84 protein-coding genes and 1 pseudogene (1 of these 85 cut by a window edge) are annotated in these 99,876 nt (G+C 60.4%); 44 read left to right on the forward strand and 41 right to left on the reverse strand.

What is annotated here, in order from left to right; translation table 11 throughout:
- Positions 1 to 149, reverse strand: the 5' end (the start) of a protein-coding gene (locus tag ACIGDJ_RS09305) for a fimbrial protein (RefSeq protein WP_313000211.1). The gene continues 391 nt to the left of window position 1, outside the view; only the first 149 of its 540 coding nucleotides appear in the window; the start codon lies at positions 147 to 149; its stop codon lies off the left edge, out of view.
- 789 nt (positions 150 to 938) lie between these two features.
- On the opposite strand from ACIGDJ_RS09305, the gene ACIGDJ_RS09310 reads away from it, so the two are divergent.
- From ACIGDJ_RS09310 to ACIGDJ_RS09325, 4 genes are all read left to right on the forward strand, one after another.
- On the forward strand, positions 939 to 1,565 hold the full coding sequence (locus ACIGDJ_RS09310; RefSeq protein WP_313000593.1) for a response regulator transcription factor: 627 nt from the start codon (positions 939 to 941) through the stop codon (positions 1,563 to 1,565).
- 6 nt (positions 1,566 to 1,571) lie between these two features.
- On the forward strand, positions 1,572 to 5,210 hold the full coding sequence (locus tag ACIGDJ_RS09315; protein WP_397478705.1) for a transporter substrate-binding domain-containing protein: 3,639 nt from the start codon (positions 1,572 to 1,574) through the stop codon (positions 5,208 to 5,210).
- A 99-nt stretch (positions 5,211 to 5,309) separates the two neighbouring features.
- Positions 5,310 to 6,236 carry a LysR family transcriptional regulator gene (locus ACIGDJ_RS09320; protein WP_397478704.1) on the forward strand — a complete coding sequence of 309 codons (927 nt, stop codon included), beginning with the start codon at positions 5,310 to 5,312 and terminating at the stop codon, positions 6,234 to 6,236.
- Positions 6,237 to 6,340: 104 nt separating this feature from the next.
- A complete protein-coding gene (locus ACIGDJ_RS09325; protein ID WP_101159755.1) occupies positions 6,341 to 6,967 on the forward strand; it encodes a glutathione S-transferase family protein in 627 nt (208 codons plus the stop codon).
- Positions 6,968 to 6,977: 10 nt separating this feature from the next.
- Here ACIGDJ_RS09325 and ACIGDJ_RS09330 read toward each other — a convergent pair whose 3' ends face one another.
- Genes ACIGDJ_RS09330 through ACIGDJ_RS09365 form a run of 8 tightly spaced genes read right to left on the reverse strand, consistent with a single transcriptional unit; the run spans position 6,978 to position 15,987 of the window.
- On the reverse strand, positions 6,978 to 8,108 hold the full coding sequence (locus ACIGDJ_RS09330) for a glycosyltransferase family 4 protein (RefSeq protein WP_313000204.1): 1,131 nt from the start codon (positions 8,106 to 8,108) through the stop codon (positions 6,978 to 6,980).
- Positions 8,109 to 9,239 carry a glycosyltransferase family 4 protein gene (locus ACIGDJ_RS09335; protein WP_397478703.1) on the reverse strand — a complete coding sequence of 377 codons (1,131 nt, stop codon included), beginning with the start codon at positions 9,237 to 9,239 and terminating at the stop codon, positions 8,109 to 8,111.
- Complete coding sequence (locus ACIGDJ_RS09340) at positions 9,223 to 10,599, reverse strand: glycosyltransferase family 1 protein (RefSeq protein ID WP_101159758.1); 1,377 nt, start codon at positions 10,597 to 10,599, stop codon at positions 9,223 to 9,225. The genes ACIGDJ_RS09335 and ACIGDJ_RS09340 overlap by 17 nt, the downstream gene beginning before the upstream one ends.
- Positions 10,596 to 11,861 (reverse strand): ABC transporter ATP-binding protein, encoded by a 1,266-nt coding sequence (locus tag ACIGDJ_RS09345; RefSeq protein WP_397478702.1) that lies wholly within the window; start codon positions 11,859 to 11,861, stop codon positions 10,596 to 10,598. The genes ACIGDJ_RS09340 and ACIGDJ_RS09345 overlap by 4 nt, the downstream gene beginning before the upstream one ends.
- On the reverse strand, positions 11,861 to 12,658 hold the full coding sequence (locus ACIGDJ_RS09350) for an ABC transporter permease (RefSeq protein WP_101159760.1): 798 nt from the start codon (positions 12,656 to 12,658) through the stop codon (positions 11,861 to 11,863). Before ACIGDJ_RS09350 ends, ACIGDJ_RS09345 begins: the two co-directional genes overlap by 1 nt.
- Complete coding sequence (locus tag ACIGDJ_RS09355) at positions 12,659 to 14,101, reverse strand: mannose-1-phosphate guanylyltransferase/mannose-6-phosphate isomerase (RefSeq protein WP_101159761.1); 1,443 nt, start codon at positions 14,099 to 14,101, stop codon at positions 12,659 to 12,661. It abuts the gene before it with no gap.
- Positions 14,102 to 14,104: 3 nt separating this feature from the next.
- Positions 14,105 to 15,076, reverse strand: coding sequence for a GDP-mannose 4,6-dehydratase (gene gmd, locus ACIGDJ_RS09360; protein ID WP_313000193.1), 972 nt, complete (start codon positions 15,074 to 15,076; stop codon positions 14,105 to 14,107).
- Positions 15,073 to 15,987, reverse strand: a complete 915-nt coding sequence (locus tag ACIGDJ_RS09365) for a GDP-mannose 4,6-dehydratase (protein ID WP_101159763.1) — start codon at positions 15,985 to 15,987, stop codon at positions 15,073 to 15,075. The genes gmd and ACIGDJ_RS09365 overlap by 4 nt, the downstream gene beginning before the upstream one ends.
- 401 nt (positions 15,988 to 16,388) lie before the next feature.
- On the opposite strand from ACIGDJ_RS09365, the gene ACIGDJ_RS09370 reads away from it, so the two are divergent.
- The 6 genes from ACIGDJ_RS09370 to ACIGDJ_RS09395 all read left to right on the forward strand — a co-directional run bounded on the left by ACIGDJ_RS09370 (position 16,389) and on the right by ACIGDJ_RS09395 (position 24,536).
- On the forward strand, positions 16,389 to 17,984 hold the full coding sequence (locus ACIGDJ_RS09370) for a glycosyltransferase (RefSeq protein WP_397478701.1): 1,596 nt from the start codon (positions 16,389 to 16,391) through the stop codon (positions 17,982 to 17,984).
- Positions 17,978 to 19,282 carry a glycosyltransferase gene (locus ACIGDJ_RS09375; RefSeq protein ID WP_397478700.1) on the forward strand — a complete coding sequence of 435 codons (1,305 nt, stop codon included), beginning with the start codon at positions 17,978 to 17,980 and terminating at the stop codon, positions 19,280 to 19,282. The genes ACIGDJ_RS09370 and ACIGDJ_RS09375 overlap by 7 nt, the downstream gene beginning before the upstream one ends.
- Positions 19,279 to 20,154 carry a class I SAM-dependent methyltransferase gene (locus ACIGDJ_RS09380; RefSeq protein WP_313000182.1) on the forward strand — a complete coding sequence of 292 codons (876 nt, stop codon included), beginning with the start codon at positions 19,279 to 19,281 and terminating at the stop codon, positions 20,152 to 20,154. Before ACIGDJ_RS09375 ends, ACIGDJ_RS09380 begins: the two co-directional genes overlap by 4 nt.
- Before the next feature lie 100 nt (positions 20,155 to 20,254).
- A complete protein-coding gene (locus ACIGDJ_RS09385) occupies positions 20,255 to 21,094 on the forward strand; it encodes a class I SAM-dependent methyltransferase (protein WP_101159774.1) in 840 nt (279 codons plus the stop codon).
- Between the two features lie 135 nt (positions 21,095 to 21,229).
- Positions 21,230 to 22,414 carry a DUF3142 domain-containing protein gene (locus tag ACIGDJ_RS09390; protein WP_101159776.1) on the forward strand — a complete coding sequence of 395 codons (1,185 nt, stop codon included), beginning with the start codon at positions 21,230 to 21,232 and terminating at the stop codon, positions 22,412 to 22,414.
- Positions 22,401 to 24,536 (forward strand): hypothetical protein, encoded by a 2,136-nt coding sequence (locus ACIGDJ_RS09395; RefSeq protein ID WP_397478699.1) that lies wholly within the window; start codon positions 22,401 to 22,403, stop codon positions 24,534 to 24,536. The genes ACIGDJ_RS09390 and ACIGDJ_RS09395 overlap by 14 nt, the downstream gene beginning before the upstream one ends.
- On the opposite strand, the gene ACIGDJ_RS09400 is transcribed toward ACIGDJ_RS09395, so the two are convergent.
- The gene (locus ACIGDJ_RS09400) at positions 24,533 to 25,162 is read right to left on the reverse strand and encodes a LysE family translocator (protein WP_313000174.1); all 630 of its coding nucleotides are present in this window, start codon (positions 25,160 to 25,162) and stop codon (positions 24,533 to 24,535) included. The genes ACIGDJ_RS09395 and ACIGDJ_RS09400 overlap by 4 nt on opposite strands.
- 145 nt (positions 25,163 to 25,307) lie before the next feature.
- Here ACIGDJ_RS09400 and ACIGDJ_RS09405 point away from each other — a divergent pair, with 145 nt between their 5' ends.
- Positions 25,308 to 25,781: an Lrp/AsnC family transcriptional regulator gene (locus ACIGDJ_RS09405; protein WP_397478698.1), complete on the forward strand. Its 474-nt coding sequence runs from the start codon at positions 25,308 to 25,310 to the stop codon at positions 25,779 to 25,781.
- 100 nt (positions 25,782 to 25,881) lie between these two features.
- Here the strand turns inward: ACIGDJ_RS09405 and lpdA are convergent, their stop codons facing one another.
- Positions 25,882 to 27,282: a dihydrolipoyl dehydrogenase gene (lpdA, locus tag ACIGDJ_RS09410; protein WP_397478697.1), complete on the reverse strand. Its 1,401-nt coding sequence runs from the start codon at positions 27,280 to 27,282 to the stop codon at positions 25,882 to 25,884.
- A gap of 202 nt (positions 27,283 to 27,484) precedes the next feature.
- Between lpdA and hflK (ACIGDJ_RS09415) the strand changes: the two genes are divergently transcribed.
- From hflK (ACIGDJ_RS09415) to cfaB, 5 genes are all read left to right on the forward strand, one after another.
- Entirely contained in the window at positions 27,485 to 29,446 is a 1,962-nt protein-coding gene (hflK, locus tag ACIGDJ_RS09415; protein ID WP_397478696.1) for a protease modulator HflK, read from the forward strand.
- On the forward strand, positions 29,443 to 30,483 hold the full coding sequence (gene hflC, locus ACIGDJ_RS09420; protein ID WP_397478695.1) for a protease modulator HflC: 1,041 nt from the start codon (positions 29,443 to 29,445) through the stop codon (positions 30,481 to 30,483). Before hflK (ACIGDJ_RS09415) ends, hflC begins: the two co-directional genes overlap by 4 nt.
- Complete coding sequence (hflK, locus tag ACIGDJ_RS09425; protein WP_397478694.1) at positions 30,480 to 31,529, forward strand: protease modulator HflK; 1,050 nt, start codon at positions 30,480 to 30,482, stop codon at positions 31,527 to 31,529. The genes hflC and hflK (ACIGDJ_RS09425) overlap by 4 nt, the downstream gene beginning before the upstream one ends.
- Positions 31,526 to 33,436: a heavy metal translocating P-type ATPase gene (locus tag ACIGDJ_RS09430; protein WP_313000159.1), complete on the forward strand. Its 1,911-nt coding sequence runs from the start codon at positions 31,526 to 31,528 to the stop codon at positions 33,434 to 33,436. The genes hflK (ACIGDJ_RS09425) and ACIGDJ_RS09430 overlap by 4 nt, the downstream gene beginning before the upstream one ends.
- A gap of 177 nt (positions 33,437 to 33,613) precedes the next feature.
- Complete coding sequence (cfaB, locus tag ACIGDJ_RS09435; RefSeq protein WP_101159793.1) at positions 33,614 to 34,801, forward strand: C17 cyclopropane fatty acid synthase CfaB; 1,188 nt, start codon at positions 33,614 to 33,616, stop codon at positions 34,799 to 34,801.
- Positions 34,802 to 34,812: 11 nt separating this feature from the next.
- Here cfaB and cls read toward each other — a convergent pair whose 3' ends face one another.
- Positions 34,813 to 36,252: a cardiolipin synthase gene (gene cls, locus ACIGDJ_RS09440; RefSeq protein ID WP_397478693.1), complete on the reverse strand. Its 1,440-nt coding sequence runs from the start codon at positions 36,250 to 36,252 to the stop codon at positions 34,813 to 34,815.
- 131 nt (positions 36,253 to 36,383) lie between these two features.
- Here cls and ACIGDJ_RS09445 point away from each other — a divergent pair, with 131 nt between their 5' ends.
- Positions 36,384 to 36,902 (forward strand): DUF3617 domain-containing protein, encoded by a 519-nt coding sequence (locus ACIGDJ_RS09445; protein WP_397478692.1) that lies wholly within the window; start codon positions 36,384 to 36,386, stop codon positions 36,900 to 36,902.
- Positions 36,903 to 36,981: 79 nt separating this feature from the next.
- On the opposite strand, the gene ACIGDJ_RS09450 is transcribed toward ACIGDJ_RS09445, so the two are convergent.
- The 5 genes from ACIGDJ_RS09450 to ACIGDJ_RS09470 form a co-directional block, all read right to left on the reverse strand.
- Positions 36,982 to 37,857 carry a metal ABC transporter substrate-binding protein gene (locus tag ACIGDJ_RS09450; protein WP_397478691.1) on the reverse strand — a complete coding sequence of 292 codons (876 nt, stop codon included), beginning with the start codon at positions 37,855 to 37,857 and terminating at the stop codon, positions 36,982 to 36,984.
- 11 nt (positions 37,858 to 37,868) lie between these two features.
- On the reverse strand, positions 37,869 to 38,738 hold the full coding sequence (locus ACIGDJ_RS09455; RefSeq protein WP_101159801.1) for a metal ABC transporter permease: 870 nt from the start codon (positions 38,736 to 38,738) through the stop codon (positions 37,869 to 37,871).
- Positions 38,738 to 39,406, reverse strand: a complete 669-nt coding sequence (locus tag ACIGDJ_RS09460; protein WP_101159804.1) for a metal ABC transporter ATP-binding protein — start codon at positions 39,404 to 39,406, stop codon at positions 38,738 to 38,740. Before ACIGDJ_RS09460 ends, ACIGDJ_RS09455 begins: the two co-directional genes overlap by 1 nt.
- Positions 39,403 to 40,299, reverse strand: coding sequence for a GTP cyclohydrolase FolE2 (gene folE2 / locus ACIGDJ_RS09465; protein WP_397478690.1), 897 nt, complete (start codon positions 40,297 to 40,299; stop codon positions 39,403 to 39,405). Before folE2 ends, ACIGDJ_RS09460 begins: the two co-directional genes overlap by 4 nt.
- A gap of 83 nt (positions 40,300 to 40,382) precedes the next feature.
- Positions 40,383 to 40,760, reverse strand: coding sequence for a glutamine synthetase (locus tag ACIGDJ_RS09470; protein ID WP_397478689.1), 378 nt, complete (start codon positions 40,758 to 40,760; stop codon positions 40,383 to 40,385).
- A gap of 176 nt (positions 40,761 to 40,936) precedes the next feature.
- On the opposite strand from ACIGDJ_RS09470, the gene zigA reads away from it, so the two are divergent.
- Together zigA and ACIGDJ_RS09480 are read left to right on the forward strand one after the other, a co-directional pair.
- Positions 40,937 to 42,142, forward strand: coding sequence for a zinc metallochaperone GTPase ZigA (gene zigA / locus ACIGDJ_RS09475; protein WP_101159807.1), 1,206 nt, complete (start codon positions 40,937 to 40,939; stop codon positions 42,140 to 42,142).
- Positions 42,142 to 42,792 carry a DUF1826 domain-containing protein gene (locus ACIGDJ_RS09480; RefSeq protein ID WP_397478688.1) on the forward strand — a complete coding sequence of 217 codons (651 nt, stop codon included), beginning with the start codon at positions 42,142 to 42,144 and terminating at the stop codon, positions 42,790 to 42,792. The genes zigA and ACIGDJ_RS09480 overlap by 1 nt, the downstream gene beginning before the upstream one ends.
- A gap of 4 nt (positions 42,793 to 42,796) precedes the next feature.
- Here ACIGDJ_RS09480 and ACIGDJ_RS09485 read toward each other — a convergent pair whose 3' ends face one another.
- Positions 42,797 to 43,153, reverse strand: a complete 357-nt coding sequence (locus ACIGDJ_RS09485; RefSeq protein WP_101159809.1) for an NADH:ubiquinone oxidoreductase — start codon at positions 43,151 to 43,153, stop codon at positions 42,797 to 42,799.
- Between the two features lie 41 nt (positions 43,154 to 43,194).
- Here ACIGDJ_RS09485 and ACIGDJ_RS09490 point away from each other — a divergent pair, with 41 nt between their 5' ends.
- Positions 43,195 to 44,160 carry a CobW family GTP-binding protein gene (locus tag ACIGDJ_RS09490; protein ID WP_397478687.1) on the forward strand — a complete coding sequence of 322 codons (966 nt, stop codon included), beginning with the start codon at positions 43,195 to 43,197 and terminating at the stop codon, positions 44,158 to 44,160.
- A gap of 67 nt (positions 44,161 to 44,227) precedes the next feature.
- Here the strand turns inward: ACIGDJ_RS09490 and ACIGDJ_RS09495 are convergent, their stop codons facing one another.
- Positions 44,228 to 44,641 (reverse strand): DUF3301 domain-containing protein, encoded by a 414-nt coding sequence (locus tag ACIGDJ_RS09495; RefSeq protein WP_101159812.1) that lies wholly within the window; start codon positions 44,639 to 44,641, stop codon positions 44,228 to 44,230.
- Between the two features lie 117 nt (positions 44,642 to 44,758).
- On the opposite strand from ACIGDJ_RS09495, the gene pdxY reads away from it, so the two are divergent.
- Positions 44,759 to 45,631 carry a pyridoxal kinase PdxY gene (pdxY, locus tag ACIGDJ_RS09500; protein ID WP_101159821.1) on the forward strand — a complete coding sequence of 291 codons (873 nt, stop codon included), beginning with the start codon at positions 44,759 to 44,761 and terminating at the stop codon, positions 45,629 to 45,631.
- 103 nt (positions 45,632 to 45,734) lie between these two features.
- Here the strand turns inward: pdxY and ACIGDJ_RS09505 are convergent, their stop codons facing one another.
- Entirely contained in the window at positions 45,735 to 46,217 is a 483-nt protein-coding gene (locus ACIGDJ_RS09505; protein ID WP_016772447.1) for an acyl-CoA thioesterase, read from the reverse strand.
- Between the two features lie 278 nt (positions 46,218 to 46,495).
- Between ACIGDJ_RS09505 and ACIGDJ_RS09510 the strand changes: the two genes are divergently transcribed.
- On the forward strand, positions 46,496 to 48,259 hold the full coding sequence (locus tag ACIGDJ_RS09510) for a cation:proton antiporter (RefSeq protein WP_313000129.1): 1,764 nt from the start codon (positions 46,496 to 46,498) through the stop codon (positions 48,257 to 48,259).
- 22 nt (positions 48,260 to 48,281) lie between these two features.
- Here the strand turns inward: ACIGDJ_RS09510 and ACIGDJ_RS09515 are convergent, their stop codons facing one another.
- From ACIGDJ_RS09515 to uvrD, 3 genes are all read right to left on the reverse strand, one after another.
- Positions 48,282 to 48,689: an SMI1/KNR4 family protein gene (locus ACIGDJ_RS09515; RefSeq protein WP_003187120.1), complete on the reverse strand. Its 408-nt coding sequence runs from the start codon at positions 48,687 to 48,689 to the stop codon at positions 48,282 to 48,284.
- Positions 48,690 to 48,825: 136 nt separating this feature from the next.
- Positions 48,826 to 49,701: a Tim44 domain-containing protein gene (locus ACIGDJ_RS09520; RefSeq protein ID WP_101159827.1), complete on the reverse strand. Its 876-nt coding sequence runs from the start codon at positions 49,699 to 49,701 to the stop codon at positions 48,826 to 48,828.
- Positions 49,702 to 50,001: 300 nt separating this feature from the next.
- Complete coding sequence (gene uvrD / locus ACIGDJ_RS09525; protein ID WP_101159828.1) at positions 50,002 to 52,185, reverse strand: DNA helicase II; 2,184 nt, start codon at positions 52,183 to 52,185, stop codon at positions 50,002 to 50,004.
- A gap of 257 nt (positions 52,186 to 52,442) precedes the next feature.
- Here uvrD and ACIGDJ_RS09530 point away from each other — a divergent pair, with 257 nt between their 5' ends.
- From ACIGDJ_RS09530 to ACIGDJ_RS09540, 3 genes are all read left to right on the forward strand, one after another.
- A complete protein-coding gene (locus ACIGDJ_RS09530) occupies positions 52,443 to 55,316 on the forward strand; it encodes a bifunctional diguanylate cyclase/phosphodiesterase (protein ID WP_101159829.1) in 2,874 nt (957 codons plus the stop codon).
- Positions 55,317 to 55,443: 127 nt separating this feature from the next.
- Positions 55,444 to 56,310 (forward strand): transcriptional regulator HexR, encoded by an 867-nt coding sequence (gene hexR, locus ACIGDJ_RS09535; RefSeq protein WP_007962240.1) that lies wholly within the window; start codon positions 55,444 to 55,446, stop codon positions 56,308 to 56,310.
- A gap of 175 nt (positions 56,311 to 56,485) precedes the next feature.
- Entirely contained in the window at positions 56,486 to 56,689 is a 204-nt protein-coding gene (locus ACIGDJ_RS09540) for a PA3496 family putative envelope integrity protein (protein WP_313000120.1), read from the forward strand.
- On the opposite strand, the gene ACIGDJ_RS09545 is transcribed toward ACIGDJ_RS09540, so the two are convergent.
- A complete protein-coding gene (locus tag ACIGDJ_RS09545; protein WP_397478686.1) occupies positions 56,631 to 57,593 on the reverse strand; it encodes a LysR family transcriptional regulator in 963 nt (320 codons plus the stop codon). The two genes, ACIGDJ_RS09540 and ACIGDJ_RS09545, sit on opposite strands and share 59 nt — an antisense overlap.
- A gap of 190 nt (positions 57,594 to 57,783) precedes the next feature.
- On the opposite strand from ACIGDJ_RS09545, the gene ACIGDJ_RS09550 reads away from it, so the two are divergent.
- Together ACIGDJ_RS09550 and oadA are read left to right on the forward strand one after the other, a co-directional pair.
- Positions 57,784 to 59,199, forward strand: coding sequence for an acetyl-CoA carboxylase biotin carboxylase subunit (locus ACIGDJ_RS09550; protein WP_101159832.1), 1,416 nt, complete (start codon positions 57,784 to 57,786; stop codon positions 59,197 to 59,199).
- An 11-nt stretch (positions 59,200 to 59,210) separates the two neighbouring features.
- Positions 59,211 to 61,019 carry a sodium-extruding oxaloacetate decarboxylase subunit alpha gene (gene oadA / locus ACIGDJ_RS09555; protein WP_397478685.1) on the forward strand — a complete coding sequence of 603 codons (1,809 nt, stop codon included), beginning with the start codon at positions 59,211 to 59,213 and terminating at the stop codon, positions 61,017 to 61,019.
- Between the two features lie 198 nt (positions 61,020 to 61,217).
- On the opposite strand, the gene ACIGDJ_RS09560 is transcribed toward oadA, so the two are convergent.
- Entirely contained in the window at positions 61,218 to 63,407 is a 2,190-nt protein-coding gene (locus ACIGDJ_RS09560; RefSeq protein WP_397478684.1) for an autotransporter domain-containing protein, read from the reverse strand.
- Between the two features lie 370 nt (positions 63,408 to 63,777).
- Between ACIGDJ_RS09560 and ACIGDJ_RS09565 the strand changes: the two genes are divergently transcribed.
- A complete protein-coding gene (locus ACIGDJ_RS09565) occupies positions 63,778 to 65,127 on the forward strand; it encodes a HipA domain-containing protein (RefSeq protein WP_397478683.1) in 1,350 nt (449 codons plus the stop codon).
- Complete coding sequence (locus ACIGDJ_RS09570) at positions 65,124 to 65,402, forward strand: helix-turn-helix domain-containing protein (protein ID WP_039757273.1); 279 nt, start codon at positions 65,124 to 65,126, stop codon at positions 65,400 to 65,402. Before ACIGDJ_RS09565 ends, ACIGDJ_RS09570 begins: the two co-directional genes overlap by 4 nt.
- A 7-nt stretch (positions 65,403 to 65,409) precedes the next feature.
- Here ACIGDJ_RS09570 and ACIGDJ_RS09575 read toward each other — a convergent pair whose 3' ends face one another.
- Together ACIGDJ_RS09575 and ACIGDJ_RS09580 are read right to left on the reverse strand one after the other, a co-directional pair.
- Complete coding sequence (locus tag ACIGDJ_RS09575) at positions 65,410 to 66,246, reverse strand: amino acid ABC transporter permease (RefSeq protein WP_041476583.1); 837 nt, start codon at positions 66,244 to 66,246, stop codon at positions 65,410 to 65,412.
- Entirely contained in the window at positions 66,243 to 67,061 is an 819-nt protein-coding gene (locus ACIGDJ_RS09580; protein WP_397478682.1) for an ABC transporter substrate-binding protein, read from the reverse strand. The genes ACIGDJ_RS09575 and ACIGDJ_RS09580 overlap by 4 nt, the downstream gene beginning before the upstream one ends.
- 114 nt (positions 67,062 to 67,175) lie before the next feature.
- Here ACIGDJ_RS09580 and ACIGDJ_RS09585 point away from each other — a divergent pair, with 114 nt between their 5' ends.
- A complete protein-coding gene (locus tag ACIGDJ_RS09585) occupies positions 67,176 to 68,078 on the forward strand; it encodes a homocysteine S-methyltransferase family protein (protein WP_313000097.1) in 903 nt (300 codons plus the stop codon).
- Between the two features lie 118 nt (positions 68,079 to 68,196).
- On the opposite strand, the gene ACIGDJ_RS09590 is transcribed toward ACIGDJ_RS09585, so the two are convergent.
- Genes ACIGDJ_RS09590 through ACIGDJ_RS09600 form a run of 3 tightly spaced genes read right to left on the reverse strand, consistent with a single transcriptional unit; the run spans position 68,197 to position 69,967 of the window.
- The gene (locus ACIGDJ_RS09590; RefSeq protein ID WP_397478681.1) at positions 68,197 to 68,874 is read right to left on the reverse strand and encodes a GNAT family N-acetyltransferase; all 678 of its coding nucleotides are present in this window, start codon (positions 68,872 to 68,874) and stop codon (positions 68,197 to 68,199) included.
- Between the two features lie 12 nt (positions 68,875 to 68,886).
- Positions 68,887 to 69,333, reverse strand: a complete 447-nt coding sequence (locus ACIGDJ_RS09595) for a GNAT family N-acetyltransferase (protein WP_101161776.1) — start codon at positions 69,331 to 69,333, stop codon at positions 68,887 to 68,889.
- A 10-nt stretch (positions 69,334 to 69,343) separates the two neighbouring features.
- A complete protein-coding gene (locus ACIGDJ_RS09600) occupies positions 69,344 to 69,967 on the reverse strand; it encodes an FMN-binding negative transcriptional regulator (protein WP_101161774.1) in 624 nt (207 codons plus the stop codon).
- Between the two features lie 93 nt (positions 69,968 to 70,060).
- Here ACIGDJ_RS09600 and ACIGDJ_RS09605 point away from each other — a divergent pair, with 93 nt between their 5' ends.
- Positions 70,061 to 71,614: a PLP-dependent aminotransferase family protein gene (locus ACIGDJ_RS09605; protein WP_397478680.1), complete on the forward strand. Its 1,554-nt coding sequence runs from the start codon at positions 70,061 to 70,063 to the stop codon at positions 71,612 to 71,614.
- A gap of 51 nt (positions 71,615 to 71,665) precedes the next feature.
- Here the strand turns inward: ACIGDJ_RS09605 and ACIGDJ_RS09610 are convergent, their stop codons facing one another.
- From ACIGDJ_RS09610 to aspA, 6 genes are all read right to left on the reverse strand, one after another.
- On the reverse strand, positions 71,666 to 72,760 hold the full coding sequence (locus ACIGDJ_RS09610) for a polyamine ABC transporter substrate-binding protein (protein WP_397478679.1): 1,095 nt from the start codon (positions 72,758 to 72,760) through the stop codon (positions 71,666 to 71,668).
- Positions 72,757 to 73,782, reverse strand: coding sequence for a histone deacetylase family protein (locus tag ACIGDJ_RS09615; protein WP_101161768.1), 1,026 nt, complete (start codon positions 73,780 to 73,782; stop codon positions 72,757 to 72,759). The genes ACIGDJ_RS09610 and ACIGDJ_RS09615 overlap by 4 nt, the downstream gene beginning before the upstream one ends.
- A gap of 204 nt (positions 73,783 to 73,986) precedes the next feature.
- Positions 73,987 to 74,979, reverse strand: a complete 993-nt coding sequence (locus tag ACIGDJ_RS09620) for an AraC family transcriptional regulator (protein WP_313000087.1) — start codon at positions 74,977 to 74,979, stop codon at positions 73,987 to 73,989.
- Between the two features lie 202 nt (positions 74,980 to 75,181).
- On the reverse strand, positions 75,182 to 76,186 hold the full coding sequence (locus ACIGDJ_RS09625) for an asparaginase (RefSeq protein WP_101161764.1): 1,005 nt from the start codon (positions 76,184 to 76,186) through the stop codon (positions 75,182 to 75,184).
- Between the two features lie 169 nt (positions 76,187 to 76,355).
- The gene (locus ACIGDJ_RS09630; RefSeq protein WP_397504543.1) at positions 76,356 to 77,804 is read right to left on the reverse strand and encodes an alanine/glycine:cation symporter family protein; all 1,449 of its coding nucleotides are present in this window, start codon (positions 77,802 to 77,804) and stop codon (positions 76,356 to 76,358) included.
- A gap of 499 nt (positions 77,805 to 78,303) precedes the next feature.
- Entirely contained in the window at positions 78,304 to 79,728 is a 1,425-nt protein-coding gene (gene aspA / locus ACIGDJ_RS09635) for an aspartate ammonia-lyase (RefSeq protein ID WP_016772472.1), read from the reverse strand.
- A 180-nt stretch (positions 79,729 to 79,908) separates the two neighbouring features.
- Here aspA and ACIGDJ_RS09640 point away from each other — a divergent pair, with 180 nt between their 5' ends.
- The 5 genes from ACIGDJ_RS09640 to ACIGDJ_RS09660 all read left to right on the forward strand — a co-directional run bounded on the left by ACIGDJ_RS09640 (position 79,909) and on the right by ACIGDJ_RS09660 (position 83,722).
- On the forward strand, positions 79,909 to 80,817 hold the full coding sequence (locus ACIGDJ_RS09640; protein WP_397478675.1) for a LysR substrate-binding domain-containing protein: 909 nt from the start codon (positions 79,909 to 79,911) through the stop codon (positions 80,815 to 80,817).
- 333 nt (positions 80,818 to 81,150) lie between these two features.
- Positions 81,151 to 81,642 carry a 5-(carboxyamino)imidazole ribonucleotide mutase gene (gene purE / locus ACIGDJ_RS09645; RefSeq protein ID WP_007954291.1) on the forward strand — a complete coding sequence of 164 codons (492 nt, stop codon included), beginning with the start codon at positions 81,151 to 81,153 and terminating at the stop codon, positions 81,640 to 81,642.
- Between the two features lie 10 nt (positions 81,643 to 81,652).
- The gene (locus ACIGDJ_RS09650) at positions 81,653 to 82,735 is read left to right on the forward strand and encodes a 5-(carboxyamino)imidazole ribonucleotide synthase (protein ID WP_101161758.1); all 1,083 of its coding nucleotides are present in this window, start codon (positions 81,653 to 81,655) and stop codon (positions 82,733 to 82,735) included.
- Between the two features lie 111 nt (positions 82,736 to 82,846).
- A complete protein-coding gene (locus tag ACIGDJ_RS09655) occupies positions 82,847 to 83,092 on the forward strand; it encodes a GlsB/YeaQ/YmgE family stress response membrane protein (RefSeq protein WP_016772475.1) in 246 nt (81 codons plus the stop codon).
- Between the two features lie 93 nt (positions 83,093 to 83,185).
- Positions 83,186 to 83,722: a DUF3299 domain-containing protein gene (locus tag ACIGDJ_RS09660; RefSeq protein ID WP_397478674.1), complete on the forward strand. Its 537-nt coding sequence runs from the start codon at positions 83,186 to 83,188 to the stop codon at positions 83,720 to 83,722.
- Positions 83,723 to 83,807: 85 nt separating this feature from the next.
- Here the strand turns inward: ACIGDJ_RS09660 and ACIGDJ_RS09665 are convergent, their stop codons facing one another.
- Positions 83,808 to 84,707, reverse strand: coding sequence for a D-hexose-6-phosphate mutarotase (locus ACIGDJ_RS09665; protein WP_397478673.1), 900 nt, complete (start codon positions 84,705 to 84,707; stop codon positions 83,808 to 83,810).
- 57 nt (positions 84,708 to 84,764) lie between these two features.
- Positions 84,765 to 85,169, reverse strand: coding sequence for an acyl-CoA thioesterase (locus tag ACIGDJ_RS09670; RefSeq protein ID WP_003229628.1), 405 nt, complete (start codon positions 85,167 to 85,169; stop codon positions 84,765 to 84,767).
- Positions 85,170 to 85,546: 377 nt separating this feature from the next.
- Between ACIGDJ_RS09670 and ACIGDJ_RS09675 the strand changes: the two genes are divergently transcribed.
- From ACIGDJ_RS09675 to ACIGDJ_RS09710, 8 genes are all read left to right on the forward strand, one after another.
- Complete coding sequence (locus ACIGDJ_RS09675) at positions 85,547 to 86,845, forward strand: MFS transporter (protein WP_101161753.1); 1,299 nt, start codon at positions 85,547 to 85,549, stop codon at positions 86,843 to 86,845.
- 251 nt (positions 86,846 to 87,096) lie between these two features.
- Positions 87,097 to 88,095 carry a phosphate ABC transporter substrate-binding protein PstS gene (locus ACIGDJ_RS09680; protein ID WP_101161751.1) on the forward strand — a complete coding sequence of 333 codons (999 nt, stop codon included), beginning with the start codon at positions 87,097 to 87,099 and terminating at the stop codon, positions 88,093 to 88,095.
- A 504-nt stretch (positions 88,096 to 88,599) separates the two neighbouring features.
- Positions 88,600 to 90,633, forward strand: coding sequence for an ABC transporter permease subunit (locus ACIGDJ_RS09685; protein ID WP_397504544.1), 2,034 nt, complete (start codon positions 88,600 to 88,602; stop codon positions 90,631 to 90,633).
- A gap of 16 nt (positions 90,634 to 90,649) precedes the next feature.
- Positions 90,650 to 92,320, forward strand: a complete 1,671-nt coding sequence (gene pstA / locus ACIGDJ_RS09690) for a phosphate ABC transporter permease PstA (RefSeq protein ID WP_101161747.1) — start codon at positions 90,650 to 90,652, stop codon at positions 92,318 to 92,320.
- A 161-nt stretch (positions 92,321 to 92,481) separates the two neighbouring features.
- A complete protein-coding gene (gene pstB / locus ACIGDJ_RS09695) occupies positions 92,482 to 93,315 on the forward strand; it encodes a phosphate ABC transporter ATP-binding protein PstB (protein WP_101161745.1) in 834 nt (277 codons plus the stop codon).
- Positions 93,316 to 93,386: 71 nt separating this feature from the next.
- The gene (phoU, locus tag ACIGDJ_RS09700) at positions 93,387 to 94,148 is read left to right on the forward strand and encodes a phosphate signaling complex protein PhoU (RefSeq protein WP_016772483.1); all 762 of its coding nucleotides are present in this window, start codon (positions 93,387 to 93,389) and stop codon (positions 94,146 to 94,148) included.
- A 187-nt stretch (positions 94,149 to 94,335) separates the two neighbouring features.
- Entirely contained in the window at positions 94,336 to 95,268 is a 933-nt protein-coding gene (locus tag ACIGDJ_RS09705) for a response regulator (protein WP_101161743.1), read from the forward strand.
- 145 nt (positions 95,269 to 95,413) lie between these two features.
- Entirely contained in the window at positions 95,414 to 96,310 is an 897-nt protein-coding gene (locus tag ACIGDJ_RS09710) for a peptidoglycan DD-metalloendopeptidase family protein (protein WP_397478669.1), read from the forward strand.
- Between the two features lie 108 nt (positions 96,311 to 96,418).
- Here the strand turns inward: ACIGDJ_RS09710 and ACIGDJ_RS09715 are convergent, their stop codons facing one another.
- From ACIGDJ_RS09715 to phoB, 3 genes and pseudogenes are all read right to left on the reverse strand, one after another.
- Positions 96,419 to 97,759 (reverse strand): hemolysin family protein, encoded by a 1,341-nt coding sequence (locus ACIGDJ_RS09715; RefSeq protein WP_016772486.1) that lies wholly within the window; start codon positions 97,757 to 97,759, stop codon positions 96,419 to 96,421.
- A gap of 123 nt (positions 97,760 to 97,882) precedes the next feature.
- Positions 97,883 to 99,169: a phosphate regulon sensor histidine kinase PhoR gene (gene phoR / locus ACIGDJ_RS09720; protein ID WP_256589924.1), complete on the reverse strand. Its 1,287-nt coding sequence runs from the start codon at positions 99,167 to 99,169 to the stop codon at positions 97,883 to 97,885.
- Positions 99,170 to 99,243: 74 nt separating this feature from the next.
- Positions 99,244 to 99,876: pseudogene (gene phoB, locus ACIGDJ_RS09725) on the reverse strand (phosphate regulon transcriptional regulator PhoB); the annotation flags it as partial.

Genomic DNA, 99,876 nt, shown 5'->3' on the forward strand with positions numbered 1-99,876 from the left:
TTGGTTTGTGGGCTCGGGCCACCATCAATGGTAACGGTGCAGGTTTGTGCAACCAGCTCACCAGCGAAGTTAATGGTGCCATCAGAAGCCTGTACGCTTCCTACGGTTGCAACGCTCATCAAGGCCAGGGCAATTACTTTGCGATTCATGTCAGTACTCATTCTTCATGGGGGACAGGGACTGGACGGAAATGGCGCTGATCGAAATGAGCGGCTTGATCCGGACAGGGAGCACATCATAGATGCACGTGTCAGCCCCAACTGTAGTTCGATTCCCTGTGTTGCGTAGGAAATTTCCCAGCGATTTTTATAAATAAAGAATAGTGAATCGTTAAAGTGAATTAGAGCAACTATACCAACCGAATCTCATCGGTTTTTTTCATTTGAAACTCAATAATTTAGGCATTGGCATGCAACCTTCACCATTAATCCACTTCGAAAATGTGTCGGGTTAAAAGTTGTACAAGAACTTTGTAAAAAGAGAGGTATTTGCTACTACTTAGGCACTTCGAAAAGACGGCATCATCAACTTATTCGAAAACGACGTCGTTTTTGTATCGTAACCCTGGCATTTACAGTCATGTCAGCAGCGATGGAAAAAGATGTTCATAGTTGCCACCGTCTTGTGCCTTGACCCGCTTGCCGTCAGGTAGCCTTGGTAATCAGTGGTTCAGCACCTCTGATATTCTGCGCAACTGCTTTGATTGAAGATTGAGCCGGGCCATACTTTATCTGGCAGGCGCTGAGGGCCGGCGAACTGAAGCGAAGTGTTTTTTGATGCGCACGGTTCGGCATGGATTTTCGTACGGGTCTGGAGAAATTCCCTAAACTCCAGTGACATTCATGTATTTTGCGAATCGCATCGGGCTGGTCTTCATTTCCATCGTCGACCGTGCGGTCAGCAACGTCCTTCGTCCATTTGTCCTACGGGGATTTTTTATGCTTAAAGCGATCATCGTGGACGATCATCCTTTCATTCGATCTACCGTCAGAATGCTGTTACAGCAACAGCACTTCGATGTGGTAGCCGAGGCTGATAACGGCGCTGATGCGGTGCAGCAGGCCCGCGAACACAGCCCGGATCTGCTTATTCTGGATATAGCCATGCCCAAGCTTGACGGGCTAGAGGTGATTTCGCGCATCAGCGCGCTGAAACTCTCCTGCAAGGTACTCGTATTGACCTCGCAACCCGCACAGGTTTATTCCATGCGCTGCATGAGGGCCGGCGCGGCAGGTTTTCTTTCTAAAACCAACGAGCTGGGCGAACTGGTAAAGGCCATCAAGATTGTGATGGACGGTTACACTTTCTTTCCCAACCTGAATAACAGTTCGTTGGCGCGCATCGATACCCAAGCGACCGATCAGGCACTTATTCAAAGTTTGTCGGATCGAGAACTTACGATCCTGCAACAACTTGCCAGTGGGATGAGTAATAAAGAGATCGGCGACGCGATGTTGTTAAGCAACAAGACGGTCAGCACCTACAAAACACGGCTCATTGAAAAGCTCAACGTCAAATCGGTGGTCTACCTCGCTGATTTTGCCAAGCGTAACAATCTTCTCTAGACCACTATGAACTTAAAAATTTGCCTGGCTGGTTGGTTTTTATGCGGCGTCTTCGCGGGCCTGCCTGTGTTGGCAGACCCGCATCCAGATAGTTTGCGAGTGCTCGGCCGATCGGACGTTGCTGAATACGCAGTCTCGCTGGATGAGGTTGACTGGCGCTGGCTACGCAGCAAAGGCAAGTTGTTACTCGGTGACAGCAGCCCGGATTATCCACCCTTCGCGATTACCAGTAACGGCGATGATTATGAAGGCCTGACCGCCGATTATGCGCAGTTGATCAGGCAACTGCTGCATATTGATATCGAGGTGCGGCGCTACGCCTCGCGCGATGATCTGCTGGGTGCTCTGAAAGCTGGCGAAGTCGATATGATTGGTACGGCAAACGGCTTTGAGGCGGCGGATCCTGAGCTGGCGATCTCGCTGCCATATGCGGATGATAATCCGAGCCTGGTCACGCGCTTTGACGAGCGTCCTGATTTATCGCCAGACCTGGCCGGCAAGCGAGTGGCAATGCTGTATCACTATCTTCCGCCACTGACGGTCAAGACCTTTTACCCAGAAGCCAAATTGCAGCTCTATCCTTCAACCCTGGCGGCCATCGGCGCGGTGGCGTTCGGTCAGGCCGACGTTTATCTGGGCGACACGCTCAGTTCCAACTATCTCATCAAAAAGAACTATCTGAACAATGTGCGGCTCAGCGATTTTTCTCAAATGGAGACGCAGCCTTTCAGTTTTGCGGTGCAGGGTGGCAACGCCCAGTTATTGCGTATTCTCAACGCGGCGTTGAAGACCGTCCCCACCGAGGAACGCATGAGAATTCAACACCGCTGGAGCGCTGGCGGGATCGCCATCCGAGGGCAGCACGCAGTGCATTTCAGCATTAAAGAACAGCAATGGCTGAATGCGCATCCGCGCGTCGTCGTCGCGATCAACGATAACTTCGTGCCCCTGACTTTTGTCGATGAGGGTGGCAACTTTCGTGGCATCAGCGCCGACGTGCTGGCCAAAATCAGCTTGCGCACCGGGTTGCAATTCGATATCCGGCGCGTCGATTCGGTCAGTCAAATGATTGATGAAGTCACCAGTGGCAGGGCGGACATGCTGGCAGCGTTCACGCCCAGCACCGAGCGCGAAGGTGAGCTGCGTTTTACCAGGCCTTATCTGATTAACCCGTTCGTGCTGGTCACCCGACGCGGCGGCGATGGTACCGCTTTGACGTTGGACAAGATGGCCGGAAAGCGCCTGGCGCTGATTACCGGCAACTTGATGCGCCAGTACCTCATCGAGCAGTTTCCTGCTGTGCAATTGGTTCCTGCGCGCAATGCGCATGAGGCTATGGACATGGTTGCCACAGGCAAGGTCGACGGCGCACTCAACTCGCTGGTCAGTGCGCGTTTCATGATCTCGCGCCAATACCGTGACACCTTGCAGATCATCAGCACGGTCGGGACTCAGCCTGCACCTCTCGCGCTAGCGACTGATCGTGGCGCACTGGAGCTGTACTCGATTCTCGACAAGGCCTTGTTGAGCATAAGCCCGGAAGAAATGGATGAACTGACCAACCGCTGGAGTAGCGAGTTGACGGTGAATGACAGCTACTGGCTGCGCAATGGCAGCATGATCATTCGTGGCTTCGTGATCGCAAGCGTGCTGCTGCTGATGGCATTGGGCTGGATTGCTTATCTGCGGCTGTTGATGCGCAAGCGCCGCCAAGCGGAACTGGCCCTCAATGATCAGGTGGAGTTCATGCGTGTGCTGATCGATGGCACGCCGCATCCTATTTATGTACGTGATCGCGAAGGTCGCCTGATGATCTGCAACAGCGGTTATCTCCAGGTGTTCGGCGTGGCGCGTGACGCGGTCATCGGTAAAACCGTGACTCAGGGCCTGTTGATTGATGCCGTTCAGGCGCAGGGGTATCAGGATGATTACCTGCAAGTCATGAAGGACGGTAAACCGAGCATTCAAGACCGCAGTCTGACGCTCCCTGACGGACGCAATCTGACGATCTATCACTGGATGCTGCCGTACCGGGGTAATGACGGAACCGTGAACGGCATGATTGCCGGGTGGATTGATGTCAGCGAACGACTTCACCTGTTGCAGGAGCTACAAATCGCCAAGGATGCGGCCGACGGCGCCAATCGTGCCAAGACCACATTCCTGGCGTCCATGAGTCACGAAATCCGTACGCCGATGAACGCCATCATTGGCATGCTGGAATTGGCCATGAAGAAAGCCGATCAAGGTCAGACTGATCGTTTCGCGATCGAGGTGGCCTCCGGAGCAGCCCGAGACCTGCTGGATCTTATAGGCGATATCCTCGACATCGCGCGGATTGAATCCGGGCGCCTTTCGCTGGCGCCGCAACGTGCCAATCTGCGCGAACTGGTGGAATCGGTGGTGCGTATCTTTGACGGCCTGGCGCGGCAGAAGCAATTGCGCCTTCAACTGGAAATGGACGCTTTAAGCAATGTCGATGTGCTGATTGATCCGATGCGCTTCAAACAGGTTCTGTCGAATCTGTTGAGCAATGCGATCAAATTCACTGAGGCCGGTCAGGTGCGATTGGAGGTGCATGTCGACTGCAGCGACGATGAGCGTCTGCGCCTTTGTTTGCGCATCAAGGACAGCGGCCGTGGGATCTCTGAGGACGACCAGGCCAAGTTGTTCAGCCCGTTCTCCCAGGCAGGCAACCATGGGCAGTCGGCTCGCAGTGGTTCCGGTCTGGGCTTGGTGATCAGTCGCACACTCTGCGAAATGATGGGCGGAAGCCTGACGTTGTCGAGCCAGCTGGGGCAAGGTACGGAGATTGAAGTGCGCCTCAGCTTGCCGATCCTTGACCCGTTGGTTAGCACGCCGCTTGACAACCTCGAGCCGCCGCAGGGCGGCCGGCAGAGCCTGAATATCCTGGTGATCGACGACTATCCGGCGAACCGTTTGCTACTGTCGCAACAGCTGAGCTACCTCGGCCATCGGGTCACCGACGCCGAAGACGGCGCTCGCGGTCTGCGCGCCTGGCGCAGTGGGACATTCGATGTGGTCATCACCGATTGCAACATGCCCGTCATGAACGGCTACGACCTGGCCCAGGCGATTCGTGATGATGAGGCCGCCCGAGGCGCGCCACGTTGCCTCGTGTTGGGCTTCACTGCTAATGCCTTGCCCGAGGAAAAAACGCGTTGCACCTTGGCCGGCATGGACGATTGCCTGTTCAAACCGATCAGCCTGAGGGATTTGAGTCAACGCCTCATTGCCGTTGTGCGACAGCAGCGCTCAGCTGTGGAGCTCCCGAGCGGACCCTCCACTGGCCATGACATGGATCTGAGCGATCTTGAACAATTGACCCATGGCGATTCGACCTCGATCAAACTTCTATTGAACGACCTGGCCACGAGCAACGACGAAGACAGGGTCAAATTGCTGCGCTTGTTCACCGCGCATGATCTTCAGGGACTGTCCGATCTGGCACACCGGGTCAAGGGGGGCGCGCGCATTGTCAAAGTGCAATCATTGATCCACGCGTGTGAGGCGCTGGAAATTGCCAGCGAGGGCACCGATACACATGCCCTGACCGAAGCCGTGGACGTGCTGCATCAGGCGATGGATAGACTGTCCGAGGTATTGAATGAACATCTGGCGTAACGGATTATCACAGCTCGGCTGGTGACAATATTGTGTTCGGCATCAGCTCCCGCAATCGCAGCCTTGGCTGCGATTGTCGTATCCGCCCCGAGGAATCCCATGGATCGTTTCCAGGAAATGCAGATCTTCGTTGTCGTTGCCCAAGAGCAGGGATTCTCGGCGGCGTCGCGGCGTCTGGGTTTATCGGCGGCGAGTGTCACGCGGGCGGTGGCGGCCCTGGAGCAGCATATCGGTACGCAGTTGCTGGTGCGCACCACGCGCACCGTGCATCTGACCGAAGCAGGTCAGCGGTATTGTGACGACTGCCGGCGGATTCTCGCCGAAGTGCAGGAGGCCGAAGATTCGGCGGCCGGCAGCCATGCCTTGCCGCGCGGGCAGTTGACGATTACTGCGCCGGTGTTGTTCGGTGATCTGTTCGTTACGCCGGTGATGGCCGATTACCTCTGTCGCTATCCGGATGTGTCGATCAATGCGCTGTTGCTGGACCGGGTCGTCAACATGGTCGAGGAGGGCATTGATGTCGCGGTGCGCATCGGTGAGCTGCCGGATAGCAATCAGCATGCGATTCGCGTCGGTGAAGTGCGGCGGGTCATTTGTGCCTCGCCGACGTTTCTGGCTGCACATGGCCGCCCGGAGCATCCGCAGGCCTTGGCCGCGCTGCCAGTGGTGGCGACATCGGCGATCGGTCAGCAACGCAACTGGCCGTTTCTCGACGGCGGTGAAGCGCTCAGCGTGCGCACCGAACCGCGTCTGACCGTCACGGCCAATCAGTCGGCGATTACCGCCGCGCGCAAAGGCCTGGGCCTGACACGAGTGCTGTCCTATCAAGTGGCTGACAAAGTCGCGGCGGGCGAGCTGGAAATCGTCCTCGCCGAGTTTGAATTGCCGCCGTTGCCGATCCATGTGGTGTATCAGGGCGGGCGCAAGGCGCCGGCGCGGATCCGCAGTTTCGTCGACTTCGCCGTGAAGGCTCTGCGTGAGCACCCGGCCTTGAGCGCTGCGGCGTTATTGCACGAGATGAAATAATCGATTGCAGCGGCTGGTTATTCTGTTGTTCCAGCAACCCATAGATGATGACTCCATCGGCGCGCTCATCCCCGTAGCGACGTCACTTTCCAGCGGAGTCGACCATGCAAGCGATCAAACTCTACAACTTCCCACGTTCCGGCCACGCCCACCGCGTCGAGTTGATGCTGTCGCTGCTGCAACTGCCGACCGAGCTGATCTTCGTCGACCTGGCCAAGGGCGAGCACAAGCAGCCGCAGTACCTGGCGATCAACAGCTTCGGCCAAGTGCCGGCGATTGATGACAACGGCGTGGTGCTGGCCGATTCCAACGCGATTCTGGTGTATCTGGCGCAGAAATATGGCAACGGTCGCTGGCTACCAACCGACCCGGTGGGCGCGGCGCATGTGCAGCGCTGGTTGTCGGCAGCGGCGGGACCGATTGCGTTTGGCCCAGCAGCGGCACGCCTGATCACCGTGTTTGGCGCGCAACTGAATGCCGAGGAAGTCATTGGCCGTGCGCATAACCTGCTCAAGGTCATGGAGCTGGAGTTGGGCAAAACGGCGTATCTGGCGGGCGAGGAGCCAAGCATCGCTGACGTGTCCGCCTACAGTTACATTGCGCATGCGCCGGAGGGCAATGTCTCGCTGGATGACTATGCCAACGTACGCGCCTGGCTGGCGCGGATCGAAGCCTTGCCCGGTTTTGTCGCGATGCCGCGTACCGTCGCGGGTTTGCAGAAAACCGCGTGATTTCCTGCACTCAAGCGTAGGACAGAGCCTTTTCAGCCAGCAGTTCCTGATACAGCTCTGTCCACTTGCGGCCCATCTCATCGGCGGTGAACAACTGCCGGTAACGCGCTTCGGCTTTGACACCCATTTCGGCGGCACGCGCAGGGTTTTCCCATAGCGTACGCATGGCTTCACGAAAGGCCTGTGGATTGCTCGGAGGTACCACCAGCCCGGTTTCGTTGTGAATATTGATGAAACTGGTGCCGGTACCGATTTCGCTGGAGATCATCGGTTTGCCGTACATCGCGCCTTCGAGCAACGAAATCCCAAAGGCCTCCGAACGCAAGTGCGAAGGGAAGACGATGGCGTAGCTCAATTGCAGCAACGCGACCTTGTCCTCGTCACTCAGTCGTCCAAGGAAATGGATATTGCGCAGGCCCAGCGCAGCGGCCTGTGCATGCAGTTCCTGCTCCAGCGGCCCGGCACCGACGATCACCACGGGATAATCGACGTCTTTGAGTGCATCGAGCAGGATGTGCAGCCCCTTGTAATAACGCATCACCCCGACGAAAAGAAAAAACTTATCCCCAAGCTGTTGGCGCCAGCGGTTCATCCGTTCGCTATCGGGCTGTGGATAACCTGCCTTGTTCAAACCGTAAGGAATAACCCGTGTCTTGTGTTGAAACTGCTGCAGTACATCGCTGGTGTGCAGATAGTTGGGCGAGGCGGCGACGATACGGTCCGCGTTGGCGAGGAAGCGATTCATCAGCGGCCGATAGAGCTTGAGCAAATGCTTCTGGCGAATGATGTCCGAGTGATAGGTGACCACGCTCGGCTTGTTCACGGCGCTGGCGAAATGCACCAGGTCCATGAACGGCCACGGGAAGTGATAGTTGATCACGTCGGCCTCGGCGGCCAGCTCGCGGAACTGCTTGAACACACTCCATGAAAACCCGGTCGAGGCAAACTGGATATCCAGCTTCGCCCGATACACCTGGTGTTGACCGAGTTGCACCACCGGTGGGGTCGGGTCTGCACTGAGGGTCAGCACCTGTGCATCGATGCCGTGCTGGGCACCGCTCTCGCACAACTGGAAGATGACTTGTTCGATGCCGCCGACCGAATCGGGCAGGTATGTCTTGAAGAAATGAAGAACGCGCATTCAACCTCCCATGGCCTGGCGGTAGGCACCGGCCGTAGCCTGTGCACAACGCTTCCAGGTAAAAAGCCTCGCCTGCTGCAATCCTGCTTCGCGGCAGGCCTGCCAATGCGGTGAGTCGTCAATCAAACGGCTCATTGCGTCACGCAGGCCCTCGGCATCGTCCGCTTCAATATAGTTGCCAGCCGCGCCGGCCACTTCCGGCATCGCCGAAGAGCGAGTCGTCACCACCGGCGTGCCACTGGCCATGGCTTCCAGCACCGGCAAGCCAAAACCCTCATACAGCGATGGAAATATCAGCGCCCGGGCGCCGGCCAGCAGTTGCGCCAATTGCTCATCGGGCAGATAGCCGAGCAGACACACATGGCCGCTGGCCAACGCCTGGCGCAATGGTTCGTTGAACTGCTCGCGCTGCCAGCCGGCCATACCCGCGATCAACAAGGGAAAACGCTGGCGTACGGCGTCGGGCAGAAGGGCGTGGGCCTGCAATGCCAGGCTCAGGTTCTTGCGCGGCTCAAGGGTGCCGACGCAGAGGAAATATTCCCGTGTCTGAACGGCGTGGGCCTTGAGCACACTGTCGATTTCCTCGGTTTGCCGAGGACGGAAACGTTCGGCCACGCCTAGCGGCGCCACCACAAATCGCTGCGCAGGAAGATTGAAAAAAGCCTGGGCCTCGTCAGCGATGGCATGTGAGTCGGTCAGAATGATTCGCGCCTGTGCCACGCCTGCGGCCAGACGGCGTTCGATTTCCCTCAGCCGTGCCGGCGGCTGGGTTTGCGGGAAATGCAGGTGCGTCAGGTCATGCAGGGTGATCACGGTCGGGCCGTCGAAGGCCAGCGGCCACAGGCTCGGTTCGTGATAGAGGTCGATCCCTTGCGCGCGCCCCTGATCGAAGCGTTTCTGCTCCAGCCAGCGCCGTGCCTGATAAGCCCCGGGTATCTGCCGCAACAATGGCGTCATGCGCGAATAGCCGGGCATGGCAGCATCCGGCACAACGCAACTCCAGCCCCAGCCGTGAAACAGGCTTATGTCCACATCCGATTCGCCACGCAAGGCGTTGACCAGCTCGGCGACGTAATGGCCGATGCCGGTGCGCGGTGCTTGCAGGATGCGAGCGTTAAGAGCAATGCGCATGCTGATGTTCCGGAGCCGGCAGCGAAGCATTGAGGTTGCGCACAATACGCTCGACCAGTTGCGCGCTCGCCTCACGCCAGCTCAGCCAGCGCCAGTGTTCAAGGCTCAGCGGTGCCGGAAAAGCGCCGGAGCGCTCCATTCCGATCACCAGGTCAGTCAGCGACTGCGGATTGGTCAAATCGAAGTAGGCCATGTACTCACCACCAATTTCGCGGAACACCGGAATGTCGGAGGCCATTGCCGGTAACCCTCGTTGCATGGCTTCTACCAGTGGCAGACCGAAGCCTTCGACATGGGACGGAAACACCAGCGCCGTAGCGTGGGAGTAGGCGTATTCGAGGCTTTTGTCGGACAGTGTGTTGTACATGAACAAACGCCGGTTCAGTTCGGGGTGTTGGCGGATGCGATCGATCAGTGCCTCACACTTCCAGCCAATCTTGCCGACAATGCACAACCGGGCTGGCGAGCCGACGGACCAGGCGCGTTCGAACGCATCAAGCAAATAGGCGTGGTTCTTGCGCGGCTCGATGGTGCTGACCATCAGAAACACTGGTTCAGGGGTTATGAACAGCTGCAGCAAGCCGCGGTCGACTTCCGCCTCGGCTTCGCTCAGGTCCAGCTCGGAGCCCAGATGGAAGTAATCGAACCAGCGTTGGTCGACCTGATGCGAGCCGATGCGGCGCTGCATTTCCTCATGCACCTGATCGCGGATCGTCGCCGAGATCGCTACATAGCCATCGGCCGTGCGCGCGATCCAGTCAAACCAGTCGTTGAACACCTTGACCAGACCGGCATCGCAAAACTGTGGATGGGTCAGCGGGATCAAATCGTAGATAACCGAAACGATACCCACCCCGTCACGCTTGAGTTGTTCGGCGAGGGGGAAAAAGTTCGCGTGCCACGATGAGTCCAGCAGCACCAGTTGATCACCCGCCCGGTGGGCCAGCGGCACGCAGCGCTCAGGAATGTGTTTGCCCCGCAGCGCGCGTTCAAACAGGCGCATCGGCAGACTGAAACAGCCAAACGCGGTTAGCCTGCAGCCGATATACAGCACCCGTCGGGTGAAATGCGAGCGGTTGAACGGCCAGCGCCGTTCCAGTGCGCGGTGACGTAACCAGAAGGCGTTGGCCCACTCCTCGAGTTTCACCCTTACGCCGATCATGTCGAGCTTGAGCGACTTGATTGGCGCCAGGCTTTTTACCTGGTAGAGAGCACCCTCGATCATCACTACCGGGATGCATTCAATGCTTTCATCGGCGCTCGGCAGTTGCTGGATGACGTTGCGCACTACGCGTTGAATGCCCGAATTGGCGGCAGGGTGCTCGAAAACATAGGTGCATTCCACCAACAAGCGGGTCATGGCAAGCTCTCCGTGTCGGTCAACTGGGCGAGGGGCGCGCTGCTGCGGGTAATGTCGGTCTGCGCCTGCAACCAGGAGCAGCCGACGAAGTCTTCCTGGCGATTGTTGATCACGTGGAAAATCAAACCGTAGTCGCGCCACTCGAAGTTGCGGTCCAGATGCGAGTCCAGCCGGGACAGACTCAAGGCGACCGAGTAGCTGCCCTTGCCCAGTCGCATGTCAAAGGCGAAACGGAAAGTTATTCGCTCGCCCGCGCTGAGGTCGGTCACCGCTTTGTCCAGACGATGGGTATTGATGCCGTAAATCGCTTGTCCCAGGCGATCCTTGATCATGAAGCCAAGAATAAGCCGCTCGATGTCCTGGCGGATTTCAGTCTGTACTTCCAAGACCACCGGCTGACCGACCTCAGCGACCTCAAGGCTGCGGCCCTGTGCGTCGAGCAGGCGAACGTTGAGAATGCCCGCTTCGCCGGTGCCGGAAATCGTCTGCACCTGGCCATTGGCAAGCATCTCTTGCCGTACGATCTGGCCCTCACGCTGGGCGAGCATGGCGTTGTAGTAGTCCATGACTTCTTCGGGTTTGCCACGCATGGCCAGGCGGCCATTCTCCAGGAGGATGGCGCTGTCGCAGATTGACTGAATGGCTGAGCGGTCATGGGAAACGATCAGCAGGGTGGTGCCCGCCTTGCGGAAGCCGCGGATGCGCTCGAAGCTCTTGTGCTGGAAATAGGCGTCGCCGACCGACAGCGCCTCGTCGACGATCAGGATATCCGGGCGGCGCGAGGTAGCGACGCTGAATGCCAGGCGCATCTGCATGCCGCTGGAATAGGTACGCACCGGATGATCGATGGCCTCGCCGATCTCGGCAAAGCCTTCGATTTGCGGCATCAGCGCGTCGATCTCTTCGACCTGCATTCCCAGCAGTTGCCCGGCCATGACGGCGTTCTGGCGACCGGTAAAGTCCGGGTGAAAACCCATGCCCAATTCCAGCAGCGCGGCCACCCGGCCCTGCAGATGGATGTGTCCGCAAGTCGGTTGGGTAGTGCCGGTGATCATCTTGAGCAAGGTGCTTTTGCCTGCGCCGTTGACGCCGACGATACCCACGGCTTCACCGGGCTGGATTTCGAAGTCGACATCACGCAGCACCCAATGCAAGTCATGCCGAGCGCGGGAGAACGGCACCAGCCATTCGAGCAAGCGGCTCCAGCGGTTCGGGTATTGCTTGTAGGCTTTGGCCAGGCCGGTGACGCGTATGTGTCCCATCAGAGTTCGTCCACCATTTCACCGACTCGCTGGCGGAACAGGCGTAGCGCCATGGCGCAGAGCAACAGTCCGATGATCAGTAACGGCAGCAGGGCAGGCCAGTGCGGCCATTGATTGTAGAGGAAGACGTTCTGATAGCTGGTCATCAGCGCGGTCATCGGGTTGAAACTGATGATGTGCTGAATGCCCGGTGGCAGGATCGACAATGGATAAACGATGGGCGTGAGCCAGAACCAGAACTGCAGGCAGATACCGAACATTTGCCCGACATCGCGAAAGAACACATTGAGCATGCCCAGCAACATCCCCAGTCCGGCGGCGAAAATCACCTGCACGACCAGCAGCGGTATCAGCGCCAGCAGGGCCATGCCGGGCAGGCGGCCGCTGACCAGAAGGAAGCCGAAGAACAGGCCGAGAATGATTGCAAAGTTGATCCCGGCGTTGAGCAGAGTGATCACCGGCAAGCAGATGCGCGGGAAACTGAGTTTCTTCAGCAGGTTGGCATTTTCCAGAAACATGGTCTGGCTGCGTGTGGTGATTTCCGCGAACAGACCCCAGGTCAGCAAACCGGCGCACAGGTAGACGCTATAAGCCAGACCATCCTCCACGCCCGGCAGGCGAGCGCGCATGATCTGCGAAAAAATTACCGTATAGACAACGATCATCGACAGCGGGTTGAGCACCGTCCACAGCGCGCCGAACAGCGAGTTGCGATATCGCGACTGGAACTCGCGTTTGACGCTGCCGAGGATGAATCCCCGGTAGCTGCGCATTGAGCGGTACAAAGAAAGCAGCATTCAGACCGTCCTGCCGTATTGATCTTCGAAGCGAACGATATCGTCCTCGCCCAGGTACTCGCCGCTCTGCACTTCGATGATCACCAGATCGATCACCCCGGGATTTTCCAGGCGATGGCGGTGACCGGCAGCAATGAATGTCGATTCGTTCTTGGCGACCAGCGTGGTGCCGGAACCGTTGTTGGTGACCTTGGCCATGCCTTCGACCACCACCCAGTGCTCGTTGCGGTGATGGTGCATCTGCAGCGACAGCTTGCCACCGGGTTTGACCACAATGCGCTTGATCTTGAAACGCGGGCCTTCTTCCAGAACGGTGTAGGTGCCCCACGGTCGGCTCACCGTGCGATGCAGGCGATAGGCCTCGTGGGACTTGTCCTTGAGCTGTTTCGCCACGCGGCGGACATCCTGAGCGCGGTCGGCATGCGCGACTAATACGGCGTCGGCGGTGTCGACAATGATCAGGTTATCCACCCCCACGGTCGCTACCAGCCGGCCTTCGCTATGCACGAAGTTGTGGTGGCTGTCGATGAAGATGGCTTCGCCGCTGGCGCGGTTGTTGTCGGCGTCGGCGGGAATCAGCGCTGCGACCGCGTTCCACGAACCGATGTCGCTCCAGTCGAAACCGGCGGGCACCACAACGACTTTTTCCGAGCGCTCCATCAGCGCGTAGTCGATGGAGATGTCGGTGATTTCGGCGAACAGCGTCGGCGACAACTCCTGTTGCAGGCAGCCAACCGTTTCGACCGGTGCGCTGGCAGCCATGCAGGCGCGGGTCTGTTCCAGCAACTCGGGGGCGTGCAGTTGCAGCTCGGCGAGGAGGGTCGCGGTGGTGAAGCAGAACATTCCCGAATTCCATAGGAAGTTGCCGCTTTCCAGGTAATGCGTGGCGGTTTGCAGGTCGGGTTTCTCGACAAAGCGCTGCACCTTGGCCGCGCCTCTGGCATCCAGCGGCGCACCGGTTTCAATGTAGCCGAAGCCGGTTTCCGGGGCGGTCGGAACCACGCCGAAGGTCACCAGATAACCATCCTTCGCCAGATTGACTGCATGCTCGACCGCACTTTTCAGGGCGTCCTGATTGACGATCAGATGATCCGCCGGCATCACCACCATGATTGCGTCGTCGCCATGCAGTGCCTGCAACGACAGCGCTGCTGCCGCGATCGCCGGTGCGGTATTGCGCCCGCTCGGCTCAAGCAAAAAGTGCCCGCGATGGCGTGACACCCGGGCTGCGCAGTAGTGGTCCTTGCTCTGGAAGTAGTACTCGCGATTGGTCACCGTGACGATGTCGCCCCAGCCATCGAGCAACGCTGCCGCGCGCTGGTAGGTCTTGGCCAGCAACGACTGGCCATCGGGCAGGGTCATGAACGGCTTGGGGTGGCCCTCGCGGGACACCGGCCACAAACGGGTGCCGGCACCGCCGGACAGAATCACGGGGATGAGCATGGCCTACTCCTTGGCAACGCGTTTCATGTCCGCATCCATCATCATGCGGATCAGGCTGTCCAGGTCGGTTTTCGGTTTCCAGCCCAGCACGCGCTGGGCCTTGGCCGGGTTGCCGAGCAACACTTCGACTTCGGCCGGGCGAAAGAACGCGGGGTCGATCTTCACGTAATCACGGTAGTTGAGGCCGACGTGATCGAAGGCGATGCGGCACATTTCGCGCACCGTGGTGGTTACGCCCGTGGCGACCACGAAGTCGTCCGGTTTGTCCTGTTGCAGCATCAGCCACATGGCTTCGACGTAATCGCCGGCAAACCCCCAATCACGTTTGGCGTCAATGTTGCCCAGGGCCAGCTCCTGCTGTTTGCCCTGCTTGATGCGTGCGGCGGCATCAGTGACCTTGCGGGTGACGAACTCGATGCCGCGCAGCGGTGATTCATGGTTGAAGAGGATGCCGCTGCTGGCGTGCAGGTTGAAGCTTTCACGGTAGTTGACGGTGATCCAGTGGCCGTAGAGCTTGGCTACACCGTAAGGGCTGCGCGGGTAGAACGGCGTGTTCTCGTCCTGCTGTTCAGCCTGGATCAGACCGAACATTTCGCTGGTCGAGGCCTGATAGAAACGCGTGTGCGGGCTGAACTGGCGGATCGCTTCGAGCAGGTGCGTCACGCCCAGTCCATCGACGATGCCGGTGGTGACCGGTTGATCCCACGAAGCGGCGACAAAACTCTGTGCGGCGAGGTTATAGACTTCATCCGGTGCCGATTTGATTACCGCACGCTGCACCGAGCAGGCATCGGCCATGTCGCCGTCCAGATAGACGATATCGGCTTCGATACCCATCTCGCGCAGGCGCCAGCGTGAATCGCTGCTGCGTCGGGCGACGAGGCCATGAACCCTGTAACCCTTGTCCAGCAGCAGTCTGGCCAGATAGGCGCCGTCCTGGCCCGTGATCCCGGTAATCAGTGCACTCTTTGTCATTCTTGGCGTACTCGCATCTCCCAGTCGGACAGGATCGCCCGCAGGGATTGTTGTGTGGTGGTGGCGGGCGCCCATCCTGTGGCGTTGGCCAGTTTGGCGTGGCTGCCGCAGACGCGCCGCTGGTCGGCGCGACGCATGCGCGCCGGATCCTGCACCAGCTCTACGTCGACTTCGGCCAGATCGGCCAATTGTTCGATCAGGCTGCGAATGCTTTGCTCGCGGCCCGAGCAGATGTTGTAGACCTGCCCCGGTGTGCCGTTTTCCAGCAGTGCGAAGTAGGCGCCAATTACGTCGCTGACATCGAGAAAATCCCGTGTCACGTCGATATCGCCGACTTGCAGTTGCGGCGCTTGCAAGCCCTGTTTGATGCGGCAGATCTGCCGGGCAGCGCTGGCGATGACGAAGCTGTCTTTCTGCGCGGTGCCGATGTGATTGAACGGACGCGCAACCAGCACCGGCCAGCTTTCGCTCAGGCCCCATTGCAAGCTGAGGAACTCTGCCGAGAGTTTGCTCACTGCATACGGATTGCGCGGCAGCGGCGGTTGCTGCTCGGTGATTGGCAAATCCTGTTCGCCGACCTGGCCATAGACGTCGCCGGAGCTGACATACAGGAAAGTGCCGGCAAAGCCGCGAGCCTTGAGCGCCTGCAACAGGTTTAGTGTGCCGAAGAGATTGATGTCGAGGGTGCGGGCCGGGTCACGAAAGGCTTCCGGCACGAAGGTCTGGCCGGCCAGATGAATGACCGCATCGGGCAATTCCGGCCAGAGATCGGTGAGGCTGTCGGCGTCTGTGAGGTCGTAGGACGAAACGGCAGGCAGCAGCGCCCACGACGAACCCGGCGCAGCCAGACGAGACTGAATGTGTTGTCCCACGAAGCCGTTGAGGCCCGTGACGAACAGACGTTTTTTCAAACAGCGACCCCTTGGTCATGACTTGCGCCGCTTTTCCACAGGCTTTAAGGAGAGGTCTGTCAGACCGCAGGAAAAGCCTGAAAAACTATGGGCGAAGTCCGTTGTTGTAGTTATTTGCGCTCAATCTGGGCCAATTGCACGGCAATTTCAACAGGGCAAACCGTGACTGGTCAGTTCTCGTCAGCGTAGCCGGATTTATTCTTGGCGGGCGGTTCCCGGAGCCGCAATGGATGTGTTTAGAATGGCGCTCGTCGCCCTCCCAGGGTTTGCCCGGAGGCATCGCGCAGCGGGGGACGCCGACCACTAAAACAAGAACGAAGACGTGTCTGGGGAGACTGACCCATCAGTGCCCGGCCGTCATAGCATGAAGTAGCCGGGATGGCGCTTCATCGTGGGATGCCATGAATTTCATTCTCTATTCGGACGTCAACGACAGCTCCATCAGTGCCAGCCTTGGGCGCCCGGAATACAGCTATTACTTCGTGCTCAAAGCTTACCGTCCAGTGCTGGAAAGCCTTGGCCAGGTGCATGTGGTGGCGTCGCCTGATGCGGTTGATCCGTTGTATCTGCGATTGCGTCAGGCCGATCAGGAATGCCTGTTTCTTTCCTTTGCCCCGCCTCACAAGACCCCAACGGGGCTGCAATGCCCGATGGTCTGCGTGATCGCTTGGGAGTATGACTCGATTCCCAGCGAGTTCGCTGCCGGCGATGAACGCCAGGACTGGCGTCAGATGCTCGCGCGCCATGGCCGGGTGATTACCTTGTCGTCTCATACCGCGCAGGCGATCCGCCGCAGCCTCGGTGAAGATTTCCCCGTACTGGTTTTGCCAACGCCGCTGTGGGAGCGCTTTGCGCAAGTTCGACAGGATTATCCCAGTGTGCCGGTCAACCCCGGCAGCACCTTGCAAATCAAGGGGTGCATCATCGACAGCCGCACCTTGGGATTGTCCGCCGACGGCCTTATCGCGCCGATTCACAGCGAGCAGGAACTGGAAACCCGTGGTCTCGCTCAAGCGCCCGAACTGACCGTCCACAGACGGGCATTGATCACCAGACACTATTTGCGTGAATGCTACCGGGCCCTGAAGAGCCGTTCCGAGCACCGTCCTCTGTTTCTGCTCAAGCACAACCTGTTGCAGTGGTATCGCGAAGCGCTCAGCGATCTGTTGCCCGCTACCGTTCGGCACAAGCTCGCCGGCTGGCGTGCATCCTCACGCGATGTGCTGCCGGTAACGGTCTCGCAGGCACTGGACCAGGCCGACCACCCGCAGGCGTCACTGCCTCACACGGACGCACAGGTCCAGATCGACGTCAGCGGCGTGGTGTACGTCAGCGTGTTCAATCCGCAGGACGGGCGCAAGAACTGGCATCACCTGATCACTGCGTTCTGCTGGGCCATGCGTGATGTCGAGGACGCCACCCTCGTGCTGAAAATCACGCAGAACGACTTGTCGAGCTACTACGTCCACCTCATTACCTTGCTGTCACAACTGTCGCCATTCGCCTGTCGAGTGATAGTCATGCACGGATACCTGGAAGATGACGAATTCGCCCGTCTCTATGGCGCCGCCAGCTTCTACGTCAATGCGTCGCGCTGCGAAGGTTTGTGCCTGCCATTAATGGAGTTCATGTCTTGCGCCCGGCCAGTGATTGCCCCCGACCACACCGCGATGGGCGATTACATCGACGAACGTGTCGGCTTCGTCGTCAAGTCGAGTCGCGAGCCGACCATCTGGCCCGAGGACGTGCGCATTCTTTATCGCACCTTGCGCCACCGCCCCGATTGGGGATCGTTGAAAACCGCCTACGAGAACAGTTACATCATGGCCAAGAACCATCCGCAGGCTTACCAGGCCATGGCAGCGGCGGCCAGTGAGCGCATGCGCGAATACTGCGGATTCGGTCCTGTACAGAAGCGCGTGGCGACATTTTTCGGGCTCGCGACGACCAGCGCAAACGTCCCCCTGTCGGTCAAGACCGGAGCGGGCTCATGCTGATCATCATTCATTCGGAAACCAACAAGAGCAATATTCAGCAGAACCTCGGACGGCCCGAGTACAGCTATTATTTCGTGCTGAAGGAGTTCCGCCCTGTACTGGAACGAATCGGTCAGGTGATCGAGGTCAGCCAGCCCGACGAACTGGTCGACCGTTTGTACTTTGACTGTTTGAGCCGCGGCGAGGCATGCATTTTCCTGTCCTTTTCCCCGCCGCACCGTACCCCCATTCATTACGCCTGCCCGACCATCCCGGTTTTCGCCTGGGAGTTCAGTACCATCCCCACTGAAAGCTGGCAGGGTGAACCCCGCCATGACTGGCGCGTGGTCCTGCAGGCCTGTGGTCGGGCGATTACCCATTCGACATTCACAGTCAAAGCGGTCAGCGAGGTCATGGGAGATGACTATCCGGTGTGTGCGATTCCCGCCCCGGTGTGGGACCGTTTCGCCGAGCGCGGTGAGCATTTGCTCAGGCATCCGGTCGTAGATGGCGTAACGCTCAACCTGCGCGGGCTGCTGATCGACAGTCGCAAGGCGGACCTGCGTGCCTACGGCCCACCGGCACTGCGCGAAGGTGCGCCAATACCCCTTGATGGACCGGCCGCAGATTGCCAGTTGCACCTGGAAGGCGTGGTCTACACCTCAGTGTTCAACCCTTACGACGGTCGCAAGAACTGGCAGGACATGATCAGCGCGTTCTGTGCCTCATTTCGCGAGATCAGTGATGCGACCCTGGTTCTGAAACTGACGCACCACGACATCGCCAACGCGCTGACCGACATGCTGCACCACCTGTACAAGAACCAGTCCTATAAATGCCGGATCGTGCTGATCCACGGCTATCTGGCCGATGCCGATTACGAAGCGCTGGTGCAGGCCACCAGTTACGTGGTCAACAGTTCGTACGGCGAGGGTCAGTGCTTGCCACTGATGGAATTCATGTCGTGCGGCAAGCCGGCCATTGCGCCCGTGAACACGGCGATGGCCGATTACGTGAGCCGCGACAACGCGTTCCTGGTCGACTTCACCGAGGAGCTCACGGCCTGGCCGCATGACCCGCGCGCGGCCTACCGCACCTTGCGTTACATGACTGACTGGGATTCGTTGTGTGCCGCCTACCGCGACAGCTACGAGGTGGCAAAAAACGACCCACCGCGTTATGCGGCCATGTCCGTTGCGGCGGTTCAGAGCCTGCAACGCTTCTGCAGCCAAGCCAGCACCGAGCAGCGGTTACGTGCCTTCCTCGAGTTGCCGCTGCCAGCTGCCGGCCCGCAGCCTGCGCAGGTCACGCTCGCATGATCGGGCGTCTGCTCGCTCGCTGGCTGCCCTCGCGTGCGGCATTGCCGCCGGCGCAGCCACCTGTACCCGTATCGCCCCGTGACGTCGGTCTGCATGACGCAGTACTCGACGGCTGGTTCCGGAACGACAGCGGCGAACTGCTTCAGGGGTTTGCGATAACGGCAGACGATACCGTGCTCGACGTCGGTTGCGGCGAGGGCGTGGCCACATTGTTTGCCGTGCGTCAGGGCGCTTCGGTGATTTTCACCGACAGCGAACACGATAAGGTGCGAAACCTCGCGCGTGAAGTCCAGGCGCAAAGTACAAATGCCAGCCTCGGACTGGTCAGCAACAGCCTGCCCTTACCGCTGGCCGACGGCTGTGCCAGCAAGGTCGTGTGCATGGAAGTGCTGGAACACATCGCCGAACCCGAGCCCTTCATGGCCGAGCTGGTACGCATGGGACGGCCCGGTGCGCAGTACCTGCTCAGCGTACCGGCACCGGTCGGCGAGCACCTGCAAAAAGGCATCGCGCCGGCCAGCTACTATCAATCGCCCAACCACGTGCAGATTTTCACCCCTGAGCGCTTCGCCGCGCTGGTGGAAGAGGCCGGTCTGGTGATCGAGCATCGTCGGGCCAGCGGTTTCTTCTGGGTGATGGGCATGATCTTTTTCTGGGCGGGCGAACGCGCTGCGGGACGTGATCCGGCTGGCGCGGTGCGAGATCGCATCCAGGCTCCATTCATGCCTTTGATGGAGAGCTGGGCGAAAACCTGGCAGGACTTGCTCAACCAGCCCGGCGGACTGGCGATCAAACAGATCCTCGACAGCTTTCTGCCCAAGAGCCAAGTAATCATCGCTCGCAAGCCAGTGCAGGAGGTAGACGTGCCATGAACGGCAGACTGATCTTTGAACCTGTGCGCAACCGCCGTGCCTCGCTGATGCAGGGCCTCGGTGCGTCACGATCCGCTATTCCTGTCCCTGGAGCCACTTCATGCTCAGCCTGTTGAAAAAACTCAGGGCTGCGACGCCCGCCCCGGCGCTGTCGCAGCCCGTTGCAGCGGTCGCCAGCAAGGTCGATCCATACATGCTCGGCCTGTACGATGCCAAGCTCAGTGGCTGGTTCAATCAGCAGACCAATGAGCTGTTCAAAGGCTTCGCTGTGTCAGCGGATGACACGCTGCTCGACGTAGGCTGCGGCGATGGTGGCAACGTGCATTTCTGCGGCATGCGCGGGGCGAAGATCATCATCGCCGATATCGATGCAGGCAAGGTCGACGCCACCCGGCAGCGTCTGAGCGATACGCCGGCGCGAGAGGTGGAATGTCACGTCACTGACTGCAACCCGCTGCCGATTGCCGACGCCACGGCGACACGTGTGGTATCCACCGAAGTCATCGAGCACGTCGACGATCCGGCGCAGTTTCTTGCTGAGCTGGTGCGCGTGGGCAAACCGGGCGCGATGTATTTGCTGAGTGTCCCGCATCCGAGTTCCGAGGAGTTGCAGAAAGACATCGCCGCGCCAGAGTATTTTCAGAAGCCCAATCACATACGCATCATCAGCGAAGAGCAATTCAAGGCAATGGTCACCGAGGCCGGGCTGGAGATTGTCAGTCACACCCAGTACGGCTTTTACTGGTCGATGTGGATGCTGCTGTTTTGGGAAGCGAAGGTTGATTTCAGCAATCCGGATCATCCGCTGCTCGATCACTGGGCCGAGACCTGGCAAGCGGTGCTGGATTCCCCGCGCGGAGCGCAGATCAAACAGGCGCTGGATGCGGTGGTGGCCAAGAGTCAGGTAATCATCGCGCGCAAACCTGCGGCATCCGTGTAGACGCTGCGGCACGCTGCGATCTTTTGATCTTGATTCTTGAAGCCATGTCCAAAGATCGCAGCCTCGTTTCACTCGACAGCTCCTACAAGGTTTTTGTGTAACCTTGCGGCCTGTGGTCTCGGGGATTTTCAAGGTATGCGGTTTATTGTGGGTCTGTTTCTCGGCATGTTGCTTGCGGGGTGCGAGCAACACGCCGCGCCAGCCCTCGACCAGCAACTCTACGTCTGGCAACGTCAATGGACGCCGGCGCATGAAGCGGCATTGCGCGACAGCCACGACGACTTCTCGACACTGCGCGTGCTGGCGTTGCAAGGTTTTGCGGGGGCGCGGTGGAGCAGGGCGCGGGTTGATCCGGCGTTGTTGACAACCGATGGCCGCCCGTTGATCGCAGTGATTCGCCTCGATGGCCAGATGCCGTCGCTGGACCAGGAGCAGGTCACCGCGCAGATTCTGCAAGTCATCGCCGATTGGCAGGCGCAGGGCCTTACGCTGAACGGTATCGAAATCGATCACGATGCCGGTAACGCACGGCTGACCGGATACGCTGGATTCCTCAAACATTTGCGTGCGGCCTTGCCGCCATCGTTGCCTTTGAGCATCACAGCGCTGCCGGCCTGGCTCGATAGCGCGCAGTTGCCAGCGCTGTTGCAAAGCGTCGACAGCAGCGTGCTGCAAGTTCACGCCGTGAGTGATCCGCGACTGGGTCTGTTCGATCACGAGCAGGCGTTGAAGTGGGCCAAGGCCTGGGCACGTGTCAGTGCCAAACCGTTCTATCTGGCGCTGCCGGCCTACGGCGTTGCGCTGTTGGAAAATGACGGCGGCGCGCCCGTGGTGGAAAGCGAAGTGCAACTTGAGCGCGGCGGTCAGCGCCGGGAATTGCTCGCCGATCCGCTGCAACTCAGCCAGCTGGCCAAGGCTTTGCGCGAAGCTCCGCCCGAGCATCTCGCCGGGCTGATCTGGTTTCGCCTGCCGCTGGCCAATGATCGTCGCGCCTGGAGCCTGACTACGTTGCGCGCCGTGGCACGCGGCGATGTGCTGAACAGCCGATTGGGTCTGTCATTCAAAGAACTGGGCGGACTTTATGACGTTCAGCTCGAAAACCGCGGCAATCTCGACAGCCCCTGGCCCGCGCGAATCACGCTAAAGGCGCAGGGTTGCGCCGGCGCCGATGCGCTCGCCGGTTACTCGTTGCAACAAAGTGCCAATCTGCTTACCTTCTCCCGCCTGCGTGACGGCCGCTTGCCGGCTGGCGGGCAGCGCGCTATCGGTTGGGCGCGTTGTGCACATATTGATCAAGGAGGTTCGCATGTTGACCCGTAACTGGCCCCGCCATCTGCTTTGCCTGAGCCTCAGCCTGCCGCTGGGTTCGGCGCTGGCCTGCGGCCCGGACTTCCCCATGCGCCTGCTCGACAATCGCGCGCAGACCCTGGCCGATCTGCCCGAAGGCAGTTTCAGTTTCGAAATCAGCCGTTTGGGTAAAACCATTGCCGGGCTGAAAAATGTCACCGCCGCGACCCATAATCCCAATGATTACGCCGAAGACAACGCATCCGAGCTGGCGCGCGAACAGGCTGAGCAGCTTGGCCTGAGCACCGAGCAATACGCCGTGGTCAAGCGCCTGCGCGGGCTCAGCGATGCACGTCAGGCCGAGGAGCAGGGCGCCAGTCTGCCGGCGGAAATCCGTTTGTACGTCGCCGGCGCCGTGGCCTTCGCCAGCGGTGATCATCAATTGGCCACGGAGTATTTCAACAAGGTGCTGGGGCTGCCGGCAGAGCAGCGTCCGTTGCGCAGCACGTGGGCGGCGTATTCTCTGGGGCGCATCGCCTTTGCCATGAGCAACCAGGCGCACGACCGCAGCGCAGCGCTGGAGCAGGCACGCGATGCCTTCCGCCAGGCTCGGCAGTTGAGCATCGACGGCTTCAGCGATCCGCTGGAACTGGGCGTTGCCAGTCTCGGTGAAGAGGCACGCGCGTTGCGCAGCGCGGGCGACTGGAGCGCCGCCATCGAACTCTACGAAGCCCAGAACCTGCATGGCTCGGCGGTCGGTTACACGTCGCTCAAGCAACTGATGAACGAGCTGGCCGAGTTGCCCGAGGCTCAGCTGGCGAAACTGCTGCAGCAGCCAGCGGTGCAGCAACTGGTCACGGCGTGGCTGGTCAGCCGTCAGGGCTGGTCATTCGGCGAACAGCCGGCAAACGAAAAAAAGCTGGTAACGCTGTTGCAGAACAACACCCGTGGCAGCCACGACAATGCCGATCGACTGGCGGCGATGAGTTATCAGCAGGGCGACTACGCGTCTGCCAAGGCCTTTCTGGTAAACGCCGGGGACGGCGGGCTGGCCTGGTGGCTGCGGGCAAAACTGGCGGTGCGTGAGGGCGACATAACTGCCGCCGCCGCAGCGTACGCCAAAGCCGCCCAAGCCTTCCCGCAGAACGAAGACTGGGGTTATCGCCGCACACCGGACTGGGCGTTTGAAACGCTGCAGCCCAAATGCCGGGTCGAGGGCGAAAGCGCGATCCTGGCGCTGCAGCGCGGCGAATACCTGCAGGCTTTCGTGCAGTTGTATCGCAGTAACAGCATCTACTGGCTTGATGCCGCCACCGTTGCCGAACGGGTGCTGACGGTCGAGGAGCTCAAGCAGTACGTCGATGAGAATGTGCCGGCGCCGCCGCCGTTGACTCAACAGGAGCGCGATAACTACGTGCCGCTGTCGGTGGCCGCCAACCTGCGCAATCTGCTCGGTCGGCGGTTGCTGCGTGAAGGGCGTTACGAAGAAGCGATCGCTTATTTCGCCAGTGACGATTTGCAACGCAAGGCCCGGCTCTATGGCGAGCAACGGCTAAAGGCCGATGCTGCGTGGTGGCCGAGCAAACGCGCCAGTGCGTTGTACAACGCCGCATGGACGGCGCGGGAGTGGGGCATGGACATCCTCGGCTATGAGATGGCGCCTGACTACGCCACATTCGGCGGCAACTACACGCTGGAGAGCACGAAGCTGGATGTCGGCCTGCTGATTTCTGCGGCGCAAGTGCAGCGCCTGCAGGCGAGCGCCGCGCAACCGGACCAGCGCTATCACTATCGTTTTGTTGCTACGTCATTGGCCAGCCGCGCGGCCGATAACCTGCCGCACACCAGTCAAGCGTTTGCCGCGGTGTTGTGCAACGCCGCCGGCTGGAACAGCAGCCTTGAAGACCAGAGTGCGCTGTATCAGCGCTACGTCAAGGAAGGTCCTTATGTGCCGTGGGCACAAGACTTCGGTAATCAGTGCCCGTACCCGGACTTCGAAAATGCCGACAAGCGCTACGTCATCCAGGTCACCGATGCCGTCCGTGCGACGCTGCGACCGTACAAGTGGCCGGTGCAGATCGGCGCGGTGCTGCTGGTCGCTGCTGCTGCGCTACTGCTGATCACCCGTCGCCAGCGCAAGGTACGCAAGGCTTAAGCCTGTTGAATGAAGCTCAGGCGTACGGCGAAGCCAATCAACAGGCTGCCGAACAGCCATTGCTGAACGCGCTGAGCCGTTGGACTGTGTTGCAGCCAACGGCCCAATGCCGCACCGGTCAGGGCGACAGCACTGTCGAACAGCAGGCCGACGCTGACCAGCACCAGGCCAAGTAGAGCGAACTGGCCCAGCACCGGCGTGCCATGACTGACGATGAATTGCGGCAGCAACACTGAGCAGAACAGCAAGGCCTTGGGGTTGAGCAGGTTGGTCAGCAGGCCGCGCCGGATCGCCTGCCGCCATTGATCTTCGCCGAGTAGCTGCTCTTGCGCTTGCAGGTTCGGTACGAGCGGGCTGCGAAAACATTGAATGCCGATCCACAGCAGGTACGCCGCGCCCGCGATGCGCACCACGTCAAACGTCCACGGTGCCGTTTTGAACAGCGCCGCCAGCCCCAATGCCGCCAATGCCACGTGGCAGGCGCGGGCGATCGCCAGGCCCAACGCGGTGGCCAATGCCGCGCCGCGACCCTGCCGCGCACCGGTCTGCAACAGCAGGATCATGTCTGGCCCCGGCAAAAGAAGCACCACAGCCAGCGTCAGGATAAACAGCCAGAGACTTGCCACGTCACGCCCTCGTTCGTTGTTGATGTGTGGGCGCCAGTCTAGAGCGAGAGGGCGGGGCAGGTGCTTGCGTAGTCGGCTTCAAAACAGGGCGGGTTTGGCATAACCTGCTGGTTTTATGAGCTGTACCTATCGGGATCTGCCAAAGATGAAACTCGACACTTACGACCGCAAGATTCTCGCCGCGCTGCAACGCAACGGCCGCCTGAGCAATGTCGAGCTGGCGGAAGAAATCGGCCTGTCCGCCTCACCGTGTTTGCGGCGGGTGCGCATGCTGGAAGAGGCAGGGGTGATTCGCGGCTATCAGGCCAATCTGGATCGTGATGAAGTCGGGTTGGGGCTGACGGTGTTTGTCGGCGTCAAAGTCGAGCGGCACAACGAAGAGCGGGCCGAGGCTTTTTATGCCGCCGTCACTGCATTGCCCGAGGTTGTCTCAGCGTTTCTGGTGTCCGGGGAGTCGGATTTCCTGTTGCAGATAGTCGTGCCTGACCTGCGAGCGTATGACCGCTTTGTCAGTGGACACCTGCTCAAACTCCCGGGGGTGAGCGATATTCGCAGCAACTTTGCCATTCATACGGTGAAAGCGCCGGGTGCGTTGCCGTTAGGGCATCTGCCGCTGTAGACCGGGTAGCGCCATTGGCGAGCAGGCTCGCTCCCACAGGGGTAACGCATTCCAAAGTGGGAGCGAGCCTGCTCGCGGAGGCGGCGGCAAGGTTTGAAAGCTACATTTGCGTCGCCATCCCCTCGACATTCATCGCCGCCTGGCGCAAGGCTTCCGAACGCGTCGGATGCGGATGGCAGGTCAGTGCGATGTCCTCGGCCGACGCGCTGAACTCCATCGCCACACAAAACTCGCCGATCATCTCGCTCACGCTCGGCCCGACCAGATGCACGCCGAGCACTTCATCGGTGCGCTCGTCGGCGAGGACTTTGGCAAAGCCTTCGGTTTCGTGATTGATCTTCGCACGGCTGTTGGCCGTGAAGGGAAACTTGCCAACCTTGTAGGCACGGCCCTCGGCCTTGAGTTGTTCTTCGGTCTGGCCGACGCTGGCCAGTTCCGGTTGGGTGTAGATGACGTTGGGGATCAGCGCGTAATTGACCTCGCCCGCCTTGCCGTGGATCTGCTCGACGCAGGCCATGGCTTCGTCTTCAGCCTTGTGCGCGAGCATCGGCCCGGAGGTGACGTCGCCGATCACCCAGACTCCGGCGGCTTCGGTGCGATGTTGTTTGTTGGCGAGCATGCCGCGTTTGTCGGTACTCAGGCCGACGTTCTCCAGCCCCAGGCCTTGGGTGTACGGCCGGCGCCCGATGGCCACCAGCACATAATCGGCTTCGATCAGCTCAGCCGTGCCGCCAACGGCAGGCTCGACACTCAGCTGCACGCCTGTAGCAGAATGGGTGGCGCTGGTGACCTTTGAGCTCAACTTGAAGGCGATGCCCTGTTTGCTCAGCGCGCGCTGCAAGGTCTTGCCGGCCTCGGCATCGACACCGGGGCAGATGCGGTCAAGGTATTCGACCACGGTGACCTGCGCGCCGAGTCGCCGCCATACCGACCCCAGCTCCAGGCCGATCACCCCGGCACCAATGACCACCAGATGTTTGGGTACTTCACCGAGCGACAGCGCGCCAGTGGAATCGAGGATGCGCTGGTTGTCGATCTCGACGCCAGGCAGGGGAGTGGGTTCGGAGCCGGTGGCAATAATGATGTCCCTGGCGGTGAGCTCGGTCTTGTTGCCCTGGCCGTCGGTAACCGTCACTTTGCCCGGGCCGTCGATGTGGCCCCAGCCCTTGATCCAGTCGACTTTGTTCTTGCGAAACAGGAACTCGATGCCCTTGGTCAGGCCGGCGACGCTTTCGTCTTTCTGTTTCATCATCTGCGCAAGGTTCAGCGTCGGTTTGACCTCGATGCCGAGGTTGGCGAACTCCGGACCCACCGCAGCGGCGTACAGCTCTGAGGCGTGCAGCAAGGCTTTGGACGGCATGCAACCGACGTTCAGGCAGGTGCCGCCCAGCGTTGAACGCCCCTCAACGCAAGCGGCCTTGAGCCCGAGCTGACCGGCGCGGATCGCTGCGTTATAACCGCCGGGGCCACCGCCCAGAATCACCACGTCATAGTTGCTCATGCGCTTGCTCCAGGTTGCTCGATGGGAATAGCCAAGATTAGTTGCGATAAAAATTATGCGCGTAATATGAGCGTTGCCGGACATTTCGGTCAAGGCTTCAGGCAAACGACAGCTGCGGCGTTTTTGAATAAGCGCAGTTGTGTACGAATATTTCACAGTTTCCGTTATATCGTAACGCTACGACCAATTTAGCCGGGGTGATATGCAAGTCGATCTTGAGTTGGACGCCACGCCAGTGACCGGGCTGGCGCGGTTTCAGCAGGCAGCCGCGCAGGGGCGCAAGTTGCGCCGGCTGGCTTATGGTCTCGGCGCATTGGCCGGGCTGGGCTGGATGCTGGCGTTTTTCGTCGGCCTGTTTGCGCCGCAATCACTGTGGTTGCCGTTGTTGATCAACCAGAGTGCAGCGTTGCTGGTTCTGGTCGCCGGAGCGCAATCGGCGTGGTGGGTGGCGCAATGGCGCGCGCGGGTCATGCATCCGCCAGTTTCGCCGCCGGCAATGGTGGAGGCGGGCGTTGCAGGCGATGGCTGGTATGAAAGGTTGCTGGAGCGCTTGAGTCAGCGCAGCCGGCATCTGCTTGGACAAATCGGCGCGCCAACGTTATGGCTCGGCGGCTGGGCGTTACTGGTTCTGCTCAGTACAGAGCAGGTCTGGAATCTCACTTTACCTTCGGCGGCGTTGGGTCTTTCGGCGAACCTCGGTGCGGCATTGGCGTTGTTACTGGCGTTTGCCGTGCTGGTGGTAGAGCGGCAACTGGCGCAGGAGCCGTCGGCGCAATGGCCGGAAGCGGTGGCACTGGCGCAACTGTCCCGGGTGGTAATCATCACCCTTTTGATCAGCGCATTGTGTCTGCTGTTTGCCAGCGAAACCGCAGTCTGGCCAGTGCGCGTTGCGGTATTCAGCGCAATCCTGCCGATGTCGGTGGCCATGGAACTGCTGTTGCGCGCCGTCCTGTCAGTCTTCAGCCCGCGCCGTGAACAACTTGAGCCGACCCTGCTGGCGCGCAGTGTCATCGCCGACATGCTGCGCTGGCCGCCACAGCCGTGGCTGGCGTTGCAACACGAAATGCACAATCGGTTCGGCATCGATCTGCGCCAAGTCTGGGCCTTCAGTTATATGCGCCGGGCCTTGTTGCCGGTGTTGGCGGTGGTCGCCCTGAGCGGTTGGCTGCTGACCGGCATCCATGAAATTCCCCTGCAAGGTCGCGGGATCTACGAGCGCTTCGGTAAACCGGGACAGGTATTCGGCCCTGGTTTGCATGCCGGTTTGCCTTGGCCATTGGGGCGGGTGATCTCCGTTGAAAACGGCGTGGTCCATGAACTGGCGACCAGTGTCGGCGACAAGCCAATCGCCGTGCAGTCCGACTCCGCTGAAGGCCCGGCGCCGCTGACCGCCAACCGGTTGTGGGATGCCAGCCACGTCAATGACAAATCCCAGGTCATCGCCAGCAGCCGCGGCGCGCGACAGGGCCTGCAAATCGTCAACATGGACGTGCGCTTTGTTTATCGCATCGGTTTGAACGACGAGGCGGCACTCGCCGCGACTTACAACAGCGCCGATGTCCCGACCCTGATTCGCAGCACCGCCAGCCGCATTCTGGTTCACGATTTCGCCTCGCGCACCCTCGACGGTTTGCTGGGCGATGACAGGGCAGGGCTGGCCGAAAAAATCGGCCGCGCGGTGCAAAGCGATCTGAACCACCTGAACAGTGGCGTGGAAATTCTCGCCACAGTGGTGGAAGCGATTCATCCGCCGGCGGGCGCGGCGAATGCCTATCACAGTGTGCAAGCGGCGCAGATCGGCGCGCAGGCGTTGATCGCTCGCGAGCGCGGGGCGGCTGCGCAGGCCATTAACGAGGCGCAGTTGCAGGCGAGCACGGCGCGGGATCAGGCAACGGCCAATGCGCGGGAGATCAATGCCGCTGCACAAACGGCCGACCTGAAATTCGGCGCCGAACAAAAGGCGTTCGCCAGTGCCGGCCAGGCCTTCGTGCTGGAGCAATATCTCAGCGAGCTCAGTCGGGGCCTGAGTAAAGCCAGGTTGCTGATACTCGACCATCGACTCGGCGGCAGCGCAAATGCGCCAACCATCGATCTGCGCACTTTCACTTTGCCGACTGATCCGTCCTCCCCACGCACCACCGTTCAGCCAGGAGCCACCCATTGAGCCAGTCGCCTGTTCATGATGTTCACGACCACAGCGGCCACGACCACGGCCACGGCGGGCATCACCATCATCATGGCCATCATCACCACGGCAATCCGCAAGAGGCCGGACCATTTCCGTGGCGCCGTATGGGCTGGGCCGCGTTGCTGGTGGCGTTTGCCGTGGCCGCCGCGAGTCTGGTGCAAGTGCGCTCCGGTGAAGCCACAGTCATCACCCGTTTCGGAAATCCGTCCCGGGTCTTGCTTCATCCGGGTTTGAACTGGCGGTGGCCTGCACCATTCGAAGCGGCGATCCCGGTGGATTTGCGTCTGCGGACAACCTCCAGCGGTTTGCAGGATGTCGGCACCCGCGACGGTTTGCGCATTATTGTTCAGGCTTACGTGGGGTGGCAGGTAGAGGGTGATCCTGAACACGTGCAGCGCTTCATGCGCGCCGTGCAGAACCAGCCGGACGAAGCGGCGCGGCAGATCCGCACCTTCGTCGGCTCGGCCCTGGAGACTACGGCCAGCAGTTTCGACTTGGCCAATCTGGTCAACACCGATGCCAGCCAAGTGCACATCACCGATTTTGAAGCGCAGTTACGTCAGCAGATTGATCAACAGTTGCTCGCCACTTATGGCGTGCGCGTGGTACAGGTCGGCATCGAGCGGCTGACTTTGCCTTCGGTCACACTCAGCGCCACGGTCGACCGCATGCGCGCCGAACGCGAAACTATCGCCACTGAGCGCACAGCCATCGGCAAACGCGAAGCGGCGCAAATTCGTTCCGCCGCCGAGCGCGATGCGCGCATCGTTCAGGCCGATGCAACAGTTAAAGCCGCTGACATCGAAGCGCAATCTCGGGTCGAAGCGGCGCAGATTTACGGTCGCGCCTACACCAGCTCGCCGCAGCTTTACAACCTGCTGCGCTCGCTCGATACCCTGGGAACCATTGTCAGGCCGGACACTAAACTGATTCTGCGCACCGATGCCGCACCGTTCCGCGTATTGGTCGATGGCCCGCCGACTTTCGACAACAAGGCCGGATTGCAGCCATGACAGACGAAGTTCCACGTGGAACACATTCGTTGAACAGTCCTTGGATTCAGGCTGGGCGCCTGGCGTTTATCGCCCTGTATGCGATCACCGTGTTGGCGGCGCTGGCATGGGCGTTTTCGAATGTCCGGCAGATTGATCCGCAAAACCGCGCAGTAGTGCTGCACTTCGGCGCGCTGGATCGGGTTCAGAATGCCGGACTGTTATGGGCATGGCCGCAGCCCTTTGAACAGGTGATCCTGTTGCCGGCGGCGGACCGGGTGATCGAGCGTCGGGTGGAAAATCTGTTGCGCAGCGACGAGGCGCTGAAGGCTGACCGTGTGGCCTCTTTTGCTACGCCATTGAACGATGCTCTCGCTGGGTCGGGTTATTTACTGACCGGGGACGCCGGCGTAGTGCAACTGGACGTACGCGTTTTTTACCAAGTTTCCGACCCCTACGAATTCGTGTTGCAGGGCGAACATGTGCTGCCGGCACTCGATCGGTTGGTGACGCGCAGTGCCGTGGCGCTGACCGCTGCGCGTGATCTCGACACCATTCTCGTCGCTCGCCCGGAACTGATCGGCGCCGACAATCGGGCGGCCGAGCGCCGTGAGCGGTTGCGCGGTGATCTGGTGCAAGGCATCAACGCGCGACTCGCCGAATTGAAGGCGAGCGGGCAGGGCATCGGTATCAGAGTGTCGCGGGTCGACGTGCAATCGAGTCTGCCGGAGCCAGCGGTCAGTGCTTTCAATGCCGTTCTGACGGCCAGTCAGCAGGCGGATAAGGCCGTGGCCAACGCGCGGACCGAGGCGGAAAAGCTCACGCAATCTGCCACTGAACAGGCTGACCGCACGCTGCAAGTGGCGCACGCGCAGGCGGGCGAACGCCTTGCGAAAGCCACGGCCGATACCGCCACCGTCTTGAGTCTGGGAAAATCCGTGGACTCGCAAATGCTCCTGCGTCTGTATCGCGAACGCATGCCGAAAATTCTTGGTCAGGCCGGGTCGGTCACCACTATTGACCCGAAAGACGATTCTCGATTGATCATTCAAGGAGCCAGTCAATGACGGCGACTTCTGCTGCTCCTGGTCTGTTGTCCTCAGCCGAACAACGTCGCGCCGCACGCCAATTGACCTTGGCGATGCTCGCGCTCGGGCTGCTGGGTCTGGGTTTGCTCTGGCGCTGGATGCTCCCGCAGCAAATCGGGGTCAGCCAATTGCTGCTCGGGTTCGCCTCGTTGCTGGTAGCGGTTCCAGTGATGCGTTCGGCGTGGTACAGCCTGCGTTATCCCAGCCTGCACGGCATCACCGACCAGTTGATCGCGTTGGCCATGCTCGGTGCGTGGGCGACCGGCGATCTGCTCACCGCAGCGTTGTTGCCGATCATCATGATCTTCGGCCATGTGCTCGAAGAGCGCAGTGTCATCGGCTCCCAGGAAGCGATTCATGCCCTTGGCCAATTGACACGAAGCCATGCGCGCAAGCTGCAAGCAGACGGTTCGATCATCGAGGTGGATAACAGCGCGTTAAGCGCTGGGGATATTGTCGAAGTGCGCGCCGGCGATCGGGTGCCGGCGGATGGCCAAGTGTTGTTCGGACAGGCGAGCCTCGACACTTCGTCGATTACTGGTGAATCGGTGCCGGTGGACGCTGAAGTCGGCACACTGGTGTTCGGTGGGGCCATCAACCTCGACGGAGTGCTGCGCATTGAAGTCACCCGCACCGGCGACGAATCCACGTTGGGCAAAGTCATCGCCCTGATGCAAAACGCCGAGCGCTCGAAACCGCCGATCACGCGATTGCTCGAACGTTACGCCGGTAGTTATATGGTGCTGGTGTTGCTGCTGGCAGCGGTGACCTGGTTCGTGACCAACGACGCCCAGGCAATGCTCGCGGTATTGGTGGCGGCGTGTCCGTGTGCTTTGGTGCTGTCGGCGCCGGCCACGGCAATTGCCGGCGTAGCCGTGGCTGCTCGCCATGGGATTCTGATTCGCAGCTCGGCGTTCCTTGAAGAGCTCGCCGATCTGACCTCACTGGTGGTCGACAAGACCGGCACGCTGACTTACGGCACGTTGCGTTTGCAGTCCATCGACAGCCTCGAAGCTGACGCTGCCCAAGTGCGAGCGCTGGCCGCCAGCCTCGGCGCGGCCAGCAGTCATCCGGTCAGCCGCGCACTCTCGGTGCTGGTCACTCAGCAAGCCTATTGGCCGTTGAGCGATATCCATGAACGCCAGGGCCTTGGTGTCGTAGCAGTAACAGAGAAGGGCGAAGCTGTGCTCGGCCGTCCCGAACTGTTCGCGCAACTGGGCGTCTCCACGACCGCCGTGCCTGATCACGATGGCCCAATCGCCGGCCTGGCTTTGAACGGCAAATTCCTCGCCTGGCTGTTGCTCGCCGACAGCGTCAAACCCGAAGCGCGCTTTGCCTTGAGCCAATTGCGCGAACTGGGGCTGGGCCGACAATTGCTACTGACGGGTGATCGGCAGAGTGTGGCCCGAACCCTGGCGCAAGAGGTCGGGCTGAGCGACGTCCAGGCGCAAGCGCTGCCGCAAGACAAGCTCAATCGAGTACTCAGGGAAATCGACCACGGCTTTCGCCCGATGGTGGTTGGCGACGGCATCAACGATTCCCTCGCACTCAAGGCCGGCGTGGTTGGCGTAGCGATGGGCGCAGGCGGCGCCGACATTGCCCTGGCGTCGGCGGACATCGTTTTGATTGGCAGCGATTTGCGTCGCCTCGCTACCTGCGTGCGCTTGAGCCGTCGGTGCCGGCGCACCTTGCAGGTCAATGTGATCATTGGTCTTGGCTGGACGCTCGCCATCGTGGTCTTCGCCGCTTTCGGATGGCTGGGCGCGGCCGGGGCGATGATCGCGGCGTTGCTGCACAACCTGAGCACCCTGTTGGTGCTGGGCAACGCGGGACGTTTGCTGCGCTTTCAGGAGCCCTTGCTCAAGCTCGACACCCAGGAAAAATGAAAGAAAATTCATCGAACCGCAGGCTGTGCAGGCAGTCATCTACCGTAAGGCGCGGATTATCGGCTGTTCAGCCGAGGCGCCGGTGATGGTAGACAGGGCGGATCGAATCGATAGCCTGCTATTTTTCCAGGTTGGTCTACCCTCAGATCAGACGTCTGAAACAAGGGGGGATTTTCCATGCTCGCGCAACTTCCACCGGCCTTGCAGAACCTGCAGCTACCGCTTCGCCTGCGACTCTGGGACGGCCATGAGTTCAACCTGGGCCCGGCGCCAAGCGTCACCATCGTGGTCAAGGACCCGCAGATGGTCACTCAGTTTACCCACCCAAGCCTGGATGCGCTGGGTGCGGCGTTCGTCGAGGGCAAGCTGGAACTGGAGGGCTCGATCAGCGAAGTCATCCGGGTCTGCGACGAGTTGAGCAGTGCGTTGCTCGATGAAGACGAAGCCAGTCAGCCGGTGCGTGCGCATCACGACAAGGACACCGACGCCAAAGCCATTTCCTACCACTACGACTTGTCGAATGCGTTCTACCAGCTCTGGCTGGACAGCGACATGGTGTATTCCTGTGCGTATTTCGAGACCGGCAGCGAAACGCTCGAACAGGCGCAGCAAGCCAAATTCCGCCATTTGTGCCGCAAGCTGCGCTTGCAGCCGGGCGAGTATCTGCTGGATGTCGGCTGTGGTTGGGGCGGTCTGGCGCGATTTGCGGCGCGCGAGTTCGGTGTCAAAGTGTTCGGCATCACCTTGAGTAAAGAGCAGTTGGCGCTGGCGCAGGAGCGGGTCCAAGCCGAGGGTCTGGAAGACCAGATCGAATTGCAGTTGCTCGACTATCGCGATTTACCGCAAGACGGTCGTTTCGACAAAGTGGTCAGCGTCGGCATGTTCGAACACGTCGGCCACGCCAATCTCGCCGAGTACTGCACCACCCTGTTCGGAGCAGTGAAGGAAGGCGGGCTGGTGATGAACCACGGCATCACCGCCAAGCACACGGACGGCCGTCCGGTGGGGCGCGGCGCTGGGGATTTCATCGAGAAGTACGTATTCCCCAACGGTGAATTGCCGCATCTGGCGATGATCTCTGCCGAGATCAGTGAAGCGGGTCTGGAGATCGTCGATGTAGAGAGCTTGCGACTGCACTATGCGCGAACGCTCGATCACTGGAGCGAGCGCCTGGAGGACAACCTCGAAGCGGCAGCGAAGCTGGTTCCGGAGCAAGCGCTGCGTATCTGGCGCCTGTATCTGGCCGGCTGCGCCTACGCCTTCGCCCGGGGCTGGATCAACCTGCATCAGATTCTCGCCGTGAAAGCGCACCCGGATGGCAGTCATGAACTGCCGTGGACCCGCGACGACATCTACAACCCCTGATACCCGAGGGTTCAGAGAATCGGCGAAATCAGCCGGGCGATCCGCATACCGACCTGTTGCAGGCGGTGGATTTCCCGGCTTTCTTCTTTGGCCACCTCGTCGGCCTGGGCGAAATCATCGTTGAGCATGTGTTCCACAGCGGCGGCGAACGCAGTGTCGACGGTGAGCAGCATCACTTCGAAATTCAGGCGGAACGAGCGGTTATCCAGGTTGGCACTGCCAATGGCGCTGATCTCGCTGTCGATCAACACCACTTTCTGATGCAGAAAACCCGGGCGGTAACGGAACACCCGCACCCCTGCACGCACCGCTTCAAAGGCATACAGGCTGGACGCGGCATAGACGATGCGGTGATCGGGCCGCGACGGCAACAGCAGCCGTACATCGACACCGCGCAACACCGCCAGCCTCAATGCCGCGAACACGGCTTCGTCCGGGACGAAGTAAGGGCTGGTGATCCACACTCGTTGCGTCGCCGCGTGAATGGCTTCGACGAAAAACAGCGAGCAGGTTTCGTAGGCGTCGGCCGGGCCGCTGGCGAGCAGTTGGCAAAGCACGCCATCGGCCGGGTACTCGTCTGGCAGGATCAACGGCGGCAGAGTGCGTGCGGCCCAGAACCAGTCTTCGGCAAATGACTCCTGCATGCAGGCAACCACCGGCCCGCGAACCTTTACATGAGTGTCGCGCCATGGCGCCAGGGGCGGTTTCTCCCCCATGTATTCGTCGCCGACGTTGTGACCGCCGACAAAGCCGACCACGCCGTCGACCACGACAATTTTACGGTGGTTACGGAAGTTGACTTGAAAGCGGTTAAGCCAGCCGCTACGCGTGGCAAAGGCTTTGACCTCAACGCCAGCATCTCGCAGCGCTTGGACGTATTGATGGGGCAGGGCATGGCTGCCGATGCGGTCGTAGAGCAAGTGTATGGACACACCTTCGGCGGCTTTCTTCAGCAGCAGGTCACGCAGGCGCTGGCCGAGCCGATCGTCATGAATGATGAAGAACTGCACAAGTACCGCTTCTTTTGCTTGTTCGATGGCGGTGAAGATTGCTTCGAAGGTCGCAGCGCCGTTCACCAGCAGTTGCACCTCGTTGTTTGCCAGACACGGCATGCGCCCCAGTTTCGGCATTGCCCGCAGTGAGGCATAGGCGCTCGACGCGCGGGCGGCCAGGGCTTCCTCCACCCATGGGCGCCAGTTCAGTTCGGAAATGGCCAGGCGCATCTGTTCGTTGGCCTGGCGCCGGGCCTTGATGTAACCATCGAAGGTGCTGCGACCAAATACCAGATACGGAATAAGCGTGAGGTAGGGAATGAAGATCAGCGACAATGCCCAGGCGATTGATCCCTGCGCGGTGCGCACGGTGAGCACCGCATGAATCGCAGCGATCGAACCGAGGGTGTGTAGCAGAGCAATCAAATAACCGAAAATGTGCGGTCCGAAATAATCCATGGGGCAGCCTTGCTCCGCGAGATGCAATGCTTAACAGACCATGTTCTGCTGCGAATGTCTCTATTTAATCGGTGCATGAACCGACGCAATCGGCCGGCGTCTAACGGCCACAACTGATCAGGAGTTTCTCGATGAACGTTCGTCTGCTGGGTTTGGCGCTGGGCCTGGGTTTGGCATTGCCGGTGGTTGCGCAGGCGCAGATGCTGCGGCCGGGGTTGTGGGAAATGTCTTCGAGCAATCTGAAGGTCGATGATCAGGCCATGGATGTGCAATCGATCCTTGGCCAGATTCAGGGCCAGATCACCCCGCAGCAGCGCGCTGCGCTGGAGAAAAACGGCATCAACATCGGCGGTAAAGGCATCCGCGCCTGTTTGACGCCGCAGCAGGTGGCTACCAACGATATCCCGCTGGCCGATCCGCAATCGGGCTGCAAGCAGCAGATCACCGAGCGCACCGGCAACCAATGGAAATTCCGCTTCAGTTGCCCGAAAGCCCAAGGCACCGGTGTAGCGACATTCCTCAGTGACCGCGAATTCACCACCGTCGCCAACGGCACCTTCAATGCTATCGGCATCAACCAGAAAGGCAGCCTGGAAACCCGGGCCGTATGGCTGGGTCAGGATTGCGGCAGCGTAAAACCTCGCGCATGAACCCCTCGCGCTCCCCAGCTGGAACCCATTCCAACTGTGGGAGCGAGCCTGCTCGCGAATCAACAGAACACCGCACAACTCACGGCTGACTTAACGCCTTGTACAGCGTGTTCAGGTTGTATTCGAACAACCCGGTAAAGGTGCTCGCCGGGCCACTCGCCGCCAATGCATCCGAGTACAGCGTGCCGCCGATGTGCGCGCCGCTTTCATCGGCGATCTGCTTGAGCAGCCGTGCATCCTTGATGTTTTCCATGAACACTGCTTTGACGTTGGCCTGGCGAATCTGTGTGATCAGCGCAGCCACTTCGGCGGCCGATGGCTCGCGTTCGGTGGACAAACCCTGTGGCGCGATGAAGTCGATGCCGTAGGCCTGACCGAGGTAGCCGAATGCATCGTGGCTGGTAACGATCTTGCGGTTGCCCGGCGGCAGCGCTCCGAGTTTGCTTTTGGCTTCGGCAAGCAGGGCGTTGATCTGTTTGAGATAGGTTTGGCTGTTGCGCGCATAGTCAGCCTCGTTGGCCGGGTCAGCGGCGATCAGTGCCTTTGTGATATTGGCGACGTACAACTCGGCGTTCGCGAGGTTGTGCCAGGCGTGTGGATCCGGAACCGTTTCGCCATCCTCATCGAGCGAACGTGGAATCACTCCGCGACTGGCACTGATCACCGTCGCTTTGCTGTCGGTGCTGGTCACCAGGCGATCCAGCCAAGGCTCGAAACCGAGGCCGTTCTTGATGATCACTTTGGCTTTGAGTAACGCCTTGGCATCGTCCGGTGTCGGCTCGTAGGTGTGCGCATCGGCATCTGCGCCGACCATGTTGGTGATCCGAACGTGCTCGCCGCCGACCCGATGAACCATGTCGGCAAGAATGCTGAAGCTGGTGACCACCGGCAGTTTTTCGGCGGCCGACAATGACATCGACAGCATCAGGCTGAACAGCACGAGTAGAGCGCGCATCGGGAAACACCTCATTGGGATGTGAGTAAAGGCGGGCGGCGCAGCAGACCGTGGACCGGTCCTAACACCACCGACAGCAGATAGCCGACCCCCGCGACCAGCACGATGGCCGGGCCGCTGGGCAGCGAGTAGTAAAACGACAGCAGCAAGCCGAGCCACACTGACAGGCAGGCCATCACGGCAGCGACGGCAATCAGTGTCGGCAGACGACGACTCCAGAATCTCGACGCGGCAGCCGGAAGCATCATCAATCCCACCACCATCAGCGCGCCGATGGCCTGAAAACCGATCACCAAATTCAGTACGACGAGGGTAAGAAACACACCGTGGGCCAGAGGCCCGAGACGGCTGACTGTGCGCAAGAACAGTGGATCCAGTGTGTCCAGCAGAAGTGGTTTGTAGATCGCCGCCATCGCCATGAGGCTGACAGCCGAGACCCACAGCATGCCGGTCAGCGTCGGCCCGTCTACCGCCAACGCTGAGCCGAACAGCAAATGCAGAAGGTCGAGGCGTTTGCCGGCAATGCCGAGAATCAGCACGCCGCTGGCGAGTGAAATCGGATAGATCGCGGCGAGGCTGGCGTCCTCTCGCAAACCCGTGCGCCGGGTGATCCAGGCTGCAAGTCCGGCCATGCTGAGGCCGGCGCCGAGGCCTCCGAGCGTCAGGGCAGGAAGACTCAGACCGGCAAACCAGAATCCCAGCGCTGCACCAGGGAGAATGCCGTGCGCGACAGCGTCGCCGATCAAACTCATACGCCTGAGAATCAGAAACACGCCCAAGGGCGCCGTGCTGCACGCCAGCACTAGGCCGCCGATCAAGGCGCGGCGCATGAATACGAATTCGCTGAACGGCTGCCAGAAATGGCTGACGGTGGCGAGCATCAGGCGACCTGCATGTGCGGTGTAGGCCGAATCAGTTCTCGGCTGGTTGCGTACACCCAGTGGCCGTTTTTGATCAGCAGCGTATGCGGAACATGTTCTCGCACCGCCGCCAAGTCATGGCAGACCATGACCAGTGTCCGGCCCTCGGCGTGCCAGTGGTGAATGTGCTGCCAGAGCAATTGCTGGCCGATTTCGTCGAGTGCGCCGTGCGGTTCGTCCAGCAACAGCACCGGGGCATCAGCGAGGCTCAGTCGCGCGAGCAGGGCGCGTTGGAGCTCACCGCCCGACAGGGCCATCAACGGACGCTGTTCGAGTCCACTCAAATGCCAGTCTTCCAACGCGTTTTTCAGTCGCTGCGTGCGCAGTTGTGTCGACAGCCGACGGCCCCAGAAACCTGCGGCGATGAGCTCTTGGAGGTTGATTGGAAACTGGCGATCCAAATGCTGCTGTTGCGGCAGAAAGGAAATGCCGCTTTGCCGTGGAACAGCCATTTCCACTTTACCGGCTAAAGGCTTTTGCAGACCGGCGATGACTTTCAGCAGGCTGCTTTTGCCACAGCCGTTGGCGCCGATGATAGCGGTCAGGCTGGCACTTTCGAACTCAAGATTCAGGGGGGTCGTCAGCGGTTGGCCGGGTGCGCCCCAGACCAGCGATTGGCAGCGGATCATGGCTGCTCCCGTTGCCAGCTGCTCTCTGCAACGGCGTCATGGGCGTGGAGGCTCTCGGCGTGGATTACGCGAATATGGAATTGGCTGATGCCGGGCGTGCGTTGGAGGGCCAGGTTGAGACGGCGCGCGGCGTCTTCGCAGAACATCAAGTTTTGCCCATTGGCGAGAGCGAAGGCTTGCTCGTCGGGTCGCTTTACTGCGGTCTGTACTGCGGTGCCCAGTGCTGCTTCGGCGTCATTGATGATCGCTGTCAGCGGTAACTCGGCGATGAAATGGTCGAGATGCAGGTGCAGTTGCGCATAGCTGCGCTGGCTATGCGGTGTCGCTACGATTCCTTTGGTTGAGCCGAGCCATGCCAACACGTCTGCGTGTTGCAAAGACCTGTTGGCGAAGTCATCGACGAATTGCTGCTGAATCAATTGCCTCGCCAAGGCTGCGGAACAGGGGCATGTCGAGGAATAAGGGACCTCGATTTTTAGTTCCACGTGGAACATCTGCTGTTTCAGGCTCGCTGAAATGGACGCCGAATAGGATTTCCAGCCGGATAGGGGGCTGACTAACGCCGGTCGTTTCAGCAATAAGTCGGTGTGAATGTTCAGATATGCGCAGGCGGATAGACCTTCGTGACTTATCAGAAAACCCTTGAGTACCTGATGCAGCAGAGCGGGAGAAAGGCTTCGCTGTTCGAGGGCTTCGAGTGCCACGTATAAACGAGACATGTGAATCCCACGCGCTTCGCCATCATCGAGACTCACGCCAGCGTCTACTTTGGCGCTGAGGCGTTGGCCTGCAAGCAATACCGGCAGGGCGATTCCATGCATTCCCACCCAATCGAGAGGCAATGCCTGGCGTGCAAATTGAGCGGCGATATCCGGGAGTGTAAGAGCATTCATAGTTGAGACCGTCGTATTGATCTCATTTTACGTTACATTATAACAATCCATTCAGCGACGCTTTTTTCATGAAGAGATTTTCACTAGCAGCCCGTCATCCGGCTGCAAGTGAACCTTGCGCTGCTCCCTCCGGAGCTGGAGAAACGGTTGATGGTCGTCCAACCGACACGACGCGTATAGCCAACCCAAGCCTCGCCGTCGGAGGCGAGGCCGGTAAAAAAGGTCAATTGACCGAACCGACTATTGGTTTGCGCCCAGTAGCGATGGCCATTCTTTTCGAACCCCTTCAGATACAGCGTGGCACCGACCGTATAGACGCTATAGGCATTGCCGTCGGCGTCCTCGCACGCCAGCAGGTTGGCGCTGCGTGTGCAGTGCGCAGGCCCCTGAATCTGCGCTTGAGCCTGGCTCGCAAGCGTCAAACCGTAACTCAGTAGCAGATATTTCAGCGCATTATTCATTGCGGTTTACCAAGAATGGTGGTGGGCGAATCGCTTATTTCTTGCGAGTCGAGGGGGGGTAGTGCGACTTGATAGTTATACTATAACATTGTTTTGGCCCCAGCCTGAGCTGCCGATTACAAACCAGCGTTCAGCACATGAAGCGCGAGTTGGCCGCTATTAACGAGGATTATCCAATGTCAGCCAGATTGCCCGTCACCGTACTTTCAGGATTTCTTGGAGCCGGGAAAAGCACGCTTTTAAATTACGTACTACGTAATCGCGATGGCTTGCGCGTCGCGGTGATCGTCAACGATATGAGCGAAATCAATATTGATGGTAGCGAAGTCCAGCGTGATGTCAGCCTGAACCGTGCTGAGGAAAAGCTCATCGAGATGAGCAATGGCTGTATCTGCTGTACGTTACGAGAAGACTTGCTGGAAGAGGTCAGCAAGCTCGCCCGGGAGGGCCGTTTCGACTACTTGCTGATCGAATCCACCGGCATTTCCGAACCGCTTCCAGTTGCCGAAACCTTCACCTTCCGTGACGAACACGGGCAGAGCCTTGCCGACACTGCGCGCCTCGACACCATGGTCACGGTCGTCGACGGCGTGAACTTCCTGCGTGATTTCCAGGCTGCCGAAAGCCTCGCTTCTCGCGGCGAAATCCTCGGCGAGGAAGATGAGCGTTCCATCACCGATCTGTTGATCGAACAGATCGAATTCGCCGACGTCCTGCTGATCAGCAAAATTGACCTGATCAGCCAGCACGAGCGTGAAGAACTCAGCGCCATCCTCAAGCGCCTGAATGCCCGCGCTGAAATCATTCCGATGGTGATGGGCGAAGTGCCGTTGGAGAAAATCCTCAACAGTGGGCGTTTCGATTTCGCAAAAGCCGCACAAGCGCCCGGATGGCTACGGGAATTGCGCGGTGAGCATCTCCCTGAAACACAAGAGTACGGCATCGCCTCGACGGCCTATCGAGCGCGCCGGCCATTCAACCCGCAACGCTTTTTCAACTTCATCGACCGGCCTTGGCTGAACGGAAAGCTGCTGCGCTCCAAAGGCTTCTTCTGGCTCGCCAGCAAACCCACTGACGCCGGTAGCTGGTCACAGGCCGGCGGCCTGATGCGCCATGGTTTTGCCGGTCGCTGGTGGCGTTTCGTTCCGAAGGATCAATGGCCGGAGGACCAGGAAAACGTCCAGGCGATCATGGGAAACTGGACGCCGAGCGTAGGAGATTGCCGCCAGGAACTGGTTTTCATCGGCCAGAACATCGACTTCCTGCAACTCACAGCCGAGCTGGACGCATGCCTGCTGACCGATGAAGAAATGGCAATGGGTTCAGAAGGCTGGCGCTTGCTGCCTGATCCATTTGGCCCTTGGCACGAAGAGGCTGCCTGATGCTCGCACTCAAGCCCCACCATCAACGAACCCGCCATCAACATCGGGGCCTGACGCCCGAAACATTGATGCGAATCCTTGACGAAGAAAGCAATCTCGCCGTCTGGCAACGCCAGCTACCGCTGCACATCGTCGACTTTGCGCAATGTGTGCTGTCGCTCAACGAGCCCCTGGCCGAGTCGCTTTGCCTGGAATTACCTGACGAGGACGCCGAACCGGATCTCGCCGGACTGGCTTCAGGGCTGCGTGATCTGGAAGGTTTCGAAGGTTTCATGAGCGACCTCAAATGGCTGATCAGTGCCTTCGCCTGTCTGCTCGGCGCGCGGCGGATCGGCGTGCGTCTGCGTGTGCTGGACAAGGCCATGTGTCCGCGCTTCCACATCGATCACGTGCCCGTGCGCCTGATCACTACCTATGCTGGTGTTGGCAGCCAATGGCTAGAAGAAGGGGCGATGGATCGTACGCAACTTGGGCAGGCCAATGCCGAACCGCAGGATGCACGGTTGATTCACCAGCTCGGCAGTGGCGACGTCGCGCTGCTCAAAGGCGAAAAGTGGCACGGCAATGAAGGCTTCGGCCTGATCCATCGTTCGCCGCAGCCGGCACCCGGTGAGCGGCGCCTGCTGCTGACCCTCGATTGGCTTGGCTGACAGTTCAGGGCTTGCGCCAGTCACCGCGGCTCTGACCTTCGCAATACGGTTTGAGATAGGCCGCATCAGTGGCCACGCCGTAATAGTGGATATCCTGGCGATAGGGCATATTGGCGACTTGCGCGTTGCTGCACACGCCGAAAGCCCCGCTCGGGCACTGCTCGACGTATTGCACTTCGACCTTCTGTCCGGCCAGCGTCGGTTGGCAGAAGCCGTCATTGAATAATTTCTGCGGTATCGTCCGGTTCTGCTGACAGACTTTGACGTCGAGTCGTTCGCCCTGTGTGTGCACCACGCAGGCTTGAGCCCATGCTTCGCTCGACAGCAGCGTCAACAGCAACGACCAGCCCCAGCTGCGCATCTTCGATCTCCTCAATAACCGTCTGCGGAAAAATGCCCGCCATGTTGCAGAACATTCCGACCCACGTCATCGCCGGCCCGTTGGGCGCTGGCAAGACCAGCCTGATTCGCCAGTTGCTGGCGCAACGTCCGGCGGCCGAACGCTGGGCAGTGTTGATCAACGAGTTCGGCCAGATCGGTCTGGACGCCGCGCTGCTGACTCGCGATGCCGATGGTATCGCACTGGGTGAGGTGGCCGGGGGCTGCCTGTGTTGCGTCAACGGTGCGCCGTTCCAGATTGGCCTTGGCCGATTGCTGCGCCAGGCCAGGCCGGATCGACTGTTTATAGAGCCGTCGGGGCTTGGCCATCCGGCGCAGTTGCTCCAGCAATTGAACGAGGCGCCGTGGCTGGGCGTGCTCGCGGTTCAGCCATGCGTGCTGGTTCTGGATGCGCAGGCGTTGCATGCCGGTAAAGCCTTGCCGGACGCCCAGCAGCAAGCGTTGGCCGGCGCCGGGTTGTTACTGTTGAACAAGGCTGAAAATCTTCGGGAAACGGCTCGAGACAGAATCGCCAGCCAGTTGCCGCCCGTCAGGCTGATCTGGACGCAGCAAGCCCGGCTGACTCTGAGCGAACTGCCGGGGCTGACCGTAAAAGCGAACGAAGGCGCGGATAATCTGCCGCTGCCCAAGGGAGTGGCACCGTTGCCAGCGGTCTGGAGCGATCCGAGTGTGCCGATTTGCCTGAGTCAGAGGCAGGACGTAGGCTGGAGCATCGGTTGGCGCTGGCATCCTGGGCAGGTATTTGATCAAGAACGCATCGCCGATTGGCTGGCCGCTCTCGAATGGAAGCGGGCCAAACTGGTTATCCATAGCGCGAATGGCTGGGTTTCGGCTAATGCGCTGGAGAACGCCGAGCTGGAATGGCAAGTCAGTGAATGGCGCAGAGATTCGCGGATCGAGCTGATTTTGAGTGATATTGCAGAAGTTGAAGGGCTTCAGGAGGGGCTGGCCGCTTGCCGGAAGCTTTAGAAGCAAAAGATCGCAGCCTTCGGCAGCGCCTGCAGTACCCGCATAGAGACTCGGATTTTGAGATCTCTCACGGCTTCCACTTGGTATGTTCCTGTCGCCACTGGCTCAGCTCAATGACCTCCGCCCGTGGCTTGTGCACTTCGACCACCGGCGGCGTGTCGTCGAACGGTGCCGGGTAGGGAGCCAGTTCAATCTGCGCACTGTGCGCGCCGAACTGGGTAACGGTACCGTTGTGGCGGCTTTCGCCGGTCACGGTGAACTCGAAGTTGTAGACCCGCGCCAGGCGTCGGCGGCCGTTGGCATCCTTGACCAAGCCGATTTTTTTCAGCGCGACGTTACCGTCCAGCAGCTCGACGCCAACATTGGTGCAATGCTGTTTGACCCGTTCCAGCGCACGCTCGCGCAGGCCGTGGTTGTGCCAAAGCCAGGCACCGGCGGCGGCGAACAGCATCAGCACCAAGATGTTTTCCAGGGTCAGCATCTACATCGAACTCCAAAAGATGGCGTCAGCTTAACTGCCTCGCCGGTCTGTCGTACAGGCTGTGTTTCGTCGCATACTGCGCGGCTTGAATTTCAATCGTTTTACGGAATGACCCGAATGAAACGTACGCCCCATCTGCTCGCCATCCAGTCCCACGTGGTGTTTGGCCACGCCGGCAACAGCGCTGCGGTTTTTCCGATGCAGCGCGTCGGGGTCAACGTCTGGCCGCTCAACACCGTGCAGTTTTCCAACCACACCCAGTATGGTCAGTGGGCCGGTGAAGTGCTGGCGCCGCAGCAGATTCCCGCGCTGATCGAAGGCATCGCCGCGATTGGCGAACTGGGCAACTGCGATGCTGTGCTGTCCGGCTACCTCGGCAGCGCCGCGCAGGGCCGGGAGATTCTCAGCGGTGTGGCGCGGATCAAAGCGGTCAATCCGAAGATGCTGTATCTGTGTGATCCGGTCATGGGCCATCCGGAGAAGGGCTGCAGCGTGCCCACCGAGGTCAGCGATTTCCTGCTCAATGAGGCCGCAGCCGTGGCGGACATCATGTGCCCGAATCAGCTGGAGCTGGACAGCTTTTCCGGGCGCAAGCCGCAATCGCTGTTCGATTGCCTGGCGATGGCGCGGGCGCTGCTGGCGCGCGGGCCGAAGGCAGTGCTGGTCAAGCATCTGGATTACCCGGGCAAACCGGCGGATGGCTTCGAGATGTTATTGGTGACGGCCGAGGGCAGTTGGCATTTGCGCCGTCCACTGCTGGCGTTTCCGCGTCAGCCGGTGGGCGTCGGTGACCTGACCTCCGGCCTGTTTCTGGCGCGGTTGCTGCTGGGCGACAGCCTGCTGGCCGCGTTCGAATTCACCGCAGCGGCGGTGCATGAGGTGTTGCTGGAAACCCAGGCGTGCGCCAGCTATGAGCTGCAACTGGTGCGGGCGCAGGATCGGATCGCGCATCCGCGGGTGAAATTCGAGGCTACAGCGATCAGTCTGTAATCTCGCCGTTGTTCAATAAAGATCGCAGCCTTCGGCAGCTCCTACATGGGTTTGCACTCCATAGTTCAGGTTGCCGAAGGCTGCGATCTTTTGCTTTTTAATCTCAGGCGTCGCCCTTGATCTCCTGATACCGCTTCTCCAGCTCCTGACGAATCTGTCGTCGCTGCTGCGCCTGCATGAAACGACGCTTGTCTTCGCTGTTCTGCGGTTGCAGCGGCGGCACGGCGGCCGGCTTGCGCTGGTCATCCACCGCGACCATGGTGAAGAAACAGCTGTTGGTGTGGCGCACCGAACGTTCGCGGATGTTTTCGGTGACCACTTTGATGCCGACTTCCATCGACGTGTTGCCGGTGTAGTTGACCGACGCGAGGAAGGTCACCAGTTCGCCGACATGGATGGGCTCACGGAAAATCACCTGATCCACCGACAGGGTCACCACGTAGCGGCCGGCATAACGGCTGGCGCAGGCGTAGGCCACTTCGTCGAGGTATTTGAGCAGCGTGCCGCCGTGGACATTGCCAGAGAAATTGGCCATGTCGGGGGTCATCAGTACCGTCATCGACAGCTGGGCGTTTCCGGGTTCCATAACGTTCTCACGGGTCAAGGCGGATGGCTGAAAGCACCTCTGCGGGTGCCTGGTCGCTTTTCGAAAGCACCGTTATCGGGACGCCGGGCGCAGGCTCGCCGTCACGCCGGGTTCGATCTGTTTCCTTATATTGCACCGCCTTTCAGAAAGAAATCGCGGTGTTAACCTGCAAAAGCCGTGTCTAAGGGCAATTCCTACATCAAAAGCGGATTTTTACCTTGCCTGCGCAGACGCTTCTGACGTCTGTCCGCGGCCTCGTCATTCAAGGAGCCCACACCATGCATGCCATCAGCTTCATTCAGGATCTGGCAGTGATCATGTTGGTCGCAGGTGTGGTGACCGTGCTCTTTCACCGTTTCAAGCAGCCGGTGGTACTCGGCTACATCGTTGCCGGGTTCATCATCGGCCCGCATACGCCACCGTTCGGCCTGATCCACGACGAAGAAACCATCAAGACCCTCGCCGAGCTGGGGGTGATCTTCCTGATGTTCTGCCTCGGCCTGGAATTCAGCCTGCGCAAGCTGTTCAAGGTAGGGGCGACGGCGTTCATTGCTGCGTTTCTTGAAATCATCCTGATGATCTGGATCGGTTACGAAATCGGCCGCTGGTTCGACTGGAACACCATGGATTCGCTGTTTCTCGGCGCGATTCTGGCGATTTCCTCAACCACTATCATCGTCAAAGCCTTGAACGATCTGAAGATGAAGAACGAGCGCTTCGCGCAGCTGATCTTCGGCGTACTGATTGTCGAGGACATCCTCGGCATCGGCATCATTGCGCTGCTGTCGAGCATCGCCGTCAGTGGCACGGTGAGTTCGGGGGAAGTGTTTTCCACGGTCGGCAAGTTGTCGCTGTTCATGATCGTCGCGCTGGTCATCGGCATTCTGTTGGTGCCGCGTCTGCTGGCCTATGTGGCCAGATTCGACAGCAACGAGATGTTGCTGATCACCGTGCTGGGCCTGTGTTTCGGCTTCTGCCTGCTGGTAGTCAAACTTGAATACAGCATGGTCCTTGGCGCTTTCCTCATCGGCGCAATCATGGCCGAGTCGCGGCAACTTCTGAAGATCGAACGGTTGGTCGAACCGGTGCGTGATCTGTTCAGCGCGATCTTCTTCGTCGCCATCGGGCTGATGCTCGACCCGATGATCCTGCTCGAATACGCCTGGCCGATCGCAGTGATTACCGTGGCCGTGGTGCTCGGCAAGATGCTGTCCTGCGGCCTTGGTGCGTTTATCGCCGGCAATGACGGACGTACCTCGCTGCGAGTGGGTATGGGCCTGTCACAGATCGGCGAATTTTCCTTCATCATCGCTGCGCTGGGTATGACCTTGCAGGTGACCAGCAACTTCCTCTATCCGGTCGCGGTGGCCGTGTCGGTAATCACCACGCTGTTGACGCCGTACTTGATCCGAGCCGCGGATCCGCTGTCGATCAAGCTTTCGGCCGCAGTGCCCAAGCGTCTTGGTCGGGTGCTCGGCATGTATGGCGAATGGCTGCGCAGCATTCAGCCGCAAGGCGAGGGCGCGATGCTCGCGTCGATGATCCGGCGGATTCTGTTGCAGGTCGGGGTCAATCTGGCGCTGGTGATTGCGATCTTCTTTGCCGGCGCCTATTTCGCCGAGCGCATGTCGTTATGGCTGCAGGACTGGATCGGCGATCCGAGTTGGCAGAAGGCATTGATCTGGGGTGGGGCGTTGCTGGTCTCGCTGCCGTTCCTGATTGCGGCCTATCGTAAGCTCAAGGCGTTGTCGATGCTGCTGGCAGAGATGGGCGTCAAGCCGGAAATGGCCGGGCGTCACACGCAGCGAGTGCGCCGGGTGATCGCCGAAGTGATCCCGATTCTCTCGCTGCTGGTGATTTTCCTGCTGTTGGCAGCCTTGTCGGCCAGTATCCTGCCGACCAACAAGCTGCTGGTGCTGATTGCTGTTGTCGCGGCCGCCGTAGCGGCGTTGCTCTGGCGCTGGTTCATCCGCGTGCACACGCGCATGCAGGTAGCGCTGCTGGAAACCCTCGACAATCACAAGGAATCGTCGGGGCACTAACCACCCTGGAGCCTCTGGCGGATCAGCTTTCCAGCCAGACGTCCCGCGCCCAGTGCCACACCGATTCCCAGGTTTCTTCAGCAATCAATTCTTCTTCGGCCTGCCAAAGCACGACGGTGCCGTCTTCTTCGACACAGTAATAGTCATCGCCGTCCTGACAGATCGGAATCAAGCTGCGATCAACCCCTGCATCCCATGCATTGGCGGCGACATCAGGCAAGTAGGTGTGCGATTGCGGATCGGTGACGGTCACGGGTTCAAGGCTGCCATAGACCACATCGCTAACAGTCAGCAAAAATTCTCTGAAGACAAATGGAATGTCGATGAACAGTTGTTCTTCGATTTCCACCAGCAGGTCTTCGTCAGGCAATTCCAATGGAACCGGCACGGGTTCATTGGCTTCGCGCAGTTGTTCGATGATTTCTTCCACGTCCGGGATCCTCTTGCTTGAATGGCGCGGTTTATATGGGCCGGTTTATACAGTAGCTCGCTATAGATGCAACCGTGAAATGAAAAACCCCGGCCGAAGCCGGGGTTCTGTTACCGCAAGTGAAGCGCAGCAGGGATCAGCCGTTCTGGCGGATACCGGCGACCAGCCAAGGCTGGTTGTCGCCCTGTGGACGCTCCATGTTCCAGCTTTCGCTGAACACTTCGCCCTGATCGAAACGCGAGGTTTTCGACACGCCGGTGAAGGTCAGAGTGGCGATGGTCTTGTCGGCGCGATCATCGACGCCGTCCAGCTGCACTTGCAGGTTGTCGATGTAGGTCGACTGGAAGCCGTCGCCCAGGTCCGCACGCTCACGTTTGAGGAAATCAAGCATTTGCGGGGTCACGAACTCGGCGATCTTGTCCATTTCGTTGGCGTCCCAGTGCTGCTGCAGCGACTGGAAGTGGCTGCGTGCGGCTTCAAGGAAGCGCTCTTCGTTGAACCAGGCCGGAGCGTTGATCACCGGGCGGGCAGCAGCCGGAGCAGCCGAACCACCGAAGATCGAGCCCATGGCCGCAGGCTTCTGTTCGAACACTTCACGCTGCATCGGCGCGCCGGCCGGAGCAAATTGCTCCTGCTGCTTGCGACGACGGGCGGCGATGAAGCGGAAGATCACGAACGCGATCAGGGCCATGATCAGGATGTCGAAGATCTGCATGCCCTGGAAGCCGTCGCCCATGAACATCGACGCGAGCAGGCCACCAGCGGCGATGCCCGCCAGTGGGCCGAGCCAGCGCGAAGCACCGCCGGCCTTGGCCGCAGCGCCAGCGGCACCGGCAGCGCCAGCGGTCGCTGCTGCACCGCCCACGCCTGGAGAAGAAGGAGCCATCTGGCTGGTCTGGTGCGTCGGCGCAGCGCCGGCGCTTTTGCCACCACCAAAGCGCTTGGCGTTGGCGTCGAGGCTCATCGTCAGGCCGATGCACAACGCCATGGCGATGCTAAGAAAACGTTTCATAAAGGGTATTCCCGTTTTGTGGAGACACGCGCGCCATGTTGCACAGCTGAAGTGTTACTGGCTAGCGAGAGAGTGTTTCGGGCTTTTGCCTGACAGGTCGCGTTCAGCTTGGCGAGGCAATCAGCCGATGTACTTTTGTCTGTAGGAAAAGGCGATAGGTTCAGAGGGATTGTGCTCGGTTCGCCGAACAACCTGTGGGAGCGAGCCTGCTCGCGAAGGCGTCGTGTCAGACAAATGAATGCCTGATGACGCACCGCTTTCGCGAGCAGGCTCGCTCCCACAGGGGTTCAGTGCAGCTCGTCAGATGGCTTCCAGCTTGGCATACCCGAGCATCAGCCACTTGCTGCCTTCGCTGAAATTCACCTGCACCCGGGCCTGAGCGCCGGAACCTTCGAAGTTGAGGATCACCCCTTCGCCGAAGATCGAGTGACGGACAGCCTGACCAAGCACAAAACCGGTTTCCGGAATCTCGCTGCCGCTGAACAGATTGCTGCCGCTCATCGACTGGTTGCCGCCGAACGGTCGGCTGACGCTGTTGGACAGACGCACTTCCTGAATCAGGCCTTTCGGCACTTCACGTACGAAACGCGACACCTTGTTGTAGGTTTCGCTGCCGTACAGGCGCCGGGTTTCCGCGTAGGTCATGACCAGATTCTGCATCGCCCGGGTGATACCGACGTAAGCCAGACGCCGTTCTTCTTCCAGACGCCCCGGTTCTTCCAGGCTCATTTTGTGCGGGAACAGGCCTTCTTCCATGCCCACCAGGAACACGTAAGGGAATTCCAGACCTTTGGCGCTGTGCAGGGTCATCAGCTGAACGCTGTCTTCATGCTCGTCGGCCTGAGTGTCGCCGGCCTCCAGCGATGCGTGGCCGAGGAATGCCGCCAGTGGCGTCAGCTCTTCGTCCTCTTCGGTGTTTTCGAAGTTGCGCGCGGCGCTGACCAGTTCCTCAAGGTTTTCCACCCGGGCCTGACCTTTTTCGCCTTTTTCCGCTTCGTGGTACGCGATCAGGCCGGACTGCTCGATGACGGTCTGGGTCATCAGGTGCAGCGGCATTTCGGCGCACTTGGCGGCAAGGTTTTCGATCAGCTCGATAAACGCACCCAGTGCGCTGGCCGCGCGGCCAGTCAGGCCTTTGTTGGCAACCAGTTGGCGCATCGCTTCCCACATCGATACATCGCTGTGCCGGGCGTGCTCGCGAATCGCTTCGACAGTTTTCTCACCGATGCCGCGCGCCGGCACGTTGATCACCCGTTCCAGCGCCGCATCGTTGCCGCGACCTTCAAGCAAGCGCAGGTAGGCCATGGCGTTTTTGATTTCCGCGCGCTCGAAGAAGCGCTGCCCGCCATAGATGCGGTAAGGGATGCGCTCGCGCAGCAGGGCTTCTTCGAGCACCCGCGACTGGGCGTTGGAGCGGTACAGAATCGCGACATCGCTACGGGCCAGACCGGTTTTCAGCGCGCTTTCAATGGTTTCGACCACGTAGCGCGCTTCGTCGTGCTCGTTGAAAGCGGCATACAGGTTGATCGCTTCGCCGTCGCCGCCGTCGGTCCACAGCTCTTTGCCCAGACGCCCGGTGTTATTGGCGATGAGCGCGTTGGCGGCTTTGAGGATGCCGGCGGTGGAGCGGTAGTTCTGCTCCAGACGAATCGTCTCGGAATCCGGAAAGTCCGAAGAATACTGATGGATGTTCTCGATCTTCGCGCCACGCCAGCCGTAAATCGACTGATCGTCATCGCCGACCACCATCAGGCTGTCGCCGCCCTTGCCCAGCAGGCGCAACCAGGCGTACTGCACGGCGTTGGTGTCCTGGAACTCGTCGACCAGAATATGGCGGAAGCGCTTTTGGTAGTGCGCCAGCAGGCCCGGGTGGTCGCGCCACAGGTCGAGGGCACGCAGCAGCAGTTCGGAGAAGTCGATCACGCCAGCACGCAGGCACGCCGCCTCGTAGGCTTCGTAGATGCCGCGCATGGTGGCCAGGAACAAGTCGCCGCTGGCCTGAATGTGTTGCGGCCGCAGACCTTCGTCTTTCTGCCCGTTGATGAACCACTGCGCCTGACGCGCCGGCCAGCGTTGCTCGTCCAGACCGAGCTCGCGGATCACCCGCTTGACCAGTCGCTGCTGGTCATCGCTGTCGAGAATCTGGAAGGTCTGGCTCAGGCCCGCTTCCTGCCAGTGCGCCCGCAGCAAACGGTGCGCAAGGCCGTGGAAGGTGCCGACCCACATGCCGGCCGGGTTGATGCCCAGCAACTGCTCGATGCGGTGGCGCATCTCGGCAGCGGCCTTGTTGGTGAAGGTCACCGACAGGATGGAGTGGGGCGAGGCGTTTTCGACCTGGATCAACCAGGCGATACGGTGCACCAGCACTCGGGTTTTACCGGAACCGGCGCCGGCCAGGACCAACTGACGGCCAACGGGGGCCGCTACGGCCTGGCGTTGGGCATCGTTGAGGGAGTTCAGCAGAAGGGAGAGATCATCGCGCATCGGCGCATTCTAGGGTGCGCCGCAGGCCCGGGCAAACCGCACGTTGCATTAGCCGATGAAAGTGCTGCCGATGACGACCGGTCGGTCATTGACTGCAGGCTTTGGCCCGTCTCGCCTGAAGGCTTTCAACCAGGCCCGATGGGCGGGAAATTTCCCGGCAATTGTGATCGGCAGCAGTTTGGCAACGGGATCGGCTTGTGTATGCTCCGTCCACGTTTCGGGCGCACGCCCTCCTTATAAGAACAAGAACGTTGCCCATGACCCTCAGCGCCGAATTGTCGGGCCCCTCAGTGGAGCCCCGGCTAATCCGCAAGCACTATGCCGTCGAAATGGCGGTCGAGCGTACGCGTCTGCTGTATCAGGGCTCGCTGCTGCCCACGCTATTCATGTTGATCAACGGTCTGGTCTGCGCCGCTTTGCTCTGGAGCCCACAGCGCTACTTCGTGGTCAGCGTCTGGCTGGTGTGGCTGCTGTCGCTGGTTGCGTTGAGGGTGATTCAGGTGGCCGCGTTCGATTCGGCGATTCCCGATCGCCAGGCCCAGCCGATCTGGTTCCGCATGTTCCTGCTCGGTTCGACCATGACCGGCCTGACCCTGGCCGGTGCCGGCATTGCGCTGGTGCCCGCCGACAATTTCATTCAACAAGCCTGGGTATTCGGCCTGATCGGTGCGGCAACGCTCTCTGCCAGTGTCGCCTACGCGGTGAGCCTGCCGGCGTTTCTCTCGTTTACCTTGCCCTGTCTGTTGCCCGCGATCGGCTACCTGTTCTGGGGTGGCGACGAGCAGTCGCGGGGCTGGGGCTGGCTGGGTTTGATCCTGCTCGGTTCGCTGAGCGTGGTGGCATGGCAGGTCAACCGACTGATTGATCGCGGATTGCTCCGGCGCTTCCAGAATCAGCACCTGATCGAGCACTTGCAGCAAGCGCAAACGCGTAGTGAACAGCTCAATCAGGCGCTTGGCAAAGAGATCGAGCAGCGCCGCTGCGCCGAGGCCCTGTTGCGTGAAGCGCAGGTCGATCTGGAAGACCGCGTCACCCAGCGCAGTCGCGAACTGGATGCGGCCAATCAGGCCCTGAGCAAAAGCGAGGCGCGGTTGGCGCTGGCGCTGAAGGCCAGTGAGCTGGGTTTGTGGGACTGGAACCTGCAGACCGACGAAGTCCATCACACGCAGATTCAGGAGCTGTTCGGCCTCGCCCCGGAGTACGTCACGGCGCTGCTGCGCGACCTCAAACCGCGGCTGCACCCCGAAGATGTGCCGTCGCTCAAGTTCGCCCTGGTCGAGCATCTCAAGGGGCGCACCGAGGATTATCAGGTCGAATACCGCCTGCGTCACGGTGATGGCCATTGGGTGTGGATCGAAGACCGTGGCCGAGCCGTTGAGCGCAGCGCCAGCGGCCGGGTGATCCGCATGGTCGGCACCCGCCGCGACATCAGCGCCAGCAAAAGCCTCGAAGAGCAGCAGCGGCTGGCGGCGACGGTGTTCGAAGCGGCCAGCGAAGGCATTGTGATTCTTGATCCGGACTACGCGCTGATTGCGATCAATCAGGCTTTCAGTCGTGTCACCGGTTACGAGACCGACGACATGCTCGGGCGCAACGTCGTCGAGTTGCCGTGCAGTCGCGATGCCCGCCGTCACTACCTGACGATCCGTCAGGCGCTGGAGCAGCACGGTAGCTGGCAGGGCGAACTGGTGGAAACCCGCAAGAACGGCGAGCTGTATCCGCAGTGGCTGCAGCTCAATGCGGTGCGCGACAGCCGCGGCAATGTCAGCCATATCGTTGGCTTCTTCGCCGATCTCTCGGCGCGGCGGGCGTCAGAAGAACGCCTGCGCTATCTGACCCATTACGACGAGCTCACTGGTCTGGCCAACCGTTCGCTGTTCCGCGAGCGCCTGCACGAAGCGCATCAACGAGTGCGACAGGGCGGGCGGCGCAGTCTGGCGTTGCTGCACATCAACCTGGATCGCTTCAAATTGCTCAATGACAGCCTCGGCCATGAAGTCGCCGATCAGTTGCTGCAGAAGATGGCGCGGCGGCTGGTCAACGCCTTGCCGGAAGCCGACACCATTGCCCGCTTGTCCGGCGACGAGTTTGCCGTGCTGTTCGATGCCTACGGCCATCTGTCGAGCCTGGCCCGGGTGGCCACGCGGTTGTCGGCCAAGCTGCGTTTGCCGCTGAGCGTCGACGGCCATGAGTTGGTGGTCAGCGCCTCGATGGGCATCAGCCTGTTACCGGACAACGCGCGGGAAATCTCGGCACTGGTCAGCCAATCGAACATGGCCATGCAGCACGCCAAACATCTGGGCGGCAACAATTTCCAGTTCTACACCGAGAGCCTGCAGGCCAGCACTCTGGAGCGCCTGCAGCTGGAAAACCATTTGCGCAGGGCCATCGAAGAACAGCAACTGACGGTGTTCTACCAACCGAAACTGTGCCTGCAAACCGGTCGTCTGAATGCTGCTGAAGCGCTGGTGCGTTGGGATCATCCGAGCATGGGCCAGGTGCCGCCGGCAGATTTCATCGGCCTTGCCGAAGAGACCGGTCTGATCGGGCCGATCGGCGAATTCGTCCTGCGCCAGGCGTGCTGGCAGGCGTGCGAATGGCAGCGCCAGGGGCTGGCGCCGATCCGCGTGTCGGTCAACCTGTCGGTGCATCAACTGCGCCAGGGCAAACTGGTCAGCCTGGTGCGGCAGGTGCTGGAAGAAACCGGGCTGGCGCCGCACTGCCTGGAGCTGGAACTGACCGAAAGCCATCTGCTCGACAGCGTCGAACACATCATTGCGACGTTCCAGCAACTGCGCGATCTGGGGGTGAAGCTGGCGATCGATGATTTCGGTACCGGTTATTCCTCGCTGAGTTACCTCAAGCGCATCCCGGTGGATTACGTGAAGATCGACCAGGCGTTCATTCGCGGCTTGAGCGAGGGCAGTGCGGACGCAGCGATCACTCGCGCGATCATCGCCATGGCTCACGGGCTGGCGCTGAAAGTGGTGGCCGAGGGCGTCGAGCGCCAGGATCAGCTGGAATTTTTGCGCATGGAGCGCTGCGACGAAGTGCAGGGTTATCTGATCAGCCGACCGGTGGACGCTGCCTGTCTGGCCGGGCTTTTACGTGATCAGGAAAATCTGCGCTAGGGGCTACATGCAGCTAAGCGTGCCTGATGCCGGGACATCGAGTTACGCTTTGAGCAGGCAAAATGCCCATTCATGTAGTATAACTACAAGCTTGCTACATCCTTGCCCACAAGAAGAGTCCAGCCCCTTGAATCTGCTGCAACACATCGCCCAGTCACGTCACCTGTTACGCAAGTCGGAGCTCAAGGTCGCCGACCACGTGCTGCTTGACCCTGCGGCGGTGATGCACAGTTCCATGGCCGACCTCGCTCACAGCGTCGGCATCAGCGAGCCGACCATCGTGCGCTTTTGCCGCGCCATCGGTTGTTCCGGCTTCCAGGATCTCAAACTGAAACTGGCGCAAAGCCTGGCCGCCGGTGCCAGTTTCGGCCAGTTCGCGATTCATGAAGACGACTCGGTCGCCGATTACAGCCTGAAGATTTTCGACACCACGCTGCACACGCTGATGGAGGTTCGCGAGAAGCTCGATCCGGTGGAATTGCAGCGCGCGGTGACGTTGATGTCCCAGGCGCAGCGCGTCGAGTTCTATGGCTTTGGCGCGTCTGGCGCAGTGGCGGCGGATGCCCAGCACAAATTCTTCCGTCTGTTGCTGACCGCAGCGGCGTATTCCGACCCGCACATGCAGGCGATGTCGGCAGTGACCCTGAAGCCTACCGACGTGGCGATCTGCATTTCCCAATCGGGGCGCTCCAAGGATCTGCTGATCACCGCCAACCTCGTTCGCGAGAGTGGTGCGTCGTTGATTACCCTTTGCCCGAGCCAGACGCCGTTGGCCGAACTGTCGACCGTGAATCTGGCGATCGATGTGCACGAAGACACCGAGATTTACACGCCGCTGACCTCGCGAATCGCCCACCTGGTGGTGATCGACGTGCTGGCGATGGGCGTGGCCATGGCGCGCGGGCCGAGCCTGGTCAATCACCTCAAGAGCGTCAAGCGCAGTCTGCGCAGTTTGCGTTTGTCTCCCAAGGCTGTGAAAGCCCTGGACGATTAAGATCAAAAGATCGCAGCCTTCGGCAGCTCCTACATTTGGAATGCGTTCCCTGTAGGAGCTGCCGAAGGCTCGGGCCGCGATCGGACGATCTTTTGCTTTTTGACGGCGACTTTCATCAAACCGTCATCCCCCACGCCTATCTTGAAACTCCCGTACTCGCCTTGGGAGACTCGAAATGGCTCAGCCTTACGAAGAACGCAACAGCGCCGCGAAAACCCGTCGTCAGCAGGAAGATCAGCGCCGCATGGAATTTCGCCGCGCAATTGAAGATCGCTTTGAACTGCGCCAGCTTCAGGCCGAGATCGGCGATTTCCCCGAGATCACTCATTGGCAGGCAGCGTCCGCAGCTTCCCGTCGAAACGCTCAACCAACGCAATAATCTGCGCCCGCTCGCCGCGGATAAACGCCAGGAAGGCGTGCGCCACCGGTGACAGCCGTTTGGCTTTGGCTTGCACCAGGCACCAACTGCGCATCAGCGGCAACTCTTCGACCGGCAGCTCGACCAGACCGCCGGTCGCCAGCTCCAGGTTCAGGGCGTGGCGCGTCAACAACGCCAGGCCCAGACCCGCCACCACGCATTCGCGCTGGGCTTCGGCCGAGGCTACTTCCTGGGTCTGGGTGAAGTGCACACGCTTTTCCTTGAAGTATTCCTCGCAGGCCAGACGCGTACCCGAGCCCGGTTCGCGGATCAGCAGCGTATACGGCTCGAGATCCTGCAAGCGCAACGGGCCCATGTGCGCCAGCGGGTGATCCGGGCGCGCCACAGCGACAATCGGATTGTTGAGGAACGGCAGGAATTCCAGGCCCATGTCCTGCGGCACCATCGACATGATCACCAGATCATCGCGGTTGTCCGAGAGGCGGCGAATGACCTGGCCACGGTTGACCACCGTCAGCTGCAAGTTGACTTCCGGATGCTTGCGCTTGAACGCAGCAAACAGATGCGGCACAAAATATTTCGCGCTGGATTCCACCGCCAGTTTCAGCTGACCCTGCAGCGAACCCTGCATGTCCGACAGTTGCATATCGAGGTTTTCCAGCCGCCCGAAAATGTCGCGACTGGCACGTTGCAGCGCTTCTGCAGCCTCAGTCATGTAGAGTTTTTTGCCGACATACTCGAACAGCGGTTGGCCAATCAGCTCTTCAAGCTGACGAATCTGTAGGCTGACGGCCGGTTGTGTGAGGGACATTTCCTCGGCGGCGCGGCTGTAGGAGCGTAAATCACACACCTCATTGAAGATTTGCAATTGACGCAATGTCATACGCATCAATGACTTACGCATTTTATTCGGGCTCGGTTGGCGGTTGGATAATTTGACTATAAGTGTTTACTTATGCCTGACCCAATTTTTATTCATTTTTGTTAATCACTCAGCAGCGCTAGTGTGGACCTGCGACTGAATTGAAACATTTGGTCACGCGTCGACCTGGCTCCAGCAGGTCGTGGTGCCACCGGCTCAAGGGAATTTCCAAGTGATAAAAAAGATCCTGATCGCCAACCGTGGTGAGATTGCCGTACGAATCGTACGAGCCTGCGCCGAAATGGGCATTCGCTCGGTTGCGATTTTCTCCGACGCCGATCGCCATGCCTTGCATGTGAAGCGTGCGGACGAGGCCCACAGCGTGGGTGCCGAGCCATTGGCCGGCTACCTGAACCCGCGCAAGCTGGTGAACCTGGCCGTGGAAACCGGCTGCGATGCGCTGCACCCCGGCTACGGTTTCCTGTCGGAAAACGCCGAGCTGGCGGAAATCTGCGCTGAGCGCGGCATCAAATTCATCGGCCCGTCGGCGGAAGTCATCCGGCGCATGGGCGACAAGACCGAAGCGCGGCGCAGCATGATCAAAGCCGGCGTACCGGTGACGCCCGGTACCGAGGGCAATGTCTGCGGCATCGAAGAAGCCTTGGTCGAAGGCGACCGCATCGGTTACCCGGTGATGCTCAAGGCCACCTCTGGTGGCGGCGGCCGCGGTATCCGTCGCTGCAACAGCCGCGAAGAACTCGAACAGAACTTCCCCCGTGTCATCTCCGAAGCCACCAAGGCGTTCGGTTCGGCGGAAGTGTTCCTGGAAAAATGCATCGTCAATCCCAAACACATCGAAGCACAGATTCTCGGTGACAGTTTTGGCAACGTCGTGCACCTGTTCGAGCGTGACTGCTCGATCCAGCGCCGCAACCAGAAGCTGATCGAGATCGCGCCGAGTCCGCAGCTCACCCCGGAGCAGCGCGCCTACATCGGCGACCTGTCGGTGCGTGCGGCCAAGGCGGTGGGGTACGAGAACGCCGGTACCGTAGAGTTCCTGCTCGCCGAGGGCGAGGTGTACTTCATGGAGATGAACACTCGCGTGCAGGTGGAACACACCATCACCGAAGAAATCACCGGCATCGATATCGTCCGCGAACAGATTCGCATCGCTTCCGGCCTGCCATTGTCGGTGAAGCAGGAAGACATTCAGCACCGTGGCTTCGCGTTGCAGTTCCGAATCAATGCCGAAGACCCGAAAAACAACTTCCTGCCGAGCTTCGGCAAGATCACCCGTTACTACGCCCCCGGCGGCCCGGGCGTGCGCACCGACACGGCGATCTACACCGGCTACACCATTCCACCGTTCTACGACTCGATGTGCCTGAAGCTGGTGGTCTGGGCGCTGACCTGGGAAGAGGCGATGGACCGTGGCTTGCGCGCGCTGGACGACATGCGTCTGCAGGGCGTGAAGACTACCGCCGCGTACTACCAGGAAATTCTGCGCAACCCGGAATTTCGTAGCGGCCAGTTCAATACCAGCTTCGTTGAAAGCCACCCGGAACTGACCAACTACTCGATCAAGCGCAAACCCGAAGAGCTGGCCCTGGCCATCGCCGCCGCCATCGCCGCCCACGCAGGCCTGTGAGGAATACAAGAATGAGCAAGAAGATTTTCGTAACAGACACCATCCTGCGCGACGCTCATCAATCGCTGCTCGCCACTCGCATGCGCACCGAAGACATGCTGCCGATCTGCGACAAGCTCGACAAGGTCGGCTACTGGTCGCTGGAATGCTGGGGCGGAGCGACCTTCGACGCCTGCGTGCGCTTCCTCAAAGAAGACCCGTGGGAGCGCCTGCGCCAACTGCGTGCTGCGCTGCCCAACACCCGTCTGCAAATGCTTTTGCGCGGGCAGAACCTGCTCGGTTATCGCCATTACAGCGACGACGTGGTTCAGGCCTTCGTCGTCAAAGCCGCAGAAAATGGCATCGACGTGTTCCGCATCTTCGATGCGATGAACGATGTGCGTAACCTGCGCGTGGCCATCGAAGCGGTGAAGGCTGCCGGCAAACATGCGCAAGGCACCATCGCCTACACCACCAGCCCGGTGCACACCATCGACGCCTTCGTTACCCAGGCCAGGCAAATGGAATCCATGGGTTGCGATTCGGTCGCGATCAAGGACATGGCCGGTCTATTGACGCCGTACGCCACTGGTGAACTGGTGCGGGCGCTGAAAGCCGAGCAATCGCTGCCGGTGTTCATCCACTCCCACGACACCGCTGGCCTGGCCGCCATGTGCCAGCTCAAAGCAATCGAGAACGGTGCCGATCACATTGATACGGCGATCTCCAGCTTCGCCTCCGGCACCAGTCATCCGGGCACCGAGTCGATGGTCGCTGCGCTCAAGGGCACCGAGTACGACACCGGCCTGAATCTGGAACTGCTCCAGGAAATCGGCCTGTACTTCTATGCCGTGCGCAAGAAGTACCACCAGTTCGAAAGCGAATTCACCGCCGTCGACACTCGTGTGCAGGTCAACCAGGTGCCTGGCGGGATGATTTCCAACCTCGCCAACCAGTTGAAAGAGCAGGGCGCCCTCAACCGCATGGGCGAAGTGCTCGCAGAAATCCCGCGCGTACGTGAAGACCTCGGCTTCCCGCCGCTGGTGACGCCGACCTCGCAGATCGTCGGCACCCAGGCGTTCTTCAACGTGCTGGCCGGCGAGCGCTACAAGACCATCACCAACGAAGTGAAGCTGTATCTGCAGGGCGGCTACGGCAAGGCACCGGGCGTGGTCAATGAAAAACTGCGGCGTCAGGCGATCGGCAGCGAAGACGTCATCGACGTGCGCCCGGCCGATCTGCTCAAGCCGGAAATGACCAAGCTGCGGGCCGATATCGGCGCTCTGGCCAAGTCTGAAGAAGACGTGCTGACTTTCGCCATGTTTCCGGACATCGGCCGCAAGTTCCTCGAAGAGCGCGCTGCCGGCACCCTTACGCCGGAAGTGCTGTTGCCGATCCCGGAAGCCGGCGCTGTGGCCTCGGCGGGCGGTGAGGGCGTACCGACCGAGTTCGTCATCGACGTCCATGGCGAAACCTACCGCGTCGACATCACTGGTGTCGGCGTCAAGGCCGAGGGCAAGCGCCACTTCTACCTGTCCATCGACGGCATGCCGGAAGAAGTGGTGTTCGAACCGCTCAATGAATTTGTCGGCGGTGGCAGCAGCAAACGCAAGCAGGCCTCGGCGCCGGGCCACGTCAGCACCACTATGCCGGGCAACATCGTCGATGTGCTGGTCAAGGAGGGCGACACCGTCAAGGCCGGCCAGGCTGTATTGATCACCGAAGCGATGAAGATGGAAACCGAAGTCCAGGCTGCGATTGCCGGCAAGGTCGCCGCGATACATGTGGCCAAGGGTGACCGGGTGAATCCGGGTGAAATTCTGATCGAGATCGAAGGCTGAGATAACAGCCGCGATCGACCGTTTTAAACCTCGGGGGGGCATGTGCTCCCCTTTTTTTGCCTGTTTTTTCCCGACCTTGTCAGGGACACATGGGGGAGCGAGCCTGCTCGCAAATACGTCGGATCAGCCAACATCATCTGCGAGCGATCCACCGCTTTTGCGAGCAGGCTCGCTCCCTCAGGGGGTGTGCTTAATCCATCAGAACGCCATGCGCCACTGACCCGCCACGCCATACGTTCGGCTGTCGTCGCCCAGCTCACCCGTTAAGCCCACGCCCAGTGTGTGCGCCGCCGAAAGTCCAAGATCCAGCCCTGCATCCAGCGACAGACTGTCCCGATCCAGTGTCGCGCCATTCACTTCGAAACGCTTGCCGCCGTTGCGCAGTTGCTGGCCGGTGCCGCTGTCGATTTCGCCGAAAGTGTGTTTCCAGCCTGCACTCAACCGTGGGGTCAAATGCATGCCGTTATCCAGCGTATTGATCCGCGCAAGCCGCAGGCCAAAGGTGCTGCTGAAATTGTCGCGGGTCTGGCCGTAGATTTTCAGCGCCGCATCGCCGCCTTTTTCGTTGTAGCTGTCGCGCTGATAACGCTGATAGCCGAGGCTGGCGAAGGGTTCGAGGGTCACGCTATCCCGGCCCAGGTTAAACCCGGCTTCGGCGAACACCTGTTGAGTATTGGCGTCGTAGTTGCCCTTGAGACGATCGCTGAAACCCTTGAACGCTACCCGCCGTGTGCTGCTGCCGTCATGGCCGGCGTAGGTGGCGCCCAGGCGCAAAGACAGCGGGCCGTCTTGACGCACGGCGTATGCGCCAAGATGCCAGCTATCGAGGTCGCCGTCGTACTGGCGGGCATCGAGGTTCGTCTGCGATTTGCCGCCGAGCACGCCGACATGCCAGTGCTCGTCGAGTCGCCAGTCAGCGCCCATGACCAGCCCTTGAGTGGCATGTTGAAGGATGCCGTCGGCGTCGCGGTCAATCTTGCCGCCGTGGCCCAGCGCCTGAATCCACAGCCGCCCGGAGTCTTCGCTGCCGGAGGTCTGATGAGGTGAACTGCGCGAGCCGTCAGTAGAGCCGGACCGGTTGTCCAGTTGGCGCATCGCCGAGAGCATGCTCGCACTGACCGGCGTGACACTGCTCAGTGTGGCTTTGGCGAGGTTGGCATTGCTGCCGGCGGCGAGTTGGTCGAGCGCGATGGGGGCGGTGGCTTTATCGCTGGTCAGCAGTGCGGCGACGGCGGTGTTGATGGGCTTTGCAGGCTCGGACGCCGGCTGTGCGGTGGTTTGTGCAGTTACGATTTCGTTGGGTATCGATGATTCCACCGATGCGGAGTCTTCAATCAAGGTCGCAACTGAGGTCAGGGCAGGGGCTGGAGCTGCGATCACCGCTGTCATTGAAGCTGGAGCGGGCGTTGTCGCGATCGGTACAGCGGGAGAAGTCGGCTGCTCTGGCTCGATAATACTGCCTGCAAGTTCGCCTGCATTTTCTGTAAGAGCGAGGCTTTGGAGCGGTTCACCATTGCGAGCGTAAGTCAGTCCAACCGACTTCTTGTTGTAGTGAGCTGTGGCGGTCATATAGGCCAGATCGTTCTCTATCCTGCCGAATTCGCCTTTTACCTCTCGTGCCTCAATGACTTTGTATTGGTTGCTCTGCGGATATTCACCGGAAGCCGAAGCAATCTTCAGGGTGGCACCTTCGAGTTGGGCTGTGCCATCGACCTTTATCGTCTGACCACCAGAGGGAGTGACCTCGTAAGCCAATTCGGCACCAGGCGCCAAGTGCAAATTACCCTTCACTCGCGGTGCGCCAAGCGCTGCATTGATGGTGAGCAGCCCACCTACCTCAAGATTTCCCACCGTGCCTTTACCGGCGAAACTGCCGCCATTCTGGACATACACATCACCCTTGATGCTGCCGAGGTTGGTCAACGCTCCACCGCTGTTGACCAGAACACCTTCATGGAAATCGCCTTTGGAGCTCAGCGTCCAGTTGCCTTGGGCGACGAATAACCCATTGAAGTTGCGCGTGTCGTTCAACGTGCCGCCATCCGCAGCATTAAGGAACAACACATTATTGCCCTTGCCGCCATCCAGCCGACCCGTGAAGCTTGCGCCGTCGGTTAGGGTAATCAAGTCGTTGACGTCAGTCCCTTTGAACAAGGTTTCCGGTGTCGTAAAGGTTATCGGTACCGTGCTCGCGTCGGTGAGAAAACCCTGTAGCCGTTCCATCGCCTGTTGCTTGGGGTTGGTTTCGGGCTGCTCCGTCGTTTCCATGCTTGGGGGCTGCTCTATTGCTTCAGTGGATTGCTCGGCGTTAGCCAGCGCTACGCCACCCATTGCCAATGAAATAGCCAGAGCCAAGTGTTTTGGTGCGAATAGGTGTTGAGTGGGCATCAAGTTCGACCTCCTTATCGAGAAGACCCAACTCTATTGCTGCCTGAAAAAAACCGATGTCGGCCGCTTCCCACATCCACGCAGGCGACATCGGATCGTTGTGTAGAAAACCCTCACTGGTTTCCACAAATCAGAGCTTTTGCGCAGTGGTGGGTGTTCTTTCTCCTACGGCTTTGTACCGTTGAAGAACCTTCACCAGCGGCACGTCAGACGCTTAACTGCATTAAGTTGCGTTCATACGGTCACATGGGAATGCTAATCTGCATTTTTTTGCAGATATTCCGGCGCGTAAAACTGTTTGGATGCACTATAATGCATGTATTAACAGTTTTTTCTCGTTTAGCTGCATTTAAATGCATACGGAATCAACATGTACAACCTGACACTCCAGATATTCACCGCCGGGCAATGGCACGACGCGATGATTCTTGACTTCGATGATCCGGAAAAAGGCTTCGAAAGCCGCTGCAGTTTTGGCTATGAAGCGGACTATCTGGTGGAAAACATCGAGTTGATCGGGTCGCCTTTTTCCCAAGCCGTGAGTGCCCTGTATCCGCTGGATTGGGAAGGTCGGCGCGCGAAGACACCAGCCTTTGTCCACGACATCGCACCGGCAGGCGCAGCCAAGCGGTTTCTGCTCGCCCGCCTGGGTCAGGAAAGACCCGCCGAGATCAGTGCCGATCTGTTTCTGCTGGGTCGCAGTACACCGGCTCCCATTGGCAACATGCGCATAAAGGAATCGGCGGAAGCAGTCGATGAGAGGAAGCCGATCGGATTCGAGCGCGAGGAGGTCATTAGCCGCGACAACCGCTTTCTTGAATATGCCTACGAGCTAGGCGCGGCCATCGGTGGCGCGACGGGGGCAGGTGGTGAAGCTCCGAAGCTATTACTGGCAGAAAACAGCGCCGGGCTTCTGTATCCCGATGCGGTATTGGACGATGAAGAAGTGCGACAGCACTGGTTCGTGAAATTCGCCAGAAACAGGGGCGGGCAGACCGACCAGGACATCCTGCGCAGCGAATTCCATTACTACAAAGCGCTGCAGACATTGGGCATCGAAACGGTCGCGGCAGAGGGCCTGGCCTTGGAAGAGGCGAACAAACCGAGTTTGTGGATGCGGCGTTTTGATCGACAAGTGAAAGATGGGGCGGTGTCGCGTTTTGCCGTCGAATCGATTTATTCGCTGGCTGAAGTGACGACGCCAGGCAGTGCCATGAATCATCTGGAAGTGATCCGCATGCTCGCCGGGCTCTGGCGCAAAGCGGGTCAGGCCAGCCTGATTCCCGGCCTCGTCGCCGATTATCTGCGTCGCGACCTGATCAATAAAATCCTCGGAAACTCCGATAACCACGGCCGTAACACGGCGATCATCCGGCAAGAGAACGCATTCCAGCTCGCGCCGATTTATGACCTCGCCCCGATGGTCATGGATGACGAAGGCGTGACTCGTACGACCAAATGGCCAAGAGAGTTGGAGCGGGCGGGAGATGTCGATTGGCGAGGTGTCTGCCGCGTATTGGCCGATAGCGCAGATCCGCACGATTCGTTGGCGGGGCTGGATGCCTCGGCGCTGTTCGAAGGCCTGCGCGCGGATGCCCGCCGTCTGGCCGCACTGCCGGATATTCTTGCGGCCAGCGGTTTGCCCGCCAGAACCATGAATCACCCGAGCGTTCACCTGAAAAACCTCGAGCAACGTTTGAAAGAGTGGAACCTGCAATGAGTCTGACCGTCCTCGAGCGCACGGCGCTCATCGAAAGCATTCAGCAAGCGCTGGCCGAAGGCACTCTGGAAATCGGTGACGCCGTGCGCCGTTTACGGGTCGAAGTCACCGGTCTGCATCAGACTCAGTTCGCGAAGATGTGCAAGATTTCAGTGCGCACGCTGGTGCATATCGAACATGGCGAAGGCAATCAGACCCTGAAGTCGCTGAACGCGGTGTTCCGCCCATTCGGCATGAAAATGGGCGTTGTGCGGATTCGCCGGGACACCATTTGAATGCACCTCAACTACGGCGCACGTACGCCTTGCCGTAATGCCGCTCCATTCTTGCCTGAATCAACTCCAGCCCGATCGACATCAGCCAGTAGATGATCGCCGCCGTGGTGAGCATTTCGATGTAGCGATAGCTTGAGCGGCCGTACGACTGGGCGAGAAACATCACTTCCCACACGCCCATCACCGAGATCAGCGACGAGTCCTTGAGCATCGAGATGAACTGATTGGTGGTCGGCGGAATGATCGTGCGCATGGCCTGGGGCAGGGTGATGCGCCAGAAAATCACGCTTTCGCGCAGGCCCAGCGCCAGCGATGCTTCGCGTTGGCCGTGATCGACGCCGAGGATCCCGGCGCGGAAGATTTCGCTCAGGTAGGCGCCGTAGTTCAGCGACAGGGCAATGATGCCGGCGACGATGGCGCCGGGGACGATGCCCAGTTGCGGCAGGCCGAGGTAGATCAGCAGGATCTGGATCAGCAGCGGCGTGCCACGAAAGAACGAGGTGTAGAAACTGGCGATGCCAAACGCCACGGCGCTGTTCGACAGGCGCGCCAGCGCGGTGATGAAACCCAGCAGCGACGAGGCGATGATTGAGCAGGCGCAGAGAAACAGCGTCAGCGCTGCGCCTTGCAGGAAGCCGTTGGGCGCCAGCTTCAGGCCAACGAGGTTGGGTAGCTTGTCGAGGATGATCGCGAACTTCAGGTCGAAGCTCAGAAAGAATCCGGCGAACAGGCAGAACAGCGCCGCCCACGTCAGGTACAGGCGCGTACGGAATCCGAAAAGCTTTTGCAGGCGTGTTTCAGCCACCGGTTGCGGTGGCTGTGGCGGGGTTGGAAAGGAAGTCATTGGCTGATATCGGCGCCGATCCATTTCTGCGACAGCTTGCTCAGGGTGCCGTCCTGTTTCAGCTGGGCGAATACCTCACGCACCTTGGCGTCCCATTGCGGGTCACCTTTTTCGATGGCCACTGAGTTCGGTTCCGAGTACAGCGGTTCGCCGGCCAGTTTGAAGCGCGGGTCCTGGCTCAGACGCGGCTGCGCGGTGACCAGATTGGTGAGGATCGCATCCAGGCGCACGCCGGCCCCCAGGCCCAGATCCTGAAAGGCGACGTTGTCGGTGTCATACGGGGCGATCTGCACATCCTCGAACGGATATTGCAACTGCGTATCCTCGGCGCCTTCGATGACCAGATTCTTGTTCAGGTAACTTTCGTAGCTGGAGGCGCTGGTCAGGCCGACTTTCTTGCCGCTCAGATCCTTGGCGCTGTGGATGCGATCGTCCTTGGCGTTGACCACAATCACCGCCGGCGAAGCGTAGTACTCGACCGGAAAGTCGAACACCTCGGCGCGGGCCTTGCTCGGCGTCATCGAGCAGATGCAGATGTCGTAGCGCCCGCTCCAGCGGCCGGCGGCGATCACGTCCCAGGACGGGGTTTCGAGACGAAGTTTGACGCCAAGCTTGTCCGCCACGGCTTTGGCAACGTCAACGTCGAAACCGTCGAGTTGATTCTGCTCATTGAGAAACGAGAACGGCGGATAGCTTTCCATCAGCACGCCAACCAGTTCTTTCTTCTGCTCGACACGGTCCAGCGTCGCGCCGCCGAAGGCTTGGCTGGAGGCCAGAATGGTCAGGCCCAGGGCTAATAGCGGTTGGAATTTCACAGTTGCTTCCTGCTGAAAAAAAGAGGTTGTTATTAACCGATTGGTGCGTATTAAATAGTTATAAGAACGGCTCCGATAGTGAGTTATTTTCATAAGCATATGAGTGAATAGCATATGAGCGCAGCAGCAACGGTCATTCTCGATGGCGGCATGGGCCGTGAATTGCAACGCGCCGGCGCGCCGTTTCGCCAGCCCGAGTGGTCGGCCCTGGCGCTGAGCGAAGCACCGCATGCGGTCGAGGCGGTACACGCCGCTTACATCGCCAGTGGCGCTAACGTGATCACCAGCAACAGCTACGCAGTGGTGCCGTTCCACATTGGCGAGGCGCGGTTTGCAACTGAAGGCCAAGCGCTTGCGGCATTGGCGGGGGAGTTGGCGCAGCGGGCGGTGCTGGCATCCGGCAAATCGGTGCGTGTTGCCGGTTCGTTGCCGCCGCTGTTCGGCTCCTACCGTCCGGACCTCTTCGAAGCGGATCGTGTGAGCGAGTTGCTGACGCCGCTGGTCAACGGACTGGCTCCGCACGTTGATCTCTGGCTGGCCGAAACCCAGAGCTCGATCGTCGAGGCACGCGCCATTCACGCGGGGCTGCCGAAGGATGGCAAACCGTTCTGGCTGTCGTTCACTCTCAAGGATGAAGACACCGATGAAGTGCCGCGCCTGCGCTCCGGCGAGCCGGTGACCGAAGCGGCTGCGGTGGCGGCTGAACTGGGCGTCGCGACCTTGCTGTTCAACTGCAGTCAGCCTGAAGTGATTGGCGCCGCCATCGACGCGGCGCGCGTAACGTTCGAGCGTCTCGGTGTGACGATCAATATCGGCGCGTATGCCAATGCGTTTCCACCGCAACCGAAGGCAGCCACGGCCAACGACGGGCTCGACCCGTTGCGTGACGATCTCGATCCGCCGGGGTATCTGCACTGGGCGCTGGACTGGCGACAGCGGGGCGCCAGTCACTTGGGCGGCTGCTGCGGGATTGGGCCGGAGCATATTGCGGTGCTGGCGCAGAAACTCGGTAGCTGAGCCACTCCAATCCAGAATGTGGGAGCGGGCTTGCTCGCGAAAGCGGCTGCTCAGTCACCGTTTGCAGTGACTGACACATTGCCTTCGCGAGCAAGCCCGCTCCCACATTGAAGTACTGTCAGGTGCAGCTACGGCATTCGGCCAAGCTTTTGAGTTGGCCGCCAGGCGTCTGGTTTTCATCGCTCAACCAGCGCTCGAACCCGGCACCAATCGCCGGCCATTCCGCATCCAGAATCGAATACCACGCGGTATCGCGGTTCTGCCCCTTGACCACCATGTGCTGGCGAAAAACCCCTTCAAAGCTGAAGCCCAAGCGCTCGGCCGCGTATTTGGAGCGGGCGTTGCCGTTATTGCACTTCCATTCCAGGCGCCGGTAACCCAGCTCGAACGAATACTTGGCCAGCAGGTACACCGCCTCGGTGCTTTTCGGCGAGCGCTGCATTGGCGCGCCAAAGGTGACGTGGCCGATTTCGATGCGGCCCTGCGCCGGAACGATCGACATCAGGCTGAGGATGCCCTGCACCTGATCGGTCGCACGGTCGATGACGCTGAAAAAATACGGGTCGCTGTTGGCCGCATGATTGTTCAGCCAGTCGTTGAATGCACTGCGCTCGCGGAACGGACCGTAAGGCAGATAATCCCAGAGTTTCGGATCGGCACCGGGGCCTTCAAGTGCGGCGTACAGTTGCTCGGCATGCCGCGCGGGGTCGAGTTTTTCCAGGCGAATGAAGCGGCCTTCGAGCAGGGTGGCGGAGGGGGCGGGGACGCCTTTCCAGTCAGCGAGTGAAGCGCTCATGTGCGCGTCTCCTTAAAGGGCTTTACGAAACTGGATGAAACCTGGACGTTCGGCAATACGCTCATAGAGCTGGATCGCCGTGGCATTGGTTTCGTGGGTCAGCCAGTGGACTTTGCAGCAACCATCGGCCTTGGCGGTGGCGTAGACGTGCTCGATCAACAGCCGACCGACGCCGGTGCCGCGTGACTCGGGCACTACCAGCAGATCCTGCAGATAGCAGGAGTTTTCAATACTCCAGTTCGAGCGGTGATAGATGTAATGCACCATGCCCAACGCTTTGCCATCGGCCCAGGCAAGGGCCGCGTGAGTCGGCTCGTTCGGATCGAGAATGCGCTGCCAAGTGCTCTGGGTGACGGCGTCTGGCAGTTCGGTGTTGTAAAAGCGCAGGTAGGCCTGCCACAGCGGCAGCCAGGCGGCGTGGTCATCGGCGCTGACCGGGCGGATATCGATCTGGGTCATACGGTTTTCCTTAACGCATCAAGCGGGCGAGGGTTTGATCGTTGGCGTCAGGGCTGGCGACGAGGCCTTCGCGCACCCCGGCAATGTCTTCGGCGCTGCGGTTCTGGCTGAGCTTGCGTTTGCCTTCGAGGCGGTCGATGGGAATGGCAAAACCGACGATGGCTTTGAGCATGCCATCGATGTAATCGGCCGGCGCATCGTCGACCGACCACGGCTGGGCGCGGCCCGCTTCGTGGCGGTCAGTGAGGGTGCTGACGATGTCGAGCAGACGCCCGCCATCGCTAAAGGTTTCGGCATGGCCGTAGGCGTGGACAGCGATGTAGTTCCAGGTCGGCACGACTTTGCCGTGTTCGGCTTTGCCCGGATAGAAGCTCGGGCTGACATAGGCATCCGGGCCGGCGAAGATCAGCATCGCCTCGGCGCCGTCGCGCAGGTCTTTCCACTGCGCATTGGCCTTGGCCAGATGGCCGTAGAGCGTGCCGTACTCGCCCTGTTCGCGATGCAGCAGCACCGGCACATGGCTGGCTTGCAGCCCGTTCTCACCGTGGCTGACCAAAATGGCCAGGCGAGTGGCCAGGATCAGTTCGTGCAGTTGGGACAAGTCTTCGATGGCAAAGGCGCGTGGTGTGTACATGGACAGATTTTCCTTGGCGAATGCCTGCATCCTAGGCAGGCTATTGGTCTGTTGTAAGAGCCATTGCCGAGCCATTTGATAGGTCCATTTTCCATGCCTGATCTGCCGCCACTGTCGATGCCTTTCAATCCTGCCGGGATCGAGCTTGATCGCCGACTGGGCCTGAGCCGCCAGCTCTACCAGGCGTTGCGCTTGCGGGTGCTTGATGGGCGTCTGGCCAGTGGCACGCGACTACCGGCCAGCCGCGATCTGGCATCAGCCCTGGGAATTTCTCGTAACAGTGTGGTGCGCGCCTACGATCAGTTGTATGCCGAGGGGTTCATCGAAGGGCGCGTGGGTGACGGAACCTACGTCGCACAATTGGCTCAGGCATCAACCCCGAAGAAAAAACTATCCACAAATTCATCCACAGGCTTGTCAACAGGCTTACCCACAGCTTTATCCACAAATTGGCTGGATTTGCCTGTAAATCCATCCAGCAGAGTTATCCACAACGGCGGACTTTCCCGTATCGAAAAGCATCATATGGCTCAACCGCCAAGCGGTCCGCCGCGAGCTTTTCGGGTAGGCGTGCCTGCGTTCGATCTGTTCCCTTTCGAGGTCTGGGCCAAGCTGAGCGCGGCTTTCTGGCGCAAACCGGATTTGCAGCAGCTGTGTTACGGCGACCCGGCCGGTGATGCGCGACTGCGTGGCATGATCGCTGCCTATTTGCGCAGTTCGCGGGGCATGCAGTGCACGGCTGAGCAAATTGTGATCACCAGTGGCGCGCAGCAGGGCATCAGCCTTTGTGCACAGTTGCTGGTCGAGCCTGGAAACGGTGTGGCGATGGAAAATCCAGGCTATCGCGCCGCCGGACATGCCTTCGCCGTAGCGGGAGCAAAATTGCATGGCGTGGCAGTAGACAGCGATGGCATCGATTGCAGCACCATGGCTCAGCTCAGCGACTGCCGTGTAGCCTACGTCACGCCGTCTCATCAATACCCCACTGGCGTGGTGATGAGTCTGGCCCGGCGTCTGGAATTGCTGGCCTGGGCCGAGCGTGTCGACGGCTGGATCGTCGAGGATGACTACGACGGCGAGTACCGCTACACCGGCGCCCCGTTGGCGCCGTTGGCGGCACTTGATCGTCAGGGCCGGGTGCTTTACGTCGGTACGTTCGGCAAAGTGGCGTTCCCGGCGCTGCGCCTCGGTTATCTGGTACTGCCGCCAGCGCTGGTCGAAGCGTTTTCGCAACGCCGTGCCGTCGATGTGCGGCATTCGGAAGTCAGCACGCAAGCGGTGATGGCTGAATTCATGGCGGCCGGGCATTTCCAGCGACATATCCGCCGCATGCGTCGGGCTGCGCTTAGCCGGCGCAACTGCCTGCTCGAAGGCTGGCCGACGGCGATCGCCGGTGTCGGTCAATTGCCCGCCGTTCCTGCCGGCCTGCACCTGACCGTGGCCGTGGACAGCATCGAGCGCGAGCAACAGTTGATCGCTCAGGCTGCTGCCGTCGACGTCGAGATCAACGGCCTGAGCACATACTGGTTACCCGACTCGACCACGCCCATGCAGCAGCGTGCCGGGCTGGTGCTGGGTTTCGCCGCCGTGCCGGAGGCGGCGATCAAAGCGGCACTGGCCCGGCTGCGACAGGCGTGGCAGGGATGAGCCGACAACGCCTCGCAGGCTGGATGAGTATCAAGTTGCGAGGCCGTGGTTTCACGTCCCCGATTTGATTTTGGTCCAGGCCCGCGTCCGCGCGCGTTCGGCGTCCCGCGGCAGCGGTTGCAAGGTGTAGAGCGTGCTCATTGCCGCATCGGTCGGGTACAGGTTCGGGTTGTTGCGAATGGCCGGATCGACCAGGCCGGTGGCGTCCTTGTTCGGGTTGGGGTAGCCGACAAAATCGCTGACCGGGGCGATCACCGCAGGTTGCAGCAGATAGTTGATGAAGGTGTAGGCGTCCTCGGTGTTTCTCGCGCCTTTGGGAATGGCGAGCATGTCGAACCAGATCGGCGCGCCTTCCTTCGGCAGGCGCATGTCGACCACGACACCGTTTTTCGCTTCCTTGGCGCGGTTGGCTGCTTGCGAGAAGCTGCCGGAATAACCGACAGCCACGCAGATGTCGCCGTTGGCGATGTCGGCCATGTATTTGGAGGAATGGAAGTACGTCACATAGGGGCGGATCTTCAGCAGCAGCGCTTCAGCCTTGGCGTAATCCGCCGGCTTCTTGCTGTTGGGGTCCAGACCCAGGTGTTGCAGGGCCAGCGGCAGAATCTCCGACGGCGAGTCGAGCAGGGCGACGCCGCACTGCTTGAGCTTGCTGATGTTCTCTTCCTTGAAGATCAGGTCCCAACTGTCCACCGGCGCGTTGTCGCCCAGAGCTGCTTTGATCCTGGCGGGGTTGAAGCCGATCAGGATGGTGCCGTACATGTATGGCACGGCAAATTTATTGCCCGGGTCATTGGCCTCGATCAGTTTCATCAGTTTCGGATCGAGGTGATTCCAGTTCGGCAGCTTGCTGCGATCCAGCGGCTGAAATACCCCGGCCTCGATCTGTTTGGCGAGAAACACGTTGGACGGCACCACCACGTCATAGCCGGAATTGCCGGTGAGCAACTTGGCCTCGAGTGCTTCGTTGGTGTCGAAGATGTCGTAGATCAGTTTGGTCTGGCTGTTCTGTGCCTTGAAGTCTTCCAGGGCCTTGGGCGTGATGTAGTCGAACCAGTTATAGACGCGCAGCGTGCGTTCTTCGGCGTGGGCGCCAACGCTCAGCAGGGCCGCGCACAGCGCCGAGGCGATCAGTCGCTTTTTCATTGTTCAAAACCTTCCAGCACGTTCACTGCGTTGATGCCGATTTCTTCTACCGCGTAGCCACCTTCCATGACGAACAGGGTCGGCTTGCCGAGGGCAGCGATGCGTTTGCCCATGGCCAGGTAATCCGGGCTGTCGAGTTTGAACTGCGAGATCGGGTCGTCCTTGAATGTGTCGACACCGAGCGAGACGACGATGATGTCCGCGCCGTAGCGGTCAATTTCGTCGCAGGCCTGGTCCAGCGCCGCGCTCCACACATCCCAGCCGGAGCCGGCCGGCAGCGGATAGTTGAAATTGAACCCTTCACCGGCACCTTCGCCACGCTCATCGTCATAGCCGAGAAAGAACGGAAACTCCGCTTCCGGATGGCCGTGGATCGAAGTGAAGAGTACGTCGCTGCGCTCGTAGAAAATCGACTGAGTGCCGTTGCCGTGGTGGTAATCGACGTCGAGAATGGCGACTTTCTGGTGGCCCTGATCGAGGAACGCTTGCGCGGCGATGGCGGCGTTGTTGAGGTAGCAATAACCACCCATCAAATCGCTGGCGGCGTGATGTCCCGGTGGGCGGCACAACGCGAAGGCCGCGCGTGCGCCACGCTGGATTTCTGCTTGCGCGGTAAGCGCCACTTGCGCCGCGCTGTAGGCCGCTTGCCAAGTGCCGGCGGTGATCGGCGCGCCGCCATCGAAGCTGTAGTAACCGAGCTGACCATGCAGGCTGGTCGGTTTTATCGCACGCAGGGTGCGCGCCGGCCAGGTGTAGGGCAGCAAATCGCCGTCGGTGTTGAACTCCGTCCAGCGATCCCAGGCGCCCTTGAAAAATTCCAGATAGTCGCGGCTGTGAATGCGCGCGATCGGTTCCAGGCCGAAATCCTTCGGCGCTTCGACCGCACCGAGGTTTTGCTTCTGCACGCGTTGCAGCACATGGTCGGCACGCGACGGCATCTCGAAGCACGGTTTGAGCTGGCCATCGATAAGTTCGCAGCGGCCATGGTGCAAGTGGTGATCGTCTGAGTAGATCGTCAGCATTTGTTGTTCTCCGCAAGGCTGATTCGGTGATCTTCAGTGTTGCGGCGCGGGGCAGATCGGGAAACGTTGTGAGCGGCCAAAAGGGGATCGATGTGGCCAAAACCTCTGACCGAAATTCGCCCCTCACAATCAAAAGATCGCAGCCTTCGGCAGCTCCTGCGGGATTGGTACAGGAGCTGCCGAAGGCTGCGATCTTTTGATTTATCAGGCTCTGAACTGACTCGGCGCCACGCCGCTCCAGCGCACAAACGCATGGCGGAAACTCGCGGTTTCGCTGAAGCCCAGCGTTTCGGCAATCCGATAGATCGGCAACTGATCCTCACACAACATCTGCTTGGCTCGCTCGAAGCGCAGTTCATCGAGCAGTTCCTGATAACTGCTGCCCATGTCTTTCAAATGCCGGCGCAAGGTGCGCGGTGAGCACTTCATCTGCTGCGCCAGACCTTCAAGTCCAGGCGCAGCGTTCAACTGCGCGCTGAGCAGCTGACGAATACGGCCCAGCCAGGCCTGACGTCCGGTGAACTCCAGATTTTGCTTGCGGCAGCGCTCGGCCATGGCCTGATGGGTGATCGCGTCGGCCAGCGGCAGCGGCTGATCGAGCCAGTGACGGTCGAAGGCGAAGGCGTTGTGCCTGGCCGAAAAGTGCAGCGGCGAGTGGAAGGGTACGGCGTAGCTGGCGCGGTAGTCCGGTGCGGCATGTTCGAAGCGCGTGGCGCGCAGCGGCAGCGCATGGCCGAGCAAGTCGTCGCAGATGACTTTCAATGAGACCAGACAGAATTCGGCATTGAACACCGCCATCGCCGGGCTTTCGCGATAGTCGGCGGCGACGAACCAGACCTGCTCGCCATCGTCTTCCAGGCTCAGTTCGAACAGCGTGCCCAACAGCGCCGGATAGCGGATCGCCAGACGCAAAGCGTCACCGAAGGTGGCACAGGTCAGCAGGGCGTAACCGAGCATGCCGTAACAGGACACGTGCATGCGTCGGCCCAGCTCAAGGCCGATGTCACGCTTGAGCGCGACCGCGTTGGTGCAGACCTGCATCTCCTGATGGGTGGTGATGCGCGTATCGGCCCGCTGCAGATCCGCCGCAACAATGCCGCTGCCAGCCAGCAACGCCTCGCTCGACAGGCCTTCGGCCTTGAACGTGTTGAGGATCAGCGAAACCGCATTGAGGGTAGTGAGGTGGGAGTGGAGCATGGGATCTTCCAGCCTGGAGGTGGCTGGCATGCAGCAATTTATATGCCGTACGCAGATCAAAATGTGGGAGCAATTTATATGCCGTACGCAGATCAAAATGTGGGAGCGGGCTTGCTCGCGAATGCGTCGTGTCAGTCGACATCGCCTTATCTGACACGCTGCCTTCGCGAGCAACCCCGCTCCCACAGAATCTTGCGTTGTGTCAGACCAACTCGCCGCACAGATCGAGTTCAATCAGCCGGCGCACTTCAGCATTTGCCAGCCCGGCACCGAGCAACCCATGCAACTTGCCGAACGCCGCTTCTCGCGTCATGCCGCCACCAGACAACACCCCAACACCGCGCAAACGGCTGCCCGCCTCATACACGTCCAGCTCAACCCCACCTTCATGGCACTGCGTAACCGCAACCACCACCACGCCGTTATCCCGTGCGCGGCCAAGGCTGGCGAGGAATTGCGGGTTGTCGCTCGGCCCGGTCCCGCTGCCGTAGCATTCCAGCACGAGGCCTTGAATGCCGCTGTCGAACAGGCTGTCGAGGGTCTCGGCGCTGATGCCGGGAAACAGCGGCAACACCGCGACTTTCGCCAGTTGCCTGGGCTGGTTGTAGCTCAGCGCGAGGGGAATCGACGGCGCCTTCACTCCACCGCCCTGACGCTCCAGACGTTTGAACGGATGGCGGCCGAAGCTGCGCACTTTCGCGCAGCGGGTCGGCGCCAGCAGTTCGCCGTGGAAGTACAGGTGCACGCCCGGCGCCAGGCCTTGGCCGAGGGCGACCAGCGCGCCGCCGAGGTTTTCCCAGGCATCGCTGTCGGTCACACCCGCCGGCAGCATCGAGCCGGTGAAACACACGCGGGCATGCAGGCCGAGCAGTTGGAAACTCATCGCCGCCGCACTGTACGCGAGCGTGTCGGTGCCGTGCAGAATCAGCACGCTGTCGCAGCCTTGCACATCCACGGCATCGACAACCGCCTCGCGCAGTTGCTGCCAGTAGGCGGGCGCCATGTTGGCGCTGTCGATCAGCGGCGACATTTCCCGAAATTGCCACTGCGGCACTACCAGCTCAGGCTGGCTGTGCAGGTAGTCGCGCATCCGCGCTTCGAAACCGGACGCCGGAGCCAGCCCGTTGGCGCTGGCCTGCATGCCGATGGTGCCACCGGTGTAAAGCACCATGACCTGTTGAGCGGCGGGATAGGAATTGGCAATCATCTGAGGTCTCCACAAGAGATGACACGTGGGAGCGGGCTTGCTCGCGAAAGCGGTGGGTCAGCTAAAGATATTTCCACTGATTCACCGTATTCGCGAGCAAGCCCGCTCGCACAGGTATTGCATCGCACTGTAACTGACGGGCGCAGGGGATGCGCCCGTCATTCACCTGTCAGCGTTGCGCTGCAGGGACGCCTTGCGGCGCAGTTTCGGTCTGACCCGCAGCTGCTGGCGGATTGACCGGCCAGGCATTGCGATCCAGATCCAGATCGGCGAATTTGCTGGAATCGAACACGGGCTGTTTGACGCCGGCGCGACGCTGCTCATCGTAGTCGCGCATGACGCGCAGGCCGACCTTGAACAGCATGGCCAGAGCCACCAGGTTGACGAAGGCCAGGCAGGTCATGGTGATGTCAGCGAAGGCGAACACCGTCGTCAGATCCTGCATCGAACCCCACACCACCAGCGCCAGCACCAGAGCGCGGAAAACCATCAGCGCGGCGCGGTTGCGGGTCAGGAACTGCAAGCTGTTCTCGCCCAGATAGTAGTTGTAGAGGATGCAGGTGAAGACGAACAGCGACAGCGCGACGCTGACGAACATGCGACCCCAGTCACCCACCACGGCGGCCAGCGAGTTCTGGGTCAGGACGATGCCGTCACCCTCGAAGCCCGGGGTGTAGAAGCCCGACAGCAGGATCAGCAGCGCGGTGCAGGTGCAGATCACGAAGGTGTCGAGGAACACACTGAAAGCCTGGACCACGCCCTGCGCGCCCGGGTGCTTGACGGCCGCTACGGCGGCGACGTTCGGCGCACTGCCCAGGCCTGCTTCGTTGGCGAACACTCCACGCTTCACGCCCATGACAATGGCGCTGCCGAGCAGGCCGGCGAAGGCCGGGTCAAGGCCGAAGGCGCTCTTGAAGATGGTTTCCAGCATGGCCGGTACCTGTTCGATCTGGGTGCCGATCACGTACAGGGTCACGCCGATATAGGCCAGGGTCTTGATGGGTACCAGCAGGTCGGAGACCGAAGCGATGCGCTTGATGCCACCGATAAAGGTGATGGCCAGCAGCACCGCCAGGACGATACCGGTGTGTCGTGGATCGAACTCAAAGGCGTTCTGCAGCGAATGCGTCACGGTGTAGGACTGCAGGCCAATGAAGGCGAAGCCGTAGGTGACCAGCAACAGAATGGAGAAAACCACCGCCATGCCTTTGAGCTTCAGCCCGTGCTGGATGTAGTAGGCCGGGCCGCCACGGTACAGGCCATCGCCATCGGCGCGCTTGTAGACCTGGGCCAGGGTGCACTCGAAGAAGCTGCTGGACATGCCGACCAGTGCGGTCACCCACATCCAGAACACCGCACCCGGACCACCGAGGGTCAGGGCGATGCCGACACCGGCGATGTTGCCTGCTCCGACGCGGCCGGCGAGTCTGATCATCATGGCCTGGAAGGAGCTGAGCTGCCCGGCGCTGCCTTTGAGGCTGTCGCGGAACACCGCGAACATGTGGAAGAAGTGGCGCAGTTGAACGAAACGCGAGCGAATCGTGAAGTAGCTACCGAGCCCGACAATGAGCACGATCAGTACTTTCCCTGAGAGGAAGTCGTTGATGACTTCGAGCATGGATTTTGCCTCGCTGTTTTTTGTGGGTGCAAATGCTGGATCGGAGAAACATCGTGTTACACCGGTCTGCGCGCGGCACGACGGGCGAGGCGAAGGTTTCGTCCCGGATCCATATCGCGGGTTTTGTTATTAGTTCGGGTTTCGCATGGGTTGTGGCCTCGTTACCGACGACCGCTCACGCGAAGAGGGGCGGCACTATACCGATCAGTGACGCGCCCGTCTGCACGGTAGTGGTGCAAGCGACGAAACGAGGGTGCTGCAAGATCAAAAGATCGTCCGATCGCGGCCCGAGCCTTCGGCAGCTCCTACAGGTGTACGCCAATCACTGTAGGAGCTGCCGAAGGCTGCGATCTTGGCGGTATCAAATACACAAAACATTTAACGTCCTGCCGCAAAGAAGTTAAAAAAAAGGGCTCGGGGACAAAATCCCCAAGCCCTCAAAAGGTGAGAGGTGTCTAGTCCCTCGACCTGGTGAGCGGTGCTACAAGTTCGCGTCGGCTCAGGCTTTGAGCGGAACCAGACGCGGGGCAATCATGTTTTCCGGGCGCAGGATGTCGGCGAGCATGGCTTCGTCGAGCAGACCTTCTTCGCGCACCAGTTCCAGCACGCCGCGGCCGCTTTCAAGGGCGATACGGGCGATGCGGGTGGCGTTTTTGTAGCCGATGTACGGGTTCAGTGCGGTGACCAGACCGATCGAATGCTCGACCAGTTCGCGGCAGCGCGCTTCGTTGGCGGTGATGCCGACGATGCAGTGCTCGCGCAGCATGTCCATGGCGCGTTGCAGCAGGCGGATCGAATCGAGGATCTTGAAGGCGATCAGCGGCTCCATCACGTTCAGTTGCAGCTGGCCGCCTTCGGCTGCCATGGTCAGCGCCAAGTCGTTACCGATGACCTGGAACGCGACCTGGTTCACGGCTTCCGGGATCACCGGGTTGACCTTGCCGGGCATGATCGAGCTGCCTGGCTGGCGCGCCGGCAGGTTGATTTCATTGATGCCGGTGCGTGGGCCGCTGGACAGCAGGCGCAGGTCGTTGCAGATCTTCGACAGCTTGACCGCGGTGCGCTTGAGCATGCCGGAGAACAGCACGAAGGCGCCCATGTCGGAGGTCGCTTCGATCAGGTCGGCGGCCGGTACCAGCGGTTGGCCGCTGATCAAAGCCAGACGTTGAACAGCCAGCGCCTGATAGCGCGGGTCGGCGTTGATGCCGGTGCCGATGGCGGTGCCGCCGAGGTTGACTTCGGTCAGCAGCTCCGGGGCCAGCGTTTTCAAGCGCGCCAGATCTTCGCCCATGGTGGTGGCGAACGCGCGAAATTCCTGGCCGAGGGTCATCGGCACGGCGTCTTGCAGCTGGGTACGGCCCATTTTCAGGACGTGGTCGAACTCTTTGCCCTTGGCCGCGAACGCCTGAATCAGGCTGTCGAGGCTGGCCAGCAGCGCGTCGTGACCCAGCAGCAGACCCAGACGGATCGCCGTCGGGTAAGCGTCGTTGGTCGACTGCGCCATGTTCACGTCATCGTTCGGGTGCAGGTACTGGTATTCGCCTTTCTCGTGACCCATCGCTTCGAGCGCAATGTTGGCGATCACTTCGTTGGCATTCATGTTGGTGGAAGTGCCGGCGCCACCTTGAATCATGTCGACCACGAACTCTTCGTGGTAATCGCCGCGGATCAATCGCGCACAGGCTTCGCTGATGGCAGCGTGCTTGGCTTCGCTCAGGTGACCCAGCTCGCGGTTGGCGTCAGCGGCGGCCTGTTTGACCATCGCCAGGCCCACAACCAGTTTCGGGTAATGCGAAATCGGAACGCCCGAGAGGCGGAAGTTGTTCACCGCTCGCAGGGTCTGGATGCCGTAATACGCATGGGCCGGTACTTCGAGGGCGCCAAGCAGGTCGGTTTCTGTGCGGAAAGATGCAGCGGAGGACATGATAGAAATCATCTCGATAAGGACCCGGTCTGTGCCGGAACGCTGCGAATGCTAGGCTTGTGGGGATTTTTGGGCCAATGCTGTTCAGCACTGCCCTATGCACATTCGGCATAATGCCCATGTGACGCCGCTTGCGCGGCAGACGTGTGACCTGTTTTGGTGCGTGTCCGGGAGGACGTGATGAATCTGGAAAGCAAATGGCTCGAGGACTTCAGTGCCCTGGCCGCCACTCGCAGCTTTTCGCAGGCGGCCGAACGGCGCTTCGTGACCCAGCCGGCGTTCAGTCGGCGGATCCGCAGCCTCGAAGCCGCGCTGGGGCTGACACTGGTCAACCGATCGCGCACGCCGGTCGAACTGACGGCGGCGGGGCAGTTGTTCCTGGTGACCGCGCGCACCGTGGTCGAACAGCTCGGTGAGGTGCTGCGCCATCTGCATCATCTGGAAGGCGGGCAGGGCGAAGTGATGCAAGTTGCTGCGGCGCATTCCCTGGCCCTGGGCTTTTTCCCGCGCTGGATCGCCCAGTTACGCAACGAGGGGCTGAACATCGCCACACGTTTGGTGGCGACCAACGTTGGCGATGCCGTGCATGCGCTGCGCGAAGGTGGCTGCGATCTGATGCTGGCCTTCTACGACCCGGATTCAGCCATGCAGATGGACCCGGAGATCTTCCCGTCGCTGCATCTGGGCCAGACCGAAATGCTGCCGGTGTGCGCGGCGGACCCCGATGGCAAACCATTGTTCGATCTGGAGGGCGAGGCGAGCGTGCCGTTGCTGGCTTACAGCGCCGGTGCGTTTCTCGGACGTTCGGTCAATGGCTTGCTGCGCCAGCGTCAATTGCGCTTCACCACGATCTACGAAACCGCCATGGCCGACAGCCTGAAAAGCATGGCACTGGAGGGCCTGGGCATCGCCTGGGTACCACAACTGAGCGTGCGCGCCGAGTTGGCGCGGGGCGAACTGGTGGTCTGCGGCGGCCCGCAATGGCATGTGCCGCTGGAGATCCGTCTGTACCGCTGCGCGCTGGTGCGCAAGGCCAACGTGCGGTTGCTGTGGCGCAAGCTCGAAGGTGGCGCAGCACAAACCTCCTGACCCACTGCAGAACCAACCGTGGGAGCGGGCTTGCTCGCGAAGGCGGTGTGCCAGATAAATAGAGGCCGACTGACACGACGCTTTCGCGAGCAAGCCCCCTCCCACAGGGGGATTTGTGGTGTTGCGGCGCTGACCTTCAAGTCAATAAAACCGGGCCTTTCGCTGATTTGACGGATGGTCGTTTCGGGGGCTGTTTATTGCTTTCTTTGCGGTATACTGCGCGGCCTTCGGCCGGCACGTCCGGCCATTTTTCGTACAATCAAGCCACGCAACCTGCGTGGCTTGTTGTTTTATGACGCGCCTGCGGGCGCTCCTGAGAGAAGAGGCGCGACGATGAGTGCACTGGTTGGCGTGATCATGGGCTCCAAGTCCGATTGGTCCACCCTTAGCCACACCGCCGATATGCTGGAAAAGCTTGGCATCCCGTACGAGGTCAAAGTGGTCTCCGCCCACCGCACCCCGGATCTGCTGTTCCAGTACGCCGAAGAGGCTGAAGGCCGCGGCATCGAGGTGATCATCGCCGGTGCCGGCGGTGCGGCCCACCTGCCAGGCATGTGTGCGGCCAAGACCCACCTGCCGGTACTGGGCGTGCCGGTGCAGTCGGCCATGCTCTCGGGCGTCGATTCGCTGCTGTCGATCGTGCAGATGCCGGCGGGCATTCCGGTCGCCACGCTGGCGATCGGCAAGGCCGGCGCGATCAACGCAGCCTTGCTGTCGGCGAGCATACTCGGCGCCAAGCACCCGCAGTTCCACGCGGTACTGAAAACCTTCCGTGCCGAGCAGACAGACAGCGTCCTGGACAATCCAGACCCACGTATTGCCTGAGGTTGTTTTGATGAAGATCGGTGTAATCGGTGGCGGCCAGTTGGGTCGCATGTTGGCTCTGGCGGGTACTCCGCTGGGCATGAACTTCGCTTTTCTCGACCCTGCGCCTGACGCCTGTGCGGCCGCACTGGGCGAACACCTGCGGGCCGATTACGGCGATCAGGATCATCTGCGCCAACTGGCCGATGAAGTCGATCTGGTGACCTTCGAATTCGAAAGCGTCCCGGCCGAAACCGTGGCGTTTCTTTCGCAATTTGTGCCGGTCTACCCGAGCGCCGAAGCCCTGCGCATTGCTCGTGACCGCTGGTTCGAAAAGAGCATGTTCAAAGACCTCGGCATTCCGACCCCGGCCTTCGCCGACATCCAGTCGCAAGCCGACCTGGATGCCGCTGTCGCTGCGATCGGTCTGCCGGCCGTGCTGAAAACCCGCACCCTGGGTTACGACGGCAAGGGCCAGAAAGTCCTGCGCAAGCCGGAAGACGTGGCCGGTACTTTTGCCGAACTGGGCAGCGTTGCCTGCCTGCTGGAAGGCTTCGTGCCGTTCACCGGCGAGGTGTCGCTGATCGCCGTGCGCGCGCGCGATGGTGAAACGAAGTTCTATCCACTGGTGCACAACACCCACGACAGCGGCATCCTCAAGCTGTCGGTGGCCAGTACCGATCACCCGTTGCAGGCGCTGGCGGAAGATTATTCCAGCCGTGTGCTTAAACACCTCGACTATGTTGGTGTGATGGCTTTCGAGTTCTTCGAAGTCGACGGTGGCCTGAAAGCCAACGAAATCGCCCCGCGCGTGCACAACTCCGGGCACTGGACCACCGAAGGTGCCGAGTGCAGCCAGTTCGAAAACCACCTGCGTGCCGTGGCCGGCCTGCCGCTGGGTTCGACCGCCAAGGTCGGCGAGAGCGCGATGCTCAACTTCATCGGCGTAGTGCCGCCGGTGGAAAAAGTCATCGCCATCGAAGACTGCCATCTGCATCACTACGGCAAAGCTTTCAAGGCCGGACGCAAGGTCGGCCACGCCAACCTGCGTTGCGCCGACATGGCCACGCTGCAGGCGCAGATCATCAAGGTCGAAGCGCTGATCGCCGAGTAAAACAGTTTCATGTGGCAGCGGCGGAACCATTGCGGGGCCGCCGTTCTCTCATGGCAGTATGCGAAAGTCTGACTAGGCTTTGGCATAGCCACTTAATCAGAGGGAAATGTCATGGGAATTATCGGAACCATCTTTATCGGCTTGATCGTCGGCCTGCTGGCTCGGTTCCTGAAACCGGGCGATGACAGCATGGGCTGGATCATGACCATCCTGCTCGGTATCGGCGGTTCGCTGGCGGCCACTTACGGCGGCCAGGCTCTGGGCATCTATCAGGCGGGCGAGGGCGCGGGTTTCCTCGGCGCACTGGTCGGCGCTGTCGTGTTGCTGGTGATCTACGGTCTGATCAAAAAGAACTGATCGAAAGCGACAAAGCCCTCTCGGCCATCGCGGCCGGGAGGGCTAGAATGCGCGGCGACTCACCGTCCATTCCTTTGCCTGCCGAGCACCTTCATGCGCCGTCTTCTGTTGACTCTCCTCTTGCTGGGCAGCTATCTCGCCCACGCCGGCGAACTGCCGGAAACCGACTGGCTGGAACTGATGCCCAAGTCGGACCAAAAGGCCCTCGAGGCCATGCCAGACATCGACCACAACTCTCCCGAAGCCACCGGCACTTTCACCGAGAAGGGCGGGATGAAGCAGGCCAAAGGTCTGCCGGCAGTGATGTATTCGACCAAAACCGTGGCGTCGATGAACGACAAACACATCCGCATCGGTGGTTACCCGGTGCCGTTGGAGTCGGATGCCAAGGGCCGCAGCACGCTGTTCTTCCTCGTACCGTATCCGGGCGCCTGCATCCACGTGCCGCCACCGCCGCCCAATCAACTGGTGCTGGTGCGTTATCCCAAAGGCTTGAAGCTGGACGACATTTACACACCGCTGTGGGTGACCGGCACGCTCAAGGTCGAGAAGGTCAGCAATGACTTGGCTGATGCAGCGTATGCGCTGGAGGCAGACAAGGTGCGGGTCGTGCAGGAGGCTGACCTTTAAAGCAAAAGATCGCAGCCTTCGGCAGCTCCTACAGGGAAAATGCATTCCAAATGCAGGAGCTGCCGAAGGCTGCGATCTTTTGATCTTAAAGCGGTTTGCTGGCGACGCTAACGCCCATGGTATGGCTCGCCCCCGGCGCCAATGTCACCACGTCATCCATCACATTCGCCGTCTCGATGCACAGCATGCGCTGCCAGCCGTCGTTGTCCATGTCGGGCAGTGCAGCGGCGCGGTCGATCCACGGGTTCCAGATCACTGCGGTGCGTGAACCGCTGGACGTCAGCACGATGCGTCGTTCCCAGGTCGGATCAACGATGCTCAGCCGTGGCGGAGCGTCGAGATAGATGCGGTCGGTCTCGCTGCTGAAATGCAGATCTCCGGTCTGGCGGGCCGTGTTCCAGTCATCCAGGGTCTCGATGTAATTCAGCCCGGCGACGCCATCGACATGCACATTGCGCACGTCACTCACGGCGAAATAGGTGTGCAGCGCCTGACTCAGCGTGACGCTGCCAGAACCCCGGTTATGGCTGGTCAGGCTGTAATGCAGTTGATCCGCCAGATGCAGGGTCAGGGTCAGATCGACCTCGTGCGGCCAGCCTGGCAGACCACCTCCTGGACAGGGCAGCTTGAACTCGACCTTGATGCCGTCAGCCGCCGATTCGATATTGCCCAACTGCCAGTCGATCGCCCGCACCAGACCGTGCGCCGGGGCCGGTTGCGCGCCGGTGTACATGGCTTGCACGCTCTGCGGGTTGCGTTCGAATTTGCCGAACCACGGCCAGCACACCGGCACGCCGGCGCGGATGCTTTTGCCGATCTTGAACTCGGCCTTGTCGTTGAGCCAGATGATCGGCGGCTGGCCGTCGACCTGATAACTGAGGATGTGCGCGCCTTGCTGGGCCACCAGCACTTCGGCCTTGCCGTGGCGGATGCGCCAGCAGTTCAGTTCATCCTGTTTCACGGCTTCAACGTTGGGCGTGTTCATGGGCAACTCTCGATCAGACACTGGGGACGACTATCGACCGCAAAACGGCCGCGAGGTTTAACGCGCGCGTGGTGGCACCGAACGGGTGCGACCGCTGCCGTCGATGGCAACGAAGACGAAAACCGCTTCGGTGACCTTGCGCCATTCGCTGGAGAGTGGGTCATCGCTCCACACTTCGACCATCATCTGGATCGAGCTGCGGCCGATTTCCAGGGTCTGGGTATAAAAGGACAACTGCGCGCCGACGGCGACCGGGACGAGAAATGCCATGCGGTCGATGGCGACAGTGGCGACGCGGCCACCGGCGACGCGGCTGGCCATGGCGGTGCCGGCCAGATCCATCTGTGCGACCAGCCAGCCGCCGAAAATATCGCCAAAGCCGTTGGTTTCTCGCGGAAGGGCGGTGATTTGCAGGGCCAGGTCGCCCTGTGGGATCGGATCTTCTTGTTCGAGCTCTATCATGCCGAGGGGCCTCTGACCCGTGACTCTTCGTGGGTATTGCGGGTGGTAGCCGTCTTCAAGAAAAACGATTCAACACCGAACACACTGCGTTCGTCACGTTTTCCATCAGGCGCCTAAAGGGAAACTCTGCGAAAAAGGCTAAATCCCGAGCAAAGGACGGGCCAACAACGTTTTCGCACAGCAACCTCTTACAAACCCTGCGCAGCTGGCGAGTATATCGGTCGATAGACCCCGCGACGACCACCCGGTTCTGATTTTGACCGTCAATTACGCGCCTCTATGTGCTTTTTCGAACAATTTGCTATGGTGCCGAACCTGTCCAAGCCACCGCCAGCGTTGTTGTGGCGACAGATTCGACTATAAGAGAAGCCCTTGCCATGACCACAGCGCCTTCGAGCCTCGCGCAGCCCGAGCAACCCGCACGACCGTTGACCCGCAACGACTACAAGACTCTGTCGCTGTCCGCCCTCGGCGGGGCGCTGGAGTTCTACGATTTCATCATTTTCGTCTTCTTCGCCACCGTGGTCGGCAAGCTGTTCTTCCCGGCCGACATGCCCGAGTGGCTGCGCTTGATGCAGACCTTCGGCATCTTCGCCGCCGGCTATCTGGCGCGTCCTTTGGGCGGCATCGTCATGGCGCACTTCGGCGACCTGCTGGGGCGCAAAAAGATGTTCACCTTGAGCATTTTCATGATGGCCGTGCCCACGTTGATCATGGGCCTGCTGCCAACGTATGCGCAGATCGGCATCTGGGCGCCGATCCTGTTGCTGCTGATGCGCGTGATCCAGGGCGCCGCCATTGGCGGTGAAGTGCCGGGGGCGTGGGTCTTCGTTTCCGAACACGTGCCGCAAAAACACATCGGCTATGCCTGCGGCACGCTCACCAGCGGTTTGACCGCCGGGATCCTGCTTGGCTCGCTGGTCGCCACGGCGATCAACAGCATTTATACGCCTGCGGAAGTTTCCGATTACGCTTGGCGGATTCCGTTCCTGCTTGGCGGTGTGTTCGGTCTGTTCTCGGTGTATCTGCGCCGCTGGCTGCACGAAACTCCGGTGTTCGCTGAGCTGCAACAGCGCAAGGCCCTCGCTGAAGAAGTGCCGCTGCGTGCGGTGCTGCGTGATCATCGCGGCGCGATCGCGATTTCGATGCTGCTGACCTGGCTGCTGTCGGCCGGCGTCGTCGTGGTGATTCTGATGACCCCGACCGTGCTGCAGACGGTGTACCACTTCTCGCCAACGACAGCCTTGCAAGCCAACAGCCTGGCCATCGTCTTCCTCAGCCTCGGCTGCATTGGTGCCGGCGCACTGGCCGATCGTTTCGGCGCTGGTCGCGTATTCGTGTTCGGCTGCCTGGGCCTGCTGATCAGCTCCTGGACTTTCTACCACAGCCTCGCCGACCACCCGGACTGGCTGTTCCCGCTGTACGCACTGACCGGTCTGCTGGTCGGCACGATTGGCGCGGTGCCGTACGTGATGGTCAAGGCGTTCCCGCCGGTGGTGCGCTTCAGCGGCTTGTCATTCTCGTACAACGTCGCATACGCAATATTTGGCGGCTTGACGCCGATGGTGGTGAGCCTGCTGCTGAAGGAAAGCGCGATGGGCCCGGCCTACTATGTTGCGGTGCTGTGTGCGATGGGGATTCTGGTCGGGGCGTGGCTCTGGAAGAAGGGGCGTTGATTTTCTCTCCCGCCTGATCGTTCCCACGCTCCGCGTGGGAATGCATCCTGTGACGCTCCGCGTCACGTCTCAAATGCGGACGCAGAGCGTCCATGGCGGCGTTCCCTCGCAGAGCGTGGGAACGATCTGTTCATCCAGCAAAACCCGATGCTGGCCTTTCATCCAATTGTCATATTTCAGCCATAGAGTGTTCATACGGCCTGCTGATACTTGGCCCCGACTTAACACACCCTATCTGCTAGGAGTAAGGCATGAAACTGAAGCGTTTGATGGCGGCAATGACATTTGTCGCTGCTGGCGTTGCGACTGCCAACGCGTTCGCCGCTGTTGACCCTGCTATCCCGAGCTACACCAAGACCACTGGTGTGTCGGGCAACCTGTCCAGCGTCGGTTCCGATACCCTGGCCAACCTCATGACCCTGTGGGCCGAGAACTACAAGAAAGAATACCCGAACGTCAACATCCAGATTCAGGCCGCTGGCTCCTCCACCGCGCCACCTGCGCTCACCGAAGGCACCGCCAACCTGGGCCCGATGAGCCGCAAGATGAAGGACAACGAACTGCAGGCGTTCGAGCAGAAATACGGCTACAAGCCGACCGCGATTCCGGTTGCCGTGGATGCCCTGGCCGTGTTCGTGCACAAGGACAACCCGATCAAGGGCCTGACCATGGAGCAAGTTGACGCGATCTTCTCGTCCACTCGCCTGTGCGGTGCCAAAACCGACGTGAAAACCTGGGGCGACCTGGGCGTGACCGGCGACCTGGCGAACAAGCCGGTTCAACTGTTTGGTCGTAACTCGGTATCGGGCACTTACGGTTACTTCAAAGAAGAAGCTCTGTGCAAAGGTGACTTCAAGCCAAACGTCAACGAGCAACCAGGTTCGGCCTCGGTCGTACAGTCGATCAGCTCCTCGCTGAACGGCGTTGGCTACTCGGGCATCGGCTATAAGACTGCCAGCGTGAAAACGGTAGCGCTGGCCAAAAAAGGCAGCACTGACTTCATCGAAGACACCGAAGAAAACGCCCTGAACGGCAAGTACCCGCTGTCGCGTTTCCTCTACGTATACGTCAACAAAGCCCCGAACAAGCCTCTGGCCCCGCTGGAAGCCGAGTTCGTGAAGCTGGTGCTGTCGAAACAGGGCCAGGAAGTGGTAGTGAAAGACGGTTACATCCCGTTGCCAGCCAAGGTTGCTGCCAAGGCACTGGCTGACCTCGGTCTGCAGGAAGGCGGCGCTGTCGCCAAAAAGTAACACCTCAGATCCGGGGCAACCCCCCGGATCTGCTGGAACCCTGTAGGAGCTGACGAGTGAAACGAGGCTGCGATCTTTTGATCTGGCCTCTGATCGCAAGATCAAAAGATCGCAGCCTCGGTTCCCTCGACAGCTCCTGCAGAGGTTTCGCAACCTCGAATTCTCGACTCCGCTGCCGGACTTCCGGCTGGCGGATTTGCTGCGTCACTGCATTGTCATCTTTCTGTCATACAGGATCGCTAGGGTGTGCGCATGAATGATCTGGCCAATTCCCCAATGACTACGACTTCCCCTCCCAAGCGCATTGATTTCAATACGCCTGAGCTGCAACGCAAGCGCCGCATTCGCGCGCTCAAGGATCGCTTCACCCGTTGGTACGTCCTCGTTGGCGGCCTGGCGGTGCTGGCTGCCATTACTCTGATCTTCTTCTTCCTCGCCTACGTCGTCGCGCCGCTGTTTCAGGGTGCCGATCTGACCGCGAAAGACTCGATCACCCCGGCCTGGATGCAGGACGCCGGCAAGCCGCTGATGATCTCGCTCGAAGAGCAGAATCAGGTGGCCATGCGCGTGTCCGACAAGGGCCAGGCGCTGTTTTTCGATGTCGACAGTGGCGCTGAGCTCAAGCGCGTCGACCTGCCGTTGCCGACGGGCGCAACCGTAACCTCGATCGGCGAAGATCAGCCAGGTCACCCGCTGGTGGCCGTGGGCTTGTCCAACGGTCAGGCGCTGGTGTTCCGTCACACTTATAAAGTCAGCTACCCCGACGGCAAGAAAACCATCAGCCCGGCCATCGAATATCCGTACGGCGAGACGCCGATCGCGTTGAACGAAAGCGGCGGCGCGCTGGAGCATGTCAGCCTCAACGCCACCGATTCGACCCTGATGCTTGTCGGTTCCACCGGTTCGCAACTCAATGTGCTGTCGCTGACCAGCGAAGAAAACATGATGACCGGCGAAGTCACCAACGAGCAGAAGCGTATCGATCTGCCGCAGATGACCGAGCCTGTGAAAAACATCTTCGTCGACCCGCGCCAGCAGTGGCTGTATGTGGTCAACGGTCGCGCTCAGGCCGACGTGTTCAGCCTTCGCGACAAGAGCCTCAACGGTCGCTATAAACTGCTGGAAAACGCTGACGCCGAAGTCACCGCCACCGGGCAACTGGTCGGCGGCATCTCGTTGATCGTCGGCGACTCCAAGGGTGGTCTGGCCCAGTGGTTCATGGCCCGCGACACTGACGGCGAGCAGCGCCTGAAGCAGATTCGCACGTTCCAGATGGGCACCACGCCAATCGTTGAAATCGCCGCCGAGGAGCGCCGCAAAGGCTTCCTCGCCCTCGACGCCAGCGGCAAGCTCGGCGTGTTCCACAGCACCGCGCACCGCACGCTGCTGGTCGATCAGGTCGTCGAAGGCCAGGGCCTGTTCGGTCTGTCGCCGCGCGCCAACCGGGTCATCGTGGAAGCAGGCGGCAAGCTGCAACCGCTGCTGCTCGACAACCCGCACCCGGAAGTATCGTGGAGCGCGCTGTGGAGCAAAGTCTGGTACGAAAACTACGACGAGCCTAAATACGTCTGGCAGTCGACCGCGGCCAATACCGATTTCGAACCGAAACTGAGCCTGTCGCCGCTGACCTTCGGCACTCTGAAAGCTGCGTTCTACGCCATGCTGCTGGCCGCACCCCTGGCTGTTGCCGCTGCCATTTACACCGCATACTTCATGGCCCCGGGCATGCGTCGCAAGGTCAAGCCGGTAATCGAACTGATGGAAGCGATGCCGACGGTGATCCTCGGTTTCTTCGCCGGTCTTTTCCTCGCGCCGTACGTAGAGGGCCATCTGCCAGGCATCTTCAGCCTGCTGATGTTGCTGCCGATCGGCATCCTCGTGGCCGGTTTCACCTTCAGCCGCCTGCCTGAATCGATCCGCCTGAAAGTCCCGGATGGCTGGGAAAGCGCGCTGCTGATTCCGGTGATCCTGTTTGTGGGCTGGCTGTCGCTGTACATGAGCCCCTTCCTGGAGAACTGGTTCTTTGGCGGTGACATGCGCATGTGGATTTCCCACGACCTGGGCATCACCTACGACCAGCGCAACGCTCTGGTGGTCGGCCTGGCCATGGGTTTTGCGGTAATTCCGAATATCTACTCGATCGCCGAAGACGCCGTGTTCAGCGTGCCCCGCGGTCTGACCCTGGGTTCACTGGCCCTCGGTGCGACGCCGTGGCAGACCATGACTCGCGTGGTGATCCTGACCGCCAGCCCGGGCATCTTCTCGGCGCTGATGATCGGCATGGGCCGCGCAGTCGGCGAAACCATGATCGTGCTGATGGCCACCGGCAACACCCCGGTCATGGAGATGAACCTGTTCGAAGGCCTGCGCACCCTGGCCGCCAACGTCGCGGTGGATATGCCCGAGTCGGAGGTCGGCGGCAGCCACTACCGCGTGCTGTTCCTCTCGGCGCTGGTGCTGCTGTTGTTCACCTTCGTCATGAACACCCTGGCAGAACTGATTCGTCAGCGTCTGCGCAAGAAATACTCGTCGCTTTAAGCAAAGGTAGAAGTCTGTGAAACAGAACTCCCTGAAAGGATGGTTCAAGAGCGGCGCCCCGGGCGTCTGGATCAGCGGTGGCGCGGTGTCCATCGCGGTCATCATGACCATCGGCCTGTTGGCGGTGATCGCGGTGCGCGGTCTCGGTCACTTCTGGCCGGCGGACCTAATCCACGCCCATTACGACGTACCGGGCCAGGCCAATCACCTGGTGATCGGCGAAGTGGTGCAGAAAGAAGAAGTGCCGCGCGCGCGTCTGAAGAGTGCTGGTTTGCCGGTGCCGGATGAAGGCCCGGAATTCATGACCCGCGAGCTGATCAAAGTCGGCAACCGTGACCTGAACGGCAACGACTTCACCTGGATCGTCGGCGAATGGCTGACCGACCAGACCACGCCGCCCGAATTGATGGCCATCGAACGTCGCGAGTGGGGCAACTTCTACGGCTACCTGGTCAACGTCAAACAGGACGGCAAGGTCATCGCTGAAGGCGAAGCCGCATGGCCCGAGCTGCAAGCGCGCATCGATCGTGTGAACGATCTCGCCGCTCAGCTCAAGACGCTGGAAAAAGTCGACATTGGCGCAATCAACGCCGGCCTCGAACGCATCCGTCTGCATGGCCGCAAGCTGGAGCTGGAAGGCAAACTCGACGCCACTGCACAAGCGGACATGGAATCGGAGCGTGCCGAGCTGAACGCGCGCTATCAGGACATCGAAGCACGTCTGTCCGACCTGCATGCACAGTTCAACCGCGACGCCCTGACCGCTCGCGACGCCAACGGCAAAGAGATTGAAATCGGTCTGGGCAAAGTGGTTCACGCCTACCAGCCGAACGCGATGAGCACGTTGACCAAGGTCGGCTTCTACTTCAGCAAGATCTGGGAGTTCCTCTCGGATGACCCGCGTGAAGCGAACACCGAGGGCGGGATCTTCCCGGCGATCTTCGGCACCGTGATGATGACCCTGATCATGGCGATGATCGTGACCCCGTTCGGCGTACTGGCGGCGGTGTACCTGCGTGAATACGCCAAGCAGAACACCCTGACCCGAGTCATTCGCATCGCGGTGAACAACCTCGCCGGCGTACCGGCGATCGTCTACGGCGTGTTCGGTCTGGGCTTCTTCGTTTATGTGCTCGGTGGTTCGGTTGACCGCTTGTTCTTCCCTGAAGCGCTGCCGGCACCGACCTTTGGTACACCGGGTCTGCTGTGGGCCTCGCTGACCCTTGCTCTGCTGGCGGTGCCGGTGGTGATTGTGGCGACCGAGGAAGGTCTGGCGCGCATTCCGCGTACCGTGCGTGAAGGCTCGTTGGCACTGGGCGCGACCAAGGCGGAGACGCTATGGAAGATCGTCATCCCGATGGCCAGCCCGGCAATGATGACCGGCATGATCCTCGCCGTGGCCCGTGCCGCCGGTGAAGTGGCGCCGCTGATGCTGGTGGGCGTGGTGAAACTGGCGCCGTCGCTGCCGGTGGACGGCAACTACCCGTACCTGCACCTGGATCAGAAAATCATGCACCTGGGCTTCCATATCTATGACGTCGGCTTCCAGAGCCCGAACGTCGAAGCAGCCCGCCCGCTGGTGTACGCCACCGCGCTGCTGCTGGTGCTGGTGATCGCGACGTTGAACCTGTCGGCGGTGTATATCCGCAACCACCTGCGCGAGAAGTACAAGGCTTTGGACAGTTGATATCCCTGTGGGAGCGGGCTTGCTCGCGAAGGCGGCGGGTCAGGCGACATTGATGTTGAATGTGCCGACCTCTTCGCGAGCAAGCCCGCTTCCACCCTAGATTGAGTACAGCCGCACCAAGCGGCTACCCGAACCGAATTTGTCAGCACAGGGAGCCTCCCATGCAGCACGAAACACACAGCCACGGCATCAACATGTCTGCCCTGGGCCGCGACAAGCAGAGCCTGAACCTCGAACAGGAAACCGTCGCCATCGAAGTGCCGGGCCTGAGCCTGTACTACGGCGACAAACAAGCACTGTTCGACGTCAGCATGAACATCCCGAAGCAGCGCGTGACCGCGTTCATCGGCCCGTCGGGCTGCGGTAAGTCGACGTTGCTGCGTACCTTCAACCGGATGAACGATCTGGTCGACGGTTGCCGCGTCGAGGGCGCAATCAACCTGTACGGCAACAACATCTATCGCAAGGGCGAAGACGTTGCCGAGCTGCGTCGTCGTGTCGGCATGGTGTTCCAGAAGCCCAACCCGTTTCCGAAGACCATCTACGAAAACGTGGTGTACGGCCTGCGCATCCAGGGCATCAACAAGAAGCGCATTCTCGATGAAGCGGTCGAGTGGGCATTGAAAGGCGCGGCGCTGTGGGACGAGGTCAAGGATCGCCTGCACGATTCGGCTCTCGGCCTGTCCGGTGGTCAGCAACAGCGTCTGGTCATCGCCCGTACCATCGCCGTTGAGCCAGAAGTTTTGCTGCTCGACGAACCGTGCTCGGCACTTGACCCGATCTCGACGCTGAAGGTCGAAGAGTTGATCTACGAGCTGAAATCCAAGTTCACCATCGTCATCGTGACCCACAACATGCAACAGGCGGCACGGGTGTCCGACTACACCGCGTTCATGTACATGGGCAAACTGGTGGAATTCGGCGACACCGATACCCTGTTCACCAATCCGGCGAAGAAGCAGACCGAAGACTACATTACCGGTCGTTATGGCTGACAGTTGCGGGTTATTCACAGAATTGACGCTGCGGCCCACCGCACCTAACCGGACGCTCCAAGGACGCCAACATGATTAGTAAAGAAGGCCTTACCCACCACATCTCCGCGCAGTTCAACGCTGAGCTCGAGGAAGTGCGCAGCCACCTCCTTGCCATGGGCGGGCTGGTCGAAAAGCAGGTCAACGACGCGGTGACCGCGCTGATCGAGGCGGACTCCGGCCTGGCTCAGCAGGTGCGTGAGATCGACGACCAGATCAACCAGATGGAACGCAACATCGACGAAGAATGCCTGCGTATTCTCGCCCGTCGTCAGCCGGCGGCGTCCGACCTGCGTTTGATCATCAGCATTTCCAAGTCGGTGATCGACCTCGAGCGTATCGGCGATGAAGCCACCAAGATCGCCCGTCGTGCCATCCAGTTGTGCGAAGAAGGTGAAGCGCCGCGCGGTTACGTCGAGGTTCGCCACATTGGCGACCAGGTACGCAATATGGTTCGCGATGCACTGGACGCGTTCGCGCGTTTCGACGCCGATCTGGCCTTGTCGGTGGCGCAGTACGACAAGATCATCGACCGCGAATACAAAACCGCCCTGCGTGAGCTGGCGACCTACATGATGGAAGACCCACGCTCTATCTCGCGGGTGCTGAGCATCATCTGGGTCCTGCGTTCGCTGGAGCGCATCGGCGATCACGCGCGCAACATCTCCGAACTGGTGATTTACCTGGTGCGCGGCACTGACGTGCGCCACATGGGCCTCAAGCGCATGAAGGAAGAAGTTGAAGGCACAAGTGCCGAAACCGCTAATGTTCCGGGCGAAGCTGACGATAAGTAAGATTGCCTGAGAAAAGCGCCCGGCCCTCTGGCCGGGCGTTTTTGTTTGTGCTTTTCACAGGCGACCGAATTGAAAAGCGAATTAAAAAGCAGCACCCGCGAACGAAAAGTCCCGGCGTGACTGAAGAGTTTTGGCAATGTGCCATCAGCCAGCGTTATGCTTGCCGGGATTTTAATAGGGGTGTTGGATGAGCAAGATCAGTGTGTTGGTCGTGGACGATGCTTCGTTCATTCGTGACCTGGTGAAAAAGTGCCTGCGTAATTACTTCCCGGGGATCCGCACCGAGGACGCCATCAACGGCAAAAAGGCCCAGGCCATGCTGGCCAAAGAGGCGTTCGACCTGGTGCTGTGCGACTGGGAGATGCCGGAAATGTCCGGCCTCGAGCTGCTGACCTGGTGCCGCGAGCAGGACAACCTCAAGACCATGCCGTTCGTCATGGTCACCAGCCGTGGTGACAAGGAAAACGTCGTCCAGGCGATTCAGGCCGGCGTTTCCGGCTACGTCAGCAAGCCGTTCACCAACGAGCAACTGCTGACCAAGGTCAAGCAGGCACTGAACAAGGTCGGCAAGCTCGACACCCTGATGAACAGCGCGCCGACCAAAATGAATTCGGCATTCGGCAACGATTCCCTGAGCGCACTGACCGGCGGCAAGCCTGCCGTGGTCGGCGGTGCTGCGGCCAAGCCTGTCGCTGCTGCCCCCGCTCCAGCCGCTGCACCGTCGCGCGGTTTGCTCAACAGCCCGCCAGTTCAGGCGCCCGGTGCATCCAAGGCGCCGGTGGGCGGTCGCGGTCAGGGTCAGCTGCGACTGCCGAGCGGCAATCAGCAATGCGTGATCAAGGCCTTGAGCATCAAGGAAGCGCTGCTGGTGGTGAAGCGCACCGAGACCCTGCCGCAGATTCTCGACAGCGCCGTGCTCGATCTGGAGCAGGGCGACAACGCCGAGATAGCGCGCCTCAATGGTTACCTGCACGCCATCGTCGCCCACGAGCAGAAAGCCGACAGCGACTGGCTGCAATTGACCTTCCGCTTCGTCGACCAGGACGCGCAGAAGCTCGACTATATCTCGCGCCTGATCGCCCGTGGCACGGCGCAGAAGCATTTCGTACCGGGCGCCTGATCTCGTCGCCTGGCAGTGATCGTTCCCACGCAGAGCGTGGGAACGATCGGCTTCTGCACTGCCTATTTGCAACATCTGTCGACTAGCCTGGTCTGTCTCAGCTGCTAGGCTGATTCCCAGGCCTTCCTTCGACAGACTTTTGCCCATGCTCGCGCGCCTGCTGTTTTTCTGCGGTCTCTGCCTGGCCTCCCACCTGGCGGTGGCCATGACCATCTACAAATCCACCGACGCCAACGGTGTGGTCTCGTACAGCGACCGCCCGAGCAAAGGCGCGAAAGTGTTCGTGTTTCAGGATCGCATGGTCGAGCGCCTCGACCGCCAGGTGTATCTGGACATCAAGAAGCAGAAGGGCGTCGACGTGGTGTTTGCGCGCAACGATCTGTACGCGCCGGTCGAGGTTGCCCTGGCCTTCATCGGCACGAGCAATGTGCGCGGCGCCCCTGCGCAGGCCATACGTCGCGTCCTGCCACCGCGCAGCAACACGCGACTGGCGCTGCTGACGGCGATCAGCCGCGATCAGCCGCTGGTGTATTCGCCGCAGTTCCAGTATTCGCTGGGCGACCCCTCAGGCACCGCGCAGGGCTATCGCTATCCGCTGCCCTGGCGTGGCGGGCCGTTCCGCCTGAGTCAGGGCGCCAACGGCCAGTACAGCCACTACGGGCCGAAGAATCGCTACGCCATGGACATTGCCATGCCGGTCGGCACGCCGATCATTGCCGCGCGAGCGGGGGTGGTGGTCAAGACCGAGAATTCCCAGAGCGGGCGCGGCACCGATGCGTCGGGCAATTTCGTGCGGGTGCTGCACGATGACGGCACCATGGGCGTGTACCTGCATCTGAAGCAGGGTTCGGTGAGCGTACGCGAAGGGCAGCGGGTCAAGGTCGGCAGTGCGCTGGCGCTGTCGGGCAACACCGGCAACAGCAGCGGCCCGCACCTGCACTTCGTGGTACAGCGCAATACCGGCGAAGGGCTGGTGTCGATTCCCTACCAGTTCAATCAGCCACTGGCGGCGTTGCCCAATTTTGCGTTGGGCAAACAATAAAGCAAAAGATCGCAGCCTGCGGCAGATCCTGCCATGGGAATGCGATCCCTGTAGGAGCTGCCGAAGGCTGCGATCTTTTGGCAGGCAACGCGGTTTCCCGCATGGCACTCAATCGAGCATCAACACCTTGGCCAGGACAATCTTCGGCCCTTTCATCTTCTTGATGATGATGCGCAGGCCTTCGACTTCCAGCACTTCTTCCTCTTCCGGGACCCGTTTGAGGGTTTCGTAAACCAGCCCAGCGAGGGTTTCCGCTTCGATGTGATCAAGATCGATGCCCAGCAGGCGCTCAACCTTGAACAACGGCGTATCGCCACGCACCAGCAGCTTGCCCGGCTGATAGGCGAGAATGCCGCGCTCAGCCTTGCGGTGTTCGTCCTGAATGTCGCCGACCAGCACTTCCAGCACGTCTTCCATGGTCAGGTAGCCGATGATGTTGCCGTCAGCCTCCTCGACCACGGCGAAGTGCGAGCCACCCTTGCGGAACTGCTCCAGCAACTGCGACAGCGGCATGTGCCGCGATACGCGCTCCAGCGGGCGGGTCAGCTCGGCCAGGTTGAACGACTCGGGAATGTGGTCCAGCGCCGCCAGTTCCAAGAGCAGATCCTTGATGTGCAGCAGGCCGACGAACTCCTGGCGCTCGCTGTCGTACACCGGATAACGGCTGAACTTGTGGCGACGGAACATCGCCAGGATTTCCTTCAGCGGCGCGTTGAATTCGAGGGTGATCAGGTCTTCGCGGGAGTTGGCCCAGTCGACCACTTCCAGCTCGCCCATTTCCACGGCCGAAGCCAATACGCGCATGCCCTGATCGCTCGGATCCTGGCCACGGCTGGAGTGCAGGATGAGTTTCAGTTCTTCGCGGCTGTAATGGTGTTCATGGTGCGGGCCGGGTTCACCTTGCCCTGCGATACGCAGAATCGCGTTGGCGCTGGCGTTGAGCAGGTAGATCGCCGGGTACATCGCCCAGTAGAACAGGTACAGCGGCACCGCCGTCCACAGCGACAGCAGCTCGGGTTTGCGGATCGCCCACGACTTGGGCGCGAGCTCGCCGACCACAATGTGCAGATAGGAAATGATGAAGAACGCGGTGAAGAACGACACGCCTTTGATGATCTCGGGCGAATCTACGCCGACTGCACTGAGCAAAGGTTCGAGAATGTGCGCGAACGCCGGTTCACCGACCCAGCCCAGGCCGAGGGAGGCGAGGGTGATACCCAACTGACATGCCGACAGGTAGGCATCGAGCTGACTGTGCACGGTGCGCAGGATGTGCCCGCGCCAGCCGTGCTGCTCGGCGATGGCTTCGACCCGGGTCGAGCGTAGTTTGACCATGGCGAATTCCGCCGCAACGAAAAAGCCGTTGAGCAACACCAGGATCAGAGCAAAAAGAATCATGCCGAAGTCGGCAAAAATGGTAGCGAGGGACAAGCCAGGGGAAGGGTCCATGATGGAGTTTTGCAGGTTCCGTGTGATTCGAAAGTAAGGGAAAACAGCGCCTGAAAGGCAGGCGCAAGTCAGCCAATGTAGCGGCTGACTTGGCAATTGCCTAGTGGCGTGTGCCGGGCGGCATCACTCGGCGGCGCTGATCGCCCGTGCGCTGGCCACCTGGGCCGGGGCGAAGTGGCAGGTGAACGTGCTGCCGTGGCCGGGCACGCTGCTGATCTCCATGCGCGCACGATGGCGCAACAGCACGTGTTTGACGATGGCCAGGCCGAGGCCGGTGCCGCCGGTGTTGGAGTTGCGGCTGGAATCGACGCGATAGAAGCGTTCGGTCAGGCGCGGCAGGTGTTTGCTGTCGATACCGATGCCCGAATCCTGCACGCTCAGGTGAGCGCCCTGATCGTCGCCCCACCAGCGAATCCGAATGTTGCCTTCGGCCGGGGTGTACTTGACCGCGTTGAACACCAGATTGGAAAACGCACTGCGCAACTCCGCTTCGCTGCCCTTGAGCAGCACTCCGGCATTGGCCTCGAGGCTGATGCGCTGGTTTTTCGACCCGGACAATTGCTGGGCGTCGCTGGTGATCGATTGCAGCAATGTGTCGATCTGCACCGGCTGGTTATCCGACGGATAATCGGTGGCTTCCAGTTTCGCCAGCAGCAACAAGTCGTTGAGCAGCGTCTGCATGCGCCCGCCCTGTTGCTGCATCTGCTGCAGGGCCCGGCTCCAGCGCGGGTTCACTTCCTCGACGTTATCGAGCAGGGTTTCCAGATAGCCGCAGATCACCGTCAGCGGTGTGCGCAATTCGTGGGAAACGTTGGCGATGAAGTCTTTGCGCATCTGCTCCAGTTGATGGATGCGCGTGACGTCGCGCACCAGCATCAGATGCTCGTTGTTGCCGTAGCGGGTCAGGTACAGCTGAATGCGTACGCGATCATTGGTCGGAGACGGGATTTCCAGCGGCTCGGCGAAGTTGTCCTGCTCGAAATATTCCTTGAAGCGCGGATGGCGCACCAGGTTGGTCACCGGTTGGCCGCTGTCTTGTGGGGTCTTGAGGCCGAGCAGGGTTTCGGCGGCGCGGTTCCACCATTCCAGATTGCCGTCGCTGTCGAGCATGATCACTGCGTCTTTCAGCGCGGCGGTGGATTCCTGCACCCGGTCGATCACTGCTTGCAGGCGCCCGCGCACGCGTTGATCGCGGCGTTGCAGGTGGTAGATGCTGTCGAACACCTCGCCCCACAGACCATAGCCATCGGGCGGTGCTTCGTCGGGTTGGTGCTGGCGCAGCCATTCGTGCAGACGCAGCAATTGCTTGAGCGTCCAGGCCAGATAAAGGCCCAGACCCACTGCGAGGCTCCAGCCGTAATAGCCGGTGATCAGGCCGATCACCAGGCAGGCGGTGACCAGCAACAGCATGTGGCGAATCAGGGTGCCATGCCAGTTTTGATTCACAGTCGATACGGTCCTTGTCAGCGAGTCTGGCGGGCGGATCAGGCCTTTGTAGAGAACCGATAACCGGTGCCGCGCACGGTTTGTACCAGATTTTCGTAAGCGTCGCCGAGGGCTTTGCGCAGGCGCCTGATGTGCACGTCGACGGTGCGCTCTTCGACATAGACGTTGCCGCCCCAGACCTGATCCAGCAACTGGCCGCGGGTGTAGGCGCGTTCCTGGTGGGTCATGAAGAATTGCAGCAGGCGGTATTCGGTCGGGCCCATCTCGGCGGGTTTGCCGTCGATGGTCACGCGGTGGCTGATCGGGTCGAGCAACAGGCCGCCGACTTCGATTGGCGCTTCGCCATCGGTCGGTCCGGCACGGCGCAGCACAGCCTTGAGACGGGCGACCAGTTCGCGCGGAGAAAACGGTTTGGTGATGTAGTCGTCGGCGCCGACTTCCAGGCCCTGGATCTTGTTGTCCTCTTCACCCTTGGCGGTGAGCATGATGATCGGGATGTCCCCGGTCAGCTCGTCACGCTTGAGGCGTCGGGCCAGTTCGATGCCGGAGGTGCCCGGCAGCATCCAGTCGAGCAGGATCAGGTCCGGCTTGCGGTCGACGATGATGGCGTGGGCCTGCGGCGAAGTCTGTGCCTCGAGGCAGTCCTAGCCGGCCATTTCCAACGCGACGGC

The sequence above is a fragment of the Pseudomonas sp. NPDC079367 genome, from assembly GCF_044542195.1.
Lineage (GTDB): Bacteria > Pseudomonadota > Gammaproteobacteria > Pseudomonadales > Pseudomonadaceae > Aquipseudomonas.

What these genes read in the sequence shown, in the direction of transcription:
- ACIGDJ_RS09470 (WP_397478689.1), bottom strand. Translation starts at nt 40,760, where the DNA reads ATGAATAATGCGCTGAAATATCTGCTACTGAGTTACGGTTTGACGCTT.
- ACIGDJ_RS09715 (WP_016772486.1), bottom strand. Translation starts at nt 97,759, where the DNA reads ATGGACCCTTCCCCTGGCTTGTCCCTCGCTACCATTTTTGCCGACTTC.
- ACIGDJ_RS09675 (WP_101161753.1), top strand. Translation starts at nt 85,547, where the DNA reads ATGACCACAGCGCCTTCGAGCCTCGCGCAGCCCGAGCAACCCGCACGA.
- cls (WP_397478693.1), bottom strand. Translation starts at nt 36,252, where the DNA reads ATGGATTATTTCGGACCGCACATTTTCGGTTATTTGATTGCTCTGCTA.
- ACIGDJ_RS09450 (WP_397478691.1), bottom strand. Translation starts at nt 37,857, where the DNA reads ATGCGCGCTCTACTCGTGCTGTTCAGCCTGATGCTGTCGATGTCATTG.
- ACIGDJ_RS09585 (WP_313000097.1), top strand. Translation starts at nt 67,176, where the DNA reads ATGAGCGCAGCAGCAACGGTCATTCTCGATGGCGGCATGGGCCGTGAA.
- ACIGDJ_RS09610 (WP_397478679.1), bottom strand. Translation starts at nt 72,760, where the DNA reads ATGAAAAAGCGACTGATCGCCTCGGCGCTGTGCGCGGCCCTGCTGAGC.
- phoU (WP_016772483.1), top strand. Translation starts at nt 93,387, where the DNA reads ATGATTAGTAAAGAAGGCCTTACCCACCACATCTCCGCGCAGTTCAAC.
- ACIGDJ_RS09455 (WP_101159801.1), bottom strand. Translation starts at nt 38,738, where the DNA reads ATGCTCGCCACCGTCAGCCATTTCTGGCAGCCGTTCAGCGAATTCGTA.
- ACIGDJ_RS09495 (WP_101159812.1), bottom strand. Translation starts at nt 44,641, where the DNA reads ATGCTGACCCTGGAAAACATCTTGGTGCTGATGCTGTTCGCCGCCGCC.
- ACIGDJ_RS09670 (WP_003229628.1), bottom strand. Translation starts at nt 85,169, where the DNA reads ATGATAGAGCTCGAACAAGAAGATCCGATCCCACAGGGCGACCTGGCC.
- ACIGDJ_RS09630 (WP_397504543.1), bottom strand. Translation starts at nt 77,804, where the DNA reads ATGCTCGAAGTCATCAACGACTTCCTCTCAGGGAAAGTACTGATCGTG.
- aspA (WP_016772472.1), bottom strand. Translation starts at nt 79,728, where the DNA reads ATGTCCTCCGCTGCATCTTTCCGCACAGAAACCGACCTGCTTGGCGCC.
- ACIGDJ_RS09665 (WP_397478673.1), bottom strand. Translation starts at nt 84,707, where the DNA reads ATGAACACGCCCAACGTTGAAGCCGTGAAACAGGATGAACTGAACTGC.
- lpdA (WP_397478697.1), bottom strand. Translation starts at nt 27,282, where the DNA reads ATGAGCAACTATGACGTGGTGATTCTGGGCGGTGGCCCCGGCGGTTAT.
- ACIGDJ_RS09590 (WP_397478681.1), bottom strand. Translation starts at nt 68,874, where the DNA reads ATGAGCGCTTCACTCGCTGACTGGAAAGGCGTCCCCGCCCCCTCCGCC.
- ACIGDJ_RS09705 (WP_101161743.1), top strand. Translation starts at nt 94,336, where the DNA reads ATGAGCAAGATCAGTGTGTTGGTCGTGGACGATGCTTCGTTCATTCGT.
- ACIGDJ_RS09490 (WP_397478687.1), top strand. Translation starts at nt 43,195, where the DNA reads ATGTTGCAGAACATTCCGACCCACGTCATCGCCGGCCCGTTGGGCGCT.
- ACIGDJ_RS09520 (WP_101159827.1), bottom strand. Translation starts at nt 49,701, where the DNA reads ATGAAACGTTTTCTTAGCATCGCCATGGCGTTGTGCATCGGCCTGACG.
- ACIGDJ_RS09390 (WP_101159776.1), top strand. Translation starts at nt 21,230, where the DNA reads ATGCGGTTTATTGTGGGTCTGTTTCTCGGCATGTTGCTTGCGGGGTGC.
- hflK (WP_397478696.1), top strand. Translation starts at nt 27,485, where the DNA reads ATGCAAGTCGATCTTGAGTTGGACGCCACGCCAGTGACCGGGCTGGCG.
- zigA (WP_101159807.1), top strand. Translation starts at nt 40,937, where the DNA reads ATGTCAGCCAGATTGCCCGTCACCGTACTTTCAGGATTTCTTGGAGCC.
- ACIGDJ_RS09350 (WP_101159760.1), bottom strand. Translation starts at nt 12,658, where the DNA reads ATGCTGCTTTCTTTGTACCGCTCAATGCGCAGCTACCGGGGATTCATC.
- ACIGDJ_RS09650 (WP_101161758.1), top strand. Translation starts at nt 81,653, where the DNA reads ATGAAGATCGGTGTAATCGGTGGCGGCCAGTTGGGTCGCATGTTGGCT.
- ACIGDJ_RS09505 (WP_016772447.1), bottom strand. Translation starts at nt 46,217, where the DNA reads ATGGAACCCGGAAACGCCCAGCTGTCGATGACGGTACTGATGACCCCC.
- ACIGDJ_RS09605 (WP_397478680.1), top strand. Translation starts at nt 70,061, where the DNA reads ATGCCTGATCTGCCGCCACTGTCGATGCCTTTCAATCCTGCCGGGATC.
- ACIGDJ_RS09560 (WP_397478684.1), bottom strand. Translation starts at nt 63,407, where the DNA reads ATGCCCACTCAACACCTATTCGCACCAAAACACTTGGCTCTGGCTATT.
- ACIGDJ_RS09655 (WP_016772475.1), top strand. Translation starts at nt 82,847, where the DNA reads ATGGGAATTATCGGAACCATCTTTATCGGCTTGATCGTCGGCCTGCTG.
- cfaB (WP_101159793.1), top strand. Translation starts at nt 33,614, where the DNA reads ATGCTCGCGCAACTTCCACCGGCCTTGCAGAACCTGCAGCTACCGCTT.
- ACIGDJ_RS09405 (WP_397478698.1), top strand. Translation starts at nt 25,308, where the DNA reads ATGAAACTCGACACTTACGACCGCAAGATTCTCGCCGCGCTGCAACGC.
- ACIGDJ_RS09460 (WP_101159804.1), bottom strand. Translation starts at nt 39,406, where the DNA reads ATGATCCGCTGCCAATCGCTGGTCTGGGGCGCACCCGGCCAACCGCTG.
- ACIGDJ_RS09340 (WP_101159758.1), bottom strand. Translation starts at nt 10,599, where the DNA reads ATGACCCGCTTGTTGGTGGAATGCACCTATGTTTTCGAGCACCCTGCC.
- ACIGDJ_RS09370 (WP_397478701.1), top strand. Translation starts at nt 16,389, where the DNA reads ATGAATTTCATTCTCTATTCGGACGTCAACGACAGCTCCATCAGTGCC.
- pdxY (WP_101159821.1), top strand. Translation starts at nt 44,759, where the DNA reads ATGAAACGTACGCCCCATCTGCTCGCCATCCAGTCCCACGTGGTGTTT.
- ACIGDJ_RS09575 (WP_041476583.1), bottom strand. Translation starts at nt 66,246, where the DNA reads ATGACTTCCTTTCCAACCCCGCCACAGCCACCGCAACCGGTGGCTGAA.
- folE2 (WP_397478690.1), bottom strand. Translation starts at nt 40,299, where the DNA reads ATGAATGCTCTTACACTCCCGGATATCGCCGCTCAATTTGCACGCCAG.
- ACIGDJ_RS09595 (WP_101161776.1), bottom strand. Translation starts at nt 69,333, where the DNA reads ATGACCCAGATCGATATCCGCCCGGTCAGCGCCGATGACCACGCCGCC.
- ACIGDJ_RS09345 (WP_397478702.1), bottom strand. Translation starts at nt 11,861, where the DNA reads ATGGGACACATACGCGTCACCGGCCTGGCCAAAGCCTACAAGCAATAC.
- ACIGDJ_RS09380 (WP_313000182.1), top strand. Translation starts at nt 19,279, where the DNA reads ATGATCGGGCGTCTGCTCGCTCGCTGGCTGCCCTCGCGTGCGGCATTG.
- ACIGDJ_RS09375 (WP_397478700.1), top strand. Translation starts at nt 17,978, where the DNA reads ATGCTGATCATCATTCATTCGGAAACCAACAAGAGCAATATTCAGCAG.
- ACIGDJ_RS09685 (WP_397504544.1), top strand. Translation starts at nt 88,600, where the DNA reads ATGCAGGACGCCGGCAAGCCGCTGATGATCTCGCTCGAAGAGCAGAAT.
- ACIGDJ_RS09510 (WP_313000129.1), top strand. Translation starts at nt 46,496, where the DNA reads ATGCATGCCATCAGCTTCATTCAGGATCTGGCAGTGATCATGTTGGTC.
- ACIGDJ_RS09600 (WP_101161774.1), bottom strand. Translation starts at nt 69,967, where the DNA reads ATGTACACACCACGCGCCTTTGCCATCGAAGACTTGTCCCAACTGCAC.
- uvrD (WP_101159828.1), bottom strand. Translation starts at nt 52,185, where the DNA reads ATGCGCGATGATCTCTCCCTTCTGCTGAACTCCCTCAACGATGCCCAA.
- ACIGDJ_RS09565 (WP_397478683.1), top strand. Translation starts at nt 63,778, where the DNA reads ATGTACAACCTGACACTCCAGATATTCACCGCCGGGCAATGGCACGAC.
- ACIGDJ_RS09540 (WP_313000120.1), top strand. Translation starts at nt 56,486, where the DNA reads ATGGCTCAGCCTTACGAAGAACGCAACAGCGCCGCGAAAACCCGTCGT.
- ACIGDJ_RS09330 (WP_313000204.1), bottom strand. Translation starts at nt 8,108, where the DNA reads ATGCGCGTTCTTCATTTCTTCAAGACATACCTGCCCGATTCGGTCGGC.
- pstB (WP_101161745.1), top strand. Translation starts at nt 92,482, where the DNA reads ATGCAGCACGAAACACACAGCCACGGCATCAACATGTCTGCCCTGGGC.
- ACIGDJ_RS09660 (WP_397478674.1), top strand. Translation starts at nt 83,186, where the DNA reads ATGCGCCGTCTTCTGTTGACTCTCCTCTTGCTGGGCAGCTATCTCGCC.
- ACIGDJ_RS09545 (WP_397478686.1), bottom strand. Translation starts at nt 57,593, where the DNA reads ATGCGTAAGTCATTGATGCGTATGACATTGCGTCAATTGCAAATCTTC.
- ACIGDJ_RS09570 (WP_039757273.1), top strand. Translation starts at nt 65,124, where the DNA reads ATGAGTCTGACCGTCCTCGAGCGCACGGCGCTCATCGAAAGCATTCAG.
- ACIGDJ_RS09355 (WP_101159761.1), bottom strand. Translation starts at nt 14,101, where the DNA reads ATGCTCATCCCCGTGATTCTGTCCGGCGGTGCCGGCACCCGTTTGTGG.
- ACIGDJ_RS09320 (WP_397478704.1), top strand. Translation starts at nt 5,310, where the DNA reads ATGGATCGTTTCCAGGAAATGCAGATCTTCGTTGTCGTTGCCCAAGAG.
- ACIGDJ_RS09335 (WP_397478703.1), bottom strand. Translation starts at nt 9,239, where the DNA reads ATGCGCATTGCTCTTAACGCTCGCATCCTGCAAGCACCGCGCACCGGC.
- oadA (WP_397478685.1), top strand. Translation starts at nt 59,211, where the DNA reads ATGAGCAAGAAGATTTTCGTAACAGACACCATCCTGCGCGACGCTCAT.
- ACIGDJ_RS09615 (WP_101161768.1), bottom strand. Translation starts at nt 73,782, where the DNA reads ATGCTGACGATCTACTCAGACGATCACCACTTGCACCATGGCCGCTGC.
- hflK (WP_397478694.1), top strand. Translation starts at nt 30,480, where the DNA reads ATGACAGACGAAGTTCCACGTGGAACACATTCGTTGAACAGTCCTTGG.
- ACIGDJ_RS09680 (WP_101161751.1), top strand. Translation starts at nt 87,097, where the DNA reads ATGAAACTGAAGCGTTTGATGGCGGCAATGACATTTGTCGCTGCTGGC.
- phoR (WP_256589924.1), bottom strand. Translation starts at nt 99,169, where the DNA reads ATGCTGTTGCTGGTCACCGCCTGCCTGGTGATCGGCCTGATCACCGGC.
- ACIGDJ_RS09710 (WP_397478669.1), top strand. Translation starts at nt 95,414, where the DNA reads ATGCTCGCGCGCCTGCTGTTTTTCTGCGGTCTCTGCCTGGCCTCCCAC.
- purE (WP_007954291.1), top strand. Translation starts at nt 81,151, where the DNA reads ATGAGTGCACTGGTTGGCGTGATCATGGGCTCCAAGTCCGATTGGTCC.
- ACIGDJ_RS09385 (WP_101159774.1), top strand. Translation starts at nt 20,255, where the DNA reads ATGCTCAGCCTGTTGAAAAAACTCAGGGCTGCGACGCCCGCCCCGGCG.
- gmd (WP_313000193.1), bottom strand. Translation starts at nt 15,076, where the DNA reads ATGACAAAGAGTGCACTGATTACCGGGATCACGGGCCAGGACGGCGCC.
- ACIGDJ_RS09530 (WP_101159829.1), top strand. Translation starts at nt 52,443, where the DNA reads ATGACCCTCAGCGCCGAATTGTCGGGCCCCTCAGTGGAGCCCCGGCTA.
- ACIGDJ_RS09445 (WP_397478692.1), top strand. Translation starts at nt 36,384, where the DNA reads ATGAACGTTCGTCTGCTGGGTTTGGCGCTGGGCCTGGGTTTGGCATTG.
- ACIGDJ_RS09310 (WP_313000593.1), top strand. Translation starts at nt 939, where the DNA reads ATGCTTAAAGCGATCATCGTGGACGATCATCCTTTCATTCGATCTACC.
- ACIGDJ_RS09430 (WP_313000159.1), top strand. Translation starts at nt 31,526, where the DNA reads ATGACGGCGACTTCTGCTGCTCCTGGTCTGTTGTCCTCAGCCGAACAA.
- ACIGDJ_RS09315 (WP_397478705.1), top strand. Translation starts at nt 1,572, where the DNA reads ATGAACTTAAAAATTTGCCTGGCTGGTTGGTTTTTATGCGGCGTCTTC.
- ACIGDJ_RS09395 (WP_397478699.1), top strand. Translation starts at nt 22,401, where the DNA reads ATGTTGACCCGTAACTGGCCCCGCCATCTGCTTTGCCTGAGCCTCAGC.
- ACIGDJ_RS09640 (WP_397478675.1), top strand. Translation starts at nt 79,909, where the DNA reads ATGAATCTGGAAAGCAAATGGCTCGAGGACTTCAGTGCCCTGGCCGCC.
- ACIGDJ_RS09480 (WP_397478688.1), top strand. Translation starts at nt 42,142, where the DNA reads ATGCTCGCACTCAAGCCCCACCATCAACGAACCCGCCATCAACATCGG.
- ACIGDJ_RS09620 (WP_313000087.1), bottom strand. Translation starts at nt 74,979, where the DNA reads ATGCTCCACTCCCACCTCACTACCCTCAATGCGGTTTCGCTGATCCTC.
- ACIGDJ_RS09625 (WP_101161764.1), bottom strand. Translation starts at nt 76,186, where the DNA reads ATGATTGCCAATTCCTATCCCGCCGCTCAACAGGTCATGGTGCTTTAC.
- ACIGDJ_RS09325 (WP_101159755.1), top strand. Translation starts at nt 6,341, where the DNA reads ATGCAAGCGATCAAACTCTACAACTTCCCACGTTCCGGCCACGCCCAC.
- ACIGDJ_RS09485 (WP_101159809.1), bottom strand. Translation starts at nt 43,153, where the DNA reads ATGCGCAGCTGGGGCTGGTCGTTGCTGTTGACGCTGCTGTCGAGCGAA.